Here is a 113770-nt window from a genome sequence, read left to right as displayed (position 1 = left end):
ACCCGCTGTCGGACGTCGTCCTCAGCGGTCGGTACGCCGGTAGCAGATGAGGGCGCTGGCCAGGCCGACGAAGGCCAGGAAGTGCTCGGCCTTGCGCTCATAACGGCGGTGCAGGCGACGGCAGCCGCTCAGCCAGGACAGCGTGCGCTCGATCACCCAACGGTGCCGCCCCAGCCTGCTGGAGGACTCCACCCCGCGGCGCGCGATGCGTGGCACGATCTGCCTGCGTCGCAGCCAGCTGCGCAGGCAGTCGAAGTCGTAACCCTTGTCTGCGTGGAGCTGGTCCGGGCGGCGACGCCGGGGACCACGGCGCGAGCGGATGGGAGGGATGCCGCGCATCAGGGGGATAAGGGCCTGACTGTCGTGCACGTTGGCGGCGGAGATGCCCACCGAGATCGGCAGGCCGTTGCGGTCACAGATGACGTGGACCTTCGCCCCGTTCTTGCCGCGATCGGTCGGATTCGGTCCCGTCAGAGGCCCTCTTTGACAGCGCGGACACTGATCGAGTCGATTGCGCAGCGCGACCAGTCCACGCCGCCGATGGCACCGAGCTGGTCCAGCAGCACCCGGTGCAACTTGGCCCACACCCGGGCCGCGGACCATTCCGTGAAACGCCGGTGCACCGTCTGCCAGGAGGCACTGAAGACCGGCGGCAACTGCCGCCAGGTACAGCCCGTGGTCGCCACAAAGACGATCGCGGCCAGCACTGCACGGTCATCACAGCGCCGACGTCCCCCTCCCTGCGGGCGCTGCGGCGCCGACGGCACCACGTCCTGAAACAGCTCCCACAGTCTGTCCGGCACCAACCGCTCGACTATCCCCATGCCCAGAACAACGAGTCACCGCCAACTGAGACATCGTCTTACGTGCCCGCTCGCGGACCTGGGCCGACTGCGCAGCGCGCAGTCGGCTGCCGCGTTTGGTGGGCCCCCACGGCTTGAGCACGGAGATCGCGGTGGTGAAGAAATACGTGGCGGTGGCAACGGAAGGGGCGGCCACCATGCTCAGTCCGGTGTCCGGGGTGCCGGCCACGGCGTCGGCGGCGAGCCGGTCGATCCCTGGGCGCAGCGAGAAGGCCGTCAGCAGCACGGTCGCCAGGGTCAGCCAGAACTTGACCACGATCCAGCGATGGCGGGCCAGGCCCCATGGGGTGCCCAACGAGAGGGTCAGCCCGCTGATCAGCGTCAGCAGGGCAACCGGTATGAGCAGCCAGTCGCTGAAGATCTTCATGGCGCGGTAGGCGGCCACGGTGGTGTCCGGAGACCCCGAGGCGTACCCGGTCACACTGAGCGTGAGCAGGCCGAGCGTGAGACCGAGCCAGCCGACGGAAACCGCGACGTGGACGACGAGATGGGCCCGGCGTGCAGGCCGGCTGAGCTGCTTCATGGGGTCCACGGTCGCGTCCGGCGGGCTGGGCGACATCTGACGGCGGGAGTATCCGGTCGTACTCGGGGCTGAGTACGTGAAGGGGGGTGGTGGGGAGGGGCGGCTGGTACGTGTGAGGTGGCCGGTACGTGTGAGATGACTAGTACGGACGCGGTGATCGGTGTGTGCGGGACGAGCGGTGCGCGCAGGGTGATCGGTGCGTGCGGACGGGTGGCGTGCACGGAGGCGGGCGGTGCACACGGTGCGATGCGGTGCGGCGCGTACGAGCTGTGCGGCACGTACGAGCTGTGCGTGCGTGGTGGGTGCGCCTGGTCGGGGGCGTCTGGCCCGTACGGCGCGAGTGGGTGATGCGGCGTACGGGACGCGGGAGGCCTCCGCCTTTTAGGCTCCCCGGTATGGGGAAGCTACATCTTTTCGACATGGACGGGACGCTGCTCTACGGCTCCGCCGCCTCCATCGAGATATCCCGGCACCTCGGGCTCGACCGGGAGATCGCGGAGTTGGAGCGTGCCTTCATCGCCCGCGAGGTGACGCCGGTGCGCTTCGCGGAGCTGGCGTGCGAACTGTGGTCGGAGCTGACCGAGGAAGTGGTCACGGCGGCCTTCGACGGCGCTCCGTGGCTGGACGGCATCCGGGACGTATGGGCGGACATCCGGGCGCGGGGGGAACGGTGTGCGGTGATCTCCATGTCGCCGGGATTCTTCGTGGAGCGGTTGACGGCTTGGGGAGCGGACGCCGCGCACGGCTCGCGCTGGCCCGCACTGCCTTTTCGGGACCCGGTGGAACCGAACGGGATACTTTCCGCGTCTGCAAAGGTGAGGATCGCGGATGAACTGTGCGCCGAGTTCGGGCTGGAACGTGCCGACTGCGTGGCGTACGGCGATTCCCTGTCCGACACCGCTCTGTTCGCGGCCGTCCCCGCATCCGTCGCGGTGAATGCGGACCACCATGTCAGCGGTCTGGCGTCCTATGCGTACGAGGGGCGCGATCTGCGCGAGGCGTACGCGCTGGTGCGGGCCGCCGGGTAATTACCGGCTGCCCGCGGCCGATTCGTACGCCATGCCCGATGAATTGTGTTCTGTGGGAAGCGACGCGGAAATCGCCGGGGCGGAGGAACTGTTTCCGGTTCAGGGGTTGTGTATTCAAGTACTGCGGGTATGGTCTAGTCCGGTCGTACGGGAGAGGGACCGCGCATACCTCGGGAGTGCGTCCGCCAGTCGGTGACCGAACGGCTCGGCGGGTCACAAAGCCTGCCAGCTTAGTGGCAACACGCGCCGCGGCGCCCGGGTTTCCGGCCGTTCGCCCGATGTGCCACATCGGGTGGCATGCTGCCGGTACGGGACCGCGAGCGGTGCCGGAGGAACTGAGAGGTGTCCGCTTTGGAGGGTGTTGCCGGGCCGGCTCCGACCGATTGAGAATTCCGACGGGACGCGGGAATTCCGGGCATATTCCGAACTGCGGAAGCGCGAAGGCGATCGTTAGACGTTCGAGGCGAGGCAGACCATGGACGCTCCGACCACCACGTCGGCCGATAGCGGCTCTTCTGGCGGCAGCAGTGGCGATTGGGGATGGTTCACTCCGTCGAAGAAGTCCCCCGAAGATCAACAAGGGTCTACGGGCGGCCGGGACGGTGGGAACGGCCGGAACGGCGAAGAGAGCGGCCACGGTGGCCGCGATGAGCGGCATGGCGGAAGTGGCCGTGACGAGCGGTACGAGGGAAGTGACCTCGCCGGCCCTCACGGCACAAATGGCCGTAATGGTGCCGGAATTGCCGATGGTCGTGGCGCTTCCGGGGGGCGTACCGGGCCGTACGCCAGTAACACCACCGGCGGCAACAACGCATGGAGCGCGCAGGGCGCGCAGGGCGCGCACGGTGCGCATGTGCAGCGGGGCGGCGGTGACGGCGCGGCGGGCAGTCACGGTGTATGTGACGACGCTGTACGTGACCACGCTGTACGCGGCGGGGCTGCGGGTGGACCCGAACAGGGTGGAACTGCACAGCGTGGCGTTGTGCGGAGTGCGGGGGGTGATGAGCACGACGACCGGGGCCGGATGCCCAGCCGACCGGTCAGCTCCATAAGGCCCGTGGGCACGGCAGCGGAACGCGAACGGGCACCGGGACACACGGATGATCAGGCCCCCCGGGGCACGCTCGATCACATACCTGGGCGGACGGCTGAGGAAATGCGTGGGCGCCAGCGCCAGCACGCGCACGAGCACCAGCGCGGGGGCGGCCATGAGGGCGCGGGGAGATGGGGTGGGGATGCGGCGGGGGCTGGGGCTGGGGCCTTTTCTCCCTTTCCCCCTACCCACCCGCCCACCTCCACCTCCACCTCCTCCACCCCCGCCACCGTCTCAGGCCCCGCGCAGGCGGGCACAGTCGCCCCGTCGGCGGGTGTGGCTCCGCCTTCCGCAGGTGCGCCTCCCTCGCCCACTGGGGCGGCCCCGTCAGTCGGCAGCGCTGGGCCGGGCTCCGGTGACTCGGCCGATGTGATGATCGTCCGGCGGACTCTGGATGAGATCGAGCCCGTGGCGGACAAGGTCACCTCGTACTTCTACGCGCTGCTGTTCGTGCGCCATCCCGATCTGCGGGCGCTCTTTCCCGCCGCGATGGACGCCCAACGTGACCGGTTGTTCAAGGCGTTGCTCACCTCCGTCAGGAACGTCGACGACACGGCCTACCTCACTGAGTACCTCTCCCATCTCGGGCGTGGCCACCGGAAGTACGGCACCCGGCCCGAGCACTACCCAGCCGTCGGCGAATGCCTGCTCAGCGCACTCGCCCGCTACGCCCCCACCTGGGGCCCGGATGCCGAAGGCGCCTGGGTGCGGGCGTACACCAAGATCTCGCAGGTCATGATCGACGCGGCTGCCGAGGACGAGTCGGTGGCCCCCGCCTGGTGGCAGGCAGAGGTCGTCTCGCACGAGCTGCGTACGCCGGACATCGCGGTCGTGACCGTACGACCGGACCAGCCGTACCCCTTCCTCGCCGGTCAGTACACCAGCGTTGAGACCCCCTGGTGGCCGCGCGTGTGGCGGCACTACTCCTTTGCCGCGGCGCCCCGCTCCGACGGCCTGCTCTCCTTCCATGTGAAAGCCGTGCCGGCCGGGTGGGTCTCCAACGCCATGGTCCATCGCGCCCGCCCCGGCGATGTCATCCGGCTCGGTCCCCCATCCGGTTCCATGACCGTAGACCACACCACTGACAACGGCCTGCTGTGCCTCGGCGGCGGTACGGGAATCGCGCCGATCAAGGCTTTGATCGAGGACGTGGCCGAGCGGGGGCACCGGCGCCCGATGGAGGTCTTCTACGGCGCCCGAAGCGACCATGACCTCTACGACCTGGACACGATGCTGCGGCTGGAACACAGGCATCCGTGGCTGTCCGTGCGCACGGTCGTCGCCACCGGCCGGGCCGGCGGGACGCGCAACGGCCTCAGTGGTCAACTCCCGGACGCAGTGCGTCAGTACGGGCCTTGGTGGGAGTATGACGCCTACTTGTCCGGGCCGCCCGGAATGATCCGAAACGGCGTGGACGCGTTGGTGGGGGTCGGTATTCCCTCCGACCGCATACGGCACGACTCCGTGGAAGAGCTGGTCGCGGCGGGAGATTGAGCATTGACGACACATGGTGAGTACGGCTTGGCGGCACAGAGCGGAGACGGCTCGACGGCCTATGGAGAGACGGCCTATGGAGAGCTGCGGGCGGCCAGGGTTTTGGGGGTGGCGACCGAGACCAGGGGGAGGAACGGAGTTCACGGCGCGACTGGTGTCGCTCATGCGGTTGATGTGACTGACGTGGCTGAGGTGGCAGAAGCTGCTGAGGTGGCAGAAGGGCCCGATGCGGCTGATTCGACCGGTGCAGTTGGGGCGTCCGGTAGGGCCGGTGTGTCCGATAGGGCCGGTGTGTCCAGTGGTGTGCCTGGGGCATCCGATACGTATGGGCTGGTCGGGTCAGGCGTGGGTACGGAGCCCGGCGCGGACCCAGTCACCGAGCCAGGAACCGAGCCCCTTACGGAACCCGTTACGGATCCCGGTACGGAACCGGTCACGGATCCCGGTACGGAACCGGTCACGGATCCCGGCACGGAACCGGTCACGGAACCCGGCACGGAACCGGTCACGGAACCCGGCACGGAACCCGGCACGGAACCGGTCACGGATCCCGGTACGGGACCCGTCGCGGAGCCCGGGACGGGCGTACGGGGGGCGCGGCCGGGCAGTGACGGTGAGCATCTGGTGCAGCAGCGGATGGGCACCACCGACCGCGCCGACCGCTTCTATGACGATCAGGTGCTGGACCATCTCAACGCCCGGATGCGGGAGTTCGTGGGCCGCCAGGAGATGTTCTTCCTGGCGACGGCCGATCGGCACGGCGAGTGTGACTCCACGTTCCGGGCCGGGCCGCCCGGGTTCGTCCAGGTCCTGGACGAGCGCACGATCGCGTACCCGGAGTATCGCGGCAACGGCGTCATGGCGTCGATCGGCAATATCTCCGAGAACCCGAACCTCGGCATCCTGATGATCGACTTCACCCATGACCGCATCGGTCTGCACGTCAACGGCCGGGCGCGGGTGGTCATGGACGACGAGATGCGGGAGCGGCACCCGTACCTGCCCGTCGATCCGGTACCGGGCCGACGGGCCCAGCTGTGGGTCGAGGTCGCGGTTGAGGAAACGTATATTCACTGCGCCAAGCACATCCCGCACCTGCAGAAGGTGCCCCGGCAGGCGAGCGGGCCCCGAGCCTGGGGAACGGACGATGCCAAGCGCAAGGGCGGCGACTTCTTCGGAGCGGCGGCGGAGGCGGCCTCTCGGAGGAGGGGCCCAGCATGCGGGGAGGCTGAAGCGCAGCGGGCGGCTGAAGCGCAGCGGGAGGCTGAAGGACAGCGGGCGGCTGAAGCGCAGCGGGAGGCTGAGGCGCAGCAGGAAAGTGAAGTGCAGCGGGAGGCTGGAGCGCGGGGGGAGACTGAAGGGCGTGGGGAACGGCCCCCGAGAGGTGAGGATGCGCGGTCTGAGTCCGGCACCCACCAGGCGCTCGGCGCGCGTCAGGCGCCCGGCACGCGCCAGGCTCCCGATAGCCGTCAGGCACCCGCCCCTCGTCAGGCTCCCGGCCCCCCTCTAGCGCCACCCGTCCCTCAAGCCCCACGCAACCCGCAACCACCCGGTGTCCGTCAGGAGACCGCATCCCGCCGCCCCGCGATCAGTCCCCGCCCGCGGTCCCGTGAGGTTCGGGAGGAAGTGGAACGCGAGGTCGAGCGGGTGCTCGCGCGGGCTCGGAACCGGGGGGCGACGGGTGGCTCGGACGATGAGTTCCGGGGCTGGTTCGGGTAGGGCGGGCGGCGCCGGTACGACTGGCCCGGCCAGGGCGTATCCCTACGTCACCCCAGGTCAGGCGCGTGCATCGCGCGTACGCCCTCGATGTTGCCGTCGAGGTAGTGGCGCAGCGACAGCGGGACGACCTCGGCCGAGGCGATGCCCACCCGCGTGAACGGTACGCGCACGATCTCGTACTGGCCGCAAGGCTCCTCCACCTCCGGGCCGTGCCGCAGGGCGGGATCCATGGATTCCAGCCGGCAGACGAAGAAGTGCTGCACTTTGACGCCGTCCACCCCGCCCTCACTGATGTGCTCGACCGTGTCCACGAAGACCGGGACGACGTCGGTGACCTTGGCGCCCAGTTCCTCGTGGAGTTCGCGGTGCAGGGCGTCCACGACCGTGGCGTCCTCCGGCTCGACGCCGCCGCCGGGAGTGATCCAATACGGGGCCCGGCCCGGCTTGGTGCGCTTGATCAGGACGATGTCCGCACCGTCGAGCAGGATCGCGCGGGCGGTGCGTTTGACGACTGGCCGTACGGTCATACGGGACAGATGCCGCAGCAGGGGCGTGGTGAAACCACCGTCCCACCAGCCCGCCACGGCGCGGACGGGTCGCGGACCGGACGTGGACCGGACGCGGACGGGTCGCGAACCGGACGCGGACCGGACGCGGACCGGACGCGGACGAGACACGGGACGAGATGCGGACGAGACGCGGACGGAACGCGGGTGAGTGGCGACCGGTCCGGTTGACCTCACCAGTCCACCGCTGCCCGCAGCAGCCACTCATGTGGGCGCGCGATGTGCGGCAGTGCCAGCGTGCCCGCCCGGGTGGCCAGGAAGTATGTGCGCAAGGGCGGTACGGGCGGGTCGAGGAGGGCGACGACCTCGCCGCTTCCGAGGGCGTCGGCGCACAGGTACCGGGGTAACACCGCGAGGCCCGCGCCCGCCGTCACGCATGCCAGGACCGCCCGTAGATCCGAGACTATGACGGTCGCGGAGGCCGCGGGCGGGGCGTCGAAGACGGCGGTCCAGTACCGGGAAACCAGCGGCAGGCTCTCGTGGACCTCGACGAGCGGTACGGGATCGAGCGCGCGCACGCCCTTGGACTGGACGACCGCCGGGCCGCCGAGCCGCGCCGCCCAGCGGGGCGCGGCTATCAGGACGTGCTCCTCGTCGCACAGCGGTGTCGCGGTGAGCAGGGTGCCGCGGGGCCGGGTGGTGGTGATGGCGAGGTCGTGATGGCCGTCGGCGAGGCCGGACAGCAGCTCGTCCGCTGATCCGAAGGCGGTTCGTACGCACAGGCCTTGGTCTATGAGCGGGGTGAGGGCCGGTAACGCGCGCTGGGAGGTGAATTCCGGCGGCCCGGCGAGGTGCAGTGTGCGGATGGCGGACTCCTCGTCGAGTCCGGCTTCGGTGATCTCGGTGAGCGCGTCCAGGTGGGGAGCCACCTTGTGGGCGAGTTCGTCGCCGACGGTGGTGGGGGTGACGCCACGGGCCTTGCGGAGGAAGAGCGGGCGTCCCAACTGCCGCTCCAGGCTCCGTATCTGGCTGGTCACGGCGGGCTGGGAGAGGCCCAGCAGGGCGGCGGCGCGGGTGAAGGAGCCCGCTCTGTGCACCGTGACGAACGTACGTAATAAAGCAAGGTCCATCTGTACCTCCTTCCGCTCCGGCACCGTCGGCGCCCGCCAAACTATAAATATGTCGATAGGGCTGTGTCGTCAGCGTGATTGGACACTGACGCTGAGTCAACTAGCCTTGTCTGCGCGGTTCGTCATGCTGCGAACCGGGGCTGGCAGGGTGCCGAGGGGGGATACCCTGCCAGCCCGCTTTACGTAGCGGCGTTGGTACGGACCGGGGTGGGTGAGGTTCGGCCGGTCGAGAACTGGGCGGCTGAGGCCCGGCGGTTGAGGACCGGCGGGCGAGGTCTGGCGGACGAGGTCCGGCCGTAGGGCCCGGGGGCTCCTGGGGAACGCGTCAGCGGTGTCCCGCATCCCGACCGGTGTCCAGCGCCGCGTCCAGCGCAGCGTCCAGTGCCCCCAGCACGTCCGCGATCAGGTCCGCCGGCTCCTCCACGCCGACCGAGAAGCGGATGAATCCTTCCGGCACCGCGTCGCCGCCCCACCGCCCGCGCCGCTCCGCGGCGGACCGTACGCCGCCGAAGCTCGTCGCGTCGTCCACGAGGGTCAGCGCGGCCAGGAAGCGTTCCGCGTGGGCGCGGTCGGGCAGCGTGAAGGAGACCACGGAGCCGAAGCGGCCCTCGCGCATCTGCCGTACGGCCTGCTCGTGCGCGGGGTCGGACGGCAGCCCGGGGTGCCGCAGGCCCGTGACCTCGGGGCGTTCGCGCAGCGCCGCCGCGAGCGCCAGCGCCCCGGCGGACTGCTGGCGCACCCGCAGGGCGAGCGTCGAGAGGGAACGGTGGGCCAGCCACGCCTCCATCGGGCCGGGAATCGCGCCGACGGTCTTGCGCCACATCCGTACGGAGTCGGCGAGCGCCGGGTCGCGGGTGGTGACGTACCCGAGGAGCACGTCGCCGTGGCCGGTCAGCGCCTTGGTGCCGCTGGCCACCGAGAAGTCGGCGCCAAGATCCAGCGGGCGCTGGCCGAGCGGGGTGGCCAGGGTGTTGTCGACGGCGACCAGGGCGCCGCGCGCGTGCGCGGCCTCGGCCAGCCGCCGGATGTCGCAGACGTCCAGGCCGGGGTTGGAAGGCGTCTCGATCCACAGCAGCCGGGCGCCGTCGAGCACGCCGAGCTGCGCGTCGCCCGCGGTGGGCGCCGTGCGGACCTCGATGCCGTAACTCTCCAGGCGCTCGCGCACCGCGGGCAGCAGCTGATAGCCGTCGTTCGGGAGCACGACGGTGTCGCCGCTGCGCAGGCAGGAGAAGAGGACGGCGGAGATGGCGGCCATCCCGGAGGCGAAGGACACGGTGTGCGCGGCCTCGTCGGGGGACTCCAGCTCGCCGATGGCCGCCTCCAGCCGGGTCCAGGTGGGGTTGGAATCGCGGCCGTAGGTGTATGGGCCGGTGGGGTCGCCGGGCAGGTGGTAGTGCGCGGCGAAGACCGGGCCGGGGAGGGCCGGCTCGTACGCCTCGGGCGCCGGGAGTCCGGCCCGTACGGAGCGTGTGCTGTCGCCTGTCATGCGCTTGCCTCCTTGTGAATACGGGCCTGCCGGGGCCGGTGCTCCGGACTTACGGCACGTCCTCCGCGGCGACCGGGATGCTCGCGGCGGAAAGCGGGGCGCCTACAGGCACCGTCGTGCCCTACGACGCCGCCCCATCGAGGTGCCCCCGCGCGGCGAGCGCGTCCCGTACCGCAACCAGCAGCCCTTTGCTCGCGGCCTCGACCATCTCCAGGCATTCCTCGAACCCTGCCATGCCGCCGTAGTACGGGTCGGGTACGTCCAGATCGTGGGCGAGCGCGGCACCGTGAGAGCTCGCGGCGGGCTGTGCGGCCGGGCCGTCGGGCATCACGGCCGGGTCGTACGAGCGCAGCAGCCGCACCTTGGCGGCGTCGTGGGCGGTGGGCGCCAGTCGGCGCAGGGCGCGCAGGTGCCCGTCGTCCAGTGCGATCACGAGGTCGAGCCGGCCGAACCAGTCGGCCCGGAACTGCCGGGCGCTGTGGTCCTCCTCGTAACCGGCGGCGCGGAGGACGGCGACGGTGCGCGGGTCGGCGCCGTCCCCCTCGTGCCAGCCACCGGTGCCGGCGCTGTCCACCTCGACCAGCCCGTCGAGACCGGCTTCCTCGATACGGGCCCGGAAGACGGCCTCGGCCATCGGGGAGCGGCAGATGTTGCCGGTGCAGACGAAGCAGACGCGGTACGGGGAGGTGGCGGTGGCCGGCCGGGGGCGGGCGGCCGAGGGAGCCCGTACCGCTGACGGCGACGGCGACGGCGACGACATCGGCTCCGGCAAAGGCGACGGCATCGGCTCCGGCAAAGGCGACGGCATCGGCAATGGCTTCGGCTTCGGCGTCGCTATGGATGCCGGGTCGGTTATCGGGGAGTGCACGTATCGGTCCCTGTCGTTTTCGTTCGCTCGGCGTCTCGGCGTCTTGGCGTCTCGTCCCGCGGGTCTCGCCCCGCGGGTCTCGGCCCCGGCCCCGGCCCGGGGCTTCAGTCCCGGTCGTCGGGCAGCACCACGTGCAACGCCCAGGAGACGATCGAAATGATCACGCCGCCCAGTACGGCGATCCAGAAGCCCTCCACATGGAAGGCGAGGTGGAATTTGTCCGCCAGCCACGATGTGAGCAGCAGCATCAGCGCGTTGATCACGAGAGTGATCAGGCCGAGGGTGAGGATGAAGAGGGGGAAGGACAGCAGCTTCACCACGGGTTTGACGACGAAGTTCACCACGCCGAAGATCAACGCGACCAGGACCAGCGTCAGCGCCTTGCGGCCGGTGTTCTCACCGGTCAGCGTGATGTCCTTCAACAGCCAGATGGCCACGGCAAGCGCCGCGGCATTGGCGATCGTCTTGACCACGAAATTCTTCATGGTGAGATCGTCGCAGACGAGACGGACTCTTCGAGGGGTGCCAAAGGCATGAAGGCTTTCAGGCTCGACGAACTGGAAGCGGAGCGGGCCGCGAACGACGGCGCGTATCTGCAGTTCCTGCGGGAACGCAACATGTCGGTCGGGCTGTACGCACTCGACGCGGGCAGCGTCGACCCGCAGCAGCCGCACAACCAGGACGAGGTGTACCTGGTCGTAAGCGGCCGGGCGGCGATCACCGTCGGCATGGAGACGACCTCGGTGGCGCGCGGCAGCGTGGTCTACGTGCCCGCCGGAGTGCCGCACAAGTTCCACCACATCAGCGAGGACCTGCGGGTCATGGTGGTCTTTTCTCCGCCCGAAAGCTGAGGCGGGCCCCCGGGGACCCGTAAGGGACGGTTCAGGGGAGGGCCGGGGACGCGCGGCGTCCGTTCCGCCGTGCCCCGCCCTAGCATCGATGGTGCAGGGGGAACAGAGCTTCGGGCCCCCGGCACGGCATCGGGCACGTACTACGAATGCGGGACGTTGAACAGGTCCACGGACCGCGGGCCACGGACCGCGTGATCAAGGCATCACATCGGCAAAGCGACACAGCGACACAGCGATACACGCGCGACTACGCAGAAAGCAGGGCAGAGCAATGGCCGGCAAGGGGACAATCGCAGGACTTCCGTGGTGGGTGACGTGGGTCGTGGTGCCCGTCGTCCTGCTGGTGGTGTTCGGCAGCCTGATCGCCAGTGCGGTCGGCTTCCTGATCGGCCTGCTCTTCAAGATCCTCATCGCGGTGGCGCTGATCGCCGGTGTCGTCTACCTGGTGCGCAGGCTGACGGGCTCCTCGTCGTCCTCCTCGCGGAGCGAATGGTGACGGAGGCCACCGGGCTCCTGGCGGAGCGAGTGGTGACGCAGTCCGCCGGGACGACCGGGCGGGCAACGCCGGGCTCCTGGCGGAGCGAGTGGTGACGCAGTCCGCCGAGACGACCGGGCGGGCAACGCCGGGCTCCTCGCGGAGCGAATGGTGACGCAGTCCGCCGGGACGACCGGGCGATACGTCGGGGGCCGGGCCGAGGCCGGGGCCCGGGCCGGGGCCAGAATCTGAGTCCGCCGGGCCCGTCCTCGGCTCCGCTTTCGGCGGGCGGGCCTGACTCCGCTGCCGCACCGGGCGGTACGCCCACTCTTCCGCCCCACCACCTCTACCAATCACCACCTCCTCCACCACCATCTCCACCTCCACCACCTCCACCACCTCCACCACCTCCACCCCCACCCCCACCTCCCCAAGCCGTACGCCCCGCCCCTCCTGGGAGCGGGGCGTTCCCCATTTCTGGTCGGCCCACCGCCTGAACCAACTCACCGACCAACCCCCTGCTGCCCCCAGTTGCCAAGCTAGAGTGCCGTTCGCAGGCGTCTTCCGGACGATGACGTTCCGGAAAACAGCGAGTGAGGCAAGGCCGGGCCGGGCGTCGACAGCGGGGCTCCCTGGGATACGCGGGCGAAGTGGGAGCGGCTCCCGCCGTCGGGGCCGACTCGCGCCCCGACGACCCGACCAGGGGGTTGGCGTTGGCAATGGTGAACGGTGAATCCGTTTCGCATCCGACATTGATCGGCTCGGTCCAGCGGGCCCTGCGCCTGCTGGAGGCGGTGGGCGCGCACTCCGCCGGCGCGCCCGCCAAACAACTGGCCAGAGAGGCGGGATTACCGCTTCCCACGACGTACCACTTGCTGCGGACCCTGACGTACGAGGGCTATCTGCGGCGCGAGAACGGTGTGTTCGTCTACGGGGAGGCCGCCGGCACGATCGGGCGGGCGGGTGCCGAGCGCTGCCGCCGTACCGATATCGCGGACGCGCTGGCGGTCGCGGGCAAACAGCTCGACGCCGCGGTCTACTTCGCCGTGTACCGGGCGGGCGAGGTGGAAGTGGTGGCCGTCACCGACGATCAGCGGCGGCCGCCGGTGGAGGAGTGGGCGGACTTTCGTACGACGGCTCACGCGCACGCGATCGGCCAGTGCCTGCTGGCGCAGCTCGACGAGCAAGCCATGAAGGACCATTTGGCGCGTTATCCGGTGCAGCCGTTGACTCCGTATTCGGTGCGGTCCCGGGGCGAGCTTTTGCACCGGCTGGACAGTGTGCGCCGCGCCCAAGTCGCCTACGAACAACAGGAATATGCCTTGGGCACAGTATGCTCGGCGATTCCCATACAGGTCGGTTCGGCGGTCGCGACCATGGCGATTTCTCTTCCCGCGAGAGAGGCTCACCGGCTACACTGCGTTACCGGCCGACTACGCAGGATGGCGGAGGCGGCGCTGATGACACTCGCTTTCTCTATCAGTATCTGAAAAATCACTCCTTGTGATCCGCTTGCATGTGGCCGACGATGGCGTCAATAGGGCCAAGAGGGACGATTCCTGGCCATCTCCGACCGAGTACGGAGCAGAGGTTGATGACCGACACAGTTCAGGCAGAAGTGATCATGAGCTTCCTCGTGTCCGAGGAGCTCGCTTTCCGTATTCCGGTGGAGCTGTACTTCGATTCCGCGGACCCCTATGCGGTCAGCTTCACCTTCGACCTCCCTGGTGATATGCCCGTGACCTGGGCGTTCAGCCGGGAATTGCTGCTCGACGGGCTGAGCAAGCCGTCCGGTGAGGGCGATGTGCGCATCGGGCCCTCCTCCTCCGAGCACCTCAGCGACGTCTTCATCGGCCTCCAGGTGGGCGACGAACGCGCGCTGTTCCGCGCCGGCGCCCCGCCGTTGGTGGCCTTCCTCGACCGCACGGACCGACTGGTGCCGATCGGGGAGGAGGAGGTGTGCGACACGCTCGACTCGACTTTGGACCGCATTCTTTCGGAGGCGCAGAAGGCGGGGTGAACGGCGGCCGGTGGGCCGGCCGGCTCCGCGCGTCGGCGGGCCGTCACCGGCCGTCCGGCTCCGCGCATCGGCGGGCCGTCACCGGCCGCCTGGCTCCTTGTGGCAACGGGCCGTCGCTGACCGGCCGCCTGGCTCCGTGTGGCCACGGGCCGTCGCCGACCGTCCGCCTCCGTGCGGCTGCGGGCCGTAGCAGGCCGCCCGGCCCCGTACCACCGCGGGCTGTTGCCGGTCACCCGCCCGGCCGGGTCATCGTGCACGCCGCCGCTTGCCGCGCCCACCCCGCCCACCCCGCCCACCGAGTACGGACCGGTGGCCCGCACCGCTCCGTCCCGTACCCGCCCCCGTCCTGGCCCCTGCCCCCGTCTCCGTCCCCGCCCCCGAAAGCCCGGCCTTCCGCCCCGCGCCGGACGTGCCGCCTCCCTCGCTGTCCCGGTCCGCCGAGACGACCAGCGCGGCCAGCAGCGTGGTCAGCGGTACGGACGCGACCAGGCCGATGCTGCCCACCAGCGTCCGGACGATCTCCTCGGCGACCACCTCGCTCGTGGCGACCGTACCGACACTGCTCTGTGCGATCGAGAACAGCAGAAGCAGGGGCAGCGCGGCGCCCGCGTAAGCGAGTACGAGTGTGTTGACGACGGACGCGATGTGGTCCCGCCCGATCCGCATCGCCGAGGAGTAGAGCTTGCGCCAGCCCGCCGACGGATCAGCCTCCTTCAGCTCCCACACCGCGGCGGTCTGCGTGACGGTCACATCGTCCAGCACACCCAGTGAACCGATGATGATGCCCGCCAGCAGCAGGCCGCGGATCTCGATGTCCGGGTAGAGGCCGTGCACCAGCCCGGTCTGGTCGTCGGTGTTGCCGGTCAGCAGTGCCCACCCGATGAAGAGCGAGCCGAGCAGGCCGATGAGCAGCAGGGAGACGAGCGTGCCCAGGACGGCGACGGATGTGCGCGCCGTCAGGCCGTGGCACATGTACAGGGCGACCAGCATGATCGCGCTGCCCCCGACCACCGCGACCACCAGGGGGTTCGAGCCCTGGAGGATGGCGGGGAGGATGAACAGCGTCAGTACCGCGAAGCTCACGACCAGGGCGACGAGCGCGAGCACGCCGCGCAGCCGACCGACGACGACCACCGCTGCGGCGAAGATGGCGGCCAGTACCCACATCGGGACGGTCCGATCCACATCCGTGACCGAATACTGAAGGTCTTTGGGCGCCTTGGGCGCGTACGCGACCACGACTCCCTGGCCGGCCTTGTAGTGGCGGGTGGCGTCCGGCGTCACGATCGACTCGAAGCGCCGGCCGGTGTCCTTGCCGGTCGTCACCTCGATGACCGCCCGCTCGCAGTGCTGGGGCCGCTGGGAGCCACCGGGTGAGGACGGTTGCTGCTGCGAAGGTTGCTGTTGCTGTTGGGCGTGTACGTCCGCGCAGTTCACCTCCTCCACCTTCACCACCTTCGCCTTCTCGGTCGGCTGGTCGAAGCCGACACCGGACGGCTTGTGGCCGGGCGCCCCGCCCGGCCACAGCACGACCAGCCCGGCCAGCACCGCGGCGGCGAAGGGGATCAGTACGGCGGCGATGACCTTGCGCAGATGCCGGGAGACGGGGGCGGCGGGGGCGTGGCCATGACTGTGGCCATGACCGTGGGCGTGGCGGTGCCCATGGCCGGCGGCGTGTCGGTGAGCGGCGTGGGCACCGTCCCCGGGAGCGTCGGTCCCACGGCCGTCACCCGGCACGTCGTGCCGCGGATCCGTGCCGTGCCCGTGCGCCTGACCTGAAGCGTGGTGGTGCGCGGAGTGCGAGGGCTCGTTGCTGGTCACCGCCCGATCATCGCAAGAACCAGCAGGGCCCCCTGTTCACCGCGCCACACCGGCCGCTACCGTGGTGGCACCTTTGCAATCGCGGGAGCTCGGAGCACCGGGCTGAGAGGGCGCTGAACTCCGTACGGGACGACCGGCCGACGCCGGGACGCCGTCACGGGAACCGCTGCGTCGACCGCCGAACCTGTTACCGGGTAATGCCGGCGTAGGGAGTGGGTCTTCATGACTCTGCAGGATGCACGCACGCCCGAAAACGGCCAGGGCTCCGCCAAGGAGATCGGCTGGCACAAGGGCTACCTCACCGGATCGCGGCCCGACCTGCGGGTCCCGGTCCGCCGTGTGCACCTCACCAACGGCAAGGACGTGACGCTCTACGACACGTCAGGGCCGTACACCGACCCCCACATCGAAACGGACGTCCGCCGCGGCCTGGCGCCGCTGCGGGAGAACTGGATCATCAGCCGCGGAGACACCGAGGAGTACGCGGGCCGGCCGCCCCGCCCCGAGGACGACGGCCTCAAGCACACCTCGCCGCGCGGCGGCCTGAAGAACCTCGACGCGGTCTTCCCCGGCCGCCCCCGGCAGCCGCGCCGGGGCCGGGGCGGCGCCGCGGTCACCCAGCTCGCGTACGCGCGGCGGGGCGAGATCACGGCGGAGATGGAGTACGTCGCGATCCGCGAGAACGTCTCCCCCGAGTTCGTACGGGACGAGATCGCGGCCGGCCGGGCCGTACTGCCCGCCAACGTGAACCACCCGGAGATCGAGCCGATGATCATCGGCAAGAACTTCCTGGTGAAGGTCAACGCGAACATCGGCAACTCCGCCGTCACCTCCTCGATCGAGGAGGAGGTGGAGAAGATGACCTGGGCGACCCGCTGGGGCGCCGACACGGTCATGGACCTGTCCACCGGCCGCAACATCCACACCACCCGTGAGTGGGTGCTGCGCAACTCCCCCGTCCCCATCGGCACCGTCCCCCTCTACCAGGCACTGGAGAAGGTGGACGGCAAGGCCGAGGAGCTGACCTGGGAGATCTACAAGGACACGGTCATCGAACAGGCCGAGCAGGGCGTGGACTACATGACCGTCCACGCGGGTGTCCTGCTGCGCTACGTCCCCCTGACCGCCCGCCGCAAGACCGGCATCGTCTCGCGCGGCGGTTCGATCATGGCGGCGTGGTGCCTGGCGCACCACAAGGAGTCGTTCCTCTACACCCACTTCGAGGAACTCTGCGACATCCTCGCCTCCTACGACGTCACGTACTCCCTCGGCGACGGCCTGCGCCCCGGCTCCATCGCGGACGCCAACGACGAGGCGCAGTTCGCGGAGCTGCGCACGCTGGGCGAGCTGAACTCGATCGCCAAGCGGCACGGCGTACAGACGATGATCGAGGGCCCGGGACACGTCCCGATGCACAAGATCAAGGAGAACGTCGACCTCCAGCAGGAGATCTGCGAGGAGGCCCCGTTCTACACGCTCGGCCCGCTGACCACCGACATCGCGCCCGCGTACGACCACATCACCTCGGGCATCGGCGCGGCGATGATCGCGTGGTGGGGTACGGCGATGCTCTGCTACGTCACGCCCAAGGAGCACCTGGGCCTGCCGGACCGGGACGACGTGAAGACCGGCGTCATCACGTACAAGATCGCGGCGCACGCGGCGGACCTGGCCAAGGGCCACCCGGGCGCCCAGGAGTGGGACGACGCCCTGTCCGACGCGCGCTTCGAGTTCCGCTGGGAGGACCAGTTCAACCTGGCCCTCGACCCGGACACGGCCCGCGCCTTCCACGACGAGACGCTGCCGGCGGAACCGGCGAAGACCGCCCACTTCTGTTCCATGTGCGGCCCGAAGTTCTGCTCCATGAAGATCAGCAGGAGCATCACGGAGCAGTTCGGCGGTGCGGAAGGCGTGTCCCCGGAGGAGATCGAGGCGGGCATGCTGGAGAAGTCCAAGGAGTTCGCGGCCAGCGGCAACAGGGTGTACCTGCCGATGGCGGACTGAGCGAGGAGCGGGAGGCCCTCCACCCGTCGAGGGCCTCCCGCCTTCACGTACGCACCGATCAGGCTTTACGGGCGAGCAGTTGCACCTCACGGAACTGCCGCCGGTCGGTGGGCTGAGGCTCGCGCACCATCCGGGCCACCTCGGCCAACCCGGCCGTGCGCAGCAGCCCCGCGAGATGATCGGGCCACCACCGGTAGGCCGGCGCGACCGCGTGATCGAAGACCTGCGTCGGATGGGACGAATCCTCGCTCGCCGAGAAACCGATCAGAAGGTGGCCACCAGGCGCCAGAACACGGTTGAACTCCGCCAAGATGAGCGGCACTTCATTCGGCGGGGTGTGGATGACGGACCAGCGCGACAGTACGCCGTCCAGTGTGCCGTCGGCGATGTCCAACGCGGCCATCGAACCCACCTCGAAGCGCAGGTCCGGACGAGCCTGCCGCGCCAACTCGATCATCGCGGGCGAGGCGTCGACGCCGAACGCCGCCAGCCCCAGCCCGTCCAGGTAAGCGGTGACATGGCCGGGCCCGCACCCCAGGTCCGCGACCTGGCCGCCGCCACTCGCCCGCACGGCCTCGGCGAAGACACCCAAGATCGCGCGGTCCAGGGGACTGTCCCGCAGCGTGTCGCTGAACAGTTGTGCGTACGTGGTGGCAGCGGCATCGTAGGCGTCGCGGGTGGTGGTGAGGGCATCGTGTTCGACCATGGTCGTGACGATAGTTCTTGGCGGGCGAGCCGAGGTGCTCAGGTTTTCCGCCGCCGGGTCGGTGGCACCGGGGCTTGGCGCAGCCGTTCCTCAACGGGAACACGCCCTGGAAACGGGAACATGCCTTCTGAAAGAGGCACACGTCTCCTGAAAGAGGAACACGTCCTCTGAAACAGGAACATGCCCTCCAAAGCAAGAACACACCCTGGAATCATCGCCATTGGGCGGACCCACGCACCACGGGGGCCCGGCACCAGGCCGGGCCCCGGCGGTCTGTTCGATGGGCGCTATTCAGGATGGTGATCCGGCCCCCCGTAATCGGGACTGGTGAAGTCCGGGCTGGTGAAGCGGGGTCGGGGACTGGCGGGCGGGCCGCCGTCCGGGCTGGTGAAGTCGGGGCGCGAGTAGCCCAGGGACGGGATACGGCTGCCGCCGTCGACGCCGCGACGCGGTACGTACGGGGCCGTGTCGCGGCCGTTGACGGTCGCCGGGTCGGTCAGGGCCTCACGCAGGAACGGCAGTATCCCGCGCTCCAGGAGCGCCTGCCGCCAGGCGTCCCGGGCGGCTTCCACTTCCCTGGCGCGGCCGCCCCGGCCGTCCCCGCGTGGTGCGCGCAGGGAGGTCGAGCCGTTGCGCCAGGCCGCGTGGACCAGGCTCGCCATGGCGATCAGGGCGCCCGCGGCGGTGAGCGCCGCGAAGACCCAGCCCACGCTGATCATCGGCTGGGCGGCGGCCGGATCGGTCCCGATGGTCCGCAGGACGTATCCGATGATCAGGAAGAGCAGGGCGGCGATCCCCGCCAGTACCGGGGCGAGGACCGCGAGCAACGCGGCCAGCCCGGCACCGGCGGATTCCGCCGCCTCGCTCACGGAGGTGGCGAGATCCATCCCCGGGGAACCCGCCGGTGTGCCTTTCTCCTCGTGGACCTCCACGCCGTCGGCGTCCGGTGCGGGTACCGGAGCGCGCAGCTCGTCGCGGAGCCGTACGTAGTGTCGGTATTCGGCCGTCGCGCATGCGGCGATGGCGGACGTGGCGCTGAGCGCCATGGTGCGCAACTGCTCGGTGTTGAGGTGCTTGCCCGCCGCGGAGACCATTTCCGGCCGGTATTCCGCGGTGCGCAGCGCCTCGTCGAGGAGCCGCGCGAATTCCGCGCGATCCTCGCTCAGCAGGTGCGGAGCGCTGTTCATGTGCATCCCCCGATGCTCCGTAGGGCCGTACAGGCCGGCGTGGGCCGGGCAGTGGGCGGAAACGGAGGAGAGCCTGCTACGGATAGACCGATGGTAGAGCGCCTCCGGCACGGGGTGACAGGGTGTTTGCGGAAATAGGGACCGCTCCTGTCCAGCTCGGACCCCGCTGCGCCACTTCCCTACCTGCCGCTACCCCTGCCCGGATAACGGTCAGCCAGTCAGGGGAAGTTGTACGACCAGTAGTTTTCCGGCCATGGTGACCCCGCCGTCCATGGCGATGGCCAGTCCGTCGGCGTAAACGTGCGGTCCTTCGACGGCGACGCCCTCGCCCTCGTCGTCCTCGCCGCCGACCTCGCCGAGGAGGTACGGGATCGGGCTGTGGCCGTGCACCACGCGCTCGCCGCCGTAGGTGTCGAGGAGTTCGCGGACGGCCATCGGGCCCGCTTCCTCGTCCCGGAAGGCGAACCGCTTGGTGAACTTGCGGAACAGGTCCCAGACCTCGTCGGCGTCGCTGCGTGTGAGGACGTCGTGGACGGTGTCGTTGACGTCCTCGATGGAGTCGCCGTACTCCAGGTAGGCGGTCGTGTCGGAGTGCACGAGCAGGTGCCCGTCCTCCTCCATCACGGCGTCCAGGCGGGCCATCCACTGCAGGTGGTGGTCCTGGAGGCGGTCCATGTCGCTCTTCTGGCCGCCGTTGAGGAGCCAGGCGGCCTGGAAGGACGCGGTGCCGGCGCCGGACTGCACCGGGGTGTCGCCGAACCGCTTGGCCCCCAGCAGCAGCAGCTCGTGGTTGCCCATCAGGGCCTTGCAGTAGCCGCCGGCCGCCGCGGCCTCGGCGGACAGCTGCATGACGAGGTCGATGACGCCGATGCCGTCCGGGCCGCGGTCGGTGAAGTCGCCGAGGAACCACAGGCGGGCGTTGCCCGCCGCCCACTGGCCGTCCGCGTCGATGAGGCCTTCGGCGGCGAGCGCCTCGCGCAGCTCGTCGTAGTAGCCGTGCACGTCACCGACGACGTACAGCGGACCGCCGCCCTTCTTGTGCTGCTCGGCCGGTACGGCCGACTCGGGGACGGCCGTCAGGTCGACGGTCGGGCGGTCGATGAGGGTGTCCGTACGGGTGACGGGCGGCAGGTCCGTACGGCCCGTCGCCTGGCCGGGCCCGGCCGGGGCACCAGCGCCGATCACCGGGAGGGAGCGCTCGGTGGGCGTGTACTCGGGCGGCATGCCGTGCGGTGCCTCAGGCGCGGCCGACGCGGCCGGCGGCATCCCCGGGGGCGGGGGGACCGCGGGCGCCGGCGGAACCGGCGGGGCAGGCGGTTGTGCCGGAGCCGGAGGTTGTGCCGGCATGGTCCGCACCATGGGTCCCACACTGGCCCCCTGAGTCATCGACCCCTCCACCGTCGCGCCGCCGTGCACCTCGCGGACCTTGCCTGGTCGACGGCGGTCCGTGGTGTCGTGCGCCCATCATAGGAATGCCGCTCGCGGCTTGTGACGCACCCGGGGGTGGTCAATCGCTCGACCCCCGACGTTCGCTGCCGATTGCTCCGCTTTCGTGCCGATTTTATCCCGGTCGAGGGAGTGTCCGGCCGACGGCACGGCGGTGGTACGACATGGCGAAGTGGCCGGGCGGTGCGCCGGAGCGGCGTCTGGGGGGTGGGGGCGCGCGGGGTGGCGCGACGTGTGCGCGCTGTTTCCGTACGTCGGGCGTGCCGATCTCGTACGGGGGAGGCGGGCGGCAGGTGGGGGTGTGCCGGGGCGGGTTGGGCCACCGCCACAGCAACAGTCACCACCGCCACAAACCTCCGGCCGTACGGACGCGTCAATCGCATCCGTACGGCCGCTCGAACGTGTGACGGTCAAGCCCCGGCGGGCCCCCGCGGCGGGCTGACGGTCGTACGCGTGGACCTGCGCTGGGAGGAGGTCCGCACGATCAGGTCCGTCGGTATCACCTGCTCGACCGGCCGCCCGCTGTCCAGCCCTTCGATGGCGTCGATGAGGAGCTGGACGACGGCCGTGCCGATCCGGCGCGGCTTGAGGGAGAGGGTGGTGATCGGCGGCTCGGTCGTGGCGTAGACCGTGGACTCGCTGCAACAGACCAGCAGGAGGTCCTCGGGGACGCGCAGCCCGTAGCGTCTGGCCGCCGCGAGCAGGTCGGTGCCGTTCGGGTCGAAGAGGCCGTACACCGCGTCCGGGCGGTCCGGGCGGGCCAGCAGCCGGTCGGCCGCCACCGCTCCCGCGCACGGGTCGTGGGCGGGGTAGGACTCGTACACCGGGTCCTGCCCGACCCGCTCGCACCAGCGCAGGTACGCCGTGGTGGAGAGCCGGGTGTAGGTGTCGGTGGTGGTGCCGGTGAGCAGGCCGATGCGACGGGCGCCGGCGTCGGCGAGGTGGTCGAGGAGGCCCAGGACGGCCGCCTCGTGGTCGTTGTCCACCCAGCCCATCACGGGGAGGGTGCCGCCGGGGCGGCCGTCGGAGACGACGGGGATGCCGTGCCGGACGAGTTCCGTGACGACGGGGTCGCCGTCGGCCGGATCGATGACGACGGTGCCGTCCAGGGCGACGTTCGACCAGACGTCGTGGCGGGAGGTCGCGGGCAGGATGACGAGGGCGTAGCCGCGGGCGAGCGCCGCCGAGGTGGCGGCTCTGGCCATTTCCGCGAAGTACGCGAATTCGGTGAAGGTGAAAGGTTCATCCCCGTACGTGGTGACGGTCAGGCCGATGAGCCCTGACTTGCCGGTACGGAGCGTGCGGGCGGCGGCGGAAGGGCGGTAGCCCAACCGGTCGGCCACCTCGCGGACGTGGCGACGGGTGGCATCCGGAAGCCGGCCCTTGCCGTTGAGCGCGTCGGAGACAGTCGTGATGGATACCCCGGCTGCGGCGGCCACGTCCCGGATGCCTGCCCGCCCCAGCCGGCGACCGGTAGACCGGCTCACCTGGTGCTTCCCTGCTGCTGTCATGGCGAGCCGATAGTAGGGCTCGGGCGGTCCTTTCGCGGGGCGGTGCGTACAAGAGTGGAAAGGCACGTTTCTGCACGGTGGTGTGGCCCGAATGCCCTGGGAAACGAAGGGGTTTGGCCTGTTCTGCCAGTTCCTGATTGAGCGTCCTCGGGAGTCCCCTGCCGATTGGTCCAGGTCTCGAAGCGGTCTCAAGTCACCTTCACGAGGGATGCGCGCCACGGCGCGAGCCACCGGCGCGTTACGCAGGGAGGAGCGCTCCCCAAGGGCGTGCACGGCCGGGCCGGGGGTGCGGGGCGATCTTCGGTGGGCCCGGTACGGATCATGGCAGAGGACGGCTCGATCTTGGTCGGCGGCGGGCGGTGGGGGCGGTCACCGGTCCGCTAACCGCCGCTCCGCCGCCCCTCCCGCCCGGTATCTCCCCCTCCGTATCGGACAGGGCCTACGCCTGACGGGCCAATCCTCATAAGGTGTGCAGTATTGGCGACGGACGGCACGGTCGAGGAGGAATTTGCGGTGAGCGAGAAGAGCCCGAAGCTGCGCGCTGCGCTGGACGGCATCCCTACCTACAAGCCCGGCAAGCCGGCTGCTGCGGGCGGCCCCGTCACGTACAAGCTGTCCTCGAACGAGAACCCCTACCCGCCGCTGCCCGGCGTCCTGGAGAGCGCGGTGACCGCCGCGGGGAGCTTCAACCGCTACCCGGACATGTCCTGCGCGGGCCTGATGGCGGAGCTGTCCGAGCACTTCTCGGTGCCCGTCGAGCACCTGGCGACGGGCACCGGCTCGGTGGGCGTGGCCCAGCAGCTGGTCCAGTCGACGGCCGGGCCCGGTGATGAGGTGATCTTCGCGTGGCGGTCCTTCGAGGCGTACCCGATCGTCACCCAGGTCGCCGGTGCCACCTCCGTCCAGGTCCCGCTGACCTACGGTGAGGTGCACGACCTGGACGCCATGTACGCGGCGATAACCGACCGCACCCGGCTGATCTTCGTCTGCAACCCCAACAACCCCACCGGCACCGTTGTCCGCCGGGCGGAGCTGGAGGCGTTCCTGGACCGGGTGCCGAGCGACATCCTGATCGTCCTGGACGAGGCGTACCAGGAGTTCATCCGTGACGCGGACGTGCCGAACGGCCTGGACCTGTACCGCGACCGCCCCAACGTCTGCGTGCTGCGGACCTTCTCCAAGGCGTACGGGCTCGCCGGCCTGCGGATCGGCTTCGCGGTGGCCCATGAGCCGGTGGCGGCGGCGCTGCGCAAGACGGCCGTTCCGTTCGGCGTGAGCCAGCTCGCGCAGGAGGCGGCGATCGCGTCGCTGCGCAGCGAGGGCGCGCTGATGGAACGGGTCGACGCGCTGGTCACGGAGCGGACCCGGGTCTGCGAGGCGCTGACCGCGCAGGGCTGGACGGTCCCCGAGACGCACGCGAACTTCGTCTGGCTGCGGCTGGGCGACCGTACGCTCGACTTCGCGGCGGCGTGCGAGAAGGCGGGCGTGGTCGTGCGGCCCTTCCCGGGCGAAGGCGTGCGCGTGACGATCGGCGAGACGGCGGCGATGGATCTGTTCCTGGAGGCGGCCGAGCAGTTCCGCAAAGAGCTGTGAACTGATCGGGAAAGAGCTGCGAACTGATCGGATGGTTCCGCTCGATGCTGATACGGCGGTCGGGCCGGGTGGGGCAGGCCCCCTCGGGGTGACGGATCACGCGCGCTCGACGCGCACGGGGTCACCGTCGCGCACCGTGTCCAGCGCGCGCGGGTCGCCGTCGAGGCGGCCGAGCACGTTGCAGGGGGAGGCCAGACGGGACTCCGTCCCCCTGGATATGGGTGTGGGTCCGTAGGGCAGCGCCAGCGCGCTGCCCTCGGTCCAGAAGGTGACGGTGCCCGGGTCGACGACCTGTTGCGCGTCGTCCTCAAGGGCGAGGGTGAGCCCGGTGCCGAAGTAGACCTCTTCGCCCCAGGTTCGGGCGGTGGCGACCAGCGGCAGGGCGGCGGTGAGGGCCCTGGCGGACGGGGTGTCGCCGAGGGTGGCGGTCAGCTGACCGGTCGGCCATGACAGACGTATGCGTAGGTCCATGGCGCCGAATTCAACAACTTGTTGAAGCGCGCGGGAAGGGTTCCCGCGCGCCTTTCTCATGCGTGACCGTAGTCACGCACCCCCAGTCAAGAACGGAAACGAGCCATGGGTAATAATTGCTTGTGAATGTGAACGCGTTCACAAGCGCCCTTTATGTCCCGCTTCTATTGGGGCATACGGGGCGAAAAGTGCCGTAGTCAGCACACGGCAGCCGTAGTCAGCACACGGCGACGTAAGGAGAGACTCGACGTGGACCTGGCGTTGGCGCCAGAGACCCTGGCGCGATGGCAATTCGGCATCACGACCGTCTACCACTTCCTGTTCGTGCCTCTGACGATCTCCCTTGCCGCCCTGGTGGCCGGACTGGAGACCGCCTGGGTACGCACGGGCAAGGAGAAGTACCTCAAGGCCACCAAGTTCTGGGGCAAGCTCTTCCTGATCAACATCGCGATGGGTGTCGTCACCGGCCTCGTCCAGGAGTTCCAGTTCGGCATGAACTGGTCCGACTACTCGCGGTTCGTCGGTGACGTCTTCGGCGCTCCGCTCGCGTTCGAGGCCCTCATCGCGTTCTTCTTCGAATCCACCTTCATCGGGCTGTGGATCTTCGGCTGGGACAAGTTGCCGAAAAAGATCCACTGCTTCTGCATGTGGATGGTCTCGATCGGCACGATCCTGTCGGCGTACTTCATCCTCGCCGCCAACTCCTGGATGCAGCACCCGGTCGGCTACAAGTACAACGCCGCCACCGGCCGTGCCGAGCTGACCGACTTCTGGAAGGTGCTGACCCAGGACACCACGCTCGTCGTCGTCTTCCACACGCTGACCGCCGCCTTCCTGACCGGCGCCGCGTTCATGGTCGGCATCGCCGCGTACCACCTGATGCGCAAGAAGCACGTCAAGGTGATGCGCACCTCGCTGCGGCTCGGCCTGATCACCCTGGTGATCGCCGGCGCGCTCACCGCGCTCAGCGGCGACCAGCTCGGCAAGGTCATGTTCCGGCAGCAGCCGATGAAGATGGCCGCCGCCGAGGCCCTGTGGGACAAGGAGGCCCCCGCGCCGTTCTCCGTCTTCGCCTACGGGGACGTGGACAAGGGCCACAACAAGGTCGCCGTCGAGATACCCGGCCTGCTGTCCTTCCTGGCCCACGACGACTTCTCCTCGCCGGTCCCCGGCATCAACGACGTCAACAAGTCCGAGCAACAGAAGTACGGGCCCGGCGACTACCGGCCCAACATCCCCGTCGCCTACTGGGGCTTCCGCTGGATGATCGGCTTCGGCATGGCCTCGTTCGCCGTCGGCCTGGCCGGACTCTGGCTCACCCGCAAGAAGTTCTGGCTCGCGCCGGGCCTGCGGACGGGGGACGAGGAACCACCCAACCTGGCGCTGACCAAGAACAAGGTGCTCGGCGTACGGCTGAGCAAGGCGTACTGGTCGCTGGCGTTCGTCACCCTCGGCTTCCCGCTGATCGCCAACTCCTGGGGCTGGATCTTCACCGAGATGGGCCGCCAGCCCTGGGTCGTCTACGGCGTCCTGAAGACCTCCTCGGCGGTCTCCCCCGGCGTCTCGCAGGGCGAGGTGCTCACGTCGATGACCGTCTTCACCCTGCTGTACGCGATCCTCGCGGTCATCGAGGTCCGTCTGCTGGTCAAGTACGTCAAGGCCGGGCCGCCGGAACTGACGGACGACGACCTCAACCCGCCCACCAAGATCGGCGGCGACCACGCGGACGCCGACCGGCCGATGGCCTTCTCGTACTAGGAGGCGACCGTGGAACTCCATGACGTCTGGTTCATCCTCATCGCCGTGCTGTGGACCGGGTACTTCTTCCTCGAAGGCTTCGACTTCGGCATCGGCGTCCTGACCAAGCTGCTCGCCCGCGACCGGCCCGAACGGCGGGTCCTGATCAACACGATCGGCCCGGTCTGGGACGGCAACGAGGTGTGGCTGCTCAGCGCGGGCGGCGCCACCTTCGCCGCCTTCCCCGAGTGGTACGCCACCCTCTTCTCCGGCTTCTACCTGCCGCTGCTGCTCATCCTGCTGTGCCTGATCCTGCGCGGCGTCGCCTTCGAATACCGCGTCAAGCGGGACGAGGAGCGCTGGCAGCGCAACTGGGAACACGCGATCTTCTGGTGCTCGCTGCTCCCCGCGTTCCTGTGGGGCGTGGCCTTCGGCAACATCGTGCGCGGTGTGCAGATCGACGCGCACAAGGAGTACGTGGGCAGCGTCCTGGACCTGCTGAACCCGTACGCGCTGCTCGGCGGCCTGGTCACGCTCAGCCTGTTCACCTTCCACGGCGCGGTGTTCGCCTCGCTCAAGACGCTGGGGGACATCCGGGAGCGGGCGCGCCGTACGGCCACCGTGCTCGGCCTGATCACCGCGGTGCTCGCGGTCGGCTTCCTGGGCTGGACGCAGCTCGACAAGGGCGACACCAGCAGCCTGGTCGCGATGATCGTCGCGGTGCTGGCGCTGGCCGCGGGGCTGGTGATGAACCGGCTCGGGCGTGAGGGCTGGTCGTTCGCGTTCTCCGGCGTCACCATCGTGGCCGCGGTCGCGATGCTGTTCCTGACGCTCTTCCCGAACGTGATGCCGTCCTCGCTGAACGAGAGCTGGAACCTCACGGTCAGCAACGCCTCGTCCAGCGCGTACACGTTGAAGATCATGACGTGGTGCGCCGGTATCGCCACCCCGCTCGTCCTGCTGTACCAGGGCTGGACGTACTGGGTCTTCCGCAAGCGCATCGGTACGCAGCACATCGCCGACGCCCACTAGGGCGGCTCCATCCGGTGGGGCCCCGGACGGGGCCCCACCGATCAACTTCCGCTGAGGAAGGGTTGTTTCACGTGAAACCGGTCGACCCGCGCCTGCTTCGCCACGCCCGTGCCACCCGTTTCTTCCTCGCCGCCGTCGTGCTGCTCGGCCTGGCCGGCGCGGGCCTGGTCATCGGCCAGGCCATGCTCATCGCCGAAGTCGTCGTCGGTGCCTTCCAGCGCGGCCTCGACCTCGGTGAACTGAGCACGCCGGTGCTGTTGCTCGCGCTGGTTTCCCTCGGCCGGGGCCTGGTGTCCTGGCTGACGGAACTGGCCGCGCACCGGGCGAGCGCGTCGGTCAAGTCCGAACTGCGGACGCGGCTGCTGACGCGGGCGGCCGCCGAGCTCGGTCCGGGATGGCTGAGCACCCAGCGTTCCGGCGAGCTGACCACCCTCGCCACCCGCGGCATCGACGCCCTCGACGACTACTTCGCGCGCTATCTGCCGCAGCTGGGCCTGGCGGTCGTCGTGCCCGTCGCGGTGCTGGCGCGCATTGTCACCGGCGACTGGATCTCGGCCGCGATCATTGTCGTGACGCTGCCGCTGATCCCGCTGTTCATGGTGCTCATCGGCTGGGCCACACAGAACCGCATGGAACGCCAGTGGCAGTTGCTGGCGCGGCTGTCCGGCCACTTCCTGGACGTTGTCGCCGGGCTGCCCACACTGAAGGTCTTCGGCCGGGCCAAGGCGCAGGCGGCGTCCATCCGTTCCATCACGGGCGAGTACCGCCGGGCCACGCTGCGCACCCTGCGCATCGCCTTCCTGTCCTCCTTCGCCCTGGAACTGCTCGCCACGATCTCGGTCGCGCTCGTCGCCGTCAGCATCGGCATGCGGCTCGTCCATGGCAGCCTGGACCTCTACACGGGCCTGCTGGTGCTGATCCTGGCGCCCGAGGCGTATCTGCCGCTGCGGCAGGTCGGGGCCCAGTACCACGCCGCGGCGGAGGGCCTGGCAGCGGCCGAGGAGATCTTCGCGGTGCTGGAGACACCGCTGCGCACGACGGGGAACGCGCCGGCGCCCGACATCGCGGCCGGTACGGTGCTGTCCGTCGAGGGCCTTGTCGTACGGCACCCCGGCCGAAGCGAACCCTCCCTTCCCGAGACGTCGTTCGAGGTCCGGCCGGGGGAGACGGTGGCGCTCGTCGGTCCCTCCGGCGCGGGCAAGACGACCTTGCTCAACGTCCTGCTCGGCTTCGCGGCGCCCGCCGCGGGTCGCGTACGGGTCGGCGGCCGGGACCTGGCGGGCGTCGATCCGGAGGACTGGCGGCGGCGGATCGCCTGGGTGGCCCAGCGCCCGTACCTCTTCGCGGGCACCATCGCCGAGAACGTACGGCTGGCCCGCCCCGACGCCGACGACGCCGCCGTGCACGCCGCGCTCCGCGACGCCGGAGCCCTGGACTTCGTTTCCGCGCTGCCCGACGGAGCACGGACCGTGCTCGGCGAGGGCGGCTCCGGCCTGTCGGCGGGCCAGCGCCAACGCCTGGCCCTGGCCCGCGCGTTCCTCGCCGACCGCCCGATTCTGCTGCTCGACGAGCCGACCGCCAACCTGGACGGCGAGACGGAGGCCGGCATCGTCGACGCGGTACGCCGCCTGGCGGCCGGGCGCACGGTGCTCCTGGTCGTCCACCGGCCGGCGCTGCTGGCGGTGGCGGACCGTGTGGTGCGGCTGGCTCCTCCGGTGGTCGTGTCGGACACCGCCGTACCGCAAGCTGCCGCGCAAGCCGGAAAGGGCGGCGCGGCGACGGTACGGGCGGACGCGGCGGGTGCTGTACGGGATGGTGCGGCCGTGGCCGGGACGGTCGACGGGGCGGGTGTTGCGCGGGATGGTGCGGCCGTGGCCGGGCCGGTCGACGGGCTGGGCGCTGCACGGGGCGACGCTGCCGCCGCCGAACCGGCCGAGGGCTCGGCCGTCGCGTCCGACGGTGAGCCGGATGCCGTACTCGGCGGCCGAGGCTCGGCGTTGGCGCGGCTCCGGGGGCTGGCGCGGGCCCGATGGGGCCGCATCGGACTGGCGCTGTTGCTGGGCAGCCTGGCGCTGGGCAGTGCCGTGGGCCTGATGGCCACGTCCGGCTGGCTGATTTCCCGGGCCGCACAGCACCCGCCGGTGCTGTACCTGATGGTGGCGGTCACCGCGACCCGGGCGTTCGGCATCGGCCGGGCGGTGTTCCGGTACGCGGAGCGCCTGGTGGCGCATGACGCCGTGTTCCGGATGCTCGCGGACGTACGGGTGGCGGTCTTCCGCCGGCTGGAGCGGCTGGCACCCGCCGGACTGCGGGAACGCAGCCGTGGCGACCTGCTGTCGCGGCTGGTGGCGGACGTGGACGCCGTGCAGGACTACTTCCTGCGGTGGCTGCTTCCGGTGGGAGCGGCCGTGGTGGTCGGGCTGGGTTCCGTCGGGTTCACCGCCTGGCTGCTGCCCGAGGCGGGCGCGGTCCTCGCGGTCGGGCTGCTGTTGGCGGGTGCCGGGGTACCGGCGCTGTCCGCCGCGCTGGCCCGCCGCGCCGAACGGCAGCTCTCCCCCGCGCGGGGTGTGCTCTCCGCACACGTCGTCGATCTGCTCACCGGGACGGCCGAACTCACGGTGGCGGGCGCGCTCGGCTCCCGTATCGACCGGACCCGGCGGGCCGACCGCGACCTGACCCGGATCGCGTCCCGCTCGGCGGCCGCGGCCGGTGCCGGGGCCGGGCTGTCCGCGCTGGTGTGCGGGCTGACGGTGGCCGCGGCGGCCGTCGTCGGCGTCCAGGCCGTGCACGCCGGGCGGCTGCCGGGCGTGTGCCTGGCGGTCGTCGTCCTCATCCCGCTCGCCGCGTTCGAAGCGGTCGCGGGGCTGCCGCTCGCCGTGCAGTACCGGCAGCGCACGCGCCGGGCCGCGGAGCGGGTCTTCGAGGTGCTGGATGCCCCGGAGCCGGTCGGCGAACCGGCCGCCGCGACCGCCGCAGACGTACCGCAGACGCCGTTCCCGCTGGTCGTGACGGACCTGACCGCCCGGTACCCCGGACAGCGGAAGCCCGCGCTGGACGGCGTCGGGTTCACCCTGAGCGCCGGTCGGCGCCTCGCCGTCGTCGGTCCGTCCGGCTCCGGGAAGACGACGCTCGCGCAGGTGCTGCTGCGCTTCCTGGACCGGGAGTCGGGAACGTACACGCTCAACGGGGTGGACGCGGCGGCAGCGCATGGCGACGACGTCCGGCGTCGGGTGGGGCTGTGCGCGCAGGACGCCCACATCTTCGACAGCTCCGTACGGGAGAACCTGCGGATCGCCCGCACCGGAGCGGACGAGGACGAGCTGTGGGCCGCGCTGGCGCAGGCCCGGATGGACGACTGGGTGCGGTCGCTGCCCGACGGGCTGGACACGATGGTCGGCGAGCACGGCGCACGGCTCTCCGGCGGCCAGCGGCAGCGCCTCGCGCTGGCCCGCGCGCTGCTGGCCGACTTCCCCGTCCTGGTGCTGGACGAGCCCGCCGAACACCTCGACCTTGCTACGGCCGACGCGCTGACCGCGGATCTGCTGGCCGCCACCGAGGGCCGGACGACCGTGCTGATCACCCACCGGCTGGAAGGCCTGTCGGCGGTCGACGAAGTGCTGGTCCTGGACGAGGGCCGGCCCGTCCAGCGCGGTACGTACGCGGAGCTGGCGGCGGCCGACGGCCCGTTCCGGCGCATGCTGGAGCGCGAGCGGGCGGTGGATGCCCGGTCGGCGAGTGTGGCGGAGGGCCGCTTGGCGGGCGCGGGGGCAGGCGCGTCGCGGTGAACCGGAGCCGGGCGTCGGGCACGGGAGGTGACCGGCGTCAGGGCGTCCGGGCGCTGGAGTCCGGTGAACGGCTGGCCCTGTTTCCGGGCCGGTCCGATGAACGGCTGAAGAACGACGGGTCGGGGTGGCCGCTGCGTACCGTTGCGGCGGACGCCCGGACCGGGGTGACGTGGCAGCCCGGGGCGGTCCGGGGTGGACCGGTCCGGCGTCCGAATTGCCGTATTGAAGGCATTCTTCAGAAAAGGTGCCCCTTAGGCTCGTGGCATGGCAGTCACGACAGGGCCCGCAGACCCCATGGGCACCGGGGCCCGTACCGATTCCGGCGGTGCGGCCACCTCCGGCCCCGACCCCATGGAGGCGGCCACCGAGGCGACCCGCAGCCTCCAGGGCCTGTCGACCGAGCTGACCGCGCGCGTACCGCAGCTGCTGGAGGCGATGCGTACCGTCGGCGCGGGCCTGGACCTGCACATCACGCTGGACCGGATCGTGGAGACCGCGGCCGAGCTGGCCGACGCCCGCTACGCCGCGATCGGGATCATCGACGAGTCGCGCGAGGGTCTGTCGGACTTCGTGACGTACGGGGTCAGCGCCGAGGACCGGGCGCGGATCGGCGCGCTGCCGGACGGGCACAAGGGCCTGCTCGGCGCGCTCATCCACGATCCGAAGGCGCTGCGGCTGGCCGATCTGACCCAGGACGTGCGGTCGGCGGGCTTTCCGCCGGGGCACCCGCCGATGCGGACGTTCCTCGGGGTGCCGATCCGTGTCCAGGGGGAGATCTTCGGCAACCTCTACCTGACCGAGAAGCGCGACGGCGGCGAGTTCAGCGAGGGCGACCTGCACATGGTGCGGGTGCTCGCCACCGAGGCCGGCATCGCGATCGGCAACGCGCGGATGTACGCGGCGACCCGGCAGCGGGAGCGGTGGATCGACGGCTCGGTGGCCGTGACGACCGCGCTGCTGGCCGGCAGCGACGTGGACGACGCGCTGGCGGTCGTCGCGGAACAGGCCCGCAAGCTCGCGGAGTCCGCGGCCGGGATCGTGCTGCTGCCCACGGACGACGGCGGGCTGGAGATCGTCGCGGCGTCGGCCGACGATCCCGCCGGTCTCGTCGGCACCCAGATGCCGCCCGAGAGCCCGGTGGCCGCGCAACTGCTCGCCGGGGAACCCGTTTTCGTGGAGGACTCGGCGACCGACCCCCGCATGGTCACGGACGTCGCGCCGCGCTTCGGTCCCAGCATGATGCTTCCGCTCAAGAGCGGCGGCCGGGTGCTGGGCACGCTGGCGACACCGCGCGCCCGCGGCGCGCGGCCCTTCAGTGCCGCCGAACGGACACTGGCCACCCAGTTCGCCGCCCAGGCCGCCCTGGCCCTCGTCCTGGCCGACGCACAGCGCGACCGCGAGCGGCTGGCCGTCTACGAGGACCGCGACCGGATCGCCCGCGACCTGCACGACCTGGTCATCCAGCGGCTCTTCGCGACCGGGATGATGCTGGAGAGCGCCCAGCGCAGGGCGGTCGTGCCCGAGGTGCAGGAGGGCATCGGCAAGGCCGTCGACGAGCTCGACGTCACCATCCAGGAGATCCGTACCGCAATCTTCGCGCTGCAACAGGGCCCGGCCGAGGCGCCGTCCGGCCTGCGGACCCGCGTCCTGCGCGAGATCGGCACGGCCGCCGTACCGCTCGGCTTCCAGCCGTCCGCCAGCTTCGTCGGCCCGGTGGACGCCCGTGTCGGCGAGCTGACCGGCAAGAACCTCATCGCCGCGCTCCGCGAGGCGTTGTCCAACGCCTTCCGGCACGCCGACGCCTCGCGCATCGAGGTCGTCGTCGACTCGACGGTCAAGCTGCCGGACGGCCGGGACGGCGTACGGCTGACGGTCGCCGACGACGGCGTGGGCATCCCCGAGGGCGGCCGGCGCAGCGGCCTGCGCAACCTCGCGAAGCGGGCCGAGTCGCTGGGCGGCTCCAGTACGTACGGGCCGGGGCTGGGCGAGGACGGGTCGGGGACGATGGTGACCTGGGAGGCGCCGCTTTGAGACGGGGCTTTGAGACGGGCCTTTGGGGCGGGGCTTCGGGGTGGTGCATCGGGGTGGGGCTTGAGGCGGGGCTAAAGGCGATGCTTTGAGGCGGGGCGGCTCGGTGCGGGGTGCGTTGGTAGGGGCCCTGGGGCGGTGATGGCGGCAGGGCGTGTGCGTACCTCGGTCCGCGGTAGTGCTCCGGCCGGACGCGTCCATATGGTTCAGCCGGTATTCGAGTGATGTGTCGGAATGTGGGAGCGGCTGATTCCGGCCATTCCGCGGGTGCCGGGTTGCTCCGTTCGGAGGGCCGCGGACGGGGCTGGTGAAACGTTCCTGTGAGGAGCCGGGCGATACGGGAAACCATCTGGCCATGTGTCCAGGTATGCCGGATTGGTTCCGTAGCGCGGTCCGGGGGCGGCGAGGCCCCGGCCGACGTGCCGGCGAGCGGGCCGCACGACCGGCTCACCGGTGCCACCGAGCCGCGCTGCGCACTACACGGGTGACATTGTCGCTGGTGATGGCGCTGTCAGCGACGGCGGGAACGGCGCCGGTTGCGGCCGGGGCGGCCCCCGCCGGGGCACCGGCCGCCGTGCCGGCCGCTGCCGAACCGGGCGCCGTCGAGCACTTACCGCCGTCCTCCGCGCCCCTGCGCCCCCCTGAGGCGCGCGACCAGGGCATGGACCGGCTGGCCGCGGCGAGCCTTGAGGTGATCCGGCTGGGCCGGGACGCGGGCCGGACGGGGCGTTCGTACGCGGCGGTCCTGCGTGCGGCACGGGACGGCCACGCCCGCATCTCCCGGCTGCATACGGAACTGCGGCGGGAACAGCGCAGGGCCGGAGAGCTGCGTCGGCTGGCGGGACGGATCGCCGTCGCGCAGTACCGCACGGGCCGCCGGCTTCCGCTCCCGCGGCCCGCCCGGGGTTCCGGCGCTCCGGAGGCGGTGCTGAGCGCCTACCGGAAGGCCGAGGGCCGCCAGCGTCTGCTGGCCGCGCAGGCGCGGGACGCGCTGCGGACGAGCCGGGCGCTGGCGGTGGACAGCGTGGCCACGTACGTCCGTACCGCCGCCCTCGACACCCGCCGGACCAGGCTCGACGCGGAGCGTCGGCGCATCGGTCGCCGTCTGGGCGTGGCCCGCGGACTGCTGCACAAGGTGTCCCGGCAGGCTGCCCGGAGCGGTCGCTGCGGCAGGTTGCCCGGCGCGGTGTCCGCGGTGGCGAAACGTTCCGCGACGGAGGCGCTGCGGGCGTCGGTGCCGGACGGGGGCTGGACCCGGCCGGTGGAGCGCTACCAGTTGTCGGCGGGTTTCGGCGGCTCGGGCAGCCGCTGGGCGCACCGCCACACGGGTCAGGACTTCGCGGTGCCGGTCGGCACGCCCGTACGGTCCGTGGGCCGGGGGCGCGTCATCAGCCTCACCTGCGGCGACAACTTCGGGGTCAGCATGGTCGTGCGGCACGGTGCAGGAACGTTCACGCAGTACGCGCACCTGTCGGCCGTGGTGGTACGCACCGGTCAGTGGGTACGGGCGGGCCAGCAGATCGCGCTGTCGGGCTCGACCGGCAATTCCACGGGGCCGCACCTGCACTTCGAGGTGCGCCGCACGCCGCAGGTGGGATCGATGGTCGATCCGGTGCCGTGGTTGAGGCGGCACGGGGTGCGGGTGTGAAGGGAGGGACGGGCGGGGCCGGGCGCTGCCGTGTGGACCGGCTGCGTCAGCGGCCTTCCAGGATGCGTTCGATGACGGCGGCGACGCCGTCCTCGTTGTTCCCGTGGGTGTGCAGGCCGGTCGCGGCGAGCACGTCGGGGTGGGCGTTGGCCATGGCGTACGAGGTGCCTGCCCAGGCCAGCATTTCGAGGTCGTTGGGCATGTCCCCGAAGGCGACGACCTGGTCCGGGCCGATGCCGCGCTGGGCACAGCAGCGCGCCAGCGTGTCGGCCTTGCTCACGCCCAGCCCGCTGATCTCCAGGAGCGCGGTCGGGCTGGACCGGGTGAAGGACGCGTACGCGCCCGCCCGGGCGCGGGCGAGGTCCAGGAAGGCGTCCGGGTCCAGGTCGGGGTGGTGGGCGAGCAGCTTCAGCACGGGCTGGTCGGCACCGATGTCCTCGGAGGCCGGCGGGACCGTGGCGCCTTCCTGCGCAAGCGGGGAGCGCGAATCCTCCGGGCTCAGCTCGGCGAGGAGCTTCTCCACGGGCGCGATGACGGCGGCCGGGTCGAGCTGGAAGGGCGGGTACTCCGGTTCGTAGTTGATTCCGCCGGTCCGCTCGACCGCGAACGACGTACCGGGAGCGGCGGCACGCAGCGCGTGCACCACCGCGAGCGCCGCGGGCCGCTCCAGCGGGCTGATCTCCACGATGCGGCGGCCGTGGTGGAGATCGACGACGGCCGCGCCGTTCGCGCAGATGGCCAGCCCGTGCCCGTGGACGTGATCGCTGACCACGTCCATCCAGCGGGCCGGACGCCCGGTCACGAAGAAGACTTCGATGCCCGCCCGCTCGGCGGCGGCCAGCGCGGCGATCGTCCGGCTGGAGACCGTCTTGTCGTCACGCAGCAGGGTGCCGTCGAGGTCCGTGGCGATCAGCCGGATCGTTTTTTCGGCGGACCGGGGAGCCTGCGGCGGCTCGGCGGAGGCATCAGTCACGGAGTCCATCTTCGCGCATATGCGCGCACAGGCGTGCGGCGGGTTGCGCGCATGAGCTTTACGGGGAGGAACCGCCTGTCCAGGGGCGGGGGGTCGGGTGGTTCGCGGTTGGGGATCGGCGAGCGGCGATGGGGTGGCCGGACCTGGGCGGAGGGGTGCTCGGACGTGGGCCGAGGGGTGGCCGGACGTGGGCCGGGGATTATCCGGACGTGGGCAGAGGCGTGTCCGGACGTGGGTCGGGGGCCGTCCGGACGTGGGCGGAGGGCTGTCCGGATGTCTGGGAGTGGTGTCTGGGGCGATGTCCGGGGGTGGTGTCTGGGGGCGGTGTCTGGGGAGGCACCGTGCGATGGCGGCGGTCGGGTCGAACGGGTGCCGCACCGCATCGAATGTACGTTCAGTGTCGTGCCCGTGCCTACGGCGTGCGCCCCCGGCGGCTTGGAGCACCATGGGGCTCGCAAGGGGCTTCACGTGCGGCCGTAGGCTCGTACGCATGCGACTGAGCACCGTGATCCTCCCCGTCCGCCGCTGGTCCGAGGGTGGCCGGGAGGTGTGGCAGCGCGCCGAGGAACTGGGCTTCCACACCGCGTACACCTATGACCACCTGTCCTGGCGGAGCTTTCGCGACGGCCCGTGGTTCGGCGCGGTGCCCACGCTGACCGCGGCCGCCGCCGCGACCTCCCGCATGCGCCTGGGCACGCTCGTGACCTCCCCGAACTTCCGGCACCCGGTGACCCTCGCCAAGGAACTGATCTCGCTGGACGACATCAGCGACGGGCGGATCACCCTGGGCATCGGTGCCGGCGGCTCCGGTTTCGACGCCACGGCGCTCGGCCAGGAGCCGTGGACGCCCCGGGAACGCGCCGACCACTTCGCCGAGTTCGTGCCGCTGCTGGACCGGCTGCTCACGAACGACGTGGTCTCCTACGAGGGCGAGCACTACCGCGCCCACGAGGTACGCAACATCCCCGGCTGTGTGCAGCGGCCCAGGTTGCCGTTCGCAATCGCGGCTACCGGACCGCGCGGGATGAAGCTGGCGGCCGCTCACGGACAGGCGTGGGTGACGACCGGCGATCCGAAGGTGTCCGCTACCGGCAGCGCGGCCGACTCGCTGGAGGCGGTACGCGGGCAGGTCGGCCGTCTGGAGAAGGCCTGTGCCGAGACCGGCCGGGACGCCGGGGAGCTGGCGAAGACCATGCTCACCGGATTCTCGCCGGACCGTCCGCTCGCTTCTCTGGACGCCTTCGTGGATTTCGCGGGTGCACACGCCGAGGCGGGCATCGACGAGATCGTGCTGCACTGGCCGATCGCCGACTCGATCTTCGAAGCCGATCTCACGGTGTTCGAGCGGATCGCTACGGAGGGGCTGACACAGCTCGGGCGGTAGGACGGGGCTGTGGGTGGTTATGGGGGCTGCGCGAAGGGTCCTGCGTGCGCTACGGGGACCGCGTGAAGGGGCCTGTGGGCCCTACGGGGACCGCGTGAAGGGTCCGGCGGGCCGATACGGGTGCTCGGCGCGCTATGGCCGCTCCGGGGGCTCCGGGTGCTCCCGGCGCTATGGCTGCTAGGGATACTTCGGGTACTCCGGGGGCCGTATGGTGCGGGTGGTCCGGTTGTGGTGGTCTTCCCGCCCACGTTGCCCCCGGTCGCCCCGCCCGCTGCCTCGCATCCCCGCCCGCTCCCCGCTGCCTCGCAGCCCGCCCGCTCCCCGCTGCCTCGCAGCCCGGCCGCTCCCCGCTGCCTCGCCGCCTCGGCGCACCCGCTGCCCTCGGCGCACCCGCCGCCCTCGGCCATCCGCCGACCCGGCCCCCCCGCCGATCCGCTGGCCCGCCGAAAACCATGGCCTCCGCTTTACGCCGTAAAAACCCGGCAAGAGGGAGAATCGGGGCAGAGGCACCCGCGCGGTTCCTCGATGGAGCGCGGTTCCTCGGGTGAGCTCTACGGACTCTGCGGGTTGGAGGACTGAGAGGCATGGCACGAACCCGATTCGCCCCCGACCGCGGCCTGACCTCGCGCATGGTCACGACGATGTTCTTCATCGGCCTGCTGTACGTGGTCGTGGTGGGCGTGCTGGTGGTGCTCCTCAAGGGGGCGTGGGTGGTGGTGCTGCTCATCTCGGGCGCCCTGTTCATCGCGCAGTTCTGGTTCAGCGACCGGATCGCGGCCTTCAGCATGGGCGCCCGCGAGGTCTCCCCTGAACAGGCGCCCGAGCTGCACGGCGCCGTCGACCGGCTGTGTGCGCTGGCCGACATGCCCAAGCCGCGCGTCGCGGTGGCCGAGTCCGACGTACCGAACGCCTTCGCGACCGGCCGAAACCAGAAGAACGCGATGGTGTGCGCGACGACCGGTCTGCTGCGGCGGCTGGAGCCGGAGGAACTGGAAGGCGTTCTCGCGCACGAGCTGTCCCATGTCGCCCACCGCGATGTCGCGGTCATGACGATCGCGTCGTTCCTGGGCGTACTGGCCGGGATCATCACGCGGGCGGCCCTGTGGAGCGGCGTCGGACGCAACAACCGCGACAACAACGCGGCGATCGCCGTGCTCATCGTCACGCTGGTCAGCGCCGTCGTCTACGCCGTCAGCTTCCTGCTGACCCGCTTGCTGTCGCGCTACCGGGAGCTGTCCGCCGACCGGGCCGCCGCACTCCTGACGGGGCGGCCGTCCGCGCTGGCCGCCGCACTGACCAAGGTCACCGGGCAGATGGCGCGGATCCCGACGCGGGACCTGCGCAAGGCCGAACCGTTCAACGCGTTCTTCTTCGTGCCGGCGTTCTCGAAGGAGAGCTTCGGACGGCTGCTGTCCTCGCACCCGACGCTGGAGCAGCGGCTGGAACAGCTGGGCCGGATATCGGCGCAGCTGGGACGGCCGTGACCCGACCGATCAAGGAGAGAGCACCGCATGGGTTTCCTGGACGCCATCCTCGGGCGCAGCAAGCCGGTACGTCCCGACCTCGACCGGCTCTTCGCGCTTCCTTCCGCAGCCGTCACGCTCCAGGCCGCGGCCGGTTTCCGGCCCACCGGCCTCGGCTCGGTGTGTTTCGCGAGCGTCGAAGGCGGCGCGTTCCGCGGCATCCAGGAGGAGGTGCGCGGCCTTCTGGGCAGCCCGGCCGAGTTCAGCCAGGACGAGTACGGCTACACGTGGATGCTCGCCCGGCACGCCCCCGACGACATCGCGGCCCTGGTGAACGACCTGCACGCGGTCAACAGCTCCCTGGAGAGCGCGGGTTTCGGTCCGCAACTGCTGTGTTCCCTCATGGGCTTCCGCGACGACCGGGAACGCTCGCTGGCGCTGGTGTATCTCTACAAGCGCGGTACGTTCTATCCTTTCGCCCCGCAAACCGGGCCGGAAGGAGCGTCCACCGAGAAGCGTGACAACGCCCTCGAACTGGAGATGCGCGCGCTGCTCGCCGACGACCTGGAGATCGAGGCGGACCTGAGCCGGTGGTTCCCGGTCTGGGGCGCGCCGGGACTGTGACCGGGCCGGTGGCGGCCGGTTCGGGCGCGGGTGGCCGGCTCGCGTAACTTGGCGGCATGGCTGAGGCAGTGGAGGCGGCGGGCGCGCCGGGCCGGCGCCGTCGCGCGCCCGGGATGAGCGCCGACGAGCGCCGGGCGATGATCGTTACGGCCGCGCTGCCCCTGGTGGCCGAGTACGGGGCGGCCGTGACCACCGCGAAGGTGGCGCGTGCCGCGGGCATCGGCGAAGCGACGATCTTCCGTGTATTCGAGGACAAGGACGCCCTGCTGGCGGCTTGTGTGGCCGAGGCCCTCCGCCCCGACGCCCTGCTCACATCGCTGGCCGCCATCTCCCTGGACCAGCCGCTCGCCGACCGGTTGACCGAGGCGCTGGACGCGATGCGGGAGCACCTGTCGCGTATCGGCGCGGTGATCGGCGCGCTGCGCGCGACGGGGCAGTTGCGGGGGCGGGAGGCCCCGAAGAGCGGGGATTCGGGTACGGGCCCGGATCCGGGCGCACGTACGGGCGCGAGCCCGGCGCCAGTGCCCGGAAGCCGGGAAGCGGCGATGGCGGCTCCACTGGCCGCGGTCACCGCCCTGATCGAACCCGATCGGGACCGGCTGCGGATGGCGCCGGAGGCGCTGGCCAGGGTGTTCCTGACGCTGGGGCAGGCGGCGACGCCGTCCGGGGAGAAAGAGGGGGCCGGGGCACGGGAGTTGGTGGAGGTCTTCTTGTACGGGGCGTTGGATGGAGGGCCCGGGGCTGAGGCCCGGCGGGGCTGAACGGGGGCCGCCCGAGTGGGGTGGGCCGGTGGCCTGCACGAGAGCCGGGGCCGACAGAGGGTCCGCCCGTGCCGGGCTCGGCCATGAATCTCATTCGCGCCGGGCTCTGGCCGGGGATCCGCCCGTGCCGGGCTCGGCCATGAATCACATCCGCGCCGGGCTCGACCAAGGATCTACCCGTGCCGGGCTCGCCCAGCGATCTACCCGTGGCGGGCGTGGCCAGGGGCCCATCCGTGCCGCGCTCGGCCAGGAGACTCACCCCCGTCCGGCTACCGCTCCTGCATCTCCCGCTGCCGCTTCTCGGCCTTCTCTTCCTGCTTCTTGACCGCGTCCCGGGCCCGGCGTGCCCGGTCCGAGTTGATCTCGTCAGCGGCCCATTTGGCCCAGTCCTCCACCATGGCGGTCTGCCGCAGACCGAATTCGAGGGCGATGCGCCCGTACACCGCGACCATTTCCTCGTCCCAGTCGCTGCTGTCGGCGACCTCCTGGTAGAGGGCGTGTGTTCGGGCGGCCCGCTCGGCCTGTTGCAGGAGGAACGTACGGGCCTCCAGTGGCGTGAGTACGCCGAGGAAGAAGACGCGGAGCAGGCCGTCGTGGCGCTGCGGGCCGGTGGGTTCCACCTCGATGAGCCAGCGATGCAGTTCGGCCCGGCCGGCCTTGGTGATGGCGTACTCCTTGCGGCCGCGGGGACCGTGGGCCACCACCTCGATGAGCTGTGCGTCGGTGAGTTTGTTCAGCTCTCCGTAGACCTGGCTCTGGGTGGCCGGCCAGACATGCGCGAGCGACAGGTCGAATGTCTTCATCAAGTCATAGCCGCTGGCAGGGGCTTCGGCCAGCAGGCCCAGAACGGCATGGCGGAGGCTCATGGCCGTTACTTTACCTTCCAGTCTTGACACGTCAACGCAGGACCTTCTACTTTCGACATGTCGAAGTTGGAATGTCGCTGGATGGCGGGGGAGTCGAGTTTCATGACCTACTTGCGGGGGTTCATCCCGTGGATCGCTTACGGAGCCGTGGCCTGGGCGTCGTGGCAGTGGGCCGCGCTGGCGGGCCTGCTGCTCGGTGGCGTACTGCTCTACATGGACCGCGCCGGGGGCCTGTCCCCCTCGCTCCGGGTCCTTGAGTACGGCACGCTCGTGTTCTTCGCGGGTCTCACCGCGCTCGCGTTCCTCCGCCCGGACAGCGGGCTGCGGGCTTACGACGGAGCCCTGTCGTCGGGCTGGCTGGCGTTGATCACCTGGGGCTCCATAGCGGTCCGCCGCCCCTTCACTCTCGCCATAGCCCGGCACCACGCGCCGCCCGAGGTCTGGCAGTCCCCGCTCTTCCTGCGGATCAACCATGTGCTCAGCGCGGCCTGGGCGGCGTCCTTCACACTCGCCGCGGTGGGGCAGGTCCTGGTCACGGCCTTCGGACTGGGCCCGGCCGCCCTGATCGCCGTCCACGTCAGTGCCTTCGTCATCCCGCTGCGCTTCACCGTGACCTACCCGGAGCGCGCACGAGCGCGCTTCCTGGAGAAGGCCGGCGAACGCTCCTACGTCCAGGAGGCTCGAACCGCATGACGACGACAGACCCTTCCGGCTCCGCCGCCCGGGCGGCCGGTTCCGCTTCCGCTCCTCCCCCACACCTCGCGGGCAACTTCGCCCCGGTGATGGAGGAACTCACCGCGTACGAACTGCCCGTCACCGGAGCGGTGCCGCCCGAGCTGACGGGCTGGTACCTCCGCAACGGCCCCAACCCACGGGACGCCGCGTCGGCGCACTGGTTCTTCGGCGACGGCATGGTCCACGGCGTCCGACTGGAAGGCGGCAAGGCCGTCTCGTACCGCAACCGCTGGGTCCGCACGGTGACCTTCACCGACGGCATACGTGTCGGTGACGAGCGAGGGGGTCACGGCCTGGCCGCCGGGGTCGCCAACACCCACGTGGTCCGGCACGCCGGCCGCACCTTCGCCCTGGTCGAGTCGTCCTTCCCGTACGAGATCGACTGCCGTCCGGGGCATGAGCTGGAGACCGTCGGTCCGTACGACTTCGGCGGTCGGCTGACCACCGCCATGACCGCGCATCCGAAGACCTGCCCGACCACGGGCGAACTGCACTTCTTCGGCTACGCCACCACGGCCGCGCCCTACCTGACCTATCACCGGGCCGATGCCGACGGAACGTTGGCGGTGAGCCGCCCCATCGAGGTTCCGGCGCCGACGATGATGCACGACTTCCACCTGACGGCGGAGCATGTGGTCTTCATGGACCTCCCGATGGTCTTCGACCACCGGTCGCCCGGCATGCCGTTCGTGTGGGACCCGGAGTACGGGGCCCGGCTCGGCGTCCTGCGGCGCGATGACCCGTACGGCCAGGTCCGCTGGTTCCCCATAGATCCCTGCTACGTGTTCCACTCGCTCAACGCGTTCGACGACGCGCAGGGACGCATCGTGCTCCATGTGTCCCGCTATCCGACGTTCGAGTTCAAGTCGTTGTCCACCCTGTGGCGGTGGACCATCGACCTGGCCTCGGGGACGGTCACCGAGGAACAGCTGGACGACCAGTCGGGCGAGTTCCCGCGCATCGACGACCGCATGGCGGGGCTGAACGCCCGGTTCGGACACATCACGCGGTCCGGCGGGCCCGGTTCCGGCCCGCTGCCGGGCGCGCTGATCCGCTACGACCTGCACGCCGGCACCAGCACCCGGCACGACTTCGGCCCCGGCCGCGCACCGGACGAGGCGTCCTTCGCCCCGGCGGACGACCGGCCCGACGGACCGGGGTGGCTGCTCACGTACGTCTACGACGCCGCCACGGACACCAGCGATCTGGTCATCCTCGATGCGGAGGACATATCCAAGGACCCGGTGGCCACGGTCCACCTGCCCCGGCGGGTGCCCCACGGCTTCCACGGGAACTGGCTCCCGGACCCGGAGCCTGTCCAGTAGCGGTTGAGCAGGCCCGCCCCCGGTCCCCCGAGTGCACGCGACCGAATGGCGGTCGGGGGCGCGCCGGTATCGGATGAGGGTGTCCACTCCGGACGGCTCCTGACGAGGGGAGAAGTCTCATGCGCGCAGCCATCGGTGCCGTGGTCGGGGCACTCACCGTGGCCGCCACGGCGGTCCTGTGCACCGCCGGTACGGCTACCGCCGACAGCCGGGACGGCAAGATCAGTCACGTCGTCCCTCTTGGCCACCCGGTCACGGTGGGGCACGTTGGCCACCCTGGGCGCCACGGCCGGGGCGTCGGAGCCCCCGATGACTGGAAGCACGTGGGTGGCAAGCATGTGGGTGGCACGCATGCTGACAGCGCGCGCATTGATCGGAAGCAGTCCGCACCGTCCACCGCCGCCCACAACTGGGGAGGAGGGAACTGGAACAGCAAGGTTGTCTTCGGTGACATGAAGCTCGACTGAACCGCCGGCCGAGCGGTGCCCCGGGGCCGCTGGAAGCGTCGGTCAGACGCCGGGGAAGCTTTGGCCAGAGCAGTCGGAGAGAGGCATCGGCAAGAGCGGGAGGGGGATCGACCGGAGTCGGGGGAGTCATCGGCCGGTGCCCGGGAAGCGTCGGGGGTTGCTCAGGGGTGTGTCCGGGGGTTCCCGGAGGCTGGGGTGGTCGTTGATCGCCGAAGCTCGGTGCATGACAACTACGACGTGGGGGCGGTCGGCGTTCATCGCCGGACCGGGGTGCATGGCGGCGTACGGGCTGATCCGGTTGGTGGACACGGAACGGGGGCCGGGACTCGCCTGGTCGGTCGGGCACCTCTTCCTGCTGGCGGGGGTCCTGCTCTTCGTTCCCGTGCTGCTGGGCTTGCGGCGCCTGGCGGTGCGGCAGGGTGGCACGCAGCGGGCGGTGGGCACCGGGCTGACGGCGTTGGGGCTGGTCGGGGTGGCGGCCGTGGCGGTGCAGGCGGGCATCGACCTGCTCGTCGCGTACGTCTCGGCGGATCACGAGGCCATGAGGGAGCTGTTCGCCAGGATTCAGGGGGTGCCCGGGGTGATGCCCGCCGTCTACACGGTGGTCCCGGTGCTGTTCTACGTCGGTCTGCTCCTGCTCCTCGGTCAGTTGGCCGCCCTGCGGGTGATCAGTGCGTGGCGGCCGTTGGCCGTCGTGGTGGGCACGGTGGCCATGACCGCCACGCTCGACCTGTTGCCCGTGGCCGCCCTGCTGTTTCTCCTGGCCCTCGCACCGCTGGGACGGCTCGTCCCCACGGGGCAGGCCGGGGCCGTACGGTCAGCCGGGTGGGGTACGGCGGGCGGCTAGATCGTCCATGACACGGGCGTGGACCTCGCGTTGGGCGGCCGCGGCGATGAAGGCCGCCGCGTTCTCCCGGCCGACCAGGTCACGTACGGCTCGGACGGTGTCGGCGGGGAGCGCGACCACGATCGGCTCGGAGCCCGCCTGCGTACCGGTGCCGACCTCGGTGGTGGGCCGCTCATCGGTGGCGGGTTGGTCCTCGATGGCGGGCCGACTCCCGATGGCGGGCCGGCCCTCGGCGGTGGGCCGGACGTCGGCGGTGGGCCGGACGTCGGCGGTGGGCCTGCCCCCGACCTCGATATCACCCCCCACCCCCCGACCACTCAAATCGCCGAGGTGGTGATGGATGTACCGGGTGGCCAAGGTGCGCATGGCGCGGGCCAGTTCGGCGTCGACGGTCTGCTGGGCCAGAGGGCGGAGGCGGCGTACGAGGTCGGCGGCCTCGGTGGCTTCGGCGTCGGTGGGCTGGTGGTCCAGGTAGGGGTGGAAGACGTACTCGGTGGTGAAGTCCAGGAAGCGGGCCGCGATGTGTTCGACCTGGCCACGCAGTTCCCGCAGGTGACCGGAGATGGCGGTGAGCGGGACGCCCGCGGAGTGCAGCTCGGCCGCGACGGCCAGTTCCTGGGGGCTGGGGACGCGGAAAGTGTCGTCGTTGCCGGGGAGGCGCTCCAGCACGCCCAGTTCGACGGCGTCCGCCAGGGCCGCATCGTCCGGCGTGCCGCCGAACGCCGCGTCCAGCTCGGCGCGTGTGATGCGGGCCGCCTCCTCGTCGCTCCAGGGGCCGTCGATCTCGGCGACCAGTCCCAGGACGCCGCCGAGGCCGCGTCCGGTGTCCCAGGCTTCGAGGAGTTCCTTGATGCTGGCGAGGGTGTAGCCGCGGTCGAGCAGGTCGGCGATGCGGCGCAGCCGTTCCAGATGCTCGTCGCCGTAGACGTTGGCCCGGCCGCGGCGCTCCGGCCTGGGGAGGAGGCCGCGGTCCTGGTAGGCGCGGATCGTGCGGACCGAGGTGCCGCTGATGTGGGCCAGGTCCTCGATGCGGTACTCGGCCGGCGGCGGCTGGTCGGTCAATGCGGTGCTCCTTACGAGATGGCCGCGCGGCCCACCGCGCCCGCCGCGGCGCGGGCTGCGGGTGAGGACGCCAGATATGCGACGGCCGTGCGCAGCGACCCTTCCTGCGAGGGATGGTACGACCGCTTCAGGTAGCGCGGTACGGCGGCGCCCAGCTCGCGCCAGGTCGGCAGGAGCTGTTTCCGTACGGCCTTGTTGTGCTCGCGCAGGGAGTAGCGCAGGCGGCCGGCCAGTTGTGGGTCGTGCCGGAGGAGGTAGGCCGCGCCCCAGGCCCACAGGTACAGGAGCACCGGGGCGGTGACGGCCATCCCCAGGACGCGGCGGGCGTAGCGGGGCAGGCCCTCGCCGCCCGTGTGCTCGTACATGTCGAAGGCCACCGCGCGGTGCTCGACCTCCTCCGCGCCGTGCCAGCGCAGCAGGTCGAGCATGACCGGGTCGGGGCGGGCCCGGTCCAGGCCGTCGGCGTGCAGCACCCAGTCGCCGAGGACGGCCGTGAACTGCTCGATGGCGGCTATGAGGGAGAGCCGGAAGCGCAGCCACTCCTGGGTGGATATGGGTGCCGCGAACGGGGGGCGTTCACCGAGGAGGTACTCGAAGAGGAAGTCGACGTGCTTGGTGTACGGAGCGGTGTCCAGGCCCTGGTGGGCGAGGTGCTCCAGGACGTGGGCATGCTGGACGCTGTGGGTGGCCTCCTGACCCATGAAGCCCTTCACGTCCTTCAGCAGCGCGGGGTCGCGGACCAGTGGCAGCGCTTCCTTGAAGACCTTGACGAACCACCGCTCGCCCGCGGGCAGCAGCAGGTGCAGCACGTTGATGACGTGGGTGGCGGTGGGCTCGTCCGGTATCCAGTGCAGCGGGGTGTCGCGCCAGTCGAACGAGACGCGGCGGGGCGTGATCGTGTGGTGTTCCGCCGGTCCTTCGGGGGTCGTGGTCACGCTGGGGCTCCTGACGTGGGTCGTGAGGGAGGGCGCCGGGGCGGCGCGGCGGTGCGCGCCCCGGCCTGCCGGCACCGTGACGAGCGGGCCCTACATCGGCGGCTCGACGCGGGCGAGGGCACGCAGGGCGCGCGGGGCGATGCGGGACATCAGGTGGGCGCCGCGGGCCTCGGGCGTGACGGGCACCACCGCCTCGTTGCGTGCCACGGCCCGCAGGATCGCCGAGGCGACCTTCTCCGGCGGGTAGTTGCGCAGCCCGTACATCCGGGACACCTTGGCCTGGCGGCGCTTCTCCTCGTCCGCGGAGACGCCGGTGAAGCGGGCCGTCGAGGTGATGTTCGTGTTGACGATGCCGGGGCAGACGGCGGTGACGCCGATGCCCTGGCCGGCCAGCTCGGCGCGCAGGCACTCGCTGAGCATGAGCACCGCCGCCTTCGAGGCACCGTAGGCGGACAGGATGCGGGACGGCTGGAAGGCGGCGGCCGAGGCCGTGTTGACGATGTGGCCGCCCTGGCCGCGCTCCGCCATCTGCTTGCCGAAGAGGCGGCAGCCGTGGATGACGCCCCACAGGTTGACGTCCAGGACCTGCCTCCAGTCCTCGGTGGTGGTGCTGAGGAAGGGGCCGGACACGGCGATGCCGGCGTTGTTGACCAGCACGTCGACGGTGCCGTACTCGGCGGCGACCTTGGCGGCCAGCTTCTCCATGGCGGCCTCGTCCGACACGTCCACCGTCTCGGCCCACGCCTGCGGGGCGCCGACCAGCCGTGCCAGGTCGGCGGTACGGGCCGCCCCCTCGGCATCCCGGTCCACGGCTATGACGCGCGCGCCGGCCTCGGCGAAGGCGAAGGCGGTGGCCCGCCCGATACCGCCGGCCGCGCCGGTGATCAGCACCAGCTGCCCGCCGAACCGGTCGGCGTACGGGCCGGAGGCGACGACCTCCTTGGCCGGGTCACCCTCCTCCTTCGCCGTCACGAACTCGACGATCCAGGCGACCAATTGCTGCGGCCTGGTGCGCGGCACCCAGTGCTTGGCCGGGAGGGTGCGCCGCACCAGATGGGGCGCCCAGTGGTCGAGGTCGTCGTAGAGCCGCTGGGACAGGAAGGCGTCGCCGGTGGGCGTGATCAGCTGGACCGGGCAGTGGGCGTAGGCGTCGGCGCGCGGGCGGCGCAGCCGGGCCCGGACGTTGTCGCGGTAGAGCCAGGCGCCGTGCGCGGCGTCCGTGGGCAGGGACGGTGTCGGGTACGCGCCCGGGGGCACCTTCTCCACCCGCTGAAGGATCTTCGGCCAGCGCTTGCCGAGCGGGCCCTTCCAGGCCAGCTCCGGCAGGACCGGGGTGTGCAGCATGTAGACGTACCACGACTTGACGCCCTGGCTGAGGAGTTGGGCGGCGCGGCGGGGGGTGGGCCGGGACGCGCGCTTCTTGATCCAGTGGCCGAAGTGGTCCAGCGACGGGCCGGACATCGAGGTGAAGGAGGCGATCCGGCCCTCCGTGCGCCGGACCGTCGCGAACTCCCACGCCTGCACCGAACCCCAGTCGTGGCCGACCACATGGACCGGCCGGTCCGGGCTGACCGCGTCCGCGACCGCCAGGAAGTCGTCGGTCAGCTTCTCCAGGGTGAAGCCGCCGCGCAGCGGCTTGGGCGCACTGGACCGGCCGCAGCCGCGTACGTCGTACAGCACCACGTGGAAGCGGTCGGCCAGGCCGCGGGCCACCTCGGACCACACCTCCTTGCTGTCCGGATAGCCGTGCACCAGCACCACCGTGGGGTGCGCGGCGTCGCCCAGCTCGGCGACGCACAGCTCGACCCCGCCCGTACGGACCCAGCGCTCCCGCGCGCCTTCCAGGCCCGTCTGCCCCTGCTCCTGCCCGCTCACGCGGCCCCCTCCTCCTGCCAGCGCCGCACGTGCGGCAGATCGTCGTCCAGCCAGAAAGCGCTCTCCTCCGGGTCCGCGGAGTCCGTCACGACGAGGATCTCCTCGAACTTCGCTCCCGTGCCGCGGAAACCGAGGTGCGGTTCGACCGCCCACAGGCCCGGCTGCGGCGGGTGGTCGGAGAACTTGTACGGGCTCCACAGGGGCGACCAGCCGTCGCGGTGGCCGTGCAGCGCGTCGGAGGCCAGGCCCTTCAACGACTGCGTGCCGAACCCGAAGAGCGTCGGCGACCAGCGGCGGGGCCGTACGCGGTCGACCTTGTGGGCGATGACGCCGAAGGGATAGGCGCGGTGGCGGTTGGCGTATCCCTGGCGGACCATGAGCCGCTCGACGTCCTCGTAGATCTCCCGCAGCGGGCGGCGCTCGCGCACCTCGCGCAGGATCAGCTCGCGGTGCGCCGCGAGGTCGGCCAGCAGCCGGTCGTGGACCGGGTTGAGCCCCAGGCAGCCGGAGTAGCCGATGTCGGCCGTGAACCCCTGATGCACCGGTGCCATGTCGAGGATGAAGGCCATCCCGGGCTCCAGGCGCCGGTCGGTGGGGAAGAACTGGAGCGGTATGCGGAAGTTCGTGAACGCCGTGCGGTCGCCGAACCAGGCGAAGGGGAGGTGGAACCAGTCCCGCACCCCGCGCTCGCGCAGCCACCGGCGCTGCATCCGCGCCGCCTCCCGCTCCGTCACCCCCGGCCTGAGCTGTGCGGCGACCGCCTCGGCACAGGCGTACGCCAGCCGCTGCACCTCTTTGAACCCCCGTAGGTCGGCGGCGAGTCCGCGTCCCCCGCCGCCCCTGCGGGCCGTCGCGGCCCCTGTCGCTGAGGTCATGGCCAACCGTCCGTCCCGTCCGTGAGCCGATCATCGCGGTACGTGCCCGTAACTTGACACTGATGAATGTGACAATGCTCGGCGGTGACGTCAAGGGGTCCGTCGAGCCTGTGGAAAACCCGCGGCGCGGCACGCGCTCCCGCGGTCCTTACGCCGCCCCGCCCCCCCGGCCACCCGTCGCCCCATCGCCCCGCCGCCTGTCATCCCGTCGCCCCGTCACCCCATCGCCGCGCCACCGCGCCGACAGAGCCCACCTACGCCCGTCCACCACCGCACCGGGGGGAACCAAAGCACGACCTCCCCTACGGGCCCCTACGCCTGTGGTCGGACGCTGATCCAGCCGCCTGGTCTGACGACCGGTGTGGTCCGCGCCACTACCGTCGATGACGTGACTGTGATCGTGACCGAAAGCCTGAGCAAGCGGTACCCGAGGGTGACCGCGCTGGACCGGCTCACCGTGGACATCGGCCCCGGGGTGACCGGCCTGGTGGGTGCCAACGGCGCCGGCAAGTCCACCCTGATCAAGCTGCTGCTGGGGCTCGCCCCGGCCAGCGAGGGGTCCGCGGCCGTCCTCGGCCTGGACGTGGCCACGGAGGGCGGCGCCATCCGCGAGCGCGTCGGCTACATGCCGGAGCACGACTGCCTGCCGCCGGACGTCTCGGCCACCGAGTTCGTCGTCCACATGGCGCGGATGTCGGGCCTGCCGCCGACCGCGGCCCGCGAGCGCACCGCCGACACGCTGCGGCACGTCGGCCTCTACGAGGAGCGCTACCGCCCCATCGGCGGCTACTCGACGGGCATGAAGCAGCGGGTCAAGCTGGCCCAGGCGCTCGTCCACGACCCGCAGCTGGTGTTCCTGGACGAGCCGACCAACGGCCTGGACCCGGTCGGCCGCGACGAGATGCTCGGCCTGATCCGCCGTGTGTACACAGAGTTCGGCATTTCGGTCCTGGTCACCTCGCACCTCCTGGGCGAGCTGGAGCGCACCTGCGACCACGTCGTCGTCATCGACGGCGGCAAGCTGCTGCGCTCCTCCGCAACCGACGACTTCATGCAGCTCACCGCCTCCCTGGCCGTCGAGGTCACGGACACCGACGAGCATCCGGACGGTACGGAAGCGCTGCGCGCGGCCCTGACCCGTGCCGGGGTCGCGGTGACCACCGCGACACCCGGCTCGCAGGGCGTGGCCTCCGCCGCCCACCTGCTGTACGTGGAGGCCACCGGCGAGGAGACGTACGACCTGCTGCGCGACACCGTCGCCGACCTGGGGCTCGGACTGGTACGGATGGAACAGCGCCGGCACCGCATATCCGAGGTCTTCCAGAACGGGGACGCGGCCGGCGGGCAGGACGCCCAGACCGCGCGTACTCAGCCCGCGCGTACCCAGGCTGCGCAAACCCCGGACGCACCGGCCCGCGCGGACGCCTCGACCGACCCAGCCGCCACCACGGCGGAGGCCCCCACCGCAGCGGAGGCGCCCACCACGGCTCAGGCCTCCACCACAGCGGATGCCCCACCCTCAGCGAAGGCCCCCGCAACGACCGCCCACCGAGCCCCCAAGGACGGAGGCGCCCCCGATGCCGCCTGAGACCAGGACCCCCGCGCCCTCCGGAGCGGCGCAGGACGTCATCCACGACATCGGCTACCGCCACTTCGACGGCCCGCGCCTCGGCCGCGCCTACGCCCGCCGCTCGCTGTTCTCACAGAGCCTGCGCGGCGCCTACGGGCTGGGCCGCTCCGCCAGGTCCAAGGTGCTGCCGATGCTGCTGTTCGCCGTGATGTGCCTGCCCGCGGGCATCATGGTGGCGGTCGCGGTCTTCGCGAAGATGAACGACCTTCCGGTGGCGTACACCAGGTACGCGATCTACCTCCAGGCGGTCATCGGCCTCTACCTGGCCGCCCAGGCACCCCAGTCCGTCTCCCGGGACCTGCGCTTCCGGACGGTGCCGCTGTACTTCTCGCGCCCCATCGAGCGCGTCGACTACGTGGCGGCGAAGTTCGCCGCGATGGCGAGCGCGCTGTTCATCCTGACCGCCGCGCCGCTGCTGATCCTCTACGTGGGCGCGCTGCTGGCCAAGATGGACTTCGTCGACCAGACCAAGGGGCTGGCCCAGGGCCTGGTCTCGGTGGCGCTGCTCTCGCTGCTGTTCGCCGGCCTCGGCCTGGTGATCTCCGCGCTGACCCCGCGCCGCGGCTTCGGCGTCGCCGCCGTCATCGCCGCGCTGACGATCCCGTACGCCGCGGTGAGCGCCGTCCAGGGCATCGCCGCCGTACAGGGCCAGGAGGGCGTCGTCGGCTGGCTCGCGCTGTGCTCGCCCATCACGCTCATCGACAGCGTGCAGGCGACGTTCCTGGGCGGCACCGCGTCGTTCCCCGACGAGGTCCAGCCGTCCACCGCCGCCGGCCTGGTGGCGCTCCTGGTCACCCTGTGCGCCGTCGCGGGCTCGTACGCGCTGCTGATGCGCCGCTACCGGAAGGCCGGCCTGTGACCGCCCGCCCCGCGCGCCGGAAGGCGCTCCCGACGCCCGCCACCGCCCTGCGAACTCTCCGAAGGAACGGGCCGCGCCCATGACGACCATCCAGATCGACCACGTCTCCCGGTGGTTCGGCAACGTCGTTGCCGTCAACGACATCACCATGACCATCGGCCCCGGTGTCACCGGCCTGCTCGGCCCCAACGGCGCGGGCAAGTCCACACTGATCAACATGATGGGCGGCTTCCTCGCGCCGTCCGGCGGGACCGTCACCCTCGACGGCCGCACCGTCTGGCGCAACGAGAGCGTCTACCGCCACATCGGCATCGTGCCCGAGCGCGAGGCCATGTACGACTTCCTCACCGGCCGCGAGTTCGTCGTCGCCAACGCCGAACTGCACGGCCTGGGCAAGGACGCCGCGCGGCGGGCGCTGGCCACCGTCGAGATGGAATACGCGCAGGACCGCCGCATCTCCACGTACAGCAAGGGCATGCGCCAGCGCGTGAAGATGGCGTCGGCGCTGGTCCACGACCCGTCCGTGCTCCTGCTGGACGAGCCGTTCAACGGTATGGACCCGCGGCAGCGGATGCAGCTGATGGACCTGCTGCGGCGGATGGGCGCCGACGGCCGTACGGTCCTGTTCTCCTCCCACATCCTCGAAGAGGTCGAGCAACTGGCCTCGCACATCGAGGTGGTGGTCGCCGGGCGGCACGCGGCGTCCGGCGACTTCCGCAAGATCCGCCGCCTGATGACGGACCGGCCGCACCGCTACCTCGTACGCTCCACCGACGACCGGGCGCTGGCCGCCGCCCTGATCGCCGACCCGTCCACGGCCGGGATCGAGGTCGACCTCCAGGACGGCGCGCTGCGCATCCAGGCCGTCGATTTCCCGCGCTTCACCGCCCTGCTGCCGCGGGTCGCCCGCGACCACGGCATCCGCCTCCTGACGGTCTCGCCCTCCGACGAGTCCCTGGAATCGGTCTTCTCCTACCTCGTCGCGGCCTGAAAGGAGCCTGTAAGCGATGTCAGCGACCTCATCGGTCCGGCCGGACCCGTCCCCGGCGCCCGCTGCGGGCCCCGCCCCGGTGCCCTCGGTCTTCAACCCCACCGTCGCCCGGCTCACCTACCGGGCGCTGCTCGGCCGGCGCCGCGCGCTCATCCTGTTCGCGCTGCCCGCCCTCCTGATCGTCATCTCCGTCGCCGTCCGGGCCCTGGCGGGCGCCGACGACTCCACCGCCAACGGCGTCCTGGGCACCTTCGCGCTCGCGACGATGGTCCCGCTGATCGGCGTCATCGCCGGTACGGGCGCGATCGGCCCGGAGATCGACGACGGCTCGGTCGTCTACCTGCTGGCCAAGCCGCTGCGCCGGTCCTCGGTCATCTTCACCAAACTGGTCGTGGCGATCGGCGTGACGGCCGCGTTCTCGGCGGTCCCGGTCCTGATCGCCGGCTTCGTCCTGAACGGCAACAGCCAGCAGATCGCGGTGGCGTACGCGGTCGCCGCGGCCGTGGCCTCCGTCGCGTACAGCGCGCTGTTCCTGTTCTTCGGCACGGTCAGCCGGCACGCGGTCGTCTTCGGCCTGGTCTACGCCCTGGTGTGGGAAACCCTGGTCGGCAACCTGGTGGCGGGCGCGCGCACCCTGAGCGTGCAGCAGTGGGCGCTCGCGACAGGCCAGAAGATCGGCGCGGAGGGCGCGGTCACCTCGGAGGTGGGACTGCCGCTGGCGGTCGTCCTCCTGGTGGCGGTCACGGGCCTGGCGACCTGGTACGCGGGGCGCAAGCTGCGGTCGTTGACGGTGGCGGGCGAGGAGTAGGCGCGCGGATCGCGGTACTGGGAGCAGGCGCTCGGCCGGGGATCCGGCCGGGCGTTTTGCGTGGGTGGGCGTCGCGCTCGGAGCGGGGGCGGGGACGGCCGCACCCTGAGCTCGCCGAGCCGTCTTCCACCGGCACGGCCATCACGCCCCGCCCTGCGCGGCGCAGAACTCGTTCCCCTCCGGGTCCTGCATGAGCCACCAGCGTCCGGCCGGGCCCTGATCCACCTCCCGGACGCGCGTTGCCCCCAGGCTCTCCAGGCGGGTCACCAGCGCCTCCAGGCCACCGGGTCCGCTGTGGACATCCAGGTGCAGACGGTTCTTGCCTGTCTTCCCTTCGGGAACGTCCTGGAAGAGCAGGCGTCGTCCGCGGCCGACGCCGCTGGTCTCGTCGTACGGGTCCTCGGGGTGGCGTATCGCGGCGTAACCGCGGAAGGTCTTGCGGCCGTGGTGCTCGGCGACCGCTTCCTCCTTGAGGTGGCCGGCGGCCAGCAGCTGTTCGATGAGAGCGCTGGGGTCCTCCACCTCGTACTCCAGGGCCGCGGCCCAGAAGTCCGCCAGCGCGGAGGCGTTCGTGCTGTCGATGACCAACTTCCACGTCAGTGCCATGCGGGAAGTTATACCGGGCACCACTGACACCGGGCCTGCGCCGAGTACGGGCGGGCCGGCCGGCGGTGCTACCGCCCGTGCCGTTCGTTGAACTCCCGTACGTTCGCGCGGTGCTGCGCGTAGTCGGCGGTGAAGCGGGTGTCGCCGGGGGCGACCGTCACGAAGTACAGCCAGTCACCCGCGGGCGGCCGGGCCGCGGCCCGGAGGGCGTCCTGGCCGGGGTTGTCGATCGGGGTCGGCGGCAGGCCCTTGTGCCGGTAGGTGTTGTACGGGCTGTTGAGCTTGGTGTCCGTGTGGCTGGTGTTGAGGGAGCTGCGTCCGAGGGCGTAGTTGATGGTCGAGTCCATCTGGAGGGGCATGCCCCGGTCGAGCCGGTTCTCGATCACCCGGGCGACCTTGCCCATGTCGGCGGGCCGGTCGGCCTCGGCCTGCACGATGGAAGCGGTGATCACCGTCTCGTACGCACGGATGCCGTCGGCGGCGTGCTTCTCGGCCGCGGTGTTGGTCATGAACGAGAGCAGCGACTCGGGCGTGGTGTCGTCGTCCACCGGATACGTCGCGGGGTAGAGAAAACCCTCCGGATCGCCCTTCGCCGCCTCCGGCAGCTTCAGCCGGGCGCGCGTCGCGGCCTTCTTCGTGGTGCCGGGCGCGACGCCGAGGGCCTTGTCGGCCGCCGCGTACACCTGGGTCGCGCGCCAGCCCTCCGGGATGGTGAGGGGAGGCTGGCCGGGCCCGCCGAGCAGGCGCGTGACCAGCACCGCGATCAGCGCCAGGACGACGCAGAGACCGATGGCCAGGAACAGCCGGCCCCTGCGGGTCAGCCGCGAGCGGGGGCCGTGGCCGGTGTGCAGCGCATCGCTCATGGGGGCACGGTAAGGCAGGTACGCCTGGTCGGCGCGTTGTGGTTGGTGCGTGCCGTTGGAATCATCGGGGCGTCGCCGGGTCACGTCGGTGTGAAGGTCAGGTTCGTACGGCTGCGGAGTCCGTACGGATACGAGCCCCGTCCTGTTACGAGCCCCGTACGGTTACGAGATCCATACACCTACGTACGGAAGTGGCCCCGTACGGAAGCGGCCCCGTGGATCGCGAGCACGGCAAGCGGTCCACGGGGCCCTTCGGAACGTCAGAGGGCCCTTCGGAACGTCACGGGGCCTTTGGAACGTACGGGATCAGGCGCCGATCCTCCGGTCGCGCCCCGCGCCCATCCCCAGCAGCACCAGGCCCGCGCAGACGGCCAGCAGCAGCACGATCGGCACCGTCCAGCCGTGCGTCGCCTGGTGCACCGCGCCGAGAACCAGCGGTCCGGCGGCGGCGAGCAGGTAGCCCCAGGTCTGCGCCATGCCCGAGAGGCGGGCGGCGGTGTGCGCGTCGCCGGAGCGCAGCACCATCATCGTCAGTGCCAGGCCGAGCGCGCCGCCCTGGCCGATGCCCAGGAGAATCGCCCAGACCCAGGCGCCGGCCACCGGGGCCACGAGCAGACCGACGATGCCGCAGGCCATCAGGGCGGTGACGGCGACGGCCAGCAGCCGCTGCCGCCGCATCCGGCCGGCGAGCATCGGCACCACGAACGAACCGGCCATCTGCACCAGCGTGCTGAAGGCGAAGACCAGCCCGGCCGTGGCCTTGCTCATGCCGTGGTCGGTGAAGATCGTCGGCATCCAGGCGATCATCACGTACGCGATCAGCGACTGCGAGCCCATGAAGAGCGTGACCTGCCAGGCCAGCGGGGAACGGCTCAGCTTCGGGCCGTCCTCGGCGGCGTGCGCGGGCGTCGCGGCGGGCTGCCCGTGCCGCGTACCGCGACGCGCGAGCACCGCCTGCGGGATCCAGACGACGGCGGCGACCGCGGCCAGCAGCGCCCACGAGGCCAGCGAGCCCTGCCAGCCGCCCAGCGCGTTCTCCAGCGGCACGGCGGAGGCGGCCGAGACGGTGGCGCCGAGGATCATCGCCGTCGAGTACAGGGCGGTCATGCCCGCGGCCCGCTCCGGGAAGTCCCGCTTGATCAGGCCGGGCATCAGGACGTTCAGCAGGGCGATGGACGTACCGACCACCGCGCAGCCCACGAACAGGGCGACCACCGGCGGCGCGATGCGCAGCAGGATGCCGCCGCACAGCAGCACCAGCGCGCCGCACAACACCGTCTCGGTGCCCCAGCGGCGGGCCAGCTTCGGCGCGACGATCGAGCCGAGGCCCATGAAGACCAGCGGAATCGTCGTCACCAGGCTGCTCGCGGTGGCGGCCAGGTGGAAGTGCGTGCCGATCTCGCTCACCAGCGGCGAGACGCCGGCCAGCGCGGCGCGCATGTTCAGTGAGGCGAGCACGATGCCGAGCAGGACCAGGACCGGGTGCGCGCGCAGCCGGCGGCGGGCCGCGGCGACCGGCGGGGCCGGGGCCAGGTCCTCCTCGGCGTCGATCAGTGGTGCTTCGGGCCGGGTCCCTGACATGGGTTAGTGACTCTCCTTGCGTGGGGGTGGGGTGGGCGTACGGGTGGGGGCGGAGGCGGTCGTACGCATGTGTGGGCGGATGGGGCGGACGGGGAAGAGGGTGGTGAGGAGGGGGTGGAACGTTTCCGCGATGGCTGCGCCCCGTCCTGTCCCTCACCGCTCCGCGAGCAGCTTCTCCACCGCCCGTTTCGGCGGCTCCAACAGCGCCCGGGCGGCTTTCTCCGCCGCCTCCGGGTCGCCGGACGCGATGGCGTCCAGGACGGCCCGGTGGTCGCCGTGCACCATCTGCGGCATCTGCTCGTCGCCGAGCGAGGAGAGCAGCGCTTCGCGCACGGAGCTGCTGAACCAGGCGTACGTCGCGGTCAGCGCGCTGTTGTGCGCGGCCTCCACGACGGCCCGGTGGAAAGCCACGTCATGGTCGGCGTACAGCTCCAGGTCGCCACCGAAGGGCTGCCCGTCGGCGGCCTCCAGGGCGGCCTGTGCGTCCAGCGCGGCCCGCATCCGCTCCAGGTCGTCCGGCCGGTGCCGCTGGGCCGCCAGGCGGGCGGCCTCCGCCTCCAGGGCGATGCGCAGCTCCAGTACGTCCCGGATTCCGGCCCGCTGGACGCCGCGCATGATGTCGCCCGGGTCGGCCTGGGAGACGACGAAGGTGCCCTCGCCCTGCCGGGAGCGCAGCATGCCGGCGTGCACCAGGACCCGTACGGCCTCTCGGACGGTGTTGCGTCCTACCTGTAGCTGTTCGGCCAGCGCGTGCTCGGTGGGGATGCGCTCGCCCACCGGCCAGGTGCCGGCGGCCAGCTGGGCACGCAGGGCGTCTACGACGGTGTCCACGAGGGACTGCCGTCCCGCTGCCTGCAATGCCATGTGCACATCCTCGACTCGGTGACTCGGTGACTCGGTGACTCGGTGACTCGGTGACTCGGTGACTCGGTGACTCGGTGAGTCAGTGACTCGGTGAGTCAGTGGCTCGGGGCGGTGACTCGGCTCCGGCCGTACGTGCGGACAACCGCCAGCCACCCGGTTACCCGGTTGCCCAGTCATCCTACAAATAATTGCTGCATTGTGCACGGAGTCTTCACTCCGTACACAATGCAGCGGTCCGGGCCGGGGTCACAGCCCCGTGTCGGGCCGGGCGTCACAGCCCGATGTCGCGCTCCTGCATATCGGCCAGCGACTCCCGCCGTACGAGCGTGCGCGCCTGCCCGTCCACGACGGCGACCACCGGCGGGCGGCCCACCAGGTTGTAGCCCGAGGCCATGGACAGGTGGTACGCGCCCGCCACCGGTACGGCGATCAGGTCGCCGGGCCGTACGTCGCCGGGCAGCCGTACGCCCGCGGCGAGTACATCGCCCGCCTCGCAGTGCCGCCCCACCACGCTCACCGGCGCGGGCGCGGCGCTCGACCGGCGCCCGACCAGCCGGGGCGCGTACCGCACCCCGTACAGCGCGGGCCGCGGGTTGTCGCTCATCCCGCCGTCGACGGCCACGAAGGTGTGCTCACCGGTCCGCTTGACGGACAGCACCCGGTACAGCGCGACGCCGGACGGGCCCGCGATGGCGCGGCCCGGCTCGACGGTCAGCCGGGGCACCGGCAGTCCGGCCGCCGCGCAGCCGCCGGCCAGCTCGGCCCGCACCTTGGCGCCGAGCGTCGCGATGTCCATGCGGGCTTCGCCGGGCCGGTAGGCCACGCCGTGGCCGCCCCCGATGTCCAGCTGAGGCAGCGTGACGCCGTGCTGCTCGTGGATACGGGCCAGCAGGCCCACCAGCCGCCGGACGGCCGACAGGAACGGCTTGACGGTGGTGATCTGCGAGCCCAGGTGGCAGTGCAGCCCGACCAGGTGCAGCCGCGGCTGCCCCAGGATGCGGGTGATGGCGTGCTGTGCCGAACCGTCGGCCAGGGAGAGGCCGAACTTCTGGTCGTCGGTGCCGGTACGGATCTTGGCGTGGCCGCCGGCCGCGATGCCCGGAACCACCCGTACGAGGACCTGCTGCCGGGACCCGGCGGGGACCGCGGCGGCGAGCCGGGCGATCTCGGAGGTGCTGTCGATGACGATCCGGCCGACGCCCAGGCGCAGTGCGGTGTGCAGGTCGTCCGGGCTCTTGGCGTTGCCGTGCAGCACGATGCGGGAGGGCGGGAAGCCGGTGGTGACGGCGAGTTCCAGCTCGCCGGCGGAGCAGACGTCCAGGCCCAGGCCCTCCTCCCGTATCCAGTGGGCCATGGCGCGGCAGAGAAACGCCTTGGCCGCGTACAGGACGTCGGCGTCGGGGAAGGCCCGCAGGTAGGCGCGGCAGCGAGCGCGTACCTCGGCCTCGTCCAGGACGTACGTGGGGGTGCCGAAGCGCTCGGCGAGCTCGGTGAGCGGGACGCCGCCCACGGAGAGGTCGGCGTGCGGCAGTTCGGCCGTCGAGGCGGGCCAGACGGAAAGGTCGTCCAGGGAACTGTCAGGGGATCCGGCCGGGGAGCTGTCAGGGGACCCGCCCGGGGATCCGTCCGGGGATCCGTCATGAGGGGCGCTCGGGGATCCGCTCTGGGATCCGCTCGGGGACCCGTCATGAGGGGCGCCAGGGGACCCGCTTGGGGACTCGTCATAAGGGGCACTCGGGGACCCGTCATAAGAGTCACCCGGGGATCCGCTCGGGGGCCTGTCCGAGGAGCCGTCCGGAGTCCCTCCCGAAGATGCGCCCGGAAGGCCGGGGCGGGTCGGTTCGGCCGGCTGTCCGGTGGTGCGCTGCGGTGTCGTGGTCGTCGCGGTCATGGTGTCGTTCGCCCTTCTCAGACGGCCCGCAGCAGCGGCGTACGGCGGGCACTCGGGGCGAGGCGCGGGTCCACGGTCAGGACGCGGGCGCCGAGCGGCTCGGCGAGGGCGCGCAACGCGGGCTCGGCGAGCCGGATCCACGGCTGGTCGGTGCCGAGCGCCGCGGCGAGCCGCTGCGGTGAGGTGAAGCCGACGGCGGTGCGGCCGCCGAGCGGGGTGCGGAACAGGCGGGCCGTACAGCCCGCGGGGCCCGGCCGGACGGGGACGAACAGCAGCCCGGCCGGGATGCGTTCGGCAGGCTCGGGATCTTCCTCGTACAGATGCTGCTGGGACACGGCGACGCTCCTCGTGCTCGCACAGGACCGGCCCCGGACCGGTGGGAAGGGAAGTGCCGGGGCTCCTCCTCGACGCTATGCCCGGACCGGCACGCGTTCGGCGGCGTACTGACGCATCGTTGACGGTCCGTGGACGCCCCTTGACGCAATGCTGGTGCCCCGGCGCACGCTCCGGTGCACGACGGGGACGCACGACCCGGCGCGAGTCCGCGCGTACCTCGATTCCCCGGGACGAGCCGGCCGGACTTCCGCGAGGATCGTTACGGCCGGGCTTCACCAGGACCGCCCCGGCCGACGGCCGCCCCCTTGACCTTCACACCGTGGCAGGCCCTGCACTGGGAGACGTCATGTTCACCATCGGAGATTTCGCAGGTCACGGCCGAGTGTCGGCCCGCATGCTGCGGCACTACGACGCCATCGGGCTGCTGCGCCCGGCCCGTACGGACCCGGTCACCGGCTACCGCTACTACGAGGCCGGGCAGCTCGCCCGCCTCAACCGCATCATCGCCCTCAAAGACCTCGGCTTCAGCCTCCAGCAGGTCGCGGCCGTCCTGGACGAGCAGGTGAGTGCGGCGGAACTGCGCGGCATGCTGAGGCTGCGCCGGGCCGAGCTGGCGGCGGCGGTCACGGCGGCGGGCGCCCGGCTGGCCCGGGTCGAGGCGCGGCTCCGGACGATCGAGGAGGAGGGGCGGATGGCCGTGGAGGAGGTGGTGGTCAAGCGCGTCGAGGCGGTACGGGTGGCCGAACTGACCGGCACCGCGGCGAGCTTCGGGCCCGAGGACATCGGACCGGTGATCCGTCCGCTGTACGCGGAGCTGTTCCGGCGGCTGACCGCGGCGGGCGTCGAGCCGTCCGGCCCGGCGATCGCGTACTACGAGGACGCGCCGGAGGGCGGGGACCGGATCACGGTGCACGCGTCGGTCCCGGTCGCGGCCGCCCCGCGGCCGGACCACGACTTCGCGATCGTGGATCTGCCGGCCGTCGAGCGGGCGGCCACGGTGGTGCACCGCGGCCCGATGGAGCGGGTGCTGCCCACCGCGCAGACGCTGGCCCGCTGGCTCGACGACAGCCCCTACCGCTCCGCCGGCTACCCGCGGGAGCTGACGCTGGAGTGCCCGGAGGACCGGGAGCGGTGGGTGACCGAACTGCAGGAGCCGATCGTGGAGAGGTGAGCGTGAGGGCCGGGGGTCGGGACGAGGGCCTACGAAGGAGGGCGGCTCCGTGCGCCTTCTGTGCGCCGGGCGCGCGAGGGGCGCACGGGATCACGCGTGATTCAACGCCCGTGAACGCGTCTGTACGCCCGAATCCAAGGCGTCGAGGCGCAACCGAGGTGCAATCGACACGCAACCGAGGGGCTACGGAGTGCGCCAACCCAAGCTTGAGCTAAGGGGATTGGAAGGAAACCCGAAGATTGACTTGGGGATGCGGGCGCGAGGAGGATCGGGACACGGCGCCAGGCGGCCACCCGGAACCGGCTACGGCGCCGGACGGTTCCGGGGGCCGACCCGTTGATCTTCTGTTGTTGCCGACTACTTGTTGTGATCGGCCCGTTGTGATCGGTCCGTTGTGACCGGCTCGTTGTGGCCGACTACCTGTTGTGGCCGTCCCGTTGTGGTCGCCCGGCGTGGCCGACTCGCCGTGAGTCGGCCACGCGGTGACGTTGTTCGTACGGGGCTGCCGTCACCCCTGGTCCACGCCGACCGGCGTACCGGCGGCGGCCGTAGCCGTATCGTCCGTACCGGATCCGGCCGTGCCAGAGCCCGATTTCGATCCCGATCCGGATCCCGAACCAGACCCTGTACCAGGCCCCGACCCCGAACCCGACCCCGAATCCGAACCCGAACCAACCGCCCCCGAACCAGCCGGAGCCGTACGCCCCGCGGAATCGCTCCGCTCCGAACTCCCGCTCCGCTCCGGACCCCCGATTCGCACGACGGCCAGCACCAGCAGACCCGTCGCCACCGCGACGATGCCCGCGACCAGGGACACCCGGGTCAGGCCGTGGACGTAACCGACGCCCGGTCCGGCGTGTGCGCCCGCGGACCGCACGCCCTGCGTGAAGACCGTGCCGAGGATCGCGATGCCCAGCGCGAAGCCGAGCTGGCGGAAGGTGTTCACCGCGCCGCTGGCCATGCCGGCGCGCTGCGGCGGGGCCGCGCCCAGCGCCGCCGAGACCAGTACGGGCATGGCCATGCCGATGCCGACGCCGCTGATGAGCAGGCCCGGCGTGAGGACCGCCCAGCCGGAGTCGTCGTTCAGCAGCAGGACGTGCAGCAGCGGTCCGGCGCCGATCAGCAGCAGGCCGACGCCGATGGGCACCCGCGGCGCCAGCCGGTGCAGGAACCGGCCGCCGAGCATGCCCACGGCCATGGACGCCGCCGCCATCGGCAGCACCGCGAGACCGCCCATCACGGGGCTCAGGCCCAGGATGTTCTGCACCCACAGGCCCACGTACGTCAGGTACGGGAACGCCGCGGCCTGGAGCAGCAGCGCCGCCACCATCAGGACGGCGAAGACCGGGCGCCGCATCAGCTTCAGGTCCAGCAGCGGCTGGGCCGTACGGCGTTCCACGGCCACGAAGACGACCAGCGCCAGCAGGGCCACCGCCAGCGACAGCAGTGTGCCGGACTCCGTCCAGCCCTCCTCGCCGCCGCGCATCAGCCCGTACGTCAGTGCGCCCGCGCAGAGGGTGAACGCGCCGGCGCCCGGCCAGTCGATGCGTCCCGTACGGTCGCCGTACGACTCCGGTACCGACCGCAGAGTGATCCACATCGCCACCGCCGTCAGCGGCAGGTTGACCAGGAAGATCGCGCGCCAGTCCACGTACTGGGTCAGCACGCCGCCCAGCAGCGGGCCGACCGCCGCCGCGGCACCGCCCGTACCGCCCCAGATGCCGAAGGCGACCCCCCGGTCACGGCCCTGGTACGCGGCCATCAGCAGCGGCGTGTTGGTGGCGAACATCGCCGCCGCGCCCACGCCCTGCACCGCCCGTGCGGCGATCAGTACGCCCTCGTCGGGCGCCAGGCCGCAGGCCAGCGAGGACAGCGCGAACAGCGCGAGCCCCGCCAGGTACAGCTTGCGGCGTCCGAAGAGGTCGGCCGCCGAACCGGCCACCATCAGGAGCGCGGCCAGCGCCAGCGCGTAGATGTCCATCACCCACTGCAAGGAGGTGAAGGAGGCGTGCAGACCATCGGCTATCCGCGGCAGCGCCGTGTTCACGATCGTCACGTCCACGAGCAACATGAAGTTGCCCAGGGTGATGGCGACCAGCGGCCACCACCTGCTCCGCCCGTTGTGCATCAAGATCCGCTCCACCCGTTGTGCATCAGAAACCTCTGTGGTCATCGCTGTCTTATGGCGTCATTCGTTCCGTCCCCCCGCACCAGAATCCGGGCGGCACCCCCGCCACTCCCAGCCACGGCGTACCGTGCGGCGCAATCCGACACGGGTTAGCCTTTCCTGGTGAAAACCGACGGCTTCGACGAGCTGGACCGGGGACTGGTCCACGCCCTTCAGCTCGACGGCCGGGCCCCGTTCAGCCGTATCGCCGAGGTCCTCGGCGTCTCCGACCAGACCGTCGCCCGCCGCTACGGGCGGCTGCGCGGCGCCGGGATGATCAAGGTGCTGGGGCTCGCCGACCCGCCGGCCCTCGGCGAGATCGAATGGCTGGTACGGGTGCAGTGCACGCCCGACGCGGCCGTCGCGGTGGCCGAGGCGCTGGCCCGGCGCACCGACACGTCCTGGGTGAGCCTGATGTCCGGCGGCACCGAGATCGGCGCCGTCTGCCGCGCCGCCAGCAGCCGGGACAGTGACGCGCTGCTGCTCCAGAAGCTGCCGCGGACCCCCAGCGTGGTCGGCGTCACCGCGCACTGCATGCTGCACGAATTCTTCGGCGGACCGCTGGGCCTGGTCAACAAGTCCGGCGCGCTGACCGAGGAACAGGCCGAGCGGCTGCGCCATCCGGCGTCCGCCGCGGCCGACCGGCGCACCGGCGCGCCGCCCGCGCGCACGTCGCCCGTCGCGCTCACCGCGGCGGACCACCGCCTTCTGGACGCGCTCGCCGAGGACGGCCGTACCGGCCTCGCCGACCTGGCCACGGCCACCGGCTGGTCACAGTCCACCGTCCGCCGCCGGCTGTCCGAGCTGCGCGCGGACGGCGTCCTCTACTACGACGTCGACTACGACGCCCGGCACTTCGGCTTCGGCGTCATGGTCTCCCTCTGGCTCTCCGTCGCCCCCAGTGAACTGGCCGCCGCCGGAACCGCGCTGGCCCAGCATCCCGAGGTGGCCTTCGCCTGCGCGACCACCGGCCCGCACAATCTCTTCGCGTCGGTACTGTGCCCCGATGTACGCGCGCTGTACACGTACCTCACCACCCGTATCGCGGCGCTGCCCGGCGTGCGGCACATGGAGTCCTCGCCGCTGATCCGCCGGATCAAGGGGGCCGGGCCGCACGGCCGGGGCCGGATCGTCTCCGGCCCGCTCACCGCCGCCCCACCGGGCCGCGCACGATGAAACCCGTGCTCCCCGCCGCACCGGCCGACCGGGTGGCGGCCTGGGTACGGTCCGCGCCCGGCACCCACGTCTGGCTGCTGGTTATCGGCATCACCAGCCTCGTCGTCGCGGGGGCCACCGAGGGGCTGGGCGACTTCCTCCTCCACCGCACCAGCAGCAACATCCACGAGCTGAACCGGCACCCCCTCTCCTCCCTCCTCATCAGCGGCTTCTGGATCGAGGACCCGTCCTCCTTCCTCCTGTACGCCGTCCTCTTCGAGCTGGTGCACGCCAATGTCGAGCGCTGGCTGGGCACCTGGCGCTGGCTGCTGACGATCGGCGTCGCCCACGTCACCGCCACCCTCGCCAGCCAGGAACTGGTCCTGCTCGCCATCGAGGGCCACCGGTTGCCCCGCTCCATGACGCACGTCGTCGACATCGGCGTCTCGTACGGCCTGGCGGCGGCGGCCGGCCTGCTCGCCTACCGGCTGCCGCCGCCCTGGCGCTACCTCTACCTGGCGTCCGTCATCGGCTTCTTCGGCATCCCGCTCCTGTCAGGCGCCACCTTCACCGACATCGGACACGCCATCGCGCTCACCCTTGGTCTCGCCGCCTGGCCCTTGACCCCGGGTGCCGGTGCGGACGCGGCAGCGGACGCGGACCGTACCGCAACTCCCGGACGTCCTCCGCCAGATCACTGAGCCGCAGACTCATCGCGCACACGACCCGGTTCGTCGCGTCCAGCCGCCGGTCGAGCCGGTCCAGCCGCACGGAGATACGGCCGATCACCGGCCCGAGGTCCCGGAGCACGGGCCCGATGTCGGCGAGCGACGATTCGACGTGGGTGAGGCGGTGGTCGAGGGACTCCAGGGTCGGCCCGCCTTCCGCCTGCCGGGGCACACCGACGCGGCCGCGCTCCTCGGCGTCGAGGAGGTACGTACGCACCGCCCGCGCGACCTCGCTGTCGCGGAGGAGCATGGCGATGTTGAGGATGGTTCGGCGGGTGTAGAGGGTGAGGTGGGCTCGGCCCTGTGGATAACTATGCTTTGAAAGGGACAAGTTGTCCCTTTCAAAGACCCGCAGGTCAGAGCCTCGCAGCACCTGCAACCCGTTGCAGACGAGTTCTGTCCGGTGCCGTTGGGTGAGCTTCTTGATGACCTCGTTGTGGACAACGAAGTAGTCAGCGACGCCCTCTGTGATCGCGTGGGTCCCATCCGGCAACAGGACGAGCGCCTTCACCTTGTCGAGGACCTCGGTGCGGCCCATCACACTGTCGCGCATGGCCCGCGACTCCAGCAGTACAGCTTCGGGTGGCATCGGAATGCCCTCCACTCAAACCGGAACGGTTTGAAAGGGACAGGGTGTCCCTTTCAACTGGACGCCCGTATCCAGGGCTACAGGAGCGGAGGCTGCTCACGGATGCCACTACCTCTATGTCCGGGTCTCAGCCGTACGGTTGCACCGCGTCACGGCCGTCACCGGCAAACCCCAGCACTTCACGGTCTCTCGACGTCTCGAACTCCAGTTGCCTCCACGCACAGGGGACAACGAACGGATAAACGTACAGTTACTCGTTCGCGGGCAGGAGTTCGCTCATCCGTTCCGGAAGACCCGGAAGATCCGTAAGCCCCGGAAGACCCCGAAGCCCCGGAAGCCCCGGACGGAAGATCCGGAAGGGCGGCCGGGCGTGGCTCAGGCCTTGTACAACCGCTCCAGCACCACCGCGATGCCGTCCTCCTCGTTGGAGGCGGTGATCTCGTCCGCTACGGCCTTCAGTTCCTCGTGGGCGTTGGCCATCGCCACGCCGTGCGCTGCCCAGCCGAACATCGGGATGTCGTTGGGCATGTCGCCGAAGGCGATCGTGTCGGCGGCCTTGACGCCCAGGCGGCGGGCGGCGAGGGAGAGGCCGGTGGCCTTGGAGAGGCCGAGGGGGAGGAGTTCGACGACGCCCTCGCCGGCCATCATCACGCCGACCAGGTCGCCGGCGGCCTCGCGCGCGGCGCGGGCCAGTTCGTCGTCGCCCAGCGTCGGGTGCTGTATGTAGATCTTGTTGATGGGGGCCGACCACAGGTCGCCGGGGCCCTCGATCATCAGGTGCGGCAGCGGGCCCTCTTGGATGCGGTAGCCGGGCGTGACCAGCACCTCGCCCTCCAGGCCGTCCCGGCTCGCGGCGAGGAACAGCGGGCCGACCTCCGCCTCGATCTTGGCGAGGGCCAGCCCGGCGAGCTGGCGGTCCAGGGTGACCGAGGTCAGCAGCCGGTGTTCGCCGGCGTGGTAGACCTGCGCGCCCTGCCCGCACACCGCTATGCCGTCGTAGTCCAGCGCGTCGAGGATGTGCCGGGTCCACGGCACCGCGCGTCCCGTGACGACGATGTGCGCGGCCCCGGCCGCCGTGGCCGTGGCCAGGGCGGCGCGGGTGCGCTCGGAGATCGTGTCGTCGGGCCGCAGCAACGTTCCGTCGAGGTCGGTCGCGACGAGCCTGTACGGCAGCGGGCGGGCCGGAGCGGCCCGGTGCGCGGGTTCGGGAGCGGCGGTCACCGGTTGACGGGCTCCAGGATCTCCCGGCCGCCCAGGTACGGGCGCAGCATCTCGGGCACGCGCACGGAGCCGTCCGCCTGCTGGTGGTTCTCGAAGATCGCCACGATGGTGCGGGGCACCGCGCAGAGCGTGCCGTTGAGCGTGGCGAGCGGCTTGACCTGCTGCTTGCCGTCCTTGTTCGTACGCATCCGGACCGACAGACGGCGGGCCTGGAACTCGTCGCAGTTCGAGGCGCTGGTCAGCTCGCGGTACTTGCCCTGGGTGGGGATCCACGCCTCGCAGTCGTACTTGCGCGAGGCCGAGGCCCCCAGGTCACCGGTGGCCACGTCGATCACCTGGAAGGGCAGCTCCAGGCCGGTCAGCCACTGCTTCTCCCAGTCCAGCAGGCGCTGGTGCTCGGCCTGCGCGTCCTCGGGGTCGACGTACGAGAACATCTCGACCTTGTCGAACTGGTGGACGCGGAAGATGCCCCGGGTGTCCTTGCCGTACGTACCGGCCTCGCGGCGGAAGCACGGCGAGAAGCCCGCGTAGCGCAGCGGCAGATGGTCCGCGTCGATGATCTCGTCCATGTGGTACGCGGCGAGCGGGACCTCGGAGGTGCCGACGAGGTAGTAGTCGTCCTTCTCCAGGTGGTAGACGTTCTCCGCGGCCTGGCCGAGGAAGCCGGTGCCCTCCATGGCGTGCGGGCGCACCAGGGCCGGGGTGAGCATCGGCGTGAAGCCGGCCTCGGTGGCCTGCGCGATGGCGGCGTTGACGAGCGCGAGCTCCAGGAGCGCGCCGATGCCCGTCAGGTAGTAGAAGCGCGAGCCGGAGACCTTGGCGGCGCGCTCGACGTCGATGGCGCCGAGCGCCTGGCCGAGCTCCAGGTGGTCCTTGGGCTCGAAGCCCTCGGCCGCGAAGTCGCGGGGGGTGCCGACGGTCTCCAGGACCGTGAAGTCCTCCTCGCCGCCCACGGGCACGTCGGGGTGGACCAGGTTGCCCAGCCGGAGCAGCAGCTGCTGCGTCTCGGCCTTGGCCTCGTCCTGCTCGGCGTCGGCGGCCTTGACGGCGGCGGACAGCTCCCCGGCCTTCTTCAGCAGCGCGGCCTTCTCGTCGCCGGTGGCCTTGGGGATGAGCTTGCCGAGCGACTTCTGCTCGGCGCGCAGCTCGTCGAAGCGGACGCTTGAGGTCCTGCGCCGCTCGTCGGCGGAGAGCAGCGCGTCGACGAGCGCGACGTCCTCTCCACGGGCGCGCTGGGACGCGCGCACACGGTCGGGGTCCTCACGGAGCAGGCGAAGGTCAATCACCCCACCAGGCTACCGGGGTGCGGCGCCGGCGCTCGACGCCGTATTTCCCCGCGTGGCGCTTTGCCCGTTTTGGGGTTATTTAGAACATTTGCGAATTCCGTGCCGTGCGATGCGGTACGGAGGTATGGCGCGGGGCGCAAGAGGAGCATAAGGGGCGGGCGGGAAGGCGGCCGGGTGGAGGGGAGTGGGGGTGGCGGGGGTCGCGGGGTGCGGTGCGGACGGTCGGAAAGTGGCGGAAAAAAGCGTCAAGGAAATCTTGCGCCATCGCCGGTACGGGGGTAATCGCGTCGGTTGCGCCGATCCGCTTCCCTTGTGGACGGCCGGAGTTGACGGGTGCCGTGCGGCGGAGGGCGACGACGGTTGTACCCAGGGTTGTCCACAGGGCTGGGGGAGTTCCGGAATCTTATCCACAGGCTGTGTGTGGGAACTGTGGAAGTTGGAAGGTTTGGTTCCGCTTCAAGAATCCGTTGCCAGGGATTTGCCGGCGAAACCCTTTGCCGACGCTCTTTCGTGTGGGATTTCCTCGCCCTAAAGGATTGTTCGCGTGAATTGCGCTGACGCGGACGGGCTGTGGCGCTGTGGAGAGTTCCGGGGGTCGGTAGAGCAATATGTCGACTCTGTCCGAGTTGAGGTGGCCGCCGTGTCGACTTGTCCCCAGGTCGAGAACGGCGCCTGTGGATAACTTTGTGGACAACCCCAACGCCCCAGTCCAGGCCACACACAGGACCGCGCGGGCCGGTCGGCGACCGGTCAGTGGATCGTTCCGGCACTCTTCGCCCGCCGGTTCCCGGCCACCGACGCGGGGCCCGGTCACCGACGCGGGGCCCGGTCACCGACGTGGCGCCTGGTCGGCAGGGCGGCAGAGTGGCAGGGCGGCAGCACGTCGCACGGCACAGCACCGAGCGGGCAGCGTCCCGAGCGGGAAGCGCTCCGAGCGGGCAGCGTCCCGATCGGTCGGCATCGGCCGAGCGGCATCGGCCGATCGGCATCAGTCGGTCAGGCCCGCCCGTCCAAGCACCGGGTCAGCCAGTCCGCCGCGTCCGTGAACGCGTCGTCCACCGTGTCGGGGCGCACATTCGCCCGTACCCGGTCCGCCCGCGGGTACGAACCGAGGAACCGCACCTCCCGGCAGATGCGCTTGAGCGCCATCAGGACCTCGCCGACCCGCCGGTCCGTGAGGTGCCCCTCGCAGTCCACCGAGAAGCAGTAGCGGCCGATGCCCTCGCCGGTCGGCCGCGATTCGATGCGCATCATGCTGACGCCGCGGGCCGCGTACTCCTGGAGCAGTTCCAGCAGCGCACCGGGGTGGTCCTCGCGCAGCCACAGCACGACCGAGGTCTTGTCGGCGCCGGTGCGCGCGGCGGGCCGGGCGGGGCGGCCCACCAGGACGAAGCGGGTGGCCGCGTTCTGCGCGTCGTGGATGTCGGTGACCAGTGGTTCGAGGCCGTACGTCGCCGCCGCGAACTCCCCGGCGAAGGCGCCGTCGTAGCGGCCCTCCTGGACCAGCCGCGCACCGTCCGCGTTCGAGGCCGCCGACTCCCAGACCGCCTCCGGCAGGTGTTCCGCGAGCCACTTGCGGACCTGCGGCTGGGCGACCGGGTGCCCGGTGACCGTCTTGATGCCGGACAGTTCCGTGCCGGGCCGTACGAGCAGCGCGAACGCGATCGGCAGCAGCACCTCGCGGTAGATCATCAGCGGTTCGCCGGCGGCGAGTTCGTCCAGGGTGGTGGTCACCCCGCCCTCGACGGAGTTCTCGATCGGCACCAGCGCGGCCGCCGCGTCCCCGGCCCGTACGGCGTCCAGCGCGGCCGGTACGGACACCATCGGGACCAGTTCGCGGGTGGCGGACTCCGGGAGCGTACGCAGCGCCGCCTCGGTGAACGTGCCCTCGGGCCCCAGATACGTGTAGCGGCTGACCGACATTCCCTCTGACTCCCTCACGCTCCGGTGGGGACCGCCGAACCGATCACCCGCTCGCCACGTTACCCGCACCGGCCGCCCGCTCCGGCCGGAAGCCGGAGACCCACGGGCCTCAGGGGGCCCGCCGGAGATCAGAGACCCACCGAGACCCACCCTTCCCCCTCACCCCTCCAGCAGCGGCTGCCCCACATACCCGCCCGCCACCGCGGCCGGCGGCACCGCGTACAGCCCGCTGGCCTCGTGCCGCAGGAACGGCGAGAGCGCGTCGCCGCGGTCCAGCTTGCGCTGGATGGTGACGAAGGAGCGCAGGGGGTCGGCCTGCCAGCAGATGAAGAGCAGCCCGGCGTCCGGGGCGCCGTCGTCGCGGAACCCGTCGTGGAAGGAGTACGGCCGCCGCAGCATGGCCGCGCCCTGGTTGGACTCCGGCGCCGCGATCCGCGCGTGCGCGTCGGCCGGGATGACCGGCAGCCCGTCGGGGCCGTTCTTGTCCAGGTCCATCTTCGTGTGCTCATCGCCGCCGGTCAGCGGCGCGCCGTCGGCCTTGCGGCGGCCTATGACCTTCTCCTGCTTGGCGAGCGGCTGCTTCTCCCAGTCGTCCAGCAGCATCCGGATGCGGCGGACGACCGCGTACGAGCCGCCGCGCATCCAGGCGTACGGGCCGCTGCCGGCGTCCCGGCCGACGAAGATCCGCTCCTCGAAGTCGGAGTCCGTGGGCTTGGGGTTGTTGGTGCCGTCCACCTGGCCCATCAGGTTGCGGGCGGTCATCGGGCTCGCGGTGGCGCCGGGCGTGCGGTTGAAACCGTTCATCTGCCAGCGCAGCCGCGCGGTGTCCCCGGCCTCCTTCTGGAGGGCGCGCAGCGCGTGGAAGGCGACCAGCGCGTCGTCGGAGCCGATCTGCACCCACAGGTCGCCGTTGCTGCGCCCGGCGTCGAGCGCGTCCGAGGAGAAGTCCGGCAGCGGTTCGAGCTGGGCCGGGCGGTGCGCGGTCAGCCCCGTACGGTCGAAGAAGGTGCGGCCGAACCCGAAGGTGACGGTGAGCGAGGAGGGGCCCGCGTCCAGCGCGACACCGGTGTCCGCGGCCGGCGCGCGCCCGGCCATCAGTTCCTCGGCCGTACGGGACCAGCGGCGCAGCAGTGCCGCCGCGGCCTTGCGGTCGGCGCCCGGCGCCAGGTCGAAGGCGACGAGGTGGCCGCGCGCCTGGAGGGGGGTGGTGATGCCCGCCTGGTGCTTGGCGCGTTCGTCGCGGAAGGCGACCGTGGTCGAGCCGACGCTGCTCAGCGCGGCGGGCGGGTCGTCCTGCGCGGCGGCGACGCCGATCGCGGTGCCCGCGGCACCGGCGACCAGGCCCGCCGCGCCGGCGGCGCCGACGGTGCCCAGCAGGCGGCGGCGGGACAGTTCGAGGGTCTCGGGGCGCTCCGTACCGGCGCCGGAACCGGCGGAGCCGGAGGGAGAAGCGGTGGTCGTCATCAGTTGATCTTCACGTTCCTGGTCTCGGTGACCTGGTCGATGTCGGAGGTCCGGACGACCAGGGAGAGCTGCCACTGTCCGGGCACCGGCAACTGGACGTCGCGCGCGCTCCAGTGTCCTTCGCTGACGTGGTCGAGGGTGACCTGCAGCGGCCCTAGCTTCTTGTCCTTAAGGGTGAAGGAGATCTTCACCTCGGGGATGTCCTGGGTCCGGCCGTCCGGATCGGCGATCCGCAGGTGCAGGGCGTTGGCGCTGCCGCTGCGGCCCGGGTCCAGGTCGATGCGCGCGGTGCCCTTACCGCGCGCGCCGCCGGTGTCGAACGGGATGTTCAGTACCTGCGGCTGGTTGGCGTCGGCCGATCGCCCGGCCGCGCCGACCGCCTTCACGGCCTCCTCCGTACGGGCCGGTTCGGTGGAGGTGAGCACGGTGGTGACGGCCAGCAGGACCACGGCGACCGACGCCTCGGCGAGTACGGACCGGCGCAGCCCGGTGCGCTCCGGGTCGGCGTCGCGGATGCGCTTGGTACGGGCGGTCGCCAGCGCCCAGCGCTGCCGGGCCAGTTGGGCGGCCCGCGCGGGGTCGATGTCGCGTGCGGATTCGCCGGTGTGCACGTGCCCGCCGTCGTGTGCGGATCCGCCGTCGTGTGCGGATTCGCCGGTGCTCGCGATGGCAGCGCTGGACTCCGTGCCCGCCTCCGCGTGCGCCGCCACGCTTTCCAGTACGGCGGCGGCCTCCGCCTCGGGCGCCGGGCCCTCGCTCAGCCGCGCCGCCCAGCGCCGCGAGAACCAGGCCACGCCCACGAGGACGACGACCAGCGCGACCTTGACCAGCAGCAGCCGCCCGTACGCGGTGTCGGTCAGTGCCTGCCACGTACCGACCTGCCGCCACGACTGGTAGACGCCGGTCGCCACCACCACGAGGACGGACCCGAACGCGAGCCGCGAGAACCGCCGGACGCCGGCCCGGGCCACGGACGGGCCCTTGTAGAGGGAGACCAGCAGCGCGGCCAGCCCGCCGAGCCAGGTGGCCACGGCCAGCAGGTGCAGGGCGTCCACCGGCATGGCGACGGCGGTCTGCAGGCCGGTCGAGGCGTGCTCGGCCATCGCCCAGGTGGCGGCGAGGCCCACGGCCACGATGGTGCCGCCGACGGCCAGACCGAAGGTGAGGTCTTTGCGGTGCTTGGGGGGCTTGGGTTGCTTGGGGGACTCGGGTTGCTTGGATTGCTTGGGTTGCTTGTAGTGCGGGCGGTCGGGGGCGGAGGGGGTGCCGTCGGCCGGGTCGGCACCGGCGGGACCGCCGTCAGCCGGATCGCCAGCGGCGGGTCCGCCATCGGCCGGACCGCCGTCAGCCGAGCTGCCGTCGGCCTGACCGTCGTCGGCCTGTCCGTCCACGTCCCCGGCGCGTGCGGTCCCCTCCGTACGCCCCTCATTCCCCTGCGCGCGGGCGTACGCGCCGAAAAGGACGGCCACGAACAGGGCCGCGGCGGCTAGCAGCAGCAACCTGGAGAGCAGCGCGGCTCCCGGCTTCGTCTCCAGAACCTGCCGGAGCCCCCCGAGGTCGAAGACATCGGAGAGGTCCCCGGACGTCGTGTACGGGGTGCGCAGCAGCAGCATCGCGATCGTCGCGGCGGTCAGCACGGCCCAGCCCCGGGACACCAGGCGCTGTACGGACCGTACGCGCGCGGCGGCCGGGCGGCAGACGAGGACGAAGGCCGCGCCGCCCACCAGGACGACGAAGCCCGCGTACGCGAGGTAGCGCGCGATGCCGTACAGCGCACCGACCACACCGCCGCCGGCCTCCTGCTGGGGCAGTGGGGCGCTGGTCTTGGACGGCGCGCCCACCGAGAAGGTGAAGGCGCCGGAGACCGGGTGGCTGTCGGCGGAGACCGCCTGCCAGGCGACGGTGTACGTGCCGTCCGGCAGCCCCGGCGGCAGCCCCGCGCCGTACTTGACCGTCTCGCCGCTGCACAGGTCGCGCAGCTTGCCGCGGTCGACCCGCTTGCCCTGCGGGTCCAGGACCCGGATCGAGTCGTCGCCCATCGCGACGCCCTCGGAGAAGGTGAGCGTGACCTGCTCGGGTGCGCTCTGCACCACCGACCCCTGCGCGGGGGTGCTGCCGGTCAGCGCGGCGTGCGCGCTGGCCGGTGCGGCGCCTCCGAGGAGCACGCCGAGCAGCGCCGCCGCGAGCACCAGGAGGCGCAGCGCGGACGACCGGCGGATGCGCGGGGCGCCTTCACGGCGTGCGCCCGGAGCGCGGGCGCCGGAGCCCGATGCGCAGAGGACGGTGGTGGTCATGACGGGCGCCCCCTACTTCTTGGCGTCGTGCTGCGAGTGGTCTTCGGCGGATCCCTCGTGCTGCGAACCGTCGTGCTGCGTCGACCCGTCGTGCTGCGTCGACCCGTTTTGCGCCGAACCGTGCTGCATCGACCCGTGGTCCATAGAACCGTGGTCCATGGAACCGTGGTCCATCGCGCCCCCGTCGCCGGAGCCCGTCTTCGCCCCGTCGCCGGTGCCCGTCTTCGCCCCGTCGCCGGTGCCCGTCTTCGCCCCGTCGTCGGAGTCCGCCTTCGCCCCGCCGTTCTTCGGGACGTAGGTGCCGGACTTGACCGGGACCTCGACCTTGAGCGGCTTCGACTTGTCGAAGTGCAGCTCGATGGTGACCTGCTGGCCCTCGGCCGGCTTCTTCTTCAGGCCCATGAACATCAGGTGGTTGCCGCCGCGGGCGAGTTCCAGCTCGCCGCCCGCGGGTATGTCCAGCGACTTGACCTCCTCCATCTTGTTGTCCTTGGTCGTGTGGAGGGTGACGCTCTTGGCCACGTCGCTGGTGACGGAGGTGAGCCGGTCGGCCGTGTCGCCGGAGTTCTTGACGACCAGGAAGCCGCCGGCCATGTTCTGGTCGACCGGCTGCGGCATGTAGGCGCCGGAGACCGAGAGCTTGGGGGCGCTGTCCCCGCCGCAGCCCGCGAGGGCGAATCCGGCGGTCAGGGCGAGGGCGGCGGCGAGGGTGGTGCGGCGGTTCACGGGTTCTGTCCCTTGATGATCTTCGGAAGTGCCTTGGAGTAGCGGTCGACGTCGGCGTCCTGCATCCCCATCCAGTGGATCTTGTCGTCCTTGGGGGAGCTGAGCAGCACCTGCGCGCCGTGCGTGGAGACCACGTCGCCGTTCTTCTTCTTGACGGGCTTCTCGATGCCGATGTTCACGCTGCGCGCGCCGGCCTGGATGGTGTCGAACGAGCCGGTCAGGCCGACGAACTTCTTGTTGATGCCGCCGAGCCACTTCTTGAGGGCGGCCGGCGTGTCGCGCTCGGGGTCCGAGGTCACGAAGACGACGCGCAGGTCGTCCTGTTCGGCCTGGGGCAGCTGCCGCATCGCCACGTCGATGTTGTTCATCGTCAGCGGGCAGACGTCCGGGCAGTGGGTGTAGCCGAAGTAGATCAGGGTCGGGTGACCCTTGGTCCGCTCGATCAGGTCGTACTTCTCGCCCTCGGTGTCGGTCAGGACCAGGTCCGGCTTCTCCATGGGCTGATCGAGCGTGACGATCGGCTGGGAGCGGGTGCCGCCGGAGACGCTGGCGGCGGGCTTGTCGCTGTCGCCGCCGCCGTCGCAGGCGGCCAGGGTCAGTGCCGAGGCCAGGGCGACGGTGGCGGCGATCAGATACCTCTTGCGCATTGCTGTGTGTCCCGTGTGGTCAGGAGCGGGGTGCCGGCCCGGCGCCGCGCGGGCGCCGGGTCGGGCACGGGGTCGGGTCAGGCGCCACGGCGCCGGCCGGCGAGCACGCCGAACGCGACACCGATGACGCCGACGGCGATGCCGACGCCGCCCAGGACGCGCGCCGTGGTGTCGCTGCCGTCCGCGGCGGCCTGCCGGGTGTCGTCCGCGTCGCCGCCGGCGTTCTTCGCGCCGGCGGCGCCGGAGCCGTGGCCGTCACCGGACGCGGGGGTCAGCTTGAGCACCGGCGCCGGGTTGTCCGGCTCCGGCGCGCCCTCCTTGGCCGGCTCGATCCAACGTACGACCTCGTTGTTGTCGTACGTCTGGAGGGCCTTGAAGACGAGCTGGTCGGTCTTGGGCAGCTGGCCCACCGAGACCGGGAACTGCTGGAACTGGCCCGGCTCGATCTTGCCGCCGTCCGCGGTCCAAGTGATCTTCGAGACGGCCTCGGTGAGCTTCTTGCCGTGCGTTTCGAGGGGCTTGTCGAGCTTGGACTTGGTGACGTCGATCTTCCAGCCCGGCACCGGCTGCGGCATCGCGGACGCCAGCGGGTGGTCGGTCGGCAGGGTCACTTCGAGCTTCACGGTCGAGGCGTTGTCGCGCTCGTTGGGCACCTTGAAGTTGATCGTCGCGTAGCCGCCCTGCTCGGCCTGGCCCGGCTGCACGCTGACGTGCGCGAAGGCGGGTACGGCGAGCAGCAGCACGCTGCCCGCGGCGAGGCCGCCGACGACGGGTAGCCGACGGGCGAGCCGGCCGCGACGACCGGAGGGCACGGTCGGTTCGGCGGCCCGTGCGGCGGTCCGGGCGGCAGTCCGTGCGGCGGTCCGGGGCGGTTCGGCAGCGGACGGTGACGGCGCGGCGGTGGGCTGTGACGGTACGGCGGTGTACTCGGGCATGGCGGAAAGCACTCCACAGGCAGGAGGAAAGAGGGAAGGGAAACGGCTGGCGCGCGTGCGGCGACGCCGGCGCACACCGTTCCCTCCCGTGCGCCGGGGCGTGCCCGGTCCTGCTGCGGGATGTGTGGGTGCGGTGTGTGGCGTCAGGCCGCGAGAGCCAGGGCGGGCGGGCCCCGCCTGACGACACTGTGCTGGAGCGCGAGTTCCTTCGGGCGGGCTTGGTCGTCCCCGTACGAAAAACGCGCCACGGGACGGGCGTCCGCGGCCGCCAGGAGTCCGGCGCACAGGACGCGTACGAGCGCCAGCGTGCACCGCAGTGCGCCCACGAGCGCTTCCGCCACGGCGGCCGCTTCCCGCGCCGCGGGGGCGGAGAGCCGTACGAGACGCCACAGGGCGGCCTCGCCGCGGCGCAACAGCCAGCCGGCGGCGAGCGCCGCGAGCAGGTGCGCCAGCAGCATCGGCAGCGAGGGCAGCAGCCCGTGCGCCACCGGGGCCGACGCGGCGGCCTGGTCCATGGCATGCCCGGCCGTGCCGGGGCCCGCCGGGCCGATCGCGGAGACGTCCAGGATGCGGCGCGCCTCGGCGCCGTCCAGCCGACCGGCCCCGAGGCCGCAGGTCACATGGCGCGCGATGGCGATGGCGGCCTGGTCGGAGAGGCCGCCGCCGGAAGCGGGTGCGGCCATTGGGGCGGCGGCCATGCGGTGCTGGCCCAGCGCGAAGACGGAGTGCAGCGCGAGCTGCCCGACGGCCAGGGCCACGGCGATGCCCGGCAGCGAACGCTCCCGCCCGGCCAGCGGCGCGGCGACGGCGAACACCGCCGCGCAGCCCACGCCCAGCGTCCACACGGGGACCGCGGCACAGGATCCGATCATGTGCCCGGCCGCGGACAGCGCGACGCAGACCGCGGTGAACACCGCGGCCCTCAGCAGCCGCAGGTCCGCGGCGGCGCGCTCTTCGGGGTCGGACGGGGCAGTCATGGCCGCGCCATCATCCCACTGCGCCCACCGCTCCCGTACGGCAGGTCCGCCGCTCCGTACCCGGCGGATCACGCCATTCCGGTACGGGCAGGTCAGCGCCGGGGTGCGCGCCGGAGCGGCACCCGCGCGATCACCACGGGCGCCGGAGTGCGCGCGGGCGCAGGCCCGCTTCCGTTACACCGGCGGGCGTCGCCGGTACATCCGCCGAATGGGCGGAGTCACGTCCCGCGCACGCTTACGGACCATGCGCCCCGGCAATACGTATCGATATGTCGAGCCGCGACCAGGAGGCTGCAGCGATGAGCATCTGGTGGTCCCTGCATCTGCGGCGCGAGGCCGCGAGCGTCCCGCTCGCCCGGCGGCTCCTGCTGGGAACGATGGAGACGGCCGGGGTGGACCCGGACATCTCCCACGACCTGTCGGTCGCCCTCTCCGAAGCGTGTGCGAACGCCGTCGAACACGGTGGCGACGCCGCCACGGAGGACTACCGGGTCACCGCCTTCATCAACGGCGACACCTGTCGTATCGAAGTCACCGACTCCGGTCCCGGTTTCGGGGAACGGGCCCGGCGGCCCAAGCGCCCCGGACGAAGCGCGACGCCCCATACCGCCGCGCCGCCACCGCCCATGGCAGCCCCCGCCCCGGCCCAGGCCGAACACGGACGGGGGCTGTTTCTGATCGAAGCCCTGACCGACCACGTCCGCTACCGCAACCGCACCGGACGGCGCGGCGCGGTGGTCAGCTTCGACAAGATCCTGAAGTGGAAGGAGGAGGTGCCGTTGATGGCGTCGTGAGGGACCGCTCGCCGGGCCGGCGCGTCGGCCTGCCGCCGGTACGGACGCGATATGCCGAAAACGTAGTCATGCCGAAGTTGTAGTCATGCCGAAGTTGTGGGCACGCCGAGACCGTAGACGCACCGGCAGCGTAGACATGCCGAAGCCGTAGACACGTCGGCAACGTCGACATGCCGTGAACGTAGACGCACTGGCAGCGTAGACACGCCGAGACCGTAGACAAGCCACCAACGTAGACATGCCGAAAACGTACGGGGAACCGCTGCCGCGGGCTTCTCCGGCCGACGCCCGTCCCACCCCTGGAAACCGCCGAGTGGCGCGGTCCCGCAAGGGGAGGACGTCCCCCGCCGCGTCCCCGATTGCCGCGGGATCCGCGCACACTCCAGCCCTAACGCGAAGTGTCTCGCGTTAGCGTTCTGGACGATACGTGGCCGGATCTCGCACTGCAATACGGAGCCGCCTTGAACACAGCGCAGCCACCTCCCGGCGCCTCCCGGCCGGGCGGACGTACCGCGCGAACGCGACAAGCCGTACTGGACGCGGCCTTCGAGGAACTGGGGGACGGCGGGTACGCGGCGCTGACGGTGGAGCGGATCGCCCAGCGCTCCGGCGTGCACGCCGCGACGATCTACCGGCGCTGGCGCAGCACCGAGCGGATCGTCTGCGAGCTGATGGTCGACATCAGCGCCGAGGTGCCGCTTCCGGACACCGGGGCGCTCGCGGACGACCTGCGCGCGCTGGCCCGCTCGATCGCCGCCTTCTACGCGGAGCCGCGCTTTCGCGGACTGCTGGAGGCGGTGGTCTCCGCCGCCGCGCGGGAGCCCGCCGCCGCCGACGTGCTGCGGGAGTTCTTCGACGAGCGGCTGCGGCTGGCCGGCCGGATGGTGCACCGCGCCGTGGAGCGCGGTGAGCTGGCCGCGGACGCCGACGCGGACGAGATCATGGCCGCCCTGGGCGCGCCCTTCTACTACCGGCTGCTGATCGCCCGCCGCCCCATCGACCTGCGGCTGGCCGACCACGCCGCCGAGGCCGCCTGGACGGCCGCCCGGGCCGGGGTCTTCACCCGCGGGCCGCAGGACGCGTAGGAGTCCGCGGGATCAGCCCCGGCCGGACGTCCGTGGCAGGCAGGGCGGGCGCCGGCCCGGGAACGCCGGAGGCGGCCGGTGACCCCGCGGGGCCGCCGACCGCCTCCGGGCCGCTCGTTTCCGTATCAGCGTCAGTGTCCGTGTCCGGCCGTGATCAGGCCCGTTGACCGGCCGTGATCAGGCTCGCTGACCGGCCGTGATCAGGCCCGCTGACCGGTCAGCCGGGCCATCCACGCCTCGACCTCGTCCGAGCGGCGCGGCAGCGCGGCGGACAGGTTCCGGTTGCCGTCCTCGGTGACGAGGATGTCGTCCTCGATACGGACGCCGATGCCGCGGTACTCCTCCGGGACGGTCAGGTCGTCCGCCTGGAAGTACAGGCCGGGCTCGACGGTCAGCACCATGCCGGCCTCCAGCGTCCCGTTCACGTACGTCTCCGTACGGGCCACGGCGCAGTCGTGCACGTCCAGGCCGAGCATGTGGCCGGTGCCGTGCAGCGTCCAGCGGCGCTGTAGCCCGAGCTCCAGCACCCGGTCGACCGGGCCCTCGACCAGGCCCCACTCGACCAGCTTCTCGGCGAGCACGCGCTGCGAGGCGTCGTGGAAGTCGCGGAACGCGGCGCCCGGCTTGACCGCCGCGATGCCTGCCTCCTGGGCCTCGTACACCGCGTCGTAGATCTTGCGCTGGAGGTCGGTGTACGTGCCGTTGATCGGCAGCGTACGGGTGACGTCCGCGGTGTAGAGGGTGTTCGTCTCCACGCCCGCGTCCAGCAGGAGCAGGTCGCCGGAGCGGACCTCGCCGTTGTTGCGGACCCAGTGCAGCGTGGTGGCGTGCGGCCCGGCGGCGCAGATCGAGCCGTAACCGACGTCGTTGCCCTCGACGCGGGCGCGCAGGAAGAACGTTCCCTCTATGTAGCGCTCGCTGGTCGCCTCGGCCTTGTCGAGGACCTTCACGACGTCCTCGAAGCCGCGCACGGTCGAGTCGACCGCCTTCTGCAGCTCGCCGATCTCGAAGTCGTCCTTGATCAGACGGGCCTCGGAGAGGTACACCCGCAGCTCTTCGTCGCGCTCGGCGGTGACCTTGTCGGTCAGCGCCGCCTCGATGCCGGCGTCGTGGCCGCGCACCACGCGGACGGGGCCGGTGGCCTCGCGCAGGATGTCGGCCAGTCCGCGCACGTCCGCGCAGGGCACGCCGAGCAGCGCCTCGGCCTCGGTCAGGCTGTTGCGGCGGCCGACCCACAGCTCGCCCATGCCGTCCAGCCAGAACTCGCCGTTCTCACGGTTGGAGCGGGGCAGCCGGTAGAGCGTCGCGTCGTGGCCCTCGCCGTCCTCGCGGGGCTCCAGGACGAGCACGCTGTCCTCGGTCTGGTCGCCCGTGAGGTGGACGTACTCCGTGGCGGCGCGGAAGTCGTACTCGGTGTCGTTGGAGCGGGTCTTCAGGTTGCCCGCCGGGATCACCAGGCGCTCGCCGGGGAAGCGGCGGGAGAGCGCTTCGCGCCGCCGGGCCGTGTTCGGGGCCTGCTCGATCGGCTCCAGGTCGCGCAGCTCGGTGTCGGCCCAGCCCGTCTTCATGTTCGCGGCGAGCTCGTCCGATACGCCCGGGTAAAGGCCGTTCTTGCGCTGCTTGATCGGCTGCTCGTCCTCGTCCGGGGTCTCCGGCGTGAGCTCGTCGGTCACTATGCCTCCTTGTAAGACTGCACCGCGTTCCATCGTAAGTGCGAAGGGAACGGGGTCCAGGGGTCGGAAGCGGTGAGATATCGGACAGGTCGGGCGGGACGGCGGAGCGGGTGCGCGGTGGCGCTCGGTACCTTGCGCGGTGGCGTCCGGGCGGGGCCCTCGGGGGAGGCCCCGCACCCGGTGCCGATCACCGGCCCTCACTCGAAGTACGCCGCGAGCAGCACCACGTCCTCCGGGGACTCGGGGTCGTCGATCCCGTCCGGCAGCAGCGTTCGCAGCACGTGGTCCACGAGTGCGTCGGGGTCGTGGCGTACGGCTCGGGGGACGCCGGCGGCGGCCGCATGGAGCCGGGCGAAGGCGCGGTCCATCGGTTCGCCGGTGCGGCGCAACAGCCCGTCGCTGTAGAGCAGAAGGGTTTCTCCTGGCGCCGGTGCCAGCTCCACGCTCGGCGCTTCCCAGCACGCCAGCATGCCCAGTGGCGCGGACAGCGAGGTCTCCACGTACTCGGTGCGCCGGTCACCGATGATCAACGGCGGGCAGTGGCCCGCTCCGGCCAGCACGATCCGGCGGGCGGCCGTGGCACCGCCCGGGCCATACGTTCCATACGCACCGGGTACGGAACCGGGTGTACCCGGTGCGTACGGACCGCCCGGACCGCCCGGACCGCTTGGTCCGCTTGGTCCGCCTGAGGGGATCGGTCCGCCCGGTCCGCCCGGCGGCGCCTCCGCGAAGGCGAACAGCGCCGTGGCGCTACGGGCCGGCTCGGTCAGCCGCAGCAGCAGTTCGAGGTCGGAGAGGACCGCGACCGGGTCCTCGCCCTCCATCACCGCGTACGCCCGCAACGAGGCGCGCAGCCGCCCCATGGCGGCCACCGCGCCCGGCCCGGAGCCGGTGACGGAGCCGACCGCCAGGCCCAGCGCGCCGTCCGGCAGCGGCAGCGCGTCGTACCAGTCGCCGCCGCCGAGCGGCCCGGAACCGTGCCGCACCGCGAGCCGTACGCCGGGGACGCGGGGCAGCCGACTGGGCAGCAGCTCCTCGCGCAGCGTCGTCGCGGTCTGCCGCTGGCGGTGCAGTTCGAGGAGGCGGGCGAGGTGGGCGGTGGCGTATCCGAGGTACAGGCCGACGAGGTGGCGCTGCCGTTCGGTGGGCTCGGCGGGTTCGTCGTAGAGCCAGACCGCGGCGCCGAAGCGGCCGACCGGGTCGGCGTCCAGGGGTACGGCGTAGCTGGCCGCGTACCCGAGGCGGGCGGCGACCTCGCGCAAGCGGGGGTCGAGGCCGGGCTCGCCGGGGATGTCGGGCCGGGTGATGTCGCCGCGGCCGCAGGCGACGCAACCGGAGGCGTTGGAGGGGGCGCCGTAGGAGGGGGAGCCGTTCGAGGGGGCGCCCTCCGAAGGGGAGCCGTCCGAAGGGGCACCGCCCAAAGGGGCACCGTCTGAAAGGGAACCGGCCGAGAGGGAACCGTCCGGGGGCGTGGGGGGTGCCTGTCCGCCGTCTTGGTGCGCTTCGAGGCGGTCGCGACGCTCACGAGGGTGGTCATGAGGTGCCCGCTCGCGCACGTCCGGATCGCGCACGTCCGGATCGCGCACGTCCGGATCGCGCACGTCCGGCCCGCGCGTGTCCCGCCCCCGCACGTCCGGCTCGGGCAGCCCGTCGAGGATGCGGCCGAACGAGAGCGCGCGGCGCGGCACGGTCTCGATGTGGCCGATGTCCGCCTGCCCCAGTCCGAGGCCGATGGTGGTGTCCGGGCCCCGGCCGTCGCGCGGTTCGAGAACCACCAGCCCACGCCGGGCGCCCACCAGGCAGGCACCGGCGCGCAGCAGCTCCCGGAGGGCGGCTTCGAGGGTCTGGGCGCGGGCCAGCCGCTCGGTGAGGTCGTGCAGCGTGGTGAGGTCGGAGATCCAGCCGGCGAGCCGGTCCTGGACGGCCTCGGAGCAGGTCGCGGAGTGGGCTTGGGAGTGGGCCTCGGGATGGACCTCGGGCGGGGTGTCCGCGGGGGCTGGTGCGGTTGCGGACTCGGCAGTGTGCGTGGGGGCGGGAAGTGCTGGTTCGATTCCAGCCACTTTCGGAACGTGGGGGGTGGTCATGGCCGACGGCTTACGTAGCGCTGCTCAAAACCCCTGGTCAGGCCGCTTGGTGGGTTGGAATGCGGCACTTTGTTGAGTCGTGTTGAGTAGTGTTTCGAACTGCTCAAATTTCTCAATAGCATCGCAAACCCCCATGTCATGTTGCTCCGCTATCAATGCCTCCACATGTACACGCCCCGGTGACACGATGTCCAGCATTGTCCCCGTGGGGTTTGTGGTGTCAACGAGACGGGGAAGTTGGCCGGAAAATATCCCCCCGAACGTCAATTTGAGGTCGACTGGCGGCGTTCGACAGTGCGTCATCACCACCATGGCGGGTACGTACTCGGAAAGGTGCGGGGTCAGTTGGAGCCGCGCCGGAACTCTCCGACGGGCACGGGCGTCTAACACCTCGACGACCGCGCCGCACCGCACCCCCAAGTGGCGGATCTGCTCCACGGGACAAGCAAGCGCCATGCGCGCGCCACCCTCCGCCACGTTCCACGCTCGGCGTATGGCGTGATGCGCTGCTCCGTACACGCAGTGACCACAGATCCACGTGGCGTTCAGGGGTTCGCAGGAGCCGTGACACACCACGCAGCGGCATGAACCGGCATGTAGTGCGATGGACATAGCCCTCGGCGTTAACGGAAAGGAACGAGCGCTCATGCGCGAGATCCTCGGAAGGCGACGCAAGCTCCAGCTCCGGCGCGGCGGAAGGTCGGCACTGCTCGGTGCGGCACTCCACTGTGCCACCGAGTGGCAGTGGCCCGTACTCCCAGGCGTCGGACTGCGGACCGGCGGTAAACAGGCGGGCGGCAAACCGTCCGGCGGACGGCACGGCCGTGCCGAGCGCGGGACGCGCCCGTGCAGCTGTCCGGACCCGGATTGCGTGGTGCCCGGCGCCCACCCCTTCGACCCCGGCCTGTTCGCGGCCACCACCGATGCCCGCATGGTGCGTTGGTGGTGGACCAACCGGCCGACCGCGCCCCTCCTCCTGGCCACCGGTGGCCGCGCGCCCTGCGCGCTCAGCCTGCCGGCCGTCGCCGGCGCGCGGGCCCTGGCCGCCCTCGACCACTTCGGCGTCCGGGTCGGCCCGGTCGTCGCCACCCCCACCCGCTGGTCGCTGCTGGTCGCCCCGTACTCCCTCGCGGAACTGGGCGAGTTGCTGCACTCCCGGGACTGGGTGCCCAGTTCGCTGCGCTTCCACGGCGAGGGCGGTTACGTCGTCCTGCCGCCCTCGCAGATCGGCGTGGGCAAGGTCCGCTGGGAACGTTCGCCGGGCACCGGACCGGCCGCCCCCTGGCTGCCGCAGGTGGAGACCATCGTGGACGCCCTGGTCACGGCGAGCACCAGCGCGCCGGACGGGGGAAGCCGGCTCGCGTACTGAGAGCCTGGCTTTCCCGGCCGGTGCGCGGCGGCCGCTCGCCGGTTGCTGTCTCCTGCCCGTTGACCTCTGCCCGTTGACTCCTGCTCGTTGACTCCTGCCCGTTGTCCTCCGCTCGATGTCCCGGCCCGTTGCCCCTCCGGAGTCCCGGCCCGCTGCCCCTCCGGAATGACGCACCCCGAACCGCTCGTGGCGACGCAAGAACGCGCGGGCGGTTCACTCGTACGAGTGTGAGCTGCCCGGTGGTGATGGGGATTCGAGGGCGGGAGCCCGATATGCGCCCGTTCCGGCCCGATATGTTCGGCGAACCGTCAATCCGGCGGTCAATCCATCGCCCTGACAACCGCAGGTGGGTCCTATGGAGCGTGCGCCGAACCTCCGCATGATCGCGCTGGCGAGCACGGTGGCGCTCGCCGTCGCGCTGCCGCTGGCCGCAGCGACCGCGGGTCCGGCTGAATCTGAACGGTCGGCCCCGGACGGCTCCGCAACCGCTCCACAATCGGACGGTCGTACTCCGGTACGCAGCGGCCCGTCTGGCCCGTCCGGTACGTCTAGCCCGTCCGGTACGTCCGGTACGTCCAGTGCGCCGCGTGCGGGTGCGGGTGCGGGACCGGGAGCGGACACCGGGCCGGGGGCGGCCGTGAGCGCCGGCGTGGCGCACACGGCCGACGGGCGCCGGAGCACCCGCTGCGGGCCGGAACTGGCTTCACCCGAAGGAGTGGAAGCTCAGACGTGTGTTCTCGCTGAAGGCGGCCGGTCCTGGGCGCGTACGTACTACCGCAACACGTCCGGCGAGCCGCTGCAGGCCGTACTGACCCTGATGCGGCCGGACGGCCGGACCGTACAGGCCTACTGCGAGATTCCGGCCGGTGATGAGCCCGGGACCTGCGAAACCCCGCGCGAGCCGACGGTCGGCGGCGGCGCGGCGCCGTACGCCGCGGTGGCGGAGCTCGCCGACGCGCGGGGCGAGCGCAAGCTGCTGCGGGTCGGCAGCAACGGGCCGCCGGGCGAGCGTGGTTCGGACCAATGACGGTACGGGGAGCGGGCCCGGCGGATCGGGGCGATGTGCGAGGTCTGCGGGGGTTGGGCGGACCAGGGCCGCAGCGCGGGCCTTATGCGGGGCTTCTGCGCGCCTCCCACGGGCCTTCCGCAGGCCGCGCATGACTCTCGGGGGCGCTCCCGGGGATGTCCGCCGGTCCTCCGGACGCGGACATGGAAGCGCCCGGTCGCTGGCGACGGGGGATGCACCAGCGACCGGGCTCCTAGAACGGTAACAAGAGATCCGCGGTTCGCAAATTCGATCGTGGAATTCCGGACGCGTATTTACCGGTCGGTACGGCGAGTTGTGACCGGAATCACGTTCCCGGTCACGGTTCGGGGGTGCCGCACCGCGCCTTCGGGGCCCGCACCGCGCCTTCGGGGCCCGTACCGCTCCCTCGGGGCCCGTACCGCTCCCTCGGGGCACGGGCAGCTCCCTCAGGGCACGGGACCGCCCTCCGGGCCATGGCCGGCGGCCCCAGACCCCTCGGCCGCGCGATCAGCTCAGCGTCACCTGACGGTTGGTGAGCCCGCCGCGGGCGCGGCGCTCCTCCGGCGTCAGCGGCGCGTCGGAGGTGAGCGCCGTGGCGAGCCGCTCCGCGAAGGCGGCGGCGGGCTTGGCCACGTCGTCGGCGCTCATTCCGGACGGCAGGTCCCAGACCGGTACGACCAGGCCGTGCGCCCGGAACGACCCGACCAGACGGGTGCCTTCGCCGAGCGAGGAGGTGCCGGCGGCGTGCAGCCGGGCCAGCGCGTCCAGCAGCTTCTCCTCCGGGTGGGCCATCACCCAGCGCAGGTGGTTCTTCTCGGGCGTCTCGCACCAGTAGGCGCCCTCCAGGCCGGCCAGCCGCTCGGTCGGGATGACCGCGGCGTTCGCGCGCTCCAGAGAGGCGGCGACCTCGCCCGTGGCGTTCTCGGCGTCCTCCACCCAGAACTCGAAGCCGCTGTGGACCTGCGGCTCGAACGGGGCGGCCGGGTCCAGCAGGTCCTGGAGGCGCGGGCCGTCCGCTGCGGCGCGCTCGGCGGCGACCGGGGTGCCCGGCTCGGCGGCCAGCGCGCGCCGCAGCGTGTCGGCGAGGTCGCGGCTGAGGTCGCCCGAGGCGGTGTCGTTCTGGAGGCCGAGCAGGACGGCGCCGTTGTCGCGGCGCAGGGCGGGCCAGGCCATGGGCAGGACGGTCGCCAGCGTCACCGACGGCACGTCCTCCGGCAGCCCGTCCTTGAGCGTCAGCTCGACGGTGGCGGCGGGGACCAGTTCGCGCAGCGCCACCCAGTCGCACTCGCCCTGAAGGCCCTCGAAGGGGCGCTGCACCAGCTCGGTCGCGGCGTGCGCCGCGGTCCGGCCGTGGCAGGCCTTGTAGCGGCGGCCCGAGCCACAGGGGCAGGGCTCGCGCGCCCCGACGACGGGCACCTCGCCGTCCTTGATCTGCGGTGCTGCGGCCTTGGTCTGGGGGCGGCGCTTCTTGGCCATGGCGAGGCGTTCTCCTGGTCGATCCTGGGCGTACGGACGCGTTCCGGCGCGAGCCTAGACGACTGGGCTCCGCACCGCGCCGCGCGCCGGGGGACTCGGGCGCGCTGCCGCCTCGCGGGCAGCCGAGGGCCCCGTCCACGGCCCGCGCCCCTACGGGCGACCGGAATTGGTCCCACGGGGCCGCCCGTCGCCGTACGGCCGTGTCGCCGCCCCGCCCGGTGCCGGTACGGCTGCGCAGCGTACGAGCCGACTGCGGGGCGCGTACGCGGTACGGACGGGGGCGGACGAGCCTGTGGAACGGCCCTGTGCGGCCGGGTCTATGGCAGGACCTGAGGCACGGCCCTGCGCGGCCGGTCCTGTACGCGCGCCACGGGCCACCGGGTGGAGCCGAGCGGCCCAGCTGATCCGGGCCGCCCCGCTCCATGGCCTTGGCGGTCGGCCACCGCGGCCCGACCACCGTGATCGGGCCACCGTGATCGGGCCACCGGGCTCCGGCCTCCTCGGTCGGGCCACAGCGGCCCGGTCTCCGAGGTGGGACCGGTCTCAACCGCCCAACCGGTCGAACTTCACCAGCGCCAGTCCCGGCCGCCGGCCGCCCGGTTCCCGTGCCCCGCCCGATTCCCGTGCCCCGCCCGGTTTCCGTGCTCCAGCCACTGCCCGTGCCCCGCCCGTTTGCCGTGCGTCGGCCGCTTCCCGAGCTCCGGCCGTCTCCCGCTCCGGGGCAACCGTGGCCGGCCGCCCGCTACGGGCCCCGCCGCGTGCCCCGCCGGTGAAGTCGGCGGGGAACTCGGAAGAGAGTTCGGAAGGGAGTTCGGCAGAGAGCTCGGAAGGAAGCTCGGTGGAGAGCTCCGCGGAGAACTCGGCCGGGAGGTCAACGCGCGTAGCGAACGAGCCGCGCAGGCCGTGCAGCGCGAGCAGGGCCCAGACCGTCACCTCGCCGTCCGTGTCCTCCACGCCCCATTCCTTGGCGAGGGACCGGATGATGGCGAGCCCGCGGCCGCCCTTGGCGGTGACCGACGGCGTGGACGGCTGTGGCCGGGTCGGGCCGCCGCCGTCCGTCACGGAGATGGTCAGCTGGCCGTGCGCGTCGATGCGCCACGCCGCCCGTATCGCGTCCGGCGCCGCGTCGGCCGCGGCGCCCCGTACGGAACCGGCCGTCTCCTGCGTGCATATCGGACGGGCATACCGACATGAATTGCTCAACAGTTCGGAAAGAATGAGTACCGCGTCATCGACCACGGTGTCCTGAACGCCGCTTGCCAGCAGTTCCTCTCGCATGCGTCGCCTGGCCGAACCGACCCCCGACGGACCATGGGGTACGGCCATGATCGACGCCGTAGGCACCTCTTGTGCCACCATCAACGCCACCCCCGAGACCTCCTTCGCCCCACGCCACGGGATGGATGCCCCAATGGCCTGGACCGGAAACCGGCCAGCTCCGGTGCGGTGACGCACTCGTAACGATCGGATACGGGTCGAATGCGCCGGTGCACTCCCTGTGACGGCCGTTAGTCCAGGCCCAGTTGGGCTCGTACCTGTTTGGGGCGGTTGGTGATGATTGCGTCCACCCCCAGGCGTGCACACAGCTCTACGTCCGCCTCGTCGTTCACGGTCCAGACGTGCACCTGGTGGCCCGCGCGGTGCGCCTTGGCGACGTACTCGGGGTGGGCGCGGAGGATGCGGACGCCCGGCCCGGCGATGCCGACGCCGGGCGGCAGCCGGCCGTCGCGGTGGCGCGGCGTCAGGAACTGCATGAGGTACACACCAGGGATGTCGGGGGCCGCCGCCCGTACCCGGTGCAGCGACCGGGCCGAGAAACTCATGACGCGGACCGCGGGCGGGCCGTCGGCCGACGCCTTGGTGTGGCCGAATCTCGTCAGTAGCGCGACGAGCCGCTCCTCCACCTGGCCGGCCCAACGGGTCGGGTGCTTGGTCTCGATGGCCAGCTCGACCCGGCGGTCCGCGTCGGCGACGAGTTCGAGAAGTCGCTCCAAGGTGAGGACGGACGTGCGCTCCGGGTCCTCGTGCTGGCGGTCCGGTGCCTCGCCGGCGGCGTCCTCGTCCTCCTTCCAGGAGCCGAAGTCCAGCGCGGCGAGATCGGCCAGCTCCAGGGCGGAGACCGCGCCGCGCCCGTTGGAGGTGCGGTTGACCCGGCGGTCGTGCACGCAGACGAGGTGGCCGTCCGCGGTGAGCCGCACATCGCACTCCAGTGCGTCGGCGCCGTCCTCGATCGCCCGGCGATAGGCGGCCAGGGTGTGTTCCGGCGCGTCCTCGGACGCGCCACGATGGGCTACGACGGAAATGCGGGAGGGACTCGGGGTGCGGTCCTGGAACGGGTACGCGGTGGTCACCGGGTTATCGTGCCATCGCTCGTGAGAGGGGCGCCTTGTGCACTACCTGATCCGCATAACATCGGATGCGTTCGTTATGTCCGGGATAAAGGATGGGGAGACAGTCACAGCCTCGGCTTACGGCGCCCTGACGCGTGGTGGGAAAGGCTTGCCCCCGGGACAGTCGCCGGTACCGCCTGCCCGTCGCCCGTACGCCAGGGGCCCACGCCGCATCCTGGAGACCGAACCGCATCCTGAAGGAGAGGCCGGGCCGCGGCCCGGCACCGTCGCGAAGCTGAGGAGAGAGCCGTGAGCACCGAGAACGAGGGCGTCGCCGTCCCGCCGGAGGCCCAGCCGCCGTCGGCGCCCCAGGCGTCGGACCGCGCACCCCAGGCCGGTGCGCGTACCTCGGACGGCCCAGGTGCGCGGGACACGGCGGGGGCGCAGGACACGCCGAGCGCGCCGGACCCGACCGCCCCCTCGGACGCCCCCTCGGTCGCCACCTCGGCCGCCGCCGAGAGAGACCGAAGCGACCGAACCGGCCAAAGCGACCGAAGCGACCGGGCAACCACCCCGCAGGCCCCCGCCGCCCCGCCGGCCCCGGCCACCCCGCCCTCCGCCCCTCCGCCGCCGGAGTTCGCGCCGACGGCCGGGCAGGCGGACGCGGGCACAGGTACGGGCTCGGGTACCGGTACGGGCTCGGGTACCGGTACGGGCTCGGGTACCGGTACGGGCTCGGGTACGGGTGCGGGCGCCCCGGACGGTCCCGCGGGTGCGGCGGGCGGCGCCCCCGACCGTACGCAGCAGTTCACCAAGCCGACGGACTCCCAGAATCACGACCAAGCTCACCCCCAGGCGCACGACCAAGCTCACCCCCAGCAGCACTACCAGGCGCCGGCGCCGCCGCCCGCGTACGCGACGGCGCACAGCGCCTCCGACGGCGGCTGGGGCGGCGGCCCCACGCCCCCCGGCTACGGAGGTGGCCCGGGCGGTCCGGGCGACGTGTGGGGCGTGCCGGGCGCGCCCGCGCCGAAGAAGCGCCGTAACGGCGGCCTGATCGCGGCCGTGCTCGTCGCCGCCCTGGTGGCCGGCGGCATCGGCGGCGGCATCGGCTTCTGGGCCGCCAACCGCAGCGACACGACCTCGACGACGGTCTCCGCCTCCGGCGACCCCGAGGCGCTCAACCGCAAGCCCACCTCCGTCTCCGGGATAGCGCAGAAGGCGCTGCCCAGCGTCGTGACGATCGAGGCGCAGGGCGCCACCGGCGAGGGCGGCACCGGCACCGGCTTCGTCTACGACAAGCAGGGCCACATCCTCACCAACAACCACGTCGTCGCGAGCGCCGCCCAGGGCGGCCGGCTGACCGCCACGTTCTCCAACGGCAAGAAGTACGACGCCGAGGTCATCGGCCGGGCCCAGGGCTACGACGTCGCCGTCATCAAGCTGAAGAACCCCTCCGACGCCAACCTCGTCCCGCTCCCGCTGGGCAAGTCCGCCAACGTCCAGGTGGGTGACGCGACGATCGCCATCGGTGCCCCCTTCGGCCTCTCCGGCACGGTCACCACCGGCATCATCAGCGCCAAGAACCGCCCGGTGGCCTCCAGCGACGGCGGCGGCGCGAGCCCCTCGTACATGAGCGCCCTCCAGACGGACGCCTCCATCAACCCGGGCAACTCCGGCGGCCCCCTGATGGACGCCACCGGCAGCGTCATCGGGATCAACTCGGCCATCCAGTCCGCGGGCAACGGCGGCGGCGGCTTCGGCGGCGAGAGCCAGTCCGGCAGCATCGGCCTGGGCTTCGCCATCCCGATCGACCAGGCCAAGCGGGTCGCCAACGACCTGATCAAGAAGGGCCAGCCGGTCTACCCGCAGATCGGCGCACAGGTCCTGATGCGCGACACCGGCGACGGCGCGACCATCGCCCGGGACGGCGGCGCCGACGGCTCCGCCTCGGTCACCCCGAACGGCCCCGCCGACAAGGCCGGCCTGAAGCCCGGCGACACGATCACCAAGCTCGACAACACCATCATCGACAGCGGCCCCACCCTGATCAGCACCATCTACCAGCACCAGCCGGGCGACAAGGTGACCCTCACCTACAAGCGCGACGGCAAGGAGCACACCACCCAGGTAACCCTGGGCCAACGCACGGGCGACAAGTGACGCGCTAGTCTGATCCCCGCGCCACCCTTCACCGGCGGCGCGGGGAGGCTTGCCCGAGCGGCCTAAGGGAACAGTCTTGAAAACTGTCGTGGCGGCAACGCCACCGTGGGTTCAAATCCCACAGCCTCCGCAGAGGCCGGCGCATCAGCTGGTCACAAGGGGCGCCCGAGCGGATCGGGCGCCCCTTGTGCATTTGGGGTGCTCCATCCCGGGCCGCCCGAGTCCAGGCGTATCGATCACGAGCGTTGTTCACAGTCCGCTCGGGCCCGGAACACGGCCGGTACACGCAAGCCGCCAACGGCGCGTGCGTCGTCCGGCCCAGGGCTTCGTGCAGGGCGCGGTCGGCGTCGGTGGGGCCGAGCTTGTGGTTCTGATCGCGTCAGCGCCGCGCCGCTGACGCGATCGTCGCGCGGGCCTCGCGTTCGGTGAGGCCTGTGTCCAGGGCGGCCGTGGTGAGGGCGGTGGCCATTTCCTGGCCCAGGCCTGATTCGTAGGCGCGGCAGGCGGCCCAGAAGAGGCGGGCGTTGCGCTGGCCGTTCGGGGCGGTGCGGACGAAGCGGAGGAGGGCGGGGGCGGGGCTGGTGGGGGTGTGGAGGGACGGGCGGGGTGGGGTGGTGTGGGAGTAGGGGGTGGGTGAGTAGGGGGTGTGGGTGTGGGGGGTGTGAGAGTGGGTTGTGTGAGGGGAGTGGGTGAGGAGGTGGAGTAGGGCGGTGGGGGCGGGGGCTGGGGTTCGGGGTGTGCCGGGGATGAGGTGGTAGGTGCCGCGGGACGTGTGGGAGCCGGGGCCGACCAGGTAGCCGCCGGTGCCGCGGATGTCGATGCCGGGGGCCAGGCGGCCCGCGGAGTTGGGGATGAGTGGGGTCGGCGGGCCGGAGAAGTACAGGTGGTGGCCGCCGCTCGGGGTGCGGACCGTGACGGTGGGCGGGAGGGCGAAGTGGTGTTCCGAGGCGAGTAGTTGCAGGGCGGTGAGGCCGTCGGCGCCGTGCTTGGTGTCCAGGTCGATGCCGATGAGGTGGTGCGGGGGAACGCCGCAGGCGATGCCGTACGCGGTGGCCCAGGGCGCGGCCGCGAAGAGACGGCGCACGGCGAGCGGGTCCGCGGTGGCGTCGTGGATGCCGTGACCGGGCCGGCCGCAGGCGCCGCGGCACGGGGTGGGGGCGGCATGGTCGGCGTGGTGCGGGGAGCGTACGGCGGGGAGTTTGGCGCGGGTCAGCGGAATGACCGGGTAGCCGCGGCCGGCCGCCACGAGCGCGTGGGTGAGCGCGGTGGTGTGGCGGTCTTCGGGGAGGTAGAGGTGTGGGGGGCCGGGCTCGGGGGCCGTTGGGTGGTTGGTGGATCGGTTCGCGGGCCGGTCCCCGGGTCGATCCCCGGGGCGATCCCCGGGGCGATTCCCGGGCCGGTCGGCGGGCCGGCTGGTGGGGCGACCGGTGGGGCGGGAAGGGTGGCTTCCGGTGGGTGAGTCCATGGCGGTCGAGTGGGGAGAGGCCATGGATTTATTTTCGTACGCGCGTTCGAGTAGGGGAAGGGGAACGAGGGGTTCACCGCGGGAAGGGCCGAAATCGTGCGGGAACGGTTCGGCGCAGGTGGGGGCGGAAGTGGGGGCGGGGGCGAAGGTGGGGGCGAAGGTGGGAGTGAAGGTGGGGTGTCGGGGCGCGGGTGGACGCGGTCTGTCCCGCGTCGATCAGGTCTTGGTCTTGACAGTGGAAGGCCCCTGACGGACAGTCAGAACCCTTCGTCGCGGATGCGGTACCGAGGTCGGAGGGGGGAGGGGCTGATGGGTGTGCTGCCGTCCGAGCCCGACGACGACCTGTACGTACGTCTGAAGGCATTCGAGGGCCGTCCCGCCGTGACCGGTGGCACGGGCAAGGACCCCGTCAACGCGCCCATGATCCGCCACTGGTGCGAGGCCATGGGCGACACGAACCCCGCCTACGAGGGCCCCGACGCCATCGCCCCGCCCACCATGCTCCAAGCGTGGACGATGGGCGGCCTCTCCGGGCACAGGAACGGGCACGGGCACAGCCACGGGCACGGGCGCGGGCGCCCGGGCCGCTCGTCCGCGTACGACGCGCTCTTCTCGCTGCTGGACGAGGCCGGCTGCACCTCCGTCGTCGCGACCGACTGCGAGCAGGAGTACTTGCGCCCGCTGCGCCCCGGCGACCGGATCACCTTCGACGCCGTGATCGAGTCGGTGTCCCCGCGCAAGACGACGAAGCTGGGGACGGGGTACTTCGTCACGACGCGGATGGACGTACGGGCGGACGGCGAACTCGCGGGTACGCACCGCTTCCGCATCCTGAAGTACGCGCCGGCCGAGGGACGAAGAACGCCCGCCCGTCCCCACCCCCACCCCCGCCCCGTGATCAACCGAGACAACGCCGCCTTCTGGGCCGGCGTGGCCGAGCGCAAGCTGCTCATCCAGCGCTGCACGCACTGCACGGCCCTGCGTTTCCCCTGGCTGCCGGGCTGCAACCGCTGCGGCGGCGACGGCTGGGACACCGTCGAGGCCGCCGGGCACGGCACGGTCTTCTCGTACGTCGTCATGCACCACCCGCCCTTCCCGGCCTTCGACCCGCCCTACGCCGTCGGGCTGATCGAACTGGCGGAGGGCGTGCGGATGGTGGCCGGGGTGGTTGGGGTGCCGCCCGAGAAGGTGCGCATCGGCATGCCCGTACGGCTGGAATTCCGGACCGTGGAGGAGGACCTTGTGCTGCCTGTTTTCAACGGGAGGCAAGCATGAGAGCCGGCGACGACCTCCCCTCGCTGACCATCCCCATCACCCGCACCCTCATCATCGCCGGAGCCCTCGCCTCCCGCGACTACCAGGACGTGCACCACGACACCGAAGCGGCCAAGTCCAAGGGCTCCCCGGACATTTTCATGAACATCCTGACCACGAACGGCCTCGTGGGCCGCTACATCACCGACCACTTCGGACCGCACGCCGTCCTCCGCAAGGTCGCGATCCGCCTCGGCGCGCCCAACTACCCGGGCGATGAACTGGTACTTCGGGGAACCGTCCGCTCGCTGGACGGCGACACGGCCGAGGTCCGCATCATCGGCACCAACCGCCTCGGCCACCACGTCACCGGCACGGTGACGGTGGCCATGCCCCGCTCCTCTCAGGAGACGAAGCAGGACCCCACCCCATGACCCTCCACCACGCGGACACCCTCGGCGGCCGGGCCGCCATCGTCGGCATCGGCGCGACCGAGTTCTCCAAGGACTCCGGCCGCAGCGAACTGAAGCTGGCCGTGGAAGCCGTACGGGCCGCCCTGGACGACGCCGGGCTCGGCCCCGCCGACGTCGACGGCATGGTCACCTTCACCATGGACACCAGCCCCGAGATCACCGTCGCGCAGGCGGCCGGGATCGGCGAGCTGTCGTTCTTCTCCCGCGTGCACTACGGGGGCGGCGCGGCCTGCGCCACGGTCCAGCAGGCGGCGCTCGCGGTCGCCGCCGGAATCGCCGAAGTCGTGGTCTGTTACCGGGCGTTCAACGAGCGTTCGGGCCGCCGCTTCGGCGCGGGGGTGCAGCGGCGCGAGCCGTCCGCCGAGGGCGCGGCGCTCGGCTGGAACCTGCCCGCCGGACTGCTGACGCCCGCCTCCTGGGTCGCCATGGCGGCGCAGCGCTACCTGTACGCGTACGGACTCACGCCGGAAGCGTTCGGGCAGGTCGCGGTCGTCGGCCGGCGCCATGCCGCGCGTAACCCCGCCGCATACTTCTACGGGAAGCCGATCACCCTCGCCGACCACGCCGCGTCCCGCTGGATCGTCGAACCGCTGCGGCTGCTCGACTGCTGCCAGGAGACGGACGGCGGCCAGGCCCTCGTCGTCACCACCGCCGAACGGGCCCGTGACCTGCCGCACCCGCCCGCCGTGATCCGGGCCGCCGCGCAGGGCGCGGGCCGCGCCCAGGAGCAGATGACCAGCTACTACCGGGACGGCTACTACCGGGAAGGCTTCAACGGGGAAGGCTTCAACGGGGAAGGCTTCCACGGGGAGGGCTTCCACGGGGGCGGCTTCCACCGGGACGGCCTCGCCGGCCTGCCCGAGTCGGAGGTCGTGGCGCGGCAGCTGTGGCGGACGAGCGGACTGCGCCCGGCGGACATCGACGTCGGCATCCTCTACGACCACTTCACCCCGTTCGTGCTGATGCAACTGGAGGAGTTCGGGTTCTGCGCGCCGGGCGAGGCGGCCGACTTCGTCGCCGCGGGCGGGCTGCCGCTCAACACGCACGGCGGGCAGCTGGGCGAGGCGTACCTGCATGGCATGAACGGCATCGCCGAGGCGGTACGGCAGCTCCGCGGCACCTCCGTCAACCAGGTGCCGGGCGCGGCACACGTCCTGGTCACCGCCGGTACGGGCGTACCGACCTCGGGGCTGGTACTGGGGGCGGACGGATGAGGGGACCACTGGGACCGGACGGCTAAGAGCGCGACCGGGGCCCGCCCCCCCCGAGCGGCGCGACGCGGAACCGTGCCCCCATCGGGGCCCGCCCCCCGAGCGGCGCGACGCGGAACCGCGCCCCCACCGGGGCCCGCCTCCCCTGAGCGGCGCCACGCACAGCCGCGCCACGCACAGCCGCGCCACGCGGAGCCGCGCCACGCACAGCCGCGCCAGGCACAGCCGCGCCCCCAGGCACCCGTACGGCTGAATGCGCCCGCCCGCTGGCGTGTCCGGCGGGCCGCTCCCCGTACCCGCACTTTGACTCCCGGTATGGGATCAACAAAACGGATCATCCGACGGAGCGTGCTGCTGCCCACCGTCCTGCTCGCCCTGCTCGGCCTGCCGGCGACCCTCCTCGCCCCGGCCGCCGGAGCGGAACCCGAACGGTCCTGGCCGCGGGGCCCGAACGTGTTCCAGGGCTGGGCGTTCGACACCTGCAAGACGCCCCCGCTGAGCACCCTGCAAGCCTGGAAGGGGTCCAAGTACCGCGGCATCGGCATCTACTTCGGCGGACGCGGCCGGGCCTGCCCCACCCAGCCGAACCTCAACGCCGGCTGGGTGCGCTCCGCCCACCGCTCGGGCTGGCGGCTGCTGCCGCTGTACGTCGGCTCACAGGCGCCGTGCGTCGCCAACAAGAACAAGCGCAAGGTCACCATCCGCGGTAACCCGGAGCAGGTGGGCACGAGCGAGGCGCGGGACGCGGTGGCGCGCGCCAAGGCGCTGGGCATCGCCCCGGGCAGCGCGCTGTACCTCGACATGGAGGCGTACAACCTGCGCAACACGTCCTGTACCAGTACCACGCTCGGCTACATCAGGGCCTGGAACCGCGAGACCCGCCGTCTGGACTACGTACCCGGCTTCTACAGCAGCGCCGACTCCGGCGCACGGCACATGGAGCGGGCGCGGCAGGCGGGCACCCGGGATCTGCCGTCGGTGATGTGGTTCGCGCGCTGGCACAGCAGGCCGAACCTGTACGGCGAGCCCGAGCTGTCCCGCCAGGCGTGGCGTCCGCATCTGCGTATCCACCAGTACGCGGGCAACGTGACCGAATCGCACGGCGGGCGCAGGCTGATCATCGACCGCAACCAGGTGGACGCACCGGTCGCCGTGATCCAGTAAGCCCTGCGGCCGTGCGGGGGCCCAGCGGCCGGTACGTACAGGCGGCGGGGCCCCGACGGCCGGTACGGACAGGCGGGGCCCAGCGGCCGATATGGACAGGCGGGCCCCAGCGGCCGGTAAGGACAGACGGGGGCCCAGCGGCCGGTAAGGACAAGCGGGACCCCGACGGCCGGAACGGCACTCCCACCAAAACTCCCACCAAAGTGAGAACGGCACCCTGACGGGGGACGAGTGGCTGTCCGCCTTTAGGAGGTGGGGCCAGCACCACCTGTACAACTTGAGAGGGAGAGGGCTTCGGCACCTGGGGGCGATCCGTCGCGGCGCTTCTCGCTTCTAGCGTTGGAGCATGACCACGCCAGTGTGCACCAGCGCTTCCAGCGCCGCTGTGTTCCCGTCGTTCTCGTCGTACGTACGGGCCCGCGGGCCGGTGCTGCTGCGGACCGCCCGCTCGCTCACCGCCAACCCGAGCGACGCCGAGGACCTGCTGCAGACCGCGCTGGCCAAGACGTTCGTGGCGTGGGAGCGCATCGAGGACCACCGCGCGCTGGACGGCTATGTGCGCCGCGCCCTGCTGAACACCCGCACCTCGCAGTGGCGCAAGCGCAGGGTCGACGAGTTCGCCTGCGAGGAGATACCCGAGCCCGATCCGGTACCGGCCCCGGACCCGGCCGAGTCCCAGGTGCTGCGCGACGCGATGTGGCGGGCGGTGCTGCGGCTGCCGGCGCGCCAGCGGGCCATGGTGGTGCTGCGGTATTACGAGGACCTGAGCGAGGCGCAGACCGCGGAGGTGCTCGGGGTCTCCGTCGGTACGGTCAAGAGCGCGGTCTCCCGGGCCCTGGCCAAGCTCCGCGAGGACCCGGAGCTGGCGGTCGCGGCGTAGCCCCTACGGCCCCGCAGCCCCGCCCTCTCCGCCCATCCCGCCCATATACGTGCCTCACGGCCTCCCCCCACCTCACACCACCCGCACCGCATCCCCCTGCCGGATCCGTCCCGGCCGCACGACCTGGGCGTACACCCCGGCGCAGGGCTGCGGCCCCATGCCCTCCATCGGCACCACCCGGTTGTGCCGCGCGGGCACGCGCAGCGCGTCCAGGTCGCGCGGCAGCCTGCCGTGCTCCAGTGTCGGTACGGCGCACCGCGGCGTGCGGGCCACGACCCGGAGGGTGAGTTCGTCGCCGATGCGCAGCTCGTGGCCGGGCCAGTCGTTCTCGACGAAACCGGCGGCCTCGGTACGGATGACGATGTTGGGCCGGTAGCGCTCGGCCTCGACGGTGGTGGCGCGCGGCCCCAGCTCGGTGATCCGGTCGAGGGTGGCGCGGGTGATCAGGTGCAGCGGCGCGTAGTCGAAGAAGGTGCCGGGCGGCGCCTGTGTGGCGATCTCCAGGGTCTCGTTCCCCACCTCGGCCCCCGCGCCGGCCTCCAGTACCTCTTCGGGCCGTGAGCGCTCCAGGGTGGCCTTTTCGGGCGGGGCGTCGGCCAGGGTGACGGGCTGCCCGAGGTGGGCGGAGAGCGTCTTGTCGACGTGTGCGTCGGTGGACCGTACGGTCCGGCCGGAGGGAAGCGTGATCCGTACGGCATCGTCGATGATCTCGGCCCGCAACTTCAGCAAGTCGCGCCACAGCCGCGGGTTCTTCGCGCTGGCGACCTGGCCGGATGTCTGGTGCACCAGCGCGAGCCCGCGGTCCCCCGCCAGCCCGCGGGCATCCGCCACGGCGTCCGGAACCTCCTCACCGAGCAGCGATTTCACCGGATAACGCCACAGCGTGGTCACCGTTCCCACCATCGTCCCCATACCTCCAGGCTGCCACGACCGTAGTGTCCGAGACTCCTGATTTCTTGGTGCGGGGGTCACATACCGCGTGATAGGGGGACAGCGCCGCCGGGGACCGCGAGCGATGGACCAGGGGCTACGGCGGTTACGGGCCCGTGAGCTCCCACCGCCGCCCGCCCGGAATGTGCCATACGTGATGTCGGCCATCCGGCTCGCACGCGTAACCGAACTGGTCCTGTGCCGGACGGCCGTGATCGTTCCACCACCGCCAGACGGCTTCCACGGTCGCCCAGAGATCGTCCGCGCCGCCGTAGGTGACGGTGCCGGGGCGTTCCCCGGAGATCGGGGACCGGGCCCACGTCCCGCCGTGCTGGAGCTGGAGCGACAGGGTGCCGTCGTCGGCGCAGTGGTAGACGAGTTCGGCGTACGGCAGGTGGAAGGCCAGGAGGAGACGGAAGGGGTAGTGGGTCCGCAGGTCGGCCGCGGTGACCGGGGTGGGGCGGGTGGCGGTCTCCGGCGCGTACGGGGGCCGGTGTTTGCGGGGGTACGTGTGGGCGTCACCGCGGGCCGCCATGAAGCGGCCGGTGGTCCTGGTGAAGCGTCCGGCGGCGCGCCGGCCGTCGACGGTGACGCGGACGAGGCCGCCCTCGATACCGAGGTCGAGGTCGGTCAGGATGGCCCCGCCGGTGCGCGTCCTGCGGAGCCATGCGGCGGGGACGGACCGTACGGAACAGGTGGCGATGACGCGGTCGAAGACGGCCGTGCCGGGGTGGTCGGGGGGTTCGGTGTGGTCGAGGTGAGCGGAGTGATCGGTGTGGTCGTTCCGGGCATTTCGGGTCTCCCGGGTATCCCAGGCGGCGTCCCCGGCCTCCCCGGCCTCCCCGGCGTCCCAGGGGTCCCGGGCGTCGTGGACGGTCAGGTGAGGGGTGTGGCCGAGGCTCGCCAGGCGGGTACGGGCGGCCTCCGAGAGCGCGGGGGCGATGTCGCTGGAGTGGACGAGGCGGGAACCGAGGCGGGTGCACAGGAGGGCGGTGAGGTAGCCGGTTCCGGTGCCGACGTCCCAGACCCGGTGGCCGTCCTGGACGTCGAGTTCTTCCAGCATCGCGGCCACGAGGTGCGGCGCGGTGCTGGAGGAGGTGGGCAGGCCGGTCCAGGTACGGTCGCCGACCTGTTCGGCGGTGGCCGGGTCCAGCGCGGTGACGAGGGTGCGGTCGCTGTAGGCGGCACTGAACCAGGCGTCCCGGTCCCAGTCCGGGCCCCGGTCTTGGCCCTGGCCACGGCCCTGGTCTTGGTACTGGCCACGGCCCCGGTCTTGGCCCTGGTCGGAGGCGTCGCACAGGCGCCACGCGGTGATGCCCTTGTCCGTGGTCTCCTGCTCGTACCAGCGCGGTACGAAGACATGGCGGGGTACGGCGGCGAAAACCCGCGCCCACTCGGGGGTACGCAGCGCGCCGCCCTCTTCGAGTGCGGTGACGAGCGCGGCCAGCCGGGGCCGTACGTCGTCGGTGAGGGAGGCGTTCACGGCGCCACTCCTTGCAGTTCGTCGGCGATGGCTTCGGCGATGGGAAGCCCGGTGTGATGCTGGATCCAGTCCCACTGGCCGCACGGATTGGCTTCGAGGAACGTCCACTCCCCGGTGGGCGGTACGACGAAGTCGCAGGCGGCGAAGCGCAGTCCGAGACGGCCGGTCAGCCGGCGTACGGCGCGCGCGATGTGGTCGGGGGTGCGGGTGGGGGAGTAGGTCAGGGCGGGGTAGTCGCTGCGCCAGTCCTCGTACGCCTGCGGACTGCCCGCGTGGATCTCGGCCGCGAACAGGCGGGGGCCCACGACGGTCAGCCGGACCTCGTACGCCTTGTCCACCCACGCCTGGAAGAGGTGGGCGGTGGCCCCGACGCCGGACAGGTCGGCGAGGTCGTCGGCGGTGAGGCGGCGGGTGTAGACGGTCTTGAGCTGGTCGCCCTCGACGAAGACGGGGCTGGCGACGGGCTTGGAGACGAGCGGACCGCCGATGTCGTCGGCGAACGAGCGGACGGCGGCCGGGTCGTTGGTGATCAGCGTCGGCGGTACGGTCAGGCCGCAGTCGCGGGCCATGGCGAGTTGCAGCGGTTTGTACTCGGCGCGTGCCATGGCGGCGGGATGACTGACCCAACGGCAGTCCAGCGCGGTGAGAATGCCGCCGAGACCGGCCCGCGCCTGAGCCGCGGCGAAGCGGTGTTCCGGGCCGGACATGCCGGTGGGGAATTGAAAGGCGTGGGGAGCGCGGTAGTAGGTGGCGGTGATCGCGCCGAGGTCCACGGAGTGGTGTGCGTTGGACAGCCGCCCGCCCCAACCGTTGGCTTCTGTACGGCCGTTCAGCGCGACCTGTTGCGGGAATTCGGCGGCGTCGAGGCGGAACACGTCGGCGCCGCGTTCGGTCAGCATGCGTACGACACGGTCGGTGGGCCAGTCGTCGCGGGCCGCGATGACGAGGACGGCCATCAGTCCTTCGGACCCTCGTCGAGTGGCGGAGGGTTGGTCAACGACCCGTCCGGGACGGTCGGATTGTGGGTGTTGGCGAAGGGCAGCGGCTCCCCGAGCAGCCCGACGGACACCTGCGATACGGCGTCGTACGCGGCATCCGGCCGCGTGGCTGCCTTGGCGGCATCGGGTACGCGGGCGAACCGGAGAATCCAGGGTCGGGTGGCCTGCCCGCCGGGCTTTTCGCCGCCGTACGGAACCGGTCCACCGTCAGGCGCGAGCGGGAATCCTTCCCGGGGGTGCGCAAATGTCGTCACAGCGTCTTTTCCTTCCCTTACGGGTGAGCGATGAGCCCTTTACGGGCATGCGTAGACCTGCTGCGGTGAGTGATAACGATGACGAGCCCCCTCCCCGCCATGACTTTTAGGAGAAAGCGGCGGGGAGGGGTTTACGGAACCCTCATGCCGGTGGCTATGAGAGGTGCGCGCCGGGCGAAACGGCGTCGCGAGATGACAGTAGCGCTATCCGGAACGCCGTCGCAATGGTGTGCCGTCACAAAGTAGTTCCGGCGTATGCCGCAACGTGCTCACCTGCGGAAACGGAAAAAGCGGCGAGGGTTACTTAATCAGTTCGAGTGGTCGAGCTTCATTGCCTTGACGCCTCGCATCAAGGCGCCAAGCTGATGCCGCCCGAAGCTGATGACCGTGTCGGGGGAGTCGCTCTCGCGCAACCTGATTACACCGCCATCCTTGGACAGTTCCACGCAGTTTTGCCCCGTGTCGCCCCCGGAGTAAGAGGACTTCTGCCAGCGTATTGCTTCTGTCATGCCCGATGGCTCACATTTCCTGTGCGATCCGGTGAATTATGTCGCGCGACTCGTCCGCGTCGAGCGATACGGCCTTTACGGATTCGGCCAACGCCCGATACTTGGCGAGTTGCGCCTCAGCGTCCAGAAAGGTGCCGCCAAAGGCACTGTCTACCTGAACGGTGTCTAGGGGCGGGATCGGTCCGCCTGCGTACAACATCGAGTGAGCGGAGCCGGTCAGTTTCTCGGCGGTGAACGGGATGACCCGGATGGTTACGCTCGGCATATCGGTTGCTTCGAGCAGACGGTCGAGCTGTGTCCGCATGGCTTTGCGTTCGCCGTAGCAGATGCGGAGGGCTGCTTCGTGAACCAGCGCTTCAAATGCCGGGGGTGTCGGCCGGTCGAAAATCTGCTGCCGACGCAACCTGTGCTCGACGCGGGCCTCCAGCTCGCGGCGCGGAACCTCGGTCACCGCGCCGCCGAAAACCGAAAACGCGTACTCCTCGGTCTGGAACTGCCCTGGGATGTGCAGCATTTGGATGGTGCGCATCCATGAGGCGTGATACTCCAGCTCCGCCAGGTCCAGGAAGCTCGGGTGGAGGATGCCGCGGAAGTCCGTCCACCATCCCTTGCGGCGGTCCTCCGCCATCGTTGCCAAGGCGTCCACCAAGGCCCGATCCGTGGCCGAGTAGAAAGCGGCGAGCCGCCGCACGCGTTCCGCGCTCACGCCGTACCGGCCCGATTCGATGTGGCTCACGAGTGCGCGCTCGCCGCCGAGGAACGCGGCGGCCTCGCCCCCGGTTATGCCGGCGCGCTCGCGGAGCTTGCGCAGTTCGGCGCCGAGCCGCGCCTGTCGCGCGGTCGGGTGGCTCCTCGGCGGCATGGCATCCCCTTCGTCCTGACGGTTACGAGTGTGCCGCCTCACTGTGCCACGGGTCGACATCCCTCGATGGGACTCCCGTATACAGGTTGTGCCGTATACAGGTTGTGCCCTACCTTCCAATCAGCACCGCGCCGCACGCCGAATCGCCGAAGTGCAGCCGCTCGCGTGCGCCTTCGGGCGCGCCCCTGGGGGGTGGTCGGGCCACGGCAGCGCGTAACGCGCAACACCGCGTTGGGAGACGTAACCATGACTCTCGCACTCGTCCAACGACCCCCCACCCTCCCCCAGCCACCCCACTCGTTCCGGTTCGACCTGGTGAGTGGCGTGACCGCTCCGGAGATCGCCCGGACCGTCGTGGCCGATCTGATGAATATGACCGGGAACGCGGAACTCGCCGACATCGCACGTCTATTGGTCAGCGAGCTGGTCACCAATGTCCACCTGCACACGAACACGGCCGTCGTGCGCCTCGACGTGGCCGTACACCCCGCGTCCGTACGCGTGGCCGTATGGGACGACGCGCCCGGCAGCCGCCTTCTGAGCCTGCCCGCCCTGCTCGATGGCGGATCGGGACGCGGGCTGCTCCTGGTCGAGGCCCTGGCGTCACGCTGGGGCGTCTACCGGCCCAACATCAACACCCGTCGGCGCAAGGGGGTGTGGTTCGCGCTCGACCGGGACGTGAGCGGCGCTCCGTAACCAGGCACAGGCGTGGGCAGGCAGCCGCTGTCAGTCGGTCCCGGTGCCAGCGTCGGCACCGGCACCGGCACCAGTACTGGTGTCCGCACCGGCTGCCTGCCAGCCGGACAAGTCCACTTCCTCCTCGCGCAGCCACCACGCGGGCGTTACGCCTGGGGCGGGGCCGTCGACCACCCGCAGGTGGTGCGGGCGGTACTCGTCGTCAGGGTCCTCGACGGTGAATCCGGCGGCCGACAGGATCGCGGCCATCGCGTGCATCATCGCGGCCGATATCTGGCCGGGACGGCGCAGAACGGGCTCGTCCATCAACCCGAGGCGGAGTGCGCGGCTCGCGCACTCCCGCAGGCGCGGCCCGGCCTGCCAGTCCACATACACGCCACCGGCGGCATCGTCCCCCTCGTCGACTTCCACCTCGGCGCCACCGGCCAGAACGTGGTTCAAGCCGGGCGCGAGCACGGGGAGGCCGGCAGCGGCCAGCTCATCGCGCACCTTCGACGCCAGCGCCTCCAGGCGCGCGGACTCTTCCGCGCCCACCTTCTCGAACATGTGCTCAATTTACTCACTCCGCACCGCCACCGGGAACTACATGCCTGGCGGCGGGCGCGTACTTAGGGCAAGCCGAAGAACCCGGAGTACCCGTCCCAGTAGAGGCCGGAGTAGCCACGCGTCACTTCCGCGAAGTCGCCGACTTCGGCCAACTCGGGGGCTTCGTAGTCGGCTTCTTCCCAGTTCTCCTGCATGATCCGACCTCCGTCCGGAGTGTGTGCGTGCGTGCTCACCGGGAGGCTTCCCGGGTACAGCGGACGCGGTACCACCCCTTTGGAGTGGTCGGGTGGTGCGCGGGGCGTACGGCCCGCCGTCCCCACAGTCACGCGACCACCACGTCCACCACGTCCACCGGGCCCCGGCAGGCAACGGCGGCCGACATGGCGAAGATGGCCTGATCGAGTCCGGCCCCACGGGGGCGCAGTCCCCTCCCCGTACCGCTCAGCGGCGGTGTCGCGTGGCCGTCGCGTACCTCGACAACGGCCGAATCCACACTGGCCGGGTAGTGACATACCGCGAGGAACACCAGCACAATCGCCAGGAACTTACCCGCGCGTAACAGGCGCACCCTATGGGGAGGCTCCCGGTGCAGAGCACGATGCAAGACGTACCCCTGCTCGTTTCGAGGATCTTGACGCACGGCGCGACGATCCACGGAAAGGCCGAGGCGATCACCTGGACCGGTGAAGGCGACCCGCACCGCCGCAGTTACGCGGAGATCGGCGCCCGCGCCGCTCAGCTGGCCCACGCGCTCCGCGACGAACTCGGCGTCCACGGGGACGAGCGGGTGGCGACTTTGATGTGGAACAACTCGGAGCATCTGGAGGCATACCTCGCCATCCCCTCCATGGGGGCCGTGCTCCACACGCTCAACCTGCGGCTGCCGGTCGAGCAGTTGGTGTGGATCGTCAACCACGCGGCTGACCGCGTCGTCCTCGTCAACGGCTCGCTGCTGCCGCTGCTTGCACCGCTGCTGCCGCACCTGCCGACCGTCGAGCACGTCGTGGTGGCGGGGCCCGGCGACCGTTCCGTACTGGACGGCGTACGGCCGCGCGTCCACGAGTACGAGGAGCTGATCGAGGGCCGTGCGCAGCACTTCGACTGGCCGGAGCTGGACGAACGACAGGCCGCCGCGCTCTGCTACACCTCCGGCACGACCGGCGACCCGAAGGGCGTCGCGTACAGCCACCGTTCCCTGTACCTGCACTCCATGCAGGTCAACAACGCGGAGGCGTTCGCGCTCGGTGGCCAGGACATCGCGCTGCCCGTGGTGCCGATGTTCCACGTCAGTGCGCGCAAAGGGGGGCCACCGGGGGGTGATACCGCGCCCAGCGAAACGCGGCGCCCCCGTCGGGGAAGTCTCCGGCGGGGGCGTCGTCGTACGCCCTCACGGTGTTGGGCAGGGGGGCGGGGAGTCGTCGGCGTACATGTGCCGTTTCGGGCGGGGGCAGGCGATCAGCGCGCGGGACGCGAAGTCTTGGCGCGTCGTGTACCAGCCCCACACCACGTCCTTCTGTACCTGCTCGCCGAGGCGGGCGCGGGCAGCTCTTAGCCGCTCAGGGATTGGGATTCCCTCGGCGTCAACTGGCTGGTTCTGTTTCAGTTGCGTCTCCAACCACCCCACGGCCTGGTCGATGTCGAAGAACGTCGCTTCGATGCTGCGGGGCGGCCGACGTAGCCAGTCCTCGACCAGGAACGGGGGGAAGTCCGCGGGGGCCTGCCCTTGGCGGACTGCACCGTCGGGGTAGGCGCGGCCGGTGTAGGTATAGGCGTGCCAGTGCTGCGTCACGTGGGCTCCCTGGGCGAGCGGGTCAGGGTCGGAGGGCGGCGCCTCGGACGTACTTAACCGCGTCTTCCGGGTCCATGAGCAGCAAAGCCCCAATGAGGTACTCGCGTGCCTGCTTGATGGCGGACAGGGTGTCACCCATGAGGGTGGTGGGCGGCAGTTCCTCGCGCATCTGTGGGTCTTGGAGGGCTCGCTGAACGAGGTCTTCGGCGATCTGCTGTGTGAGCCACTGGTGCGTCCGCTCTTTGAACGCGACGGTGATGTGTAGCGAAGTCTCGTCTCCCTCGGTGTAGGGCGAGTGCACGTATCCGCGGGGGAGCCACAGCACGTCACCGGGGGCGAGGGTGAAGCTCAGGGCCGGCGGAGTGGTGGCGAGGTAGCGGAGCTGTTCGGCCGTGAACCCGGTGAGGTGGAACGATCCGTACTCCTGTACAGGGGCCTTGATGAATGGACGATGGCAGGGCCACGTCTTACGGCCGGCGAGTTGCAGAACGAGCGTGACGTAGGGGTCGAAGTGGTATTTGAGGCCCTGGGCGCCGGGCGGGGTGAGGTAGGCGTTGATGTGTACCCCGTAGCCGGTCTCGTGGCGCAGTTCCTCGTAGAGCCTCGCTACGGCCGGTTTGAACTGCTCCAGCTCGCGTAGGGAGATTGAGCCGCCATCGGTGATGTGCCTACGCACGGTGTTGCGGCGAGGCATCCCCGGGTCGTTGGGGTCGTGGTACTCCCACGCCTCGAAGATCCGCCCCTGTTTGAGGAGAACCACGTTCCGCATGGCGAGGCAGTTGGAATCGATCAGCTCGTCTACCTCGTCGAGCGTCAGTAGATGCTGGAACGTGTCGGGGGCGCGGTGGAAGGTGAGCGGTTCGTGCGGCCAGTGGGCCAGGACTTCGGCGGGGTTGTCGATCAAGTCGCTTAGCGGCATGGGCCTGCTCTTTCTCGTCTGTGCGGACGAGGTGGGGCACCCCCGAAACTTTCGGGGGTGCCCCCGGGGAGCGTTGAGGCTGGTGTTAGCCGTGCTGCTCCATCCACTTTCGAGCGAATGCGGTGATTTCGTCACGGCTCATGCGCAGTTCGCGGCCGGCGCCCTCGGGCTTGGAGTCGCGGAGGGCGTATCCGCCGCCGTGCAGCTCGGATACGGTGATGCAGCTTTCCATCGAATCGTCACCCTCGTCCCCGCCGCCACACAGGGCGGCGAAGGGGCCGACGGCCTGCCTCTCGTACAGATTGTCGCTCATTGGGTCCTCCTAATGCACTGCTCGTTCAGTGCCAGGACTTGCAATGCGTGTAGCCCCTTCCCCCAACCTGCTAGGACAAAAGGGAAGGGGCCTTCACGGGCCCTCATGCCATGCGGCATTGAGAGACGCACGCCGAACCCTGCATTGCGGGATGCGGTCTCGGAACGGCGACGCACGACGAACGTAGCGCGACTATCTTCGTCGGACAACCCTGCTCCGGGGCAGAATTGTTTCCCTACTCATGATGAATGCTCCCCGCCGACTGGCGAGGAGCTGCCTACCTTGACGTTTGCGGGATTCAGTGGGCGCGGTGATCCAGGGCGCCCAACTTGACGTGCCGGATGAGAGCGCCAAGGTTGTCCCGAGTTAGGGTCGCAATGACGTTCGGGTCGTCACTCTCTCGGAGGAAGATCGAACCGGTTGCCTCGGCGATCTCAACGCACTGCTCACCCCCGCCACCAGAAAAGGAAGACTTCTGCCATATCAATTTCGAGTCCATTCTCGGTGTTCTCACAGTTCTCTTGCGATGTGGTGGATGAAACTGCGCGAGTCGTCCGGGTTAAGTGACGCACGCTCGGCTGTATCGAGCAACAGGCGGTACCGGTCCAGATCGGCGGCCGCATCCAAGAATCGACCGCCGAAAGGGGTGTCGAGGTGGATCGTGTCCAACTGCGGGACTGGGCCACCGGCGTACATCACCGTCTGAGTGACCTCAACGAAATCATCGCTGCTAAACGGAATCACGCGCAGGGTGATCTCTGGCCGGTGGGACACCTCAAGCAGTCGTTCCAACTGCTCCTTGGCTACCTTGCGCCCACCAATGCGCATACGCAACGCAGCCTCATGCACGATGGTCTGAAACGGTGGCGGCGTTTCGCGGGCGAAGATCACCTGGCGGCGCATCCGGTGTTCGGTGCGGGCGTTGACCTCGTCAGCCGGCAGTTCGGGCAGTACACCGGCGAACAGGGCGCGTACGTAGTTCTCGGTCTGTAGGACGCCAGGGATGGTCACCGGCTGCAAGCAGCGGAGGCTCGTGGCGTGGTGCTCCAACTCGGCGATGTCGAGGAAGCCGGGCGCCAGGATGCCGCGGTACTCGTCCCACCAGTGTTGGCCGCGATGCTCGCGCGCTATGGCGCAAAGCGCGTCGACGAGCGCGGTGTCGGTGCAGGCGTAGAGCACGGCAAGCCGCCTGATGCGGTCCTCGCTGATGCCGACCCTGCCCGCTTCGATGTGGCTGATCTTCGCTTGGTCTGTCGAGATGAGGCCAGCAGCCTCCCGGGCTGTCTTGCCTGCGAGGTCGCGCATCTTTCGCAGCTCGGCACCAAGACGCGTTTGGCGTGCGGTCGGGTTGTCCCTTGGCGGCATGGCACCTCTTTCGGCTCGCCCACAGTGTCCCGCGTAATCGTGCACCTGGTCCACGGGGCGAACCAACCTGGGGGCCAATATTGTCCCGGGGCATTTTTGGCCCTATGGTCCGTGGTAGTACCGCGCAGCACGCCGGTAAACCCGCAGTGCGGTCGCTCGCGCACGCCTTCAGACGTGCCCCGGGGAGCGGCAGGGCCACGGTGGCGCGCAGCGCGTAAGACCGCGTTGGGAGACGTAGTGATGACTCTCGCACCCCCGGCACCACCGCCCGCACCCCCCGAAGCGCACCGCTCGTTCCGGTTCGATCTGCCCAGCGGAGACACCGCGCCCAGGATCGCCCGGACCGTGGTGGAAGACCTGCTGACCCTGACCGACGCCGACGAACTCGCCGCCGACGCAAAGGCGCTGGTTAGTGAGCTGGTCACGAATGTGTATCAGCACACCCGAACGGCCGTCGTACGGCTCGACGTTGCCGTGCATCCGAACTCTGTGCGCGTGGTCGTGTGGGACGACGCCCCCGGTAGCCGACTCCTCAGCCTGCGCCCCCTGCACGACGACGTAACCGGGCGCGGCCTGCTGCTCGTTGACGCGTTCGCGTCGCGCTGGGGCGTCTACCAGCCCAATGTCGAGGAACGCCGACGCAAGGGCGTGTGGTTCGCGATCGACCGAAAGGACGCTGCCTTATGAGGCGCCTTGCCGAGGCGGTCGCAGAACCGCCGGTGTACGTGACCTATGTGGAGGGCGACCCGCGGCCGGTGTGGCTCCACATCAACGACATGCAGCACCACGCCGAGTTAAGCGTCGAGCGCGCGGTCGAGCTGCTGCAAGAACTCGCCGAAGTGCTCGGACAGACCATCTTCGACCCGTCGGTGCACCAGGTGATACGGCCGTGAATGGCACACACCTGGTCTGGGGCCTGTTCATCATCGGCGTGTGCTGCGCGGCGGCTGTCCTGCTCATCCACTGGGCAACGTGGCCGGCCCCACTGCGCGGCGTCACGCCCCCGCCGCCTGATCGGCGCGGGTACCTCTACACCTGCCATTGCAGCGCGTACGACGGACCCGTGCGGATCTTCATCGACGTGGACGACGAACCACGCCGCGGCCGGGACCGGCCGCCCACACGCCACCGCGTCCGCTCGTCCCATGCCTTCCCAACGCGGCGGCGGGTGGACAGCGGCGGAGAGGGGAGCGAGTGTGCCCCCCTCGCCGGTAGCCGAACAGGCATACCCGCGAGGTGATGAAACCCCCTCTGACGGGCCCGCCGGCCACAAGTCGGCGGGCCCGCCGCATGTCTGGGAACGCAAAGAGCGCCCCCGCTCCGGCGCATGGCCGGAGCGGGGGCGTGAAGTTGATCAGAAGTTCAGGAACATCCCGCCGAAGTTGTCGTAGCTGTTACCGACGAACCCGCGCGTCAGTTCTGTGAAGTCGCCAACTTCCGCCAGTTCGGGCTTCTCGTACTCGATCTCTTCGTGAATGTCCGGCATGGTCACGCTCCTTCCGTCAGCCACGCCACTTTGCGTGTTCCGTTAGATGCTGACGTTGCCTGGGCCGCGTGTGGATACCTCGCAAGGGTGGGTGTGCAGTACGCGGGCGTGACGGCTCGCGGAGCGCGTGCGCGGCGCTTGCGCGCGTCGGCTCGGGCGCGGAGTCAGCGGGTGGCGGTGGCCTGCCACAGGGTGACCAGAACGCTGACGGTGGCGACCAGGGCAGCGATGCTGGGCAGGGGCCACCGGCGGCCCTCGACGGCGTCGAGGCGCTTGTCGAGGTCGGCGAGGGCCCGGTCGGTCTGGTCGGACCGCTGTACGAGCAGGGACAGAGCCCCGTCGACGTGGGCGAACCGCGTCTCGATCGTGCCGCGGAGCCGTTCCAGTTCGAGGGCGACCGCGGGCGCGTCGGGGTCGGTCACACGCCGCCCCCGTCCTTACGGGCCGGGTCCTGGTCGTCGACCAGGCCGAGGCCGACGCGGTCGAGCTGGGCCTCGACCTGCGGCAGGGCCATCACGCGCGTGAGGCCACCGGCGACGGCGAGGGCGCCGGCCACCCACGGCAGCGTGTCGGGGATGCCGGATGCGTCGATGATTGCGGGCAGGGCCAGGGCGAACGCAATGATCGTCTGGAGGATCGTGCGGGTGGTGCGCTTGTTCTCGGGGGACAAGAGGGGTCCTCTCGGGGAAGGTGGGCGGGCCCGCGCGGCGGCGCGGGCCTGTACGGGTGGGGTGAGGGTCAGACCTTGGGGACCTTTAGGGCGTCCCACTGACGGCGGCCGGGCCACCCGTCGCAGTACTGCGGGGCGTCGCCGAGGCGCTTCTGCCACTTGCGGAACGACTCGCGATCAGCGTTGGTCCACTGCGGGCCGGGCCCGTCGGAGTACGCCGAGCAGCCTTCTTCGACCAGGCGGCGGCCCATCGCGGTCACGATCGGGGAGCGGGGCGACCGCTTGAACCAGTCGGCGCCCGGGAACGGCTCGTACTCGGTAGGGGCCGGACGGTCGTTGCCGGCGGGCAGGTCGTCGGCGGACGCCTGGTGACCGAAGAATGTCACGCCGCGGCGGCCCTTCCATGCCGGATCGGCCAGCACGACACCCTCGGGGTAGTCCGGGATGCCGTACCCGTAGACGTAACTCGACTTGCGCGGGCGGGACTTCAGGTACACCCCGTCGCCTTCCGAGCTGCCGTTCGCGTTCGTATTGGCTTCCACGGTGGTGATCGTCGAATCGGTGTACGCGATGCAGATACCGACGTGGCTACCGCCGCCGGGCCCGAAGTACACGGGTCCGGCGATCACGGGGTACTCGGTGAACCGACCGCGGCGGCGGAACCAGTCGACGCCGACCGCACAGGACGCGGTGACCGGGGCAAGGTGGGCGCATCCGGCCTGCCGGAAGACCCACGAAACGAAGGTCGAGCACCACGGCTGACCCTGCGACCACTCCAGCCCTGGTACGGAAGGGCTGTACTTCTGGACGTTGTTCCAGCGCCCGCCGGAGCGGCCCTCATGGGTGCCGACCTCGGCGCGGGCGGTAGTGATGACGCGACGTGCGTAGGACAAGAGGGGGAAACCTTTCTGCGGGCACACGAAAGCCCCGGCGCGGTGCGCCGGGGCGTGGTGGTGCGAAGCGGGGCGGGGTTAGCCGAGGGCGGCCCAGTAGCACGTGTTCGCCTCGGCCATGTCGGCGAGGCGGAGCGTGGCGGGCAGGCTCGTAAGGGTGGTGCTGGAGGTCTGGAGCCAGCGGTAGACGCCGCTGGTCGTGACCTGCCGCGGGCCGGACACGGTGCCGGTGCTGGGGGCCCAGTTGGCGGCGGCGAGGTACGGCACGCTGGTGCCGCTGCCCTTGATCAGGATCGCGACGTAGTACCCGCCCGCGTCGAGCTGCACCGGGGCCGTGAGGTTGTAGGGGGTGAGCGATCCGCCGATGCGGTGTTCCTCGACCCACGTCGAGGCTAGGTTCGCGGTAGTGGCTATCCGGTTGAGGGCGGTGTCGTAGATGCCCATGTACGCCGCTGTGACGCCGCTGCTGGGCTTGTTGAACCCCATGGTGTGGCAGGCAACGCGGCTGATCTTGGCGGCCTGGCGGAGCGGCACGCCGACCAGGTACAGGCGTCCGGCCTGCGAGGGCGCATCCCCCGGGGTCGGGGAGGACGGCGCGAGGTCGTACGCCCACGCGGCGAGGCCGTAGTCGGCCGGCCCCCACGTCCCGGCGAGGTACGGCGGCAGCTGCGCGGTCGGCACATCGCCGGCCCCGTCGAGGGTCGCGACGCCTCCGGCAGTGCCGGCCGCGGCGGCGGGGATCGCTCCGACGCGCGCGGCGTCGAGCTGCACGTCGGGCCCCTTGTCGCCGTTCACGGACATCACGCCGCCCGCGGTGATCGGGGGGAGCTGGGCGGCGGGTACGCGTCCGTCGGCGTCGAGCTGCGCGACGCCGCCCGGTGCGCCCGGCGCGGTGTCCGGGACGGCGTGCACGTCGGCGGCGTCGAGGGTGACCTCGGCCGCGCGGTGGCCGTTGACGGACTGGACGACGCCGGGGGCGCCGTCCTTGCCCGGTGCTCCGTCGGCTCCGGGCGGGCCCTGCTCGCCGCGGTCGCCGCGGGGGCCCTGTTCGCCGCGTGGGCCGGTCGCACCCTCCGGCCCGCGCGGTCCGACCAGGGAAGCGAGCCAGTCGGCGACGGTGCCGGAGAAGCCGTTCGCGAGGGCCACCTCGTAGGCGCTCTTGCCGCGTACGGCGACGTAGTTGGGCTTGCTGGGGTCGGTGGGCGCGATGTCGGCGAGGTCGACCTGCGGTGTCTCCGCGGGCAAGAGGACCTGATAGCTGCGGCCGTTGGGGATTCCGGCGAGCTGTTCGGCGACGGTGTACGACCAGCCGGACGGGTCCATGTGCGGGGCATCGGTCGCGGGCAGGCGCGCGGTGATGCGGCCCTGCGCGTCGAGCGTCGCCACGACCGGCCCGCCGAGGATCACGTCGGACTCAGGAAAGGTCACCTGCCCGGGGGCGCGGAAGGTGACGGATCCGGACAGGGGTTGCCCGTCGGGGGAGAGGAAACGGCCGGTCACGGTGACGACGGGGATGTTCTCGGGCAGCACGAAAAGGGCGCTCCTAGTTCGCTTCGTTGGCGGTGGTGGTGTTCACGCCCCAGATGCCTTGGCACCACGCCTCACCGGTCCCGGTGCCGCTGGCGCGGCGAGCCTGAAGAACAAGGCCGGCGGCCTCGGTGTGCTTCAGCCGGTGATCGCTGGGGGTGAACCGTTGGGTGGTGAAGACTTCTTTGCCGCTGGACGTGATCGCCTCGCCGAGCTGCGACAGCTCCCCACCGTGGTTGATCATCAGGCGCGCCTCCGCGGTCGTGCCGCTCGGCGCGTAGACCGACCAGGACGCGGTGAGTACGGCGTGTTGGGCTTGGAACCGCCCGGCGTGTGTGGTGCGCCATTCGGACCCGGTGACCAGGGCGGCCGGGGACATGGGGATGGGCACCCACGGGCGGCCGAGGTAGCCGTCGGCGTAGTAGTCGTCCATCACGAGCACGTCGCCGCCGCGCGACCACAGCCGGATCATTTGCCGGATGTCGTCCCCGTCGAAGTTGTTGTTGCCGACCTGTACGGCGGGGGTGCCATCCTCGCGGGCCAGCAGCACGTACCAGTCTCCTCGCGGGCCCTGCCCGGTGCCGAAAGTGGTGTGCCCACTGGGGGCCTTGACCCGCAGTTGTCCGCCCTCGCCGATCGTCACGGTGCCGTGGTTGATCGTGTTCAGCGCGGGCCGTGTCTGCGCTCGGCCGGACAGTTCCCGCACCTGCCGTTCGAGGTTGCGAATGCGGTCGAGCAGGTCGAGGGGGATGGCAGCCATCAGGCGGTCTCCAGATAGAGCTTGGCGGTCTCGGGGGTGCCGCGGGAGGGCGGAGTGATCGCGATGCCGACGACGCGGTACCGCGCGTCGAGCCCGTCGGGGAACCACAGATCGCGGATGCGCAACCTCACAGCGGCGCCGAGCAGTGCGGGCGAAATCGCGTCGGTCACGCGCACGGTGATCTCAGGAATGGTGAGCGGTCGGCGGGCGGCGGCCCAGTCCGCACGGGCGTGCGCGTCGAGCGTGGCCTGCTGCTCGACGGTCGAGTGATCGCTGCTCCCGTCCAGCCGCGGCCAGCCGGCCGCGATGTCATCCTCGGCGACCAGGAGCTGCGACAGCATGGGTACGGAGTCGACGGCCTGGTTGCTGTTGTCGGACGCGCCGCGCGACTGC

At 71.2% G+C, this 113770-nt stretch carries 101 protein-coding genes, 1 tRNA gene and 4 pseudogenes (1 of these 106 cut by a window edge); 44 read left to right on the top strand and 62 right to left on the bottom strand.

The genetic code is table 11. The annotated features are described in order from the left end of the window. Positions 1-21: 21 nt before the first annotated feature. A protein-coding gene (locus CP973_RS00880) for an IS5 family transposase (protein ID WP_150236692.1) occupies positions 22-824 on the bottom strand; the annotation gives its coding sequence in 2 pieces (ribosomal slippage) (positions 22-482 and positions 482-824; 804 coding nt in all). Positions 825-864: 40 nt separating this feature from the next. After that, positions 865-1386: pseudogene (locus CP973_RS00875) on the bottom strand (DUF2269 domain-containing protein); the annotation flags it as partial. Between the two features lie 395 nt (positions 1387-1781). Here CP973_RS00875 and CP973_RS00865 point away from each other — a divergent pair. The 3 genes from CP973_RS00865 to CP973_RS41720 all read left to right on the top strand — a co-directional run bounded on the left by CP973_RS00865 (position 1782) and on the right by CP973_RS41720 (position 6720). Beyond that, positions 1782-2414: an HAD family hydrolase gene (locus CP973_RS00865; RefSeq protein WP_150236690.1), complete on the top strand. Its 633-nt coding sequence runs from the start codon at positions 1782-1784 to the stop codon at positions 2412-2414. A 982-nt stretch (positions 2415-3396) separates the two neighbouring features. Beyond that, complete coding sequence (locus tag CP973_RS00860) at positions 3397-5001, top strand: globin domain-containing protein (RefSeq protein WP_425281981.1); 1605 nt, start codon at positions 3397-3399, stop codon at positions 4999-5001. 636 nt (positions 5002-5637) lie between these two features. Continuing rightward, positions 5638-6720: a pyridoxamine 5'-phosphate oxidase family protein gene (locus tag CP973_RS41720; RefSeq protein WP_425281920.1), complete on the top strand. Its 1083-nt coding sequence runs from the start codon at positions 5638-5640 to the stop codon at positions 6718-6720. A 47-nt stretch (positions 6721-6767) separates the two neighbouring features. Here CP973_RS41720 and CP973_RS00850 read toward each other — a convergent pair whose 3' ends face one another. From CP973_RS00850 to CP973_RS00830, 5 genes are all read right to left on the bottom strand, one after another. After that, a complete protein-coding gene (locus CP973_RS00850) occupies positions 6768-7247 on the bottom strand; it encodes an NUDIX domain-containing protein (protein WP_150242936.1) in 480 nt (159 codons plus the stop codon). A gap of 212 nt (positions 7248-7459) precedes the next feature. Next, on the bottom strand, positions 7460-8356 hold the full coding sequence (locus CP973_RS00845; protein WP_150236686.1) for a LysR family transcriptional regulator: 897 nt from the start codon (positions 8354-8356) through the stop codon (positions 7460-7462). A 325-nt stretch (positions 8357-8681) separates the two neighbouring features. Next, positions 8682-9842 carry a cystathionine gamma-lyase gene (locus tag CP973_RS00840; protein ID WP_150236684.1) on the bottom strand — a complete coding sequence of 387 codons (1161 nt, stop codon included), beginning with the start codon at positions 9840-9842 and terminating at the stop codon, positions 8682-8684. 121 nt (positions 9843-9963) lie between these two features. After that, the gene (locus tag CP973_RS00835; protein ID WP_244409675.1) at positions 9964-10476 is read right to left on the bottom strand and encodes a low molecular weight protein-tyrosine-phosphatase; all 513 of its coding nucleotides are present in this window, start codon (positions 10474-10476) and stop codon (positions 9964-9966) included. Positions 10477-10814: 338 nt separating this feature from the next. Then, positions 10815-11195, bottom strand: coding sequence for a phage holin family protein (locus CP973_RS00830; protein WP_150236680.1), 381 nt, complete (start codon positions 11193-11195; stop codon positions 10815-10817). Positions 11196-11243: 48 nt separating this feature from the next. On the opposite strand from CP973_RS00830, the gene CP973_RS00825 reads away from it, so the two are divergent. From CP973_RS00825 to CP973_RS00805, 4 genes are all read left to right on the top strand, one after another. Then, on the top strand, positions 11244-11561 hold the full coding sequence (locus tag CP973_RS00825) for a cupin domain-containing protein (RefSeq protein ID WP_150236678.1): 318 nt from the start codon (positions 11244-11246) through the stop codon (positions 11559-11561). 271 nt (positions 11562-11832) lie between these two features. Then, positions 11833-12057: a DUF5326 family protein gene (locus CP973_RS00820; protein ID WP_150236676.1), complete on the top strand. Its 225-nt coding sequence runs from the start codon at positions 11833-11835 to the stop codon at positions 12055-12057. 698 nt (positions 12058-12755) lie between these two features. Then, on the top strand, positions 12756-13526 hold the full coding sequence (locus tag CP973_RS00810) for an IclR family transcriptional regulator (protein ID WP_150242934.1): 771 nt from the start codon (positions 12756-12758) through the stop codon (positions 13524-13526). A gap of 104 nt (positions 13527-13630) precedes the next feature. Continuing rightward, positions 13631-14056: an SsgA family sporulation/cell division regulator gene (locus CP973_RS00805; RefSeq protein ID WP_150236673.1), complete on the top strand. Its 426-nt coding sequence runs from the start codon at positions 13631-13633 to the stop codon at positions 14054-14056. Positions 14057-14302: 246 nt separating this feature from the next. Here the strand turns inward: CP973_RS00805 and CP973_RS00800 are convergent, their stop codons facing one another. Further along, positions 14303-15877 carry a YibE/F family protein gene (locus CP973_RS00800; protein ID WP_150236671.1) on the bottom strand — a complete coding sequence of 525 codons (1575 nt, stop codon included), beginning with the start codon at positions 15875-15877 and terminating at the stop codon, positions 14303-14305. Between the two features lie 222 nt (positions 15878-16099). On the opposite strand from CP973_RS00800, the gene thiC reads away from it, so the two are divergent. After that, complete coding sequence (thiC, locus tag CP973_RS00795) at positions 16100-17881, top strand: phosphomethylpyrimidine synthase ThiC (protein WP_150236669.1); 1782 nt, start codon at positions 16100-16102, stop codon at positions 17879-17881. Positions 17882-17939: 58 nt separating this feature from the next. On the opposite strand, the gene CP973_RS00790 is transcribed toward thiC, so the two are convergent. The 4 genes from CP973_RS00790 to CP973_RS00775 form a co-directional block, all read right to left on the bottom strand. After that, a complete protein-coding gene (locus CP973_RS00790) occupies positions 17940-18587 on the bottom strand; it encodes a class I SAM-dependent methyltransferase (RefSeq protein ID WP_150236668.1) in 648 nt (215 codons plus the stop codon). A 287-nt stretch (positions 18588-18874) separates the two neighbouring features. Then, entirely contained in the window at positions 18875-19780 is a 906-nt protein-coding gene (locus CP973_RS00785; protein WP_150236666.1) for a hypothetical protein, read from the bottom strand. Between the two features lie 204 nt (positions 19781-19984). Then, the gene (locus tag CP973_RS00780; RefSeq protein ID WP_150236664.1) at positions 19985-21133 is read right to left on the bottom strand and encodes a metallophosphoesterase; all 1149 of its coding nucleotides are present in this window, start codon (positions 21131-21133) and stop codon (positions 19985-19987) included. A gap of 497 nt (positions 21134-21630) precedes the next feature. After that, positions 21631-22731: a LacI family DNA-binding transcriptional regulator gene (locus CP973_RS00775; protein ID WP_030665397.1), complete on the bottom strand. Its 1101-nt coding sequence runs from the start codon at positions 22729-22731 to the stop codon at positions 21631-21633. A gap of 513 nt (positions 22732-23244) precedes the next feature. On the opposite strand from CP973_RS00775, the gene hisC reads away from it, so the two are divergent. Next, positions 23245-24324, top strand: coding sequence for a histidinol-phosphate transaminase (gene hisC, locus CP973_RS00770; protein ID WP_150236662.1), 1080 nt, complete (start codon positions 23245-23247; stop codon positions 24322-24324). 96 nt (positions 24325-24420) lie between these two features. On the opposite strand, the gene CP973_RS00765 is transcribed toward hisC, so the two are convergent. Further along, complete coding sequence (locus CP973_RS00765) at positions 24421-24795, bottom strand: cyclophilin-like fold protein (RefSeq protein WP_150236661.1); 375 nt, start codon at positions 24793-24795, stop codon at positions 24421-24423. A gap of 249 nt (positions 24796-25044) precedes the next feature. Between CP973_RS00765 and CP973_RS00760 the strand changes: the two genes are divergently transcribed. The 5 genes from CP973_RS00760 to CP973_RS00740 all read left to right on the top strand — a co-directional run bounded on the left by CP973_RS00760 (position 25045) and on the right by CP973_RS00740 (position 35025). After that, positions 25045-26553: a cytochrome ubiquinol oxidase subunit I gene (locus CP973_RS00760; protein WP_150236659.1), complete on the top strand. Its 1509-nt coding sequence runs from the start codon at positions 25045-25047 to the stop codon at positions 26551-26553. 9 nt (positions 26554-26562) lie between these two features. Further along, positions 26563-27564, top strand: coding sequence for a cytochrome d ubiquinol oxidase subunit II (cydB, locus tag CP973_RS00755; protein ID WP_150236657.1), 1002 nt, complete (start codon positions 26563-26565; stop codon positions 27562-27564). 71 nt (positions 27565-27635) lie between these two features. Beyond that, on the top strand, positions 27636-31349 hold the full coding sequence (gene cydD / locus CP973_RS00750; RefSeq protein ID WP_150236655.1) for a thiol reductant ABC exporter subunit CydD: 3714 nt from the start codon (positions 27636-27638) through the stop codon (positions 31347-31349). 351 nt (positions 31350-31700) lie between these two features. Beyond that, positions 31701-33380, top strand: a complete 1680-nt coding sequence (locus CP973_RS00745) for a sensor histidine kinase (protein ID WP_150242932.1) — start codon at positions 31701-31703, stop codon at positions 33378-33380. A 499-nt stretch (positions 33381-33879) separates the two neighbouring features. After that, positions 33880-35025 carry a M23 family metallopeptidase gene (locus CP973_RS00740; RefSeq protein ID WP_208853112.1) on the top strand — a complete coding sequence of 382 codons (1146 nt, stop codon included), beginning with the start codon at positions 33880-33882 and terminating at the stop codon, positions 35023-35025. Between the two features lie 46 nt (positions 35026-35071). On the opposite strand, the gene CP973_RS00735 is transcribed toward CP973_RS00740, so the two are convergent. Beyond that, positions 35072-36007, bottom strand: coding sequence for an HAD hydrolase family protein (locus tag CP973_RS00735; protein WP_150236651.1), 936 nt, complete (start codon positions 36005-36007; stop codon positions 35072-35074). Positions 36008-36488: 481 nt separating this feature from the next. On the opposite strand from CP973_RS00735, the gene CP973_RS00730 reads away from it, so the two are divergent. The 4 genes from CP973_RS00730 (at position 36489) to CP973_RS00715 (ending at position 40230) form a co-directional block, all read left to right on the top strand. Beyond that, positions 36489-37382, top strand: a complete 894-nt coding sequence (locus tag CP973_RS00730; protein ID WP_208853111.1) for an LLM class flavin-dependent oxidoreductase — start codon at positions 36489-36491, stop codon at positions 37380-37382. A 584-nt stretch (positions 37383-37966) separates the two neighbouring features. Beyond that, entirely contained in the window at positions 37967-38866 is a 900-nt protein-coding gene (htpX, locus tag CP973_RS00725) for a zinc metalloprotease HtpX (RefSeq protein ID WP_030599058.1), read from the top strand. Between the two features lie 27 nt (positions 38867-38893). Continuing rightward, the gene (gene pspAB / locus CP973_RS00720) at positions 38894-39469 is read left to right on the top strand and encodes a PspA-associated protein PspAB (protein ID WP_150236646.1); all 576 of its coding nucleotides are present in this window, start codon (positions 38894-38896) and stop codon (positions 39467-39469) included. 56 nt (positions 39470-39525) lie between these two features. Beyond that, a complete protein-coding gene (locus tag CP973_RS00715) occupies positions 39526-40230 on the top strand; it encodes a TetR/AcrR family transcriptional regulator (protein ID WP_150236644.1) in 705 nt (234 codons plus the stop codon). Positions 40231-40499: 269 nt separating this feature from the next. On the opposite strand, the gene CP973_RS00710 is transcribed toward CP973_RS00715, so the two are convergent. After that, positions 40500-41096: a helix-turn-helix transcriptional regulator gene (locus CP973_RS00710; RefSeq protein ID WP_150236642.1), complete on the bottom strand. Its 597-nt coding sequence runs from the start codon at positions 41094-41096 to the stop codon at positions 40500-40502. Between the two features lie 102 nt (positions 41097-41198). Between CP973_RS00710 and CP973_RS00705 the strand changes: the two genes are divergently transcribed. The 4 genes from CP973_RS00705 to CP973_RS00690 all read left to right on the top strand — a co-directional run bounded on the left by CP973_RS00705 (position 41199) and on the right by CP973_RS00690 (position 44470). After that, entirely contained in the window at positions 41199-41789 is a 591-nt protein-coding gene (locus tag CP973_RS00705; protein WP_150236640.1) for a hypothetical protein, read from the top strand. Continuing rightward, on the top strand, positions 41786-43156 hold the full coding sequence (locus CP973_RS00700) for a carotenoid oxygenase family protein (protein ID WP_150236638.1): 1371 nt from the start codon (positions 41786-41788) through the stop codon (positions 43154-43156). The genes CP973_RS00705 and CP973_RS00700 overlap by 4 nt, the downstream gene beginning before the upstream one ends. Before the next feature lie 119 nt (positions 43157-43275). After that, complete coding sequence (locus CP973_RS00695) at positions 43276-43623, top strand: hypothetical protein (protein WP_150236636.1); 348 nt, start codon at positions 43276-43278, stop codon at positions 43621-43623. Positions 43624-43846: 223 nt separating this feature from the next. Beyond that, complete coding sequence (locus CP973_RS00690) at positions 43847-44470, top strand: hypothetical protein (protein WP_150236634.1); 624 nt, start codon at positions 43847-43849, stop codon at positions 44468-44470. Here the strand turns inward: CP973_RS00690 and CP973_RS00685 are convergent. The 4 genes from CP973_RS00685 to CP973_RS00670 all read right to left on the bottom strand — a co-directional run bounded on the left by CP973_RS00685 (position 44441) and on the right by CP973_RS00670 (position 49217). Then, complete coding sequence (locus CP973_RS00685) at positions 44441-45532, bottom strand: MerR family transcriptional regulator (protein WP_150236632.1); 1092 nt, start codon at positions 45530-45532, stop codon at positions 44441-44443. The two genes, CP973_RS00690 and CP973_RS00685, sit on opposite strands and share 30 nt — an antisense overlap. 11 nt (positions 45533-45543) lie before the next feature. Continuing rightward, positions 45544-46467 (bottom strand): metal-dependent hydrolase, encoded by a 924-nt coding sequence (locus tag CP973_RS00680; protein ID WP_208853110.1) that lies wholly within the window; start codon positions 46465-46467, stop codon positions 45544-45546. A 90-nt stretch (positions 46468-46557) separates the two neighbouring features. Beyond that, a complete protein-coding gene (locus CP973_RS00675) occupies positions 46558-48342 on the bottom strand; it encodes an SDR family oxidoreductase (RefSeq protein ID WP_150236630.1) in 1785 nt (594 codons plus the stop codon). After that, entirely contained in the window at positions 48339-49217 is an 879-nt protein-coding gene (locus CP973_RS00670) for a M24 family metallopeptidase (protein WP_150236628.1), read from the bottom strand. Before CP973_RS00670 ends, CP973_RS00675 begins: the two co-directional genes overlap by 4 nt. Positions 49218-49611: 394 nt before the next feature. Here CP973_RS00670 and CP973_RS00665 point away from each other — a divergent pair, with 394 nt between their 5' ends. The 4 genes from CP973_RS00665 to CP973_RS00650 all read left to right on the top strand — a co-directional run bounded on the left by CP973_RS00665 (position 49612) and on the right by CP973_RS00650 (position 53505). Next, positions 49612-50805, top strand: coding sequence for an ABC transporter ATP-binding protein (locus CP973_RS00665; RefSeq protein ID WP_150242928.1), 1194 nt, complete (start codon positions 49612-49614; stop codon positions 50803-50805). Continuing rightward, entirely contained in the window at positions 50795-51706 is a 912-nt protein-coding gene (locus CP973_RS00660) for an ABC transporter permease subunit (RefSeq protein ID WP_150236626.1), read from the top strand. Before CP973_RS00665 ends, CP973_RS00660 begins: the two co-directional genes overlap by 11 nt. A gap of 79 nt (positions 51707-51785) precedes the next feature. Beyond that, positions 51786-52697 carry an ABC transporter ATP-binding protein gene (locus CP973_RS00655; protein WP_150236624.1) on the top strand — a complete coding sequence of 304 codons (912 nt, stop codon included), beginning with the start codon at positions 51786-51788 and terminating at the stop codon, positions 52695-52697. A gap of 16 nt (positions 52698-52713) precedes the next feature. Continuing rightward, the gene (locus tag CP973_RS00650; protein ID WP_244409216.1) at positions 52714-53505 is read left to right on the top strand and encodes an ABC transporter permease subunit; all 792 of its coding nucleotides are present in this window, start codon (positions 52714-52716) and stop codon (positions 53503-53505) included. A 141-nt stretch (positions 53506-53646) separates the two neighbouring features. On the opposite strand, the gene CP973_RS00645 is transcribed toward CP973_RS00650, so the two are convergent. The 6 genes from CP973_RS00645 to CP973_RS00620 form a co-directional block, all read right to left on the bottom strand. Continuing rightward, complete coding sequence (locus CP973_RS00645) at positions 53647-54111, bottom strand: VOC family protein (protein WP_150236622.1); 465 nt, start codon at positions 54109-54111, stop codon at positions 53647-53649. Between the two features lie 68 nt (positions 54112-54179). Next, positions 54180-54974, bottom strand: coding sequence for an endolytic transglycosylase MltG (mltG, locus tag CP973_RS00640; protein ID WP_150236619.1), 795 nt, complete (start codon positions 54972-54974; stop codon positions 54180-54182). A gap of 306 nt (positions 54975-55280) precedes the next feature. Beyond that, positions 55281-56555 (bottom strand): CynX/NimT family MFS transporter, encoded by a 1275-nt coding sequence (locus CP973_RS00635; RefSeq protein WP_150236618.1) that lies wholly within the window; start codon positions 56553-56555, stop codon positions 55281-55283. Between the two features lie 153 nt (positions 56556-56708). After that, a complete protein-coding gene (locus tag CP973_RS00630; RefSeq protein WP_150236616.1) occupies positions 56709-57419 on the bottom strand; it encodes a FadR/GntR family transcriptional regulator in 711 nt (236 codons plus the stop codon). 271 nt (positions 57420-57690) lie between these two features. Further along, positions 57691-58989, bottom strand: a complete 1299-nt coding sequence (gene lysA, locus CP973_RS00625) for a diaminopimelate decarboxylase (RefSeq protein ID WP_150242924.1) — start codon at positions 58987-58989, stop codon at positions 57691-57693. Between the two features lie 338 nt (positions 58990-59327). Then, on the bottom strand, positions 59328-59645 hold the full coding sequence (locus CP973_RS00620) for an SAV_915 family protein (protein ID WP_150236614.1): 318 nt from the start codon (positions 59643-59645) through the stop codon (positions 59328-59330). A gap of 347 nt (positions 59646-59992) precedes the next feature. On the opposite strand from CP973_RS00620, the gene CP973_RS00615 reads away from it, so the two are divergent. Further along, positions 59993-60817, top strand: a complete 825-nt coding sequence (locus CP973_RS00615) for a MerR family transcriptional regulator (RefSeq protein WP_150236612.1) — start codon at positions 59993-59995, stop codon at positions 60815-60817. Between the two features lie 508 nt (positions 60818-61325). Here CP973_RS00615 and CP973_RS00610 read toward each other — a convergent pair. Beyond that, positions 61326-62945, bottom strand: a complete 1620-nt coding sequence (locus tag CP973_RS00610; RefSeq protein ID WP_150236610.1) for an MFS transporter — start codon at positions 62943-62945, stop codon at positions 61326-61328. 162 nt (positions 62946-63107) lie between these two features. On the opposite strand from CP973_RS00610, the gene CP973_RS00605 reads away from it, so the two are divergent. Both CP973_RS00605 and CP973_RS00600 read left to right on the top strand, forming a co-directional pair. Continuing rightward, positions 63108-64160, top strand: a complete 1053-nt coding sequence (locus CP973_RS00605; protein WP_150236608.1) for an Lrp/AsnC family transcriptional regulator — start codon at positions 63108-63110, stop codon at positions 64158-64160. Beyond that, positions 64157-64840: a rhomboid-like protein gene (locus CP973_RS00600; protein ID WP_150236606.1), complete on the top strand. Its 684-nt coding sequence runs from the start codon at positions 64157-64159 to the stop codon at positions 64838-64840. The genes CP973_RS00605 and CP973_RS00600 overlap by 4 nt, the downstream gene beginning before the upstream one ends. Here CP973_RS00600 and CP973_RS00595 read toward each other — a convergent pair. The 10 genes and pseudogenes from CP973_RS00595 to CP973_RS00550 form a co-directional block, all read right to left on the bottom strand. Next, positions 64734-65456 (bottom strand): hypothetical protein, encoded by a 723-nt coding sequence (locus CP973_RS00595; protein ID WP_150236604.1) that lies wholly within the window; start codon positions 65454-65456, stop codon positions 64734-64736. The two genes, CP973_RS00600 and CP973_RS00595, sit on opposite strands and share 107 nt — an antisense overlap. 375 nt (positions 65457-65831) lie before the next feature. Further along, a complete protein-coding gene (locus tag CP973_RS00590) occupies positions 65832-66677 on the bottom strand; it encodes an HAD family hydrolase (RefSeq protein WP_208853109.1) in 846 nt (281 codons plus the stop codon). Continuing rightward, positions 66674-67963 (bottom strand): serine--tRNA ligase, encoded by a 1290-nt coding sequence (gene serS / locus CP973_RS00585; RefSeq protein WP_150236602.1) that lies wholly within the window; start codon positions 67961-67963, stop codon positions 66674-66676. The genes CP973_RS00590 and serS overlap by 4 nt, the downstream gene beginning before the upstream one ends. Before the next feature lie 996 nt (positions 67964-68959). Beyond that, on the bottom strand, positions 68960-69886 hold the full coding sequence (gene pheA, locus CP973_RS00580; protein WP_150236600.1) for a prephenate dehydratase: 927 nt from the start codon (positions 69884-69886) through the stop codon (positions 68960-68962). A 159-nt stretch (positions 69887-70045) separates the two neighbouring features. Beyond that, positions 70046-71350, bottom strand: coding sequence for an iron uptake transporter deferrochelatase/peroxidase subunit (gene efeB, locus CP973_RS00575; protein WP_244409215.1), 1305 nt, complete (start codon positions 71348-71350; stop codon positions 70046-70048). Continuing rightward, positions 71350-73644, bottom strand: coding sequence for a copper resistance CopC/CopD family protein (locus CP973_RS00570; RefSeq protein ID WP_150236598.1), 2295 nt, complete (start codon positions 73642-73644; stop codon positions 71350-71352). The genes efeB and CP973_RS00570 overlap by 1 nt, the downstream gene beginning before the upstream one ends. 285 nt (positions 73645-73929) lie before the next feature. Further along, positions 73930-74370: pseudogene (locus CP973_RS40630) on the bottom strand (copper chaperone PCu(A)C); the annotation flags it as partial. Beyond that, positions 74367-75017: an SCO family protein gene (locus CP973_RS00560; protein WP_150236595.1), complete on the bottom strand. Its 651-nt coding sequence runs from the start codon at positions 75015-75017 to the stop codon at positions 74367-74369. The gene CP973_RS00560 and the pseudogene CP973_RS40630, both read right to left, overlap by 4 nt. A 77-nt stretch (positions 75018-75094) precedes the next feature. Beyond that, on the bottom strand, positions 75095-75952 hold the full coding sequence (locus CP973_RS00555; RefSeq protein WP_244409214.1) for a YcnI family copper-binding membrane protein: 858 nt from the start codon (positions 75950-75952) through the stop codon (positions 75095-75097). Positions 75953-76095: 143 nt separating this feature from the next. After that, positions 76096-76929 carry a hypothetical protein gene (locus CP973_RS00550; protein WP_150236593.1) on the bottom strand — a complete coding sequence of 278 codons (834 nt, stop codon included), beginning with the start codon at positions 76927-76929 and terminating at the stop codon, positions 76096-76098. Positions 76930-77228: 299 nt separating this feature from the next. On the opposite strand from CP973_RS00550, the gene CP973_RS00545 reads away from it, so the two are divergent. After that, positions 77229-77723, top strand: a complete 495-nt coding sequence (locus CP973_RS00545; RefSeq protein ID WP_150236591.1) for an ATP-binding protein — start codon at positions 77229-77231, stop codon at positions 77721-77723. Between the two features lie 461 nt (positions 77724-78184). Next, positions 78185-78808, top strand: coding sequence for a TetR/AcrR family transcriptional regulator (locus CP973_RS00540; protein WP_150236589.1), 624 nt, complete (start codon positions 78185-78187; stop codon positions 78806-78808). Between the two features lie 200 nt (positions 78809-79008). Here CP973_RS00540 and CP973_RS00535 read toward each other — a convergent pair whose 3' ends face one another. Together CP973_RS00535 and CP973_RS00530 are read right to left on the bottom strand one after the other, a co-directional pair. After that, the gene (locus CP973_RS00535) at positions 79009-80481 is read right to left on the bottom strand and encodes an aminopeptidase P family protein (protein WP_150236587.1); all 1473 of its coding nucleotides are present in this window, start codon (positions 80479-80481) and stop codon (positions 79009-79011) included. 197 nt (positions 80482-80678) lie between these two features. Next, on the bottom strand, positions 80679-82541 hold the full coding sequence (locus CP973_RS00530) for a PP2C family protein-serine/threonine phosphatase (RefSeq protein ID WP_150236585.1): 1863 nt from the start codon (positions 82539-82541) through the stop codon (positions 80679-80681). Between the two features lie 670 nt (positions 82542-83211). On the opposite strand from CP973_RS00530, the gene CP973_RS00525 reads away from it, so the two are divergent. After that, positions 83212-83934 carry a bifunctional DNA primase/polymerase gene (locus CP973_RS00525; protein ID WP_150236583.1) on the top strand — a complete coding sequence of 241 codons (723 nt, stop codon included), beginning with the start codon at positions 83212-83214 and terminating at the stop codon, positions 83932-83934. 715 nt (positions 83935-84649) lie between these two features. After that, the gene (locus CP973_RS40625) at positions 84650-84961 is read left to right on the top strand and encodes a hypothetical protein (protein WP_244409213.1); all 312 of its coding nucleotides are present in this window, start codon (positions 84650-84652) and stop codon (positions 84959-84961) included. A 507-nt stretch (positions 84962-85468) separates the two neighbouring features. Here the strand turns inward: CP973_RS40625 and CP973_RS00515 are convergent. From CP973_RS00515 to CP973_RS00505, 3 genes and pseudogenes are all read right to left on the bottom strand, one after another. Then, positions 85469-86437: a DUF5926 family protein gene (locus CP973_RS00515; RefSeq protein WP_150236579.1), complete on the bottom strand. Its 969-nt coding sequence runs from the start codon at positions 86435-86437 to the stop codon at positions 85469-85471. An 861-nt stretch (positions 86438-87298) separates the two neighbouring features. Further along, a pseudogene (locus CP973_RS40620) lies at positions 87299-87892 on the bottom strand (ATP-binding protein); the annotation flags it as partial. Positions 87893-87945: 53 nt separating this feature from the next. Beyond that, positions 87946-88788: a glycerophosphodiester phosphodiesterase gene (locus CP973_RS00505; protein ID WP_150236575.1), complete on the bottom strand. Its 843-nt coding sequence runs from the start codon at positions 88786-88788 to the stop codon at positions 87946-87948. 288 nt (positions 88789-89076) lie between these two features. Between CP973_RS00505 and CP973_RS00500 the strand changes: the two genes are divergently transcribed. After that, positions 89077-90930, top strand: a complete 1854-nt coding sequence (locus CP973_RS00500) for a S1C family serine protease (RefSeq protein ID WP_150236573.1) — start codon at positions 89077-89079, stop codon at positions 90928-90930. 43 nt (positions 90931-90973) lie between these two features. Continuing rightward, positions 90974-91060: transfer RNA gene (locus tag CP973_RS00495), tRNA-Ser, on the top strand. A gap of 249 nt (positions 91061-91309) precedes the next feature. Here CP973_RS00495 and CP973_RS00485 read toward each other — a convergent pair. Beyond that, positions 91310-92176: a bifunctional DNA primase/polymerase gene (locus tag CP973_RS00485; protein ID WP_244409212.1), complete on the bottom strand. Its 867-nt coding sequence runs from the start codon at positions 92174-92176 to the stop codon at positions 91310-91312. A gap of 495 nt (positions 92177-92671) precedes the next feature. Between CP973_RS00485 and CP973_RS00480 the strand changes: the two genes are divergently transcribed. The 5 genes from CP973_RS00480 (at position 92672) to CP973_RS00455 (ending at position 97377) form a co-directional block, all read left to right on the top strand. After that, positions 92672-93670 carry a bifunctional MaoC family dehydratase N-terminal/OB-fold nucleic acid binding domain-containing protein gene (locus tag CP973_RS00480; protein WP_150236571.1) on the top strand — a complete coding sequence of 333 codons (999 nt, stop codon included), beginning with the start codon at positions 92672-92674 and terminating at the stop codon, positions 93668-93670. After that, positions 93667-94083: a MaoC family dehydratase gene (locus tag CP973_RS00475; RefSeq protein ID WP_150236569.1), complete on the top strand. Its 417-nt coding sequence runs from the start codon at positions 93667-93669 to the stop codon at positions 94081-94083. Before CP973_RS00480 ends, CP973_RS00475 begins: the two co-directional genes overlap by 4 nt. Further along, positions 94080-95336 carry a lipid-transfer protein gene (locus tag CP973_RS00470; RefSeq protein WP_150236567.1) on the top strand — a complete coding sequence of 419 codons (1257 nt, stop codon included), beginning with the start codon at positions 94080-94082 and terminating at the stop codon, positions 95334-95336. Before CP973_RS00475 ends, CP973_RS00470 begins: the two co-directional genes overlap by 4 nt. A 312-nt stretch (positions 95337-95648) precedes the next feature. Next, positions 95649-96497, top strand: a complete 849-nt coding sequence (locus CP973_RS00460; RefSeq protein ID WP_150236565.1) for a DUF1906 domain-containing protein — start codon at positions 95649-95651, stop codon at positions 96495-96497. A gap of 346 nt (positions 96498-96843) precedes the next feature. Then, complete coding sequence (locus tag CP973_RS00455; protein WP_150236563.1) at positions 96844-97377, top strand: SigE family RNA polymerase sigma factor; 534 nt, start codon at positions 96844-96846, stop codon at positions 97375-97377. A gap of 72 nt (positions 97378-97449) precedes the next feature. Here CP973_RS00455 and CP973_RS00450 read toward each other — a convergent pair whose 3' ends face one another. The 6 genes from CP973_RS00450 to CP973_RS00420 all read right to left on the bottom strand — a co-directional run bounded on the left by CP973_RS00450 (position 97450) and on the right by CP973_RS00420 (position 102413). Next, a complete protein-coding gene (locus CP973_RS00450) occupies positions 97450-98289 on the bottom strand; it encodes an MOSC domain-containing protein (RefSeq protein WP_244409211.1) in 840 nt (279 codons plus the stop codon). Positions 98290-98413: 124 nt separating this feature from the next. Further along, positions 98414-99790, bottom strand: a complete 1377-nt coding sequence (locus tag CP973_RS40615) for a methyltransferase domain-containing protein (protein ID WP_244409210.1) — start codon at positions 99788-99790, stop codon at positions 98414-98416. After that, complete coding sequence (gene tgmB / locus CP973_RS00435) at positions 99787-100746, bottom strand: ATP-grasp ribosomal peptide maturase (protein ID WP_167538248.1); 960 nt, start codon at positions 100744-100746, stop codon at positions 99787-99789. The genes CP973_RS40615 and tgmB overlap by 4 nt, the downstream gene beginning before the upstream one ends. Beyond that, entirely contained in the window at positions 100746-101042 is a 297-nt protein-coding gene (gene tgmA, locus CP973_RS00430; protein ID WP_150236559.1) for a putative ATP-grasp-modified RiPP, read from the bottom strand. Before tgmA ends, tgmB begins: the two co-directional genes overlap by 1 nt. Positions 101043-101350: 308 nt before the next feature. Further along, positions 101351-101551 (bottom strand): DUF397 domain-containing protein, encoded by a 201-nt coding sequence (locus tag CP973_RS00425; RefSeq protein ID WP_150236557.1) that lies wholly within the window; start codon positions 101549-101551, stop codon positions 101351-101353. A 10-nt stretch (positions 101552-101561) separates the two neighbouring features. Continuing rightward, positions 101562-102413 (bottom strand): helix-turn-helix domain-containing protein, encoded by an 852-nt coding sequence (locus CP973_RS00420; protein WP_150236555.1) that lies wholly within the window; start codon positions 102411-102413, stop codon positions 101562-101564. A gap of 246 nt (positions 102414-102659) precedes the next feature. Here CP973_RS00420 and CP973_RS00415 point away from each other — a divergent pair, with 246 nt between their 5' ends. After that, positions 102660-103109 (top strand): ATP-binding protein, encoded by a 450-nt coding sequence (locus CP973_RS00415; protein WP_167538247.1) that lies wholly within the window; start codon positions 102660-102662, stop codon positions 103107-103109. A 30-nt stretch (positions 103110-103139) separates the two neighbouring features. Here the strand turns inward: CP973_RS00415 and CP973_RS00410 are convergent, their stop codons facing one another. The 3 genes from CP973_RS00410 to CP973_RS39795 form a co-directional block, all read right to left on the bottom strand. Continuing rightward, the gene (locus tag CP973_RS00410; protein ID WP_150236551.1) at positions 103140-103655 is read right to left on the bottom strand and encodes a hypothetical protein; all 516 of its coding nucleotides are present in this window, start codon (positions 103653-103655) and stop codon (positions 103140-103142) included. 62 nt (positions 103656-103717) lie between these two features. Beyond that, entirely contained in the window at positions 103718-103849 is a 132-nt protein-coding gene (locus tag CP973_RS39800; protein WP_167538246.1) for a lasso RiPP family leader peptide-containing protein, read from the bottom strand. A 128-nt stretch (positions 103850-103977) separates the two neighbouring features. Further along, positions 103978-104148, bottom strand: coding sequence for a hypothetical protein (locus tag CP973_RS39795; RefSeq protein WP_167538245.1), 171 nt, complete (start codon positions 104146-104148; stop codon positions 103978-103980). A gap of 93 nt (positions 104149-104241) precedes the next feature. On the opposite strand from CP973_RS39795, the pseudogene CP973_RS00400 reads away from it, so the two are divergent. Then, positions 104242-104949, top strand: a pseudogene (locus CP973_RS00400) (AMP-binding protein); the annotation flags it as partial. Positions 104950-105466: 517 nt separating this feature from the next. Here the strand turns inward: CP973_RS00400 and CP973_RS00395 are convergent. The 4 genes from CP973_RS00395 to CP973_RS00380 all read right to left on the bottom strand — a co-directional run bounded on the left by CP973_RS00395 (position 105467) and on the right by CP973_RS00380 (position 108041). Further along, positions 105467-106363: a JmjC domain-containing protein gene (locus tag CP973_RS00395; protein WP_150236498.1), complete on the bottom strand. Its 897-nt coding sequence runs from the start codon at positions 106361-106363 to the stop codon at positions 105467-105469. 85 nt (positions 106364-106448) lie between these two features. Next, positions 106449-106676 (bottom strand): DUF397 domain-containing protein, encoded by a 228-nt coding sequence (locus tag CP973_RS00390; RefSeq protein ID WP_150236496.1) that lies wholly within the window; start codon positions 106674-106676, stop codon positions 106449-106451. A 298-nt stretch (positions 106677-106974) separates the two neighbouring features. Beyond that, positions 106975-107175 (bottom strand): DUF397 domain-containing protein, encoded by a 201-nt coding sequence (locus CP973_RS00385; RefSeq protein ID WP_150236494.1) that lies wholly within the window; start codon positions 107173-107175, stop codon positions 106975-106977. A gap of 11 nt (positions 107176-107186) precedes the next feature. After that, positions 107187-108041 carry a helix-turn-helix domain-containing protein gene (locus CP973_RS00380; protein WP_150236492.1) on the bottom strand — a complete coding sequence of 285 codons (855 nt, stop codon included), beginning with the start codon at positions 108039-108041 and terminating at the stop codon, positions 107187-107189. A 240-nt stretch (positions 108042-108281) separates the two neighbouring features. Here CP973_RS00380 and CP973_RS00375 point away from each other — a divergent pair, with 240 nt between their 5' ends. Beyond that, positions 108282-108728, top strand: a complete 447-nt coding sequence (locus tag CP973_RS00375; RefSeq protein WP_150236490.1) for an ATP-binding protein — start codon at positions 108282-108284, stop codon at positions 108726-108728. After that, on the top strand, positions 108725-108934 hold the full coding sequence (locus CP973_RS00370) for a hypothetical protein (RefSeq protein WP_150236488.1): 210 nt from the start codon (positions 108725-108727) through the stop codon (positions 108932-108934). Before CP973_RS00375 ends, CP973_RS00370 begins: the two co-directional genes overlap by 4 nt. Before the next feature lie 461 nt (positions 108935-109395). Here CP973_RS00370 and CP973_RS00365 read toward each other — a convergent pair whose 3' ends face one another. The 7 genes from CP973_RS00365 to CP973_RS00335 all read right to left on the bottom strand — a co-directional run. Beyond that, complete coding sequence (locus CP973_RS00365; protein WP_244409672.1) at positions 109396-109527, bottom strand: lasso RiPP family leader peptide-containing protein; 132 nt, start codon at positions 109525-109527, stop codon at positions 109396-109398. 164 nt (positions 109528-109691) lie between these two features. Beyond that, positions 109692-109949, bottom strand: a complete 258-nt coding sequence (locus CP973_RS00360; RefSeq protein ID WP_150236484.1) for a hypothetical protein — start codon at positions 109947-109949, stop codon at positions 109692-109694. Then, on the bottom strand, positions 109946-110197 hold the full coding sequence (locus CP973_RS00355; RefSeq protein WP_150236482.1) for a hypothetical protein: 252 nt from the start codon (positions 110195-110197) through the stop codon (positions 109946-109948). The genes CP973_RS00360 and CP973_RS00355 overlap by 4 nt, the downstream gene beginning before the upstream one ends. 68 nt (positions 110198-110265) lie before the next feature. Beyond that, entirely contained in the window at positions 110266-111090 is an 825-nt protein-coding gene (locus tag CP973_RS40610; RefSeq protein ID WP_150236480.1) for a peptidoglycan-binding protein, read from the bottom strand. Between the two features lie 78 nt (positions 111091-111168). After that, positions 111169-112620 (bottom strand): collagen-like triple helix repeat-containing protein, encoded by a 1452-nt coding sequence (locus CP973_RS40605; protein WP_150236478.1) that lies wholly within the window; start codon positions 112618-112620, stop codon positions 111169-111171. 13 nt (positions 112621-112633) lie between these two features. Then, positions 112634-113377 (bottom strand): hypothetical protein, encoded by a 744-nt coding sequence (locus CP973_RS00340; RefSeq protein WP_150236476.1) that lies wholly within the window; start codon positions 113375-113377, stop codon positions 112634-112636. Beyond that, positions 113377-113770 carry the end of a hypothetical protein gene (locus tag CP973_RS00335; protein ID WP_150242905.1) on the bottom strand. 695 nt of this gene lie beyond the right edge of the window, so the window shows 394 of its 1089 coding nt (coding positions 696-1089); its start codon lies off the right edge, out of view; its stop codon occupies positions 113377-113379. The genes CP973_RS00340 and CP973_RS00335 overlap by 1 nt, the downstream gene beginning before the upstream one ends.

It is taken from the genome of Streptomyces albofaciens JCM 4342 (assembly GCF_008634025.1).
GTDB lineage: Bacteria > Actinomycetota > Actinomycetes > Streptomycetales > Streptomycetaceae > Streptomyces > Streptomyces albofaciens.
The sequence above is the reverse complement of the archived record's forward strand: the minus strand, read 5'-3'. Positions and strand labels throughout refer to the sequence as shown.

Excerpts from the sequence above, each read along its gene's own strand:
- CP973_RS00865 (WP_150236690.1), top strand. The coding sequence starts at position 1,782 with ATGGGGAAGCTACATCTTTTCGACATGGACGGGACGCTGCTCTACGGC.
- CP973_RS41720 (WP_425281920.1), top strand. The coding sequence starts at position 5,638 with ATGGGCACCACCGACCGCGCCGACCGCTTCTATGACGATCAGGTGCTG.
- CP973_RS00850 (WP_150242936.1), bottom strand. The coding sequence starts at position 7,247 with ATGACCGTACGGCCAGTCGTCAAACGCACCGCCCGCGCGATCCTGCTC.
- CP973_RS00845 (WP_150236686.1), bottom strand. The coding sequence starts at position 8,356 with ATGGACCTTGCTTTATTACGTACGTTCGTCACGGTGCACAGAGCGGGC.
- CP973_RS00840 (WP_150236684.1), bottom strand. The coding sequence starts at position 9,842 with ATGACAGGCGACAGCACACGCTCCGTACGGGCCGGACTCCCGGCGCCC.
- CP973_RS00835 (WP_244409675.1), bottom strand. The coding sequence starts at position 10,476 with ATGGCCGAGGCCGTCTTCCGGGCCCGTATCGAGGAAGCCGGTCTCGAC.
- CP973_RS00830 (WP_150236680.1), bottom strand. The coding sequence starts at position 11,195 with ATGAAGAATTTCGTGGTCAAGACGATCGCCAATGCCGCGGCGCTTGCC.
- CP973_RS00825 (WP_150236678.1), top strand. The coding sequence starts at position 11,244 with ATGAAGGCTTTCAGGCTCGACGAACTGGAAGCGGAGCGGGCCGCGAAC.
- CP973_RS00820 (WP_150236676.1), top strand. The coding sequence starts at position 11,833 with ATGGCCGGCAAGGGGACAATCGCAGGACTTCCGTGGTGGGTGACGTGG.
- CP973_RS00810 (WP_150242934.1), top strand. The coding sequence starts at position 12,756 with ATGGTGAACGGTGAATCCGTTTCGCATCCGACATTGATCGGCTCGGTC.
- CP973_RS00805 (WP_150236673.1), top strand. The coding sequence starts at position 13,631 with ATGACCGACACAGTTCAGGCAGAAGTGATCATGAGCTTCCTCGTGTCC.
- thiC (WP_150236669.1), top strand. The coding sequence starts at position 16,100 with ATGACTCTGCAGGATGCACGCACGCCCGAAAACGGCCAGGGCTCCGCC.
- CP973_RS00790 (WP_150236668.1), bottom strand. The coding sequence starts at position 18,587 with ATGGTCGAACACGATGCCCTCACCACCACCCGCGACGCCTACGATGCC.
- CP973_RS00785 (WP_150236666.1), bottom strand. The coding sequence starts at position 19,780 with ATGCACATGAACAGCGCTCCGCACCTGCTGAGCGAGGATCGCGCGGAA.
- CP973_RS00780 (WP_150236664.1), bottom strand. The coding sequence starts at position 21,133 with ATGGTGCGGACCATGCCGGCACAACCTCCGGCTCCGGCACAACCGCCT.
- CP973_RS00775 (WP_030665397.1), bottom strand. The coding sequence starts at position 22,731 with ATGACAGCAGCAGGGAAGCACCAGGTGAGCCGGTCTACCGGTCGCCGG.
- CP973_RS00765 (WP_150236661.1), bottom strand. The coding sequence starts at position 24,795 with ATGGACCTACGCATACGTCTGTCATGGCCGACCGGTCAGCTGACCGCC.
- CP973_RS00745 (WP_150242932.1), top strand. The coding sequence starts at position 31,701 with ATGGAGGCGGCCACCGAGGCGACCCGCAGCCTCCAGGGCCTGTCGACC.
- CP973_RS00740 (WP_208853112.1), top strand. The coding sequence starts at position 33,880 with ATGGCGCTGTCAGCGACGGCGGGAACGGCGCCGGTTGCGGCCGGGGCG.
- CP973_RS00735 (WP_150236651.1), bottom strand. The coding sequence starts at position 36,007 with ATGGACTCCGTGACTGATGCCTCCGCCGAGCCGCCGCAGGCTCCCCGG.
- CP973_RS00730 (WP_208853111.1), top strand. The coding sequence starts at position 36,489 with ATGCGACTGAGCACCGTGATCCTCCCCGTCCGCCGCTGGTCCGAGGGT.
- htpX (WP_030599058.1), top strand. The coding sequence starts at position 37,967 with ATGGCACGAACCCGATTCGCCCCCGACCGCGGCCTGACCTCGCGCATG.
- pspAB (WP_150236646.1), top strand. The coding sequence starts at position 38,894 with ATGGGTTTCCTGGACGCCATCCTCGGGCGCAGCAAGCCGGTACGTCCC.
- CP973_RS00715 (WP_150236644.1), top strand. The coding sequence starts at position 39,526 with ATGGCTGAGGCAGTGGAGGCGGCGGGCGCGCCGGGCCGGCGCCGTCGC.
- CP973_RS00710 (WP_150236642.1), bottom strand. The coding sequence starts at position 41,096 with ATGAGCCTCCGCCATGCCGTTCTGGGCCTGCTGGCCGAAGCCCCTGCC.
- CP973_RS00705 (WP_150236640.1), top strand. The coding sequence starts at position 41,199 with ATGACCTACTTGCGGGGGTTCATCCCGTGGATCGCTTACGGAGCCGTG.
- CP973_RS00700 (WP_150236638.1), top strand. The coding sequence starts at position 41,786 with ATGACGACGACAGACCCTTCCGGCTCCGCCGCCCGGGCGGCCGGTTCC.
- CP973_RS00695 (WP_150236636.1), top strand. The coding sequence starts at position 43,276 with ATGCGCGCAGCCATCGGTGCCGTGGTCGGGGCACTCACCGTGGCCGCC.
- CP973_RS00690 (WP_150236634.1), top strand. The coding sequence starts at position 43,847 with ATGACAACTACGACGTGGGGGCGGTCGGCGTTCATCGCCGGACCGGGG.
- CP973_RS00670 (WP_150236628.1), bottom strand. The coding sequence starts at position 49,217 with ATGACCTCAGCGACAGGGGCCGCGACGGCCCGCAGGGGCGGCGGGGGA.
- CP973_RS00660 (WP_150236626.1), top strand. The coding sequence starts at position 50,795 with ATGCCGCCTGAGACCAGGACCCCCGCGCCCTCCGGAGCGGCGCAGGAC.
- CP973_RS00655 (WP_150236624.1), top strand. The coding sequence starts at position 51,786 with ATGACGACCATCCAGATCGACCACGTCTCCCGGTGGTTCGGCAACGTC.
- CP973_RS00650 (WP_244409216.1), top strand. The coding sequence starts at position 52,714 with ATGTCAGCGACCTCATCGGTCCGGCCGGACCCGTCCCCGGCGCCCGCT.
- CP973_RS00645 (WP_150236622.1), bottom strand. The coding sequence starts at position 54,111 with ATGGCACTGACGTGGAAGTTGGTCATCGACAGCACGAACGCCTCCGCG.
- mltG (WP_150236619.1), bottom strand. The coding sequence starts at position 54,974 with ATGAGCGATGCGCTGCACACCGGCCACGGCCCCCGCTCGCGGCTGACC.
- CP973_RS00635 (WP_150236618.1), bottom strand. The coding sequence starts at position 56,555 with ATGTCAGGGACCCGGCCCGAAGCACCACTGATCGACGCCGAGGAGGAC.
- CP973_RS00630 (WP_150236616.1), bottom strand. The coding sequence starts at position 57,419 with ATGGCATTGCAGGCAGCGGGACGGCAGTCCCTCGTGGACACCGTCGTA.
- CP973_RS00615 (WP_150236612.1), top strand. The coding sequence starts at position 59,993 with ATGTTCACCATCGGAGATTTCGCAGGTCACGGCCGAGTGTCGGCCCGC.
- CP973_RS00610 (WP_150236610.1), bottom strand. The coding sequence starts at position 62,945 with ATGCACAACGGGCGGAGCAGGTGGTGGCCGCTGGTCGCCATCACCCTG.
- CP973_RS00600 (WP_150236606.1), top strand. The coding sequence starts at position 64,157 with ATGAAACCCGTGCTCCCCGCCGCACCGGCCGACCGGGTGGCGGCCTGG.
- CP973_RS00595 (WP_150236604.1), bottom strand. The coding sequence starts at position 65,456 with ATGCCACCCGAAGCTGTACTGCTGGAGTCGCGGGCCATGCGCGACAGT.
- pheA (WP_150236600.1), bottom strand. The coding sequence starts at position 69,886 with ATGTCGGTCAGCCGCTACACGTATCTGGGGCCCGAGGGCACGTTCACC.
- efeB (WP_244409215.1), bottom strand. The coding sequence starts at position 71,350 with ATGACGACCACCGCTTCTCCCTCCGGCTCCGCCGGTTCCGGCGCCGGT.
- CP973_RS00570 (WP_150236598.1), bottom strand. The coding sequence starts at position 73,644 with ATGACCACCACCGTCCTCTGCGCATCGGGCTCCGGCGCCCGCGCTCCG.
- CP973_RS00560 (WP_150236595.1), bottom strand. The coding sequence starts at position 75,017 with ATGCGCAAGAGGTATCTGATCGCCGCCACCGTCGCCCTGGCCTCGGCA.
- CP973_RS00555 (WP_244409214.1), bottom strand. The coding sequence starts at position 75,952 with ATGCCCGAGTACACCGCCGTACCGTCACAGCCCACCGCCGCGCCGTCA.
- CP973_RS00550 (WP_150236593.1), bottom strand. The coding sequence starts at position 76,929 with ATGACTGCCCCGTCCGACCCCGAAGAGCGCGCCGCCGCGGACCTGCGG.
- CP973_RS00545 (WP_150236591.1), top strand. The coding sequence starts at position 77,229 with ATGAGCATCTGGTGGTCCCTGCATCTGCGGCGCGAGGCCGCGAGCGTC.
- CP973_RS00525 (WP_150236583.1), top strand. The coding sequence starts at position 83,212 with ATGCGCGAGATCCTCGGAAGGCGACGCAAGCTCCAGCTCCGGCGCGGC.
- CP973_RS00515 (WP_150236579.1), bottom strand. The coding sequence starts at position 86,437 with ATGGCCAAGAAGCGCCGCCCCCAGACCAAGGCCGCAGCACCGCAGATC.
- CP973_RS00480 (WP_150236571.1), top strand. The coding sequence starts at position 92,672 with ATGCGGTACCGAGGTCGGAGGGGGGAGGGGCTGATGGGTGTGCTGCCG.
- CP973_RS00475 (WP_150236569.1), top strand. The coding sequence starts at position 93,667 with ATGAGAGCCGGCGACGACCTCCCCTCGCTGACCATCCCCATCACCCGC.
- CP973_RS00470 (WP_150236567.1), top strand. The coding sequence starts at position 94,080 with ATGACCCTCCACCACGCGGACACCCTCGGCGGCCGGGCCGCCATCGTC.
- CP973_RS00460 (WP_150236565.1), top strand. The coding sequence starts at position 95,649 with ATGGGATCAACAAAACGGATCATCCGACGGAGCGTGCTGCTGCCCACC.
- CP973_RS00455 (WP_150236563.1), top strand. The coding sequence starts at position 96,844 with ATGACCACGCCAGTGTGCACCAGCGCTTCCAGCGCCGCTGTGTTCCCG.
- CP973_RS00450 (WP_244409211.1), bottom strand. The coding sequence starts at position 98,289 with ATGGGGACGATGGTGGGAACGGTGACCACGCTGTGGCGTTATCCGGTG.
- tgmB (WP_167538248.1), bottom strand. The coding sequence starts at position 100,746 with ATGGCCGTCCTCGTCATCGCGGCCCGCGACGACTGGCCCACCGACCGT.
- CP973_RS00425 (WP_150236557.1), bottom strand. The coding sequence starts at position 101,551 with ATGACAGAAGCAATACGCTGGCAGAAGTCCTCTTACTCCGGGGGCGAC.
- CP973_RS00420 (WP_150236555.1), bottom strand. The coding sequence starts at position 102,413 with ATGCCGCCGAGGAGCCACCCGACCGCGCGACAGGCGCGGCTCGGCGCC.
- CP973_RS00415 (WP_167538247.1), top strand. The coding sequence starts at position 102,660 with ATGACTCTCGCACTCGTCCAACGACCCCCCACCCTCCCCCAGCCACCC.
- CP973_RS00410 (WP_150236551.1), bottom strand. The coding sequence starts at position 103,655 with ATGTTCGAGAAGGTGGGCGCGGAAGAGTCCGCGCGCCTGGAGGCGCTG.
- CP973_RS39800 (WP_167538246.1), bottom strand. The coding sequence starts at position 103,849 with ATGCAGGAGAACTGGGAAGAAGCCGACTACGAAGCCCCCGAGTTGGCC.
- CP973_RS00395 (WP_150236498.1), bottom strand. The coding sequence starts at position 106,363 with ATGCCGCTAAGCGACTTGATCGACAACCCCGCCGAAGTCCTGGCCCAC.
- CP973_RS00390 (WP_150236496.1), bottom strand. The coding sequence starts at position 106,676 with ATGAGCGACAATCTGTACGAGAGGCAGGCCGTCGGCCCCTTCGCCGCC.
- CP973_RS00385 (WP_150236494.1), bottom strand. The coding sequence starts at position 107,175 with ATGGACTCGAAATTGATATGGCAGAAGTCTTCCTTTTCTGGTGGCGGG.
- CP973_RS00380 (WP_150236492.1), bottom strand. The coding sequence starts at position 108,041 with ATGCCGCCAAGGGACAACCCGACCGCACGCCAAACGCGTCTTGGTGCC.
- CP973_RS00375 (WP_150236490.1), top strand. The coding sequence starts at position 108,282 with ATGACTCTCGCACCCCCGGCACCACCGCCCGCACCCCCCGAAGCGCAC.
- CP973_RS00370 (WP_150236488.1), top strand. The coding sequence starts at position 108,725 with ATGAGGCGCCTTGCCGAGGCGGTCGCAGAACCGCCGGTGTACGTGACC.
- CP973_RS00365 (WP_244409672.1), bottom strand. The coding sequence starts at position 109,527 with ATGCCGGACATTCACGAAGAGATCGAGTACGAGAAGCCCGAACTGGCG.
- CP973_RS00340 (WP_150236476.1), bottom strand. The coding sequence starts at position 113,377 with ATGGCTGCCATCCCCCTCGACCTGCTCGACCGCATTCGCAACCTCGAA.